Source organism: Nitrosovibrio sp. Nv4 (assembly GCF_900215485.1).
In the GTDB taxonomy this organism is placed as follows: Bacteria; Pseudomonadota; Gammaproteobacteria; order Burkholderiales; family Nitrosomonadaceae; genus Nitrosospira.
The window spans coordinates 1,210,539-1,325,881 of sequence record NZ_OCMZ01000001.1 but is presented as its reverse complement, the minus strand read 5'-3'; the positions used below and the strand labels follow the sequence as shown (position 1 = coordinate 1,325,881).

Genomic DNA, 115,343 nt, shown 5'->3' with positions numbered 1-115,343 from the left:
CGCTTGCATGGCAATCTCTACCACTTTTACCGCCTCGGCGGCATGGTCATCCTCGAAAAACGGGTGTACGCTGACCGCTGCGCCATCAAGCAAACTGTGCATTGCAATGGACGGTGTATAGCGCACCGCGCCAACCGAGATATTCTCCTGCTCTGGCATCACCTCCGTGAACGTGGCATTGACCCAATCCACAATGCCGCGCTGCGAGCGAAAATTGGTGGAAAGGGAAACCGGGTGCAGTACAACGTTGCCAATCCCGCCGGCGTGGGCGCGAAGGAATAACCCGACCTCGGCCTCGCGAAAACGATAAATGGATTGCATCGGGTCACCAACGGCCAGCATACTGCGACCATCCTCCGGTTCCCATCCTGCGATAAGTTTTGCAACCAGCTCATATTGGCTGATTGATGTATCCTGGAATTCATCTATCAATAAATGGCGAATACGATAGTCGAGCGCGAGGGCAAGATCGGTGGGCATCTCGGGTTCGCCGAGTGCTCGCAGCGCGCCTTGCGCAACCTCGGTAAAGTCAACCTTGTTGTGTGACTGAAACACAAGCTTGAGCTGTCCCACGGCGCGTGGCAGCAGTTGTGTGATTGAGCCGAGTACTTCCCATTGCTTTTCGGTATAAGCCGGCGGCGGCAGCAGCCGAACTTCGTGCAGCGCCTGGCGAAGTGCGCCGTCATCAGTGGCGGACAACAGCGAGACGAGCGCACACGCCCTGTCTTTCCATACCTTAGCAATGTCTTTACTGGCTTTGGCCTTGGCGCCGGGCGGAAATCCATCTCTTACGGTGTGCTGCTTGCGCCACGAGCCGTCTTTTGTGAGCAGTAGTTCGGCGATGGCATGCCAGCAGGCGGCGTCCTGCTCTCCGTCACCGGGCATTGTGCTGAGCCTGGTGAGTTGCTTGTATTCGACAATAGCCGAATCCCTGCCGTTATCTGCCAAATTATCAGAGGCATATCGCACGAGCTCAACCAGTTCGTCTCGCATCGAGGCGGACATCGAGGCGGAATATAGCGCACACAAGCGCTTGAGTGCGTCGCGTCGCGTGTTCTTCAACGCGGCTTCCAGCTCATCACGGTCTCTGCCATGAATATGGCGCAACCAGTGATCGCGCCGCGCCAGCATTTCAACGAGCAATGTTTCGACGCGGGCCACGTCGTTGTCGAGATGTTCCAGCAAGCGCTGCATATTCTGCGCCACGACGTCTCCCCCCTCGACCAGATCGATGGTTGCACGCGCCGCTTCGAGGTATAAATCGGATGCGTCCTCTACGGTTTCCGGCTGTGAGCCGAACGCCGATAGCATAGGCATCTGGCGCGTAAGCGAGGCGCATAACGAATCGAACGTTTGAATACGCAAACGTACCGGATTATCGAGAATATGCCAGCCAGCCTGACTGTCGCGCCGCAAGACCGCCTCAGCCAGCTCGCGAGTCAGTCTTCCGTGGCCGGTCTCCTGTCCTGCTTCGGGTCTTCCAAGCGAATGAGATTTTTGGTCGGCCTGCGCAAGCGCCGCCATCAGACGTTCCCGCATCTCCGCAGCGGCTTTGCGCGTGAATGTAATCGCAATAATCTCTTCCGGCTCATCGACAGTCGCGAGCAGCGTGAGATAGCGCTGAATCAGAAGCCCGGTTTTGCCCGATCCCGCTGGCGCCTGAACAATAAAAGAACGCGTGGGATCGAGCGCACGGCGACGCTCGCCGAAGTCCGGCACGGGGTCCAGCGAAAGATCAAGTGCGGGAACCAGCGTATTCAGCATAGGCGAAGCGTTGCTCACTCCTCGTCCCCCTGCTCTGTAAACTCGCCCCCTGCCCGTTCATGAATCCGGCAGAGAGATCGCACGTCACAGTTGCGGCAGGTATGTGGATATTTCTTGGGGTCCACTTTCGCATGACCCCGGATGAAATCGGCAGCGAGACGCTCAAGAGTTGCACCCCAGGCAGCGACCAGGTCCTCCCATGAGCCGTACGTACCGCCATGGCGCGATTCCGAAAACGCCTTCGCGCCAGGCAGCAGATCGCTATCACGTACAAGTGGGGTGAACCGCATCTCGCCCTTCTTGACCTGCGCAAATGCGACCGCCACGGCCTCCGGCTCGGCAGTTACAAGATACAGGGGCAATTGCGGTTCCTCCGGACGATCGCCAAGCATCGTGTTTACTAATGGCGCCCGTGTCTTGTAATCGATGACAAGGCGGCGCCCGTCGCCGAGTTCATCCACCCGATCGAGCCGGGTCGTCAATGCAAGCCCGCCTATGTCGATGTTGCGTTTGTCTTCGATGGCCACGACCGCGAAGTCGTCGCGCTTTTTGTCTTCGTTGAGCCATTCCCGCGCCAGGCGCATCAGGCGCCGTTGCTCAATCGCTGCTAAACGTCCCATAGCTGGACGATCGCGCTGAATGCGTGCGACTGCGGCTTCCGCGGCACGCATAAGTACCGCTTCAAGGTCTTCATCACTGATGGTATCGAGTGCACTTCTGGTCTTGAGTCCGTCCCATGCCTGGGCGAGTACATGATGCACCAATGTGCCGCGCTCCATTGCATCCAGTCCGGCGCGAGGCGCTCCGATACCTTCCGCACCCAATCGATGCACCGCCAATGCTCGAAATGGGCAGACTGCCTGATCTCTTATCACCGCCATGCCGCCCGCAACGCCTTTGGCACTGTCCATACGCATCGCTGGCGCTTCGTCATCTGTCAAGCGCTCAAGCCGGCGTGCATCATGGATCAGATCCCGGTGACTGGCATAATCAGGCAACACAAGCTCGCAAACAGCAATATCCGCTATCAGCGGGCTAGGCGAGAGTTCGCGCGTATCATGGTCGCCGCCGTGCCGCGGATGACTCAAGACAACTTCATTTGCCGCCGTCAGCCACGCATCGGTGAGCCGGCGCGCGAGCTCGAGAGATGAATCCGCCGAGCCTTGGGGTAGCCGCTCGGCTCGTTGTAGCTCGATTGGCAGAAACGGATTGGGTCGTGGCTGCGGCGGCCATGCTTCATCAGATAACCCCATGACCCAAAGGTGATCGAACGCCATGCCCGCTGCCTCGAAAACACCGAGTATCTGGATGGGAACATCCGGCGTCTCGGGTTGAAACAATGTATCGCCTGTCATATGGCGCAAGCGCGACAGCGCTTCGCCGTAGCCGGTGCGTGGCATGACGCTGTCAATGGCAGCGAAATCGGCAAGCACCTCCTGCCACTTTTTAACTGTCTGATATTCGGTTGAATCCAGGTCGCGCTCGCCGGGAAAACCGACGATCCGCAGGACCTCCAAAATCGCTCTGGCCAGCATTGAGGGCGCTTGTGAACCGAGCAGCTTTGCCTTGCGAAATTCGTCATAAGCAGACAAGCGGCTCACAAGAACCGGACAGTTTGTACTGCCCGGTTCACGCTCAATCAGGGCGAGCAGCCGCTCGAGCGTGATCGTGGGCTCCGCGCGTTTGCGCAGTTGGGCATCGAGCCGGGCACGATGGACCATCTCCGTCTCGCCACCGCAAATGAAAGGTGAGCGGAGCAGAATGCTTGCGCGTTCGAACTCGATTTCCCCCGCGCCGAGTTCGAGTATGAGGAACGCGGCGTTTACCAGAGGATACGAGATCAAAGCCAAACCCAGCGACATATTAAACGGTGGAATGCGCCTTGCCGCCCCTGGTAATGATCGCTGAACGTCCGGCTCCATCACAGAGCTGAATATCCGCATGATCGTACTTCGATGCTCTGAAAATCCTGGAACAACGACACCAATGCGAACCGGGCCATCGGCTTCGATTCGCTCTCGTGCCCATACTGCCGCATGGTAAATCTCCTCACGGCAGTCGTCATATGCCACACGCCGTACATTGGGATTTCCCGGCTCAGGTGGCGACGCCCGCCGAGGCGGCAAGGCCAGCATCACTTCACAACCAGACTCCTCGAGCTTGATCAGCAACCCTGCCAACTGGGGTGTGACAACATCAAAACCATAGCAAATCAGGCGCTTCGGTTTACTCACCTCCGGACACTGGCATAACCCCGATACCAGATCGTGAAGCCGCGCGCGGTCGATCTGGCGTCCGCGGGCAGTTATTTGCTCGTAATATTGCGACCAACCACGGAATGCTCTGCCATCTTCGTTCAGCGGAAAGTTCCTGAGTCGCGGAATGAGGTTCCATGCATGAGCGAGCTGCCACGCCTCCCGGGCAAGCCGTGCGGCTTCCGTAACAGAAAGCAGGACTGTGCCCGCTGCCGAATGGGCGACGGCCCGCTCCCACAAAACCTGCTCCTGAGCAGGTGTAAGCAGAATCGGTAAATGAGGCGCTCTGTCAGAGTAAAGTGCGTCGTCGTAGAGACGTTCGATGAATGCGGTGACCGGCAGAATATCAGCCGAATCCCAGACAGAGATTCCCCTGCCGGTCTGGATCCTGCCAAACTCGCGCTTCAGTTCTGTCGCGAGGCGCCGGTTGGGAGTAACAATCGTGACGGCGGCTTTTATACCGCCGTCATAGCCCGCAAGAATCTCGGTGAGAAGAACTTGTGGAAAATTCAGAATGGGGGACATGCGGCGAAAAGCGACCGCTGCCGGATCAGCGTTCGAGTTTGTCCAGTTTCTCTGTTATCTTTGCCCAGTCGTCCGCATCTGCCAACGCATCCTTTTTCTCAATGATCGGTTTCCAGGCTTTGGATAATTCGGCGTTCAGCGCAGTGAAATGCTGTTGATCCGTGGGCACATCGTCCTCGGAGAAAATTGCCTCCACCGGGCACTCAGCCACGCACAAAGTACAATCTATGCATTCGTCCGGATCAATCACTAGAAAATTGGGCCCTTCGCGAAAGCAATCCACCGGGCACACATCCACGCAATCTGTGTATTTGCATTTAATACAACTTTCAGTTACTACATAGGTCATGATGGATCCTTGCTGGGCTCTTTTGAGAATTCTCAATTTTACCAGAAATTTTACGAACGCCACTATAACTCTACAACCCAAACCAGGCTGCCAGTATGGGTTTGAGCCGAAAATCAGGTTTGAATAGAAGCAACCGGAACTCCGGCCATACAATGATGACGCAACGTATGGCCCTGATCCTGCTTACGGCATGGCGCGGCTCGTGTATGCAATTCTGCTTGGTTATCGCCGCGCTGTCGGCAATTATCCCGGTACGGCGTTTTGTTTTGGATTCACTGCCAAAGAAATAAACACTTCCCCAGCCGTCACCGGCCATTCCAGTATCAACGTCACTGCCTGCATAATTTTTTCGAAACCCTCTTCCGACTGAGATACTGAATAACAGGGCTGCGCGCTTAATCCCACCGGAGATGAAACTTTCAGCTCAATATTTCCCGCCAGCGCATCATCATCCAGCGTTATGCCGGTCATGGCAAATAATTCAAGTGGCTCGCCGAAACCACAAGGGATTTCATCCTGATAAATATAGCGTCCGCTCCAGCCGTCACAACTTGGCATGGCCAGATTGATCTCGGTACTGAACATGCCCTGGGCTTCGTCTGCGAAAAGATACGACACTTGCAGCCGGTTATCTGCAAGCCCGATGCTTTTTTTTACGTGAAGTGAAAATGCTTCCGCCTGGCAAAGCACGCCATCAGCGGCGAACGGTTCATGCTCGTAGCTTACAAATCCCCCATTCATGCGGTCTACGAACAACCCCCGCGCATGGTCATCAGCCACTAAATCCACTGCATCTACTTTGTGCTTGAAACTGACTCGCTCGTGCGCCGAAGCGATACCGGTGCCGCTGTGTCCATGTGAGCCGTACCCACTTTGATCAATTTTTTGATAATAATGTTCGGCCTGGCGCTGCAATGTATCGCCAAAATTATGCTTCAATACATACGAATCCAGTTCGCAAACACTGCTACCGCCGTCCAGCTTCAACACGGCCTGAATCACGCCGTTCTGTAAATACATTTCCTCCGTCCCGTCGAGATCGGTATCCTCCACGAATCGCGCCGGGCGGGGCTCACAGGCATCGAGCATCGCTTCCAGTTCCACAATTGCCCTGAATACCGCCCGTCGTAAATGGGGCAAATACAAGCCGCCGAACAAACCGTGCCAGTATGCATCATTGGCCTGGGACTCATAGAGTTTATCCCTCATGGCGTTGCTACATTGCGGTTGCGGCAGCGATGCGAACCGCGTGGAAAGGCCCAGCATGCGTTTGTGCATCCAGTTGGATTCAGGATAACGGGAAAAGAAATTTTTCCAGATTCCGCCGCGCAGAAACGCCTTATTGTGTTCATACCACCCGGACGCCTTTGCCTGCCGCACCAGGTTGGCATAAATATTGGCGGGCTGGGCAGGGAGAGTCCACTCGTTCATTTCAATATAGGAAGTGGTTGGCAGATACACTACACCGCGGGTTTTTCCTGCGGTATGGTAATCGCGGTAGTGCTGGGTGCGGATCATGGGCGAGGCCAGCACATTTTGAATAAAGCTCTCGAGCCAGCCTTTTCCATATACCCAATCGTAAGTCTCGGGCCAGATGCCGAATTTTTCGATGTCATCAAAATAGATCGCGGCATTGCCATGGCTGATTGTATTGTTCTGAGCGAGAGACTCGAGGTAAGCTACCGCTTCCTCAGCCGGAGAAAACGGCAATCGGTAACGCAACGCTTCGGAAATGGGAAACAAATCGAGTTTACGTCCGTCCTCCTCGGTAGTGAAATAGCCGTCCAGTTCCGCCAGAGTTTTGCCGGCACAGAGAAAATGGTAGTCGTCCACGATAACGTAGCGGATACCACAATCCGCTAACGCCGGAACAACCGTTGTTTCCCACACGCGTTCCGTCAGCCACGCACCTCGCGGTCGTTGCCCCAGTTTCCTCTCCAGCTTATCGGAAAATGTCCGTATCTGTCCGATGCGATCACGATTGGGAATTGCCGCCAATACCGGCTCCGTATCCCCGGCGCCGAATAGCTCGACCTGCCCGCGCGCCACCATTTCCCTCAGCAGTGTCATGTCTTCTGGATAGTGATCAATCAGATAGTCCAATAGCCAACCGGAAATATGCATTGCAAAACAGAATTCCGGATAGCGATAAAGCACATGCAGGAAGGGTTTGTAGCAGCGCAGGTGTGCATCGGCCAGAACCTCCGGAAAGTTACCGACCGGCTGGTGAGCGTGAACGCCAAAAAGCAGCGAAATGGGCCGGGACATCGAGTTATCCTCGAGAAAAGAACTTTAGCCACGAATTTGCGCGGATGCTAACCGACATAACGCCGGCGCCGATCAAGCGAACCGCATCATAACTATGTCCCCTCATCAGGAAACGGTCATTTCAGCGAGATAGATGTGACCGAAACCATTTTCGGCTTGCTTCAGCAATAAAAATATCAGTTGGAAAACAGTCAGTCTGAGCTGATGAGCATTATTTGGGATCCCGAATAAATCCCCTAAAACCCCTGTAGCGCTCATTTGCCCGCCGGGCGGCAGAATTGCGAATGTTCAGAGATTCCCTAAGAAGCGCGCCGCATTGCGCCACCCGACTCATGAGTGTCTCCACCCTGGCTGATAGGTTCGCGTACGGATTCGGGTACCGGCAATTTCAGCAGGCCATATAGATTAGCCAGGTTATCGCGGAACAGCTGATCGAAACTCGACACCACGTATGGCGGATTATAGTCGCCCAGCCACCAGAACCAGTCAGAACTCTCGCAGGAAGCCAGTTGCCGCTCGGCTTTGGCCTTTTCCTCATCGGTCAGACGGCCGCTTTGCATCACAAGATCATAACTGTGCTTGGCCGCACAGAGCAGATCCCAGGCGCAGTTTTTGTCCCGATCGCCTATCCAGGTGGAAAATGATCCGTACACCCAACTGCCCGCCGCCAGTACCGGCAAGGTGACAACGTCGGCTTGCTTTACGGTCGCGAGATAGTCCTGATAAGTGGTGACCCGGATCGAACCGTGGTTCTCGAGAATTTCATAAAGATCATTGAGAAAATAATATCCGTTGTAGGGATAATATTCCCAGGCATTTTCGCCATCGAGGATTACGCTTACCACCGGGTTCTCACCGGGCGCCGCATTACGGCCGATGTCCTCGAGAGAGTGCACCAAGTGCTCGGCGGCGTCGCGCCCAAACCACTTTGAGTATTCGAACCCGATCATGTCTGACAATTTCTCGTCGCGAAAGAAGCACGTGACACCGCCGGCCCTGCCCTCTACCCGATATGGCCGGTAAAGATAGCGCCCACGCTCAGGCAGGGGCTCGGGCGCATTCGACATTCGCAAACTATTGGCCAGCACACCTTCCCCGCTTGCGCTCCATTGACAGTCGTGGTCGGCCAGAATTTCCAGCAATGGTGCGGAGATTGCGCCTTCCGCGGGCCATATCCCGCGAGGGGCGATACCAAAGCGGCGCACATGACTTTTGATGGCCGAATCCAACTGACGCGCCACACGGCTTTTTCCCCCCGGATAAATGGTTTCCATTGGCAGATTCGAGCCAGGCACGCTATCACGCGCGGACGAAAAATCGATCAACAGCGGCGCGAGCGGATGGTAATGCGGTGTTGTGGAAAGTTCGATCTGACCCGACTCGGCCAGCTTGCGATAGCGGGGAATCAATCCCTGTATCAATTCCCCGATCACATCAAGCAACTGTTTCCGGTCCGCGTAGCTGAAACCCCTGCCTTGCGTCATCAGTCTCACCACGGCCTCGTTGTCTCTACGCACGCTCTCACCGGTCCATGCAAGATGGTACCAGACGAGCAGGTCCGCCAAATACTGGCCTGAAAGATAAGCCAGCTCGGCCTCGCCACGTTCCCGCAACGTCTCATGCATATCGTGCAAGCGTTTATACGCGGGATAGGGCTGCATCATGGTTACATGATTGCTGCGGAAGCAGCTGTCAAATGCTCGCAGACGATCTCTTGTGGAGACCTGCTCCAGGTCGGGCGTGGCCAGCAAACGCAAGAGGGGATCCCGCAGCTGCCCCACGGCGAACTGCGCCGCATAGTCCTCCAGCTGATCCAGTAACACCGGCACAAAATTAACCGCCGCCTTCATGGATGGATGTGCTTCCAGATGGGATACCATGTCGCTGTAATCCTTGATGGCGTGCAGATACACCCATGGCAGCATAAACTCGCCAGTTTCGTAATTCCGGTAATCCGGCTGGTGCATATGCCACAGCAAGATAAAATTTAATGGTTGCATTTCTATCTTAACCTGATGGAAAGGAACTCTGAAAGTTCCACGCGATCCGCGACGCTCTTCGTTTATACCCTCGCTATCTTGGCGCCCTCATTCCTTACCTGACATAATGTATTTTCTGTCCCAGCATTTCGGGAGTGATAAGAGTAATACCATTTTCAGTGACGTGAAACTGCTTGCGATCTTCTACCGGGTCAAATCCCACGGTCAGACCGGGGGGAATTAAACAATTCTTGTCCACCACTGCCCGCCTCAGTCGGACATGCCGTCCGATATCCACATTGGGCAGTATCACTGAGTCTTCAATACTGCTATAGCTGCGTACCTGCACATTTGAAAACAATAAAGAACGGCGCACCGTTGACCCACTGATGATGCAACCGCCGGAAACCATGGAGTCCAGCGCTTGACCCCGCCGGTCGTTGTCATCGAAAACAAACTTGGCGGGCGGCAGCTGTTCCTGATGAGTCCAGATCGGCCAGTCCTGATCATATAGGTTGAGATCAGGTGTGACGTGAGTAAGGTCAAGATTCGCCTCCCAATACGCATCAACCGTACCCACGTCCCGCCAGTATGGCACACCTGAGACCATGTTGACACAGCTGTCAAGAAATCGGTGAGCGAATACCCGGCGTCGAGGTACCAGATACGGAATCAAATCCTTCCCAAAATCATGGGATGAGCTGCTGTCATCATGGTCATGAATCAGCTGTTCGAACAGGAACGATGCATTGAATACATAGATACCCATGCTTGCAAGCGCGTACCCGGGCTTACCGGGTATGGAAGCAGCCGTGGCGGGCTTCTCGGCGAAGCTGGTGACACGCAGGTCCTCGTTCACGCTCATGATACCGAAAGCGTTCACCGTCTCCACGGGCACATCAACGCATGCGACAGTCATGTCAGCGGATTTCTCCACGTGATCGGCCAGCAGCTTGCTATAGTCCATTTTATAAACGTGGTCACCGCCCAGGACCAGCACGTACTCAGGATTATGAACGCGCAGTATGTCAATATTCTGATACACCGCATCGGCGGTTCCCTGGTACCAGGTTTCCTCGATTCGCTGCTGAGCAGGCAGCAATTCAACAAATTCATGGAATCGCCCATCCAGAAAACCCCAGCCGTGCTGGATATGGCTGATCAGGCTCTGCGACTTGTACTGAGTAGCAACACCAATACGGCGAATTCCGGAGTTAACGCAATTGGAAAGCGGAAAATCGATAATGCGGAATTTGCCGCCAAATGGCACCGCGGGCTTGGCGCGCCAATCCGTTAACTGCCGCAAGCGGCTGCCACGGCCGCCCGCCAGGATCATTGCTATCGAATTACGCGTAATCTGGCTGTGAAAACGCAGGTCAGCCTCTCCTTTCATTTGGGAAACCCCTGAATAAGTCTTGCGTGGAGCGCTATTTCCGCTATTCCATTTACCGCCGGGCGCCGAATCGGATGATTATAATGCGCACGGCGAAGATCGTAGCTTACTATTGTACGACAAGGGATGCCAGGGAGTACAAAGCAGTGAACGTGGATATTGCCGCAACCTGAAGAGACTTCCCGTTTCATCCCCGTATCCATGTCTAATGTTTTTTGCCGCCAGGTTTGATCAATTCACGATCCTGCCCTCCTTGGCCTTGTGCGAGCTATAATCGTCGCATGCATCCCGATCTGATAAAACAAGGCATGCCTGTCGAAGTCAACCCACTGCTGGAAGCGCTGCTGGCCGCGCGACTGCATGATCCTTTCAGTTACCTGGGTGCCCGCCTTGAGCATGATTATAGCTTGGTACGGGTATTCTATCCTTATGCCAGAAAGGTATGGATTGATATAGGAGGCAGTTTTGAGCCGATGACGCGGATACATCCCGTCGGGGTTTTCGAATGGCGTGGCGCCGCTTTACCGCCCCTCCCGTATCTATTGCGTGTCGAAGATGGTAACGCGGGGCCCGAGGGACTGATGTATGAAACTTATGACCCCTATGCTTTTCTGCCGCAAATCTCCGATTATGACCTGTATCTTTTTAACGAAGGCCGATTACGCCAAGCTTATCGTACGTTAGGCTCTCATGCGGTGGAAAGCCGCGGTATCGGCGGTGTACTTTTCTCTGTATGGGCTCCTAACGCCGAGCGCGTCAGCGTGGTGGGCAGCTTTAACCGATGGGACGGGCGGATGCATCCGATGGCGGTTCACGGTTTTAGCGGGGTGTGGGAATTATTCATACCCGGTATTCCGCCAAATTCACTCTACAAGTATGAAATACGCAACCGCGATAGTGGCGCGATCCTCCTCAAAACCGACCCCTACGCCACACATTACGAGCTAAGACCCAATAATGCCGCGCGTACGCCGGGCTTGGGCGAGACAACCTGGGACGACGGTGAGTGGATGGCAAGCCGGGGGATAAGGGATTGGCTACAGGCCCCACTGAATATTTATGAGATTCACGCCGGATCCTGGAAACGGCATCCTGACGGACGCTTCTACTCTTATCGCGAACTTGCCTGGCATCTGATTCCTTATGTACGGGAAATGGGTTATACCCATATCGAGTTGATGCCCGTTTCCGAGCACCCGCTTGATGAATCCTGGGGCTACCAGACCACCGGCTATTTTGCTCCCACCAGTCGCCATGGCTCCCCGGACGACTTGAAATTTTTCGTTGATGCCTGTCATCGGGAAGATATTGGCGTAATCCTCGACTGGGTACCCGCGCACTTTCCACAAGATATATTTGCCTTATCCCGATTTGACGGCAGCGCGCTATATGAACACGAAGACCCGCGCATGGGGCTGCATCAGGATTGGGGCACGCATATTTTCAATTTCGGGCGCAACGAGGTGAAATCGTTTCTGCTGTCGAGCGCTCATTTCTGGTTGTCCGAGTTTCACATCGATGGATTACGGGTGGATGCTGTTGCGTCCATGCTCTACCTGGACTATTCACGAAAGCAGGGTGATTGGTTGCCCAACAGATATGGCGGCAGGGAAAATCTGGAAGCTATCGATTTCCTGCGCGAACTGAATATCATGGTGCACGAGGAATTCCCCGGTGCGTTGACCCTGGCGGAAGAATCCACCTCATGGCCAGCCGTATCCCGTCCTGCCCATCTTGGCGGCCTGGGGTTCTCCATGAAATGGAATATGGGCTGGATGAACGACACGCTAACCTATATGAGGAACAATCCGGTTCATCGCCGTTTCCACCAGGACCAGCTTACTTTCGGCCAGTTGTATGCCTACACTGAAAATTTTGTGCTACCGTTTTCGCATGATGAGGTAGTGCATGGCAAGGGGTCGCTGCTGGGCAAAATGCCGGGGGATCCCTGGCAGCAATTTGCAAATGTGCGTCTATTGTTTACCTATCAAATGACTTATCCCGGTAAAAAGCTTAATTTCATGGGAAACGAATTCGCTCAGGGACGTGAATGGGACTCCGGGCGAGAACTGAACTGGGATCAGCTACAACACGAACAACACCGTGGCGTAAAGGTGGCCTTACGCGACCTTAATCATTTGTATAGCAGTATCCCCGCCTTGCACGAGCGCGATTTTTTACCTGAGGGTTTCGCGTGGATAGACTGCCACGACGCCGACAACTCCGTCATCAGCTATTTGCGCTATGCATGCGATGGCTCATTTGTAGTGGTGATACTCAATTTTACGCCTGTGCCTCGCGGGCGCTATCGTATTGGCGTTCCTGCCGGGAGCGCATATCACGAAATATTCAACAGCGATTCCTCGTATTATGGCGGCAGTAATCTGGGTAACATGGGCGTCATCGATACGACAGGCAAGCCATGGATGGGGAGACCGGATTCGATCGTTGTCAGCCTCCCGCCACTTGCAGGAATCATTCTTTCGCTCGGAATATCGAGTGGCACGGCAGTCTAGCGGATGAGATGGATGAGGTGTGCACTTGACCACAACGGGAACATGGTCGAAAGCAATTCCTGCGCTATGAAGTAGTGCTGGATGAAAACGTGAAATGTAAATGCATCCCAAGCGTTTCACGTTCTCGTTCAACCGCCAGACAGCAACAAAACCAATGTAGAAAATATAACCAGCGGATTATCCATGTCACGTGCTTCATCACATCACGGCCCACGCGTTCTGTTTGTCACGCCGGAAGTTTATCCCTTAAACAAAACCGGCGGCCTGGGTGATGTGAGCGCAGCGTTACCTGCAGCGTTGCGTGAATTGTCCGTAGATGCACGCATACTTATTCCGGGCTATCCGCAAGTACTGGCAGGACTCAAAAACAAACAAAAGATAGCCGAATTTGCCGCTCAACCTCCATTTCCGCCATCGACCCTGCTAGCTGCAAAGCTGGTGGCGGACACATCCACACGCGTTCCCATATTCGTCATTGACTGCCCCCCGCTATACCGGCGAGAAGGGGGTCCCTATGCGGATGCCGCCGGCCGCAACTGGCCGGACAATGCATTGCGTTTCGGTCTTCTCTCAAAAGTTGCCGCGACGCTGGCGAGCGATGCAACCCCGCTCGTCTGGCGCGCGCAAGTTGTTCACTGCAATGATTGGCAAAGTGCGCTGGCGCCCGCGTATCTGCATTTCCATAAAGGCGAAAAGGCAGCATCCCTGATGGCAATCCACAATCTCGCGTTTCAGGGAGTCTTTCCCCCTGAAACCGTAACTCAACTAGGTCTACCCTCCGAAAGTTTTCATATAAACGGTGTGGAATATTATGGAGGCATGTCGTTTTTAAAGGCCGGGCTCTATTATTCCCGCCACATCGCTACCGTGAGTCCCACTTACGCCAGAGAAATTCAGACGGCGCCGCTTGGTTTTGGCATGGAAGGCCTCCTCGCCGGGCGGCACAAGCATATCAGCGGTATTGTCAATGGCATTTCCGCGGAATGGAACCCGGGCACTGATCCTGATCTTGCAAAGAATTACACAGTTGCCAGCCTGGCGGCAAAAAGCGCCAATAAAACGGCGTTACAGCAGCGGCTAGGGCTGACTGTCGATCCGGATGTCCCGCTGTTTGGCTCCGTAAGCCGGTTTACTCACCAGAAAGGCTATGACCTGTTGCGGCAAGTCGCCGCTCAGTTAATTGAAATGCCGGCACAACTGGCGCTTTTGGGCAACGGTGAAGCCGTGCTGGAGCAGGAGTTGACCCGGCTGGCAAAAAATCACCCTGGGAAAATTACGGTACATATTGGATTTGACGAAAAACTTGCGCACTTGATAGAAGCGGGTGCGGACAGCTTTTTGATGCCCTCCCGCTTCGAGCCTTGCGGACTGAATCAGATGTATAGCCAGCGCTATGGAACGCCCCCGCTAGTTCATGCCACAGGTGGCTTGCTTGATACAGTTGTCGATTGCACAACGAAAACGTTGGCCGACGGAAGCGCCAGTGGATTTTTGTTCCACGATATGACGCCCGGCAGTTTTCTCAGTGCTATCCGGCGTGCCATTGCTGCCTATCATGATAAATCCATCTGGCCCCAATTAATGCGAAACGGCATGGGCAAGGATTTCAGCTGGCGCTCCAGCGCGGCCGCGTATCGGAAGGTCTACCTGTCGCTACTCTCCTGATAAGAAGTCTGAATAATCCATGAACGCATGCTCCCACCTGATAGAAGGCGGTGATATCTATAGCCAAATCATCATGCCCATTTCAAATGGATGCGTCAGCAGAGGCTGATAGGGATAAGCGCGAATGTAGTAGTCCAGCTTACCGCATAAATCTGGGGTAAGGTTCAATGCGAACAGATGCTCCCCCGATTCTTCCATGCCCGTAAACTCAAATCTGAAGTGTTTGTACTCGCATAAGGTACTCTTCTCGAGCTGACGACACACCAGCAGTTCCACTATCACATCCTCAGGCTGTAAACCGTTCAGTCGCATAGCGACATCGAAATGCAGCGCATCCCCAAAGTTGATACGTTTGCGCGGCGTATCCAAACGGCGAATTGCTACGCCTCCCCATGCCCTTCTCACAAAATCCTTCCAGGCAGCGATTTTTTTCGCGCCGCTGAAGTTGTCGTCGGAATAAAGTGCTCCCTGCCTGCTGGCCGGCACATAAAAATTCTTGGTGTACTCGGTCACCATGCGTGTGGCATTGTAACGCGGCAGTAGCGACATCATTGAGTTTTTGGCCATTTTCACCCATCCTGGCGAATAACCCAATTTATCGCGACTATAATAAAGTGGCACTACGTGGTCCTGCAGCGTTTCGTAAAAATCCTTACTCTCTTCCTTGTCGCGAAGCGACGGAGACATATTTTCCGGTCCCGGTTTGATAGCCCAGCCATTCTTGCCGTTATAGCCTTCTCCCCACCAGCCATCCAGTACGCTCAGGTTAAGCGTCCCGTTTATACCTGCTTTCATACCTGAGGTACCGCTTGCCTCCAGCGGATATATTGGACTGTTGAGCCATACGTCCACACCGGAAACCAATCGACGGGCGAGACGTAAATCGTAGTCTTCGACCAGCAGAAGCTGCCCTTCAAATTCCGGTAGACGAGCAATCTGGCTGACGCGCCGGATCAGATCCTGTCCCGGAACGTCGGCAGGATGTGCCTTGCCGGCGAAAATCAGCATTACGGGACGGTCGTGCTGAAGCAGGATTCTGCGCAACCAGTCGAGATCCTCAAATAGCAGCGTCGCACGCTTGTAGGTGACAAAACGACGGGCAAAACCGAGTGTCAGTATATTTGGATTGATGGGGTCGGCGAATCTGAGCAAGCGATCAAGATGCGCTTCAGAGCCATGATTCCGGGAATTCTGGGTGCCAAGACGAGCGCGTATGCCGTAAAACATCTGTGACTTCAGCGTTTGCCGCACACTCCAGAACAAGTGATCGGGTATCGCTTCAATGCGTGACCAGTACTTTTCATCGCATATATTGCTACGCCACTCGTGACCGAGATAGCGATCAAATAAATCAGTCCATTCCTGTGCCAGAAAAGTGGGTACATGCACACCGTTCGTGATGTAGGCGATCGGGTTTTCTTCCGGCTCGATCTGAGGCCATAAATCCTTACATATGCGTGCTGATACATCGCCGTGTATCTTACTCACCCCGTTATGAAAACGGGAACCGCGAATGGCAAGGCCCGTCATATTGAAATCGTGATTGCCCGGGACGCGCCCCCACTCCATGAACATTTCCCGGGTGATATTGAGTTCACGGTAAAAGCCCTCGAAATATGTTGACATCATATCATTGCTGAAATGATCGTGGCCCGCCGGTACCGCCGTGTGGGTAGTGAAAACGGTGCTCGCCGCCACTGCCTCCAGCGCGCTGGCTAAGTCCAGCCCCTGCTGTACCAGATCACGCATGCGTTCCAGCATCATGAATGCCGCATGGCCTTCGTTGATATGCCATATCGTCGGCTTGATTTCCATTTCGCGCAGCGCGCGGGCGCCGCCGATGCCGAGTATGATTTCCTGCTCAATCCGGTTTGCCCTGTCGCCGCCGTAGAGCTGATGGGTTATATCGCGGTCGTCTACGGAATTTTCCGGCAAGTCGGTATCGAGTAGATAAAGCGTGACATGACCTATTTTCGCCTGCCAAACCTTCACCACCACTTTGCGTTGCGGCAGCTCCACTTCGACTCGCACTTCCGCCCCGTTGGCACGTAGCACGGGCGCTACGGGCAGGTCTTCAAAATCCGAATCAGTATACGCAACCTGCTGATTACCATGGTTATCTATGGTCTGGAAGAAATATCCCTGTCGATAGAGCAAGCCCACCCCGACCATTGGCAAGCGCAAATCGCTTGCCGCCTTGCAATGGTCGCCCGCCAGAATGCCAAGACCGCCCGAATAGATTGGGAAGCTTTCGTGGAAACCGAACTCGAAACAGAAATACGCTACTTGATCGGCTGGATGCAAACCGCTGGTACTACCGTTCCGGATAGGTTCGGAATGGTAGGAATCGTAAGCCGACAAAATGCTGTTGTAATGAGCCAGGAAAACTTGGTCTTCCGCGGCTTTCAGCAATAGCGATTCGTCCACGCGCTTGAGAAATGCTTTCGGATTATGCTCTACTGCCCCCCAGAGGCGGGGATCGAGGCGAGAAAATAGCGAACGCGTAGAGCGATCCCAGCTGTACCAGAGGTTATTGGCCAGCTCCTCGAGGCGAGCCAGGCGGCCTGGAATCTTTGGGTTGACAGCGATCGTAAATACGGTGCCGGAGGACATACGCAATTTTTCCTTGATAGGGATGGAATGGTTACATCAAACCCGGGAGAGCATTTTCTTGTTTTGCCTTAATCCCGTTCTATGCTCGGATAAAATGCTCGCGATAGTATTTTATCTCAGCTATGGAATCATAAATATCCGCCAGCGCCTCATGCTTGCATTGCTTTGTGAGGCCTGCGCAAATTTCCGGCTTCCAGCGCTTCACCAATTCCTTCAAACTGCTTACATCCAGATTGCGATAATGGAAATACGCTTCCAGTTGCGGCATCCAGCGGACCAGAAAACGCCTATCCTGACAGATTGAATTGCCGCACATGGGAGAGATTCCAGCTGGGATATGCGCCTGCAGAAATGCGATCATGCGTGCCTCCACCTCCGCTTCATCCAGCCGTGACGACCTCACCTTATCCACCAGCCCGGATCTGGCATGGGTAGACTTGTTCCAGTTGTCCATCCCGTCCAGCACCGCTTCCGTCTGATATAAGACTAATACCGGCGCCTCCGCCAGGACATTTAATTGAGAATCGGTTACTACCAGTGCAACCTCCAGGATATGATCAGTCTCCGGGCTCAGCCCGCTCATCTCCATATCTATCCAGATGAGGTTATTGCTGTCTTGTGCCATAATTGAACCGCTTTCCTGAATTTCCAACATGTAATTGTGTCATATCACCTCTGACCCGTCATCTTTCGTCACTTCATCAGTCGCGGGACTACAGCGAGCCCTATCCACCATGCAAACTTTCACAGCCATCTTTCTCGCTGCTCTGATAACCACTGTTTTAACACGAACGTGGCTCGCAACCCGGCACATCAGGTACATTCTCGCCCATCGGGACCGGGTGCCCGAGAATTTTTCTTCTCAGATCAAGCTGGATGTACACCAGAAGGCGGCCGATTATACGTGTGCCAAGACTCGACTGGGATATGTCAGTCTATCGGTGGAAACCGCGCTTTTACTGATATTCACATTGGGCGGCGGATTGGATGCCCTCGCAGCCTTCTGGGCAGATTGGTTGAGCGATCCGCTGGTACACGGGATGACGCTCATCATCAGCGCTGCCCTGCTGATGAGCGTGGTGGAAATTCCTGTAAGCTATTATCGAACTTTTGTTATTGAACAGCAATTCGGTTTCAACAAGATGACGCCGCGCATGTATTTCCTCGATCTGGTCAAGCGTATTGCGCTGGGCGTGTTACTCGGCGTACCGCTGCTGTTCAGCATCTTGTGGCTGATGGAGAAAATGGGATCGTATTGGTGGTTTTATGCCTGGCTCGCATGGATGGGTTTCAATCTGGTGGTCCTCGCCATTTTCCCGACCTGGATCGCGCCGATTTTCAACAAGTTCACCCCACTTGAAGACGCAGCGCTCAAGGAGCGCATTGAACAACTGATGCGGAAATGCGGTTTCAAATCCAGCGGTCTTTTCGTAATGGACGGCTCTCGCCGCAGTAATCACGGCAATGCCTATTTTACCGGCTTCGGTAAAACAAAGCGGATCGTTTTTTTTGACACTTTGCTTTCTCGCCTGGATATACCCGAAATTGAAGCGGTATTAGCGCATGAATTAGGGCATTTCAAGCGACGTCACGTTATCAAACGTATCGCCTGGACTTTCGCCATGAGTCTGGTATTTTTATGGGCACTAGGCTATCTGATGCAGCAGCCCTGGTTTTATCAGGGGCTGGGTGTCTCCGTTTCGTCGGTACCCTCCACAGCGATGGCGCTGTTACTGTTTTTCCTCATTATGCCTACGTTTACCTTCCTGTTCCAGCCATTGGCGAGCCTGTATTCCCGCAAACATGAATTCGAGGCCGACAAATATGCGGCGGACAACGCCTCCGCACCCGATCTCATACACGCGCTGATAAAACTCTACAAGGATAACGCCTCAACGCTTACTCCCGATCCCCTGCACTCGGCGTTTTACGATTCTCATCCGCCTGCGGCGATGAGAATAGCGCGGCTGGAAAACCTGGCGCATAATTGACGTTTTTTGGAATGGTACCCCCGGATATTTCAACAGATCGGCCAGGAAATTGTCATAAGGAGCATGAATGAAGGCGTGGATACAAGGGCTGAGATCCGGTGCGTACCGCCAGGCTTTCGATAAAATCCTGATTAACCATTTACACTGACCAGCAGGAGTGCTAATGAACATCACCGCCAATGATCTTGCAACGAAACGGTGCAAGCCGTGCGAAGGCAATATGCCGCCACTTTCTCCCGCCGAAATAACGATGCTGATGCAGCAACTCGAAGGATGGGAGTTTTTCGAGAAGGTGATTCGAAAGGACTACAGTTTCAAAAATTACTATCAGACCATGGCTTTCGTCAATGCGATCGCATGGATCTCCCATCGGGAAGATCATCATCCGGACATTACAGTCGGCTACAATAAATGCAGCGTCGAATACACTACGCATGCCGTCAGCGGTTTATCCGAGAATGATTTTATTTGTGCCGCGAAAATAGACACTTTGTTCGAAATTTGAAACAAGCCTGCCGCTCCCCAACATCGCCGATTCGTGGAGAGATAGTCGCCGCATTCGGCAGGCATTTTCTCGTCAAAACCGCAACCGACATAGCTCTCGAATGTGTGTTGCGCGGAAAAAAAGGGGGGGCAGCATGTGGCGACCAGGTAGAGATTCACCTGACCAGCCCAAGGCAGGGGGTGATTGAAACCATCCTGCCGCGCAGCGCGCTACTGTATCGCAGCGACACCTCCCGGCAGAAGCTCATCGCTGCCAACGTTACCCAGATAATCATTGTGGTGGCTGCGGTACCTGCATTTAGCGAGGAATTGATAAACCGCTGCCTGGTTGCCGCCGAAAGTCAGCGTATCAAGACGCTGATTGTACTCAATAAAGCTGATCTGGCTGAGCCGACACGCGCTGCATTCGCAACACTTTCGCTCTACGAAAGGCTTGGCTATTCCCTGCTACAGCTCAGCGCGAAGACCAATGTTGAACCCCTTCTGCCCTATCTGCACAGCCATCTCAGCGTCTTAGTGGGTCAATCGGGTATGGGGAAGTCGACTATCATTAATGCGCTTATCCCTGCGGCTGAACGGGCCACCGCCGAAATTTCCGCAACGCTCGATACCGGACGCCACACTACAACCCACGCACGACTCTATCACCTCGACGAAACCAGCCGCATTATCGATTCGCCCGGCGTGCAGCAATTCGGCCTGCAACATATGAGTAGTGAGGAAGTCGCGTGGGCATTCGTGGAATTTCATCGCTACCTTGGCCAATGCAGATTCAACAATTGCCGCCATATCGGTGAACCCGGCTGCGCCTTGCTACAAGCGGTGCAGGAAGAAAAAATAGACGCGCGCCGCCTGGATTTCTACCGCAAGCTCATCATGTCGCTGACCCCTTCTGTGGGTGCAATTTCCAGCGTCGGCCAGAAAGTTCAGCACTAAAATCTTCGTACGGACTGCGTTCGAGTTCCGTTTGACATTGGACTGGAATGCAATTTCCAGCTGGCTTTACTCTGCCCCCGAGTAATCCATCAACACCGTGAAGGGTTAGCACGCTTATATCTTATTTGAAGCTGATCTGCTCATGCCACTGGGATGCTGAGATAGACATAAATGGCTCAGAATATCGCCTCCCCGGCGCGCGATCCAGATAAAAAACCAGGTTCCTCGTCCGCGGCCAGCAGACGGAGAACCTGGCTTCCGTTTCTTCAGCGCGATCCGCTCGGGTTAGCTGCCGCCAAGTGACTGCGTTGTTGTTTCGCCGATTTTCTGTTTTTTGACTTTCCTTCCAGCGAGTGGATGACTGGAGAAAGGTTCGAATCGCTCGAAACCTTTGACAGTTACTGCGCCACCGGTCTCGACATATTGCTCTTCGAAATGTTCAAGAAATTCCATGAAAGTATGATCGACCAATGTAGCCTGGCCAAAATCAAGAACTACTTCTTTGCCCGGCTTGAATCGGCTAAGCACCTTCTTGAAACCGATCAGATTCGAAAATATGGCCGCGTCCTGAACGTTCATGTAGTACTGCGTATCGGTTTCCTTCAACTGATAACGGGCCTTGAAAATGTTACCTAATGAAGCCCCGTTTACGATATGAAAGACAAACTTGACTGCGATACCCGCAGCAATGCCGACAAGCAGATCAGTGGCAACCGTTGTCCCAATGGTCACCAGGAAGATAGTCAGTTGCTCGCTGCCGATTTTGTAGGTCTTGAAAAACAAGCCAGGCGACGCAAGACGATATCCCACAAAGACCAGCATGGCCGCGAGGGCGGTGTTGGGAATCATCTCAATTACCGGAATCAGCAACAGCATCGAGATGAACAAGCAAAAGCCGTGAAAGAAATTGGCCCAGCGGGTACGGGCGCCGAAAGTAACGTTCGCAGAACTACGGGCAACCTCCGATATCATCGGGGATCCGCCAACGACGGCAGCAAGAGTATTACCCGCTCCGACGGCAATCAGGTCCTTGTTGAAGTTCGACTGACGTCTCCACGGGTCAAGGCCGTCGACAGCCTTTACGGTAAGGCAGGACTCAAGGCTCCCGACAAGAAGAAACATGATCACGTACTTCCAGAAGACGCCGGTTCCTATCATGGAGAAATCAGCGTTGTAGCCGATCTCGGACCAGAAATCACCGATTTGCACGAGGATATGGGCGGGCTGCGTCGTCTTGAAATCCAGAACCATCGCTGCGGGAATCGCGATCAGCAGCACGACCATGGGTGCCGGAATTTTTTTAACGATCGGATTTTTTATCAGCGGCATGCCAAATAAAACCAGCAGACTGAGAAGCCCGACTATTGCAACGGGCCCATTAGGATTCATGATTGACGCGGGGATCTGCGCATACAGCCTCACAGGGCCCATTCCCGCCAGTGTCGCCGGGTCTATTCCCAGCAGGATATGAACCTGTTTGGATATGATGATAAGTCCGATGGCAGCCAGCATTCCATGCACAGCGGATAATGGGAAGAAATCGCTCAGCGAACCAGCCTTCATGAAACCGATGACAACCTGAAGGGCACCCGCTACTACCATGACTCCCAGAGCCATTTTCCACCCCTCTGGTCCGCCGCCAACTTGGGCTACGCAGCCTGCTACGATCGTAATCAAACCGGCCGCCGGACCCTTGATAGTAAGCTGAGAACCGGCAAAAAACGTAACCACCAGGCCCCCGATCATCGCGGTAAGCACACCCATCGCCGGCGGAAAATCACCGGCTTTGGCGATACCGAGACTGAGCGGCAGCGCCAGCAGGAAAACAAAGAACCCGGCCATAAAATCGTACCGGAAGTTCTCTAACATACCGGGTAGGCCGTCTTTCGGAATTGTCAATTTAGCAGTAGAACTAGTCGTAGAACTCATCAGAGGTTGCTCCCATTCATTTGGATTTTAATGCCCCAATTAAAAACACGGGTTTTAATAATGTTTTGTACTTGCTTTTCATGTTTGATACGTTCCGCGCATTCCGCCGGACAGGATTTATCCCGAAGGGTTGAAATACGCCAAACCTGATGTTGTTAAGCTCCCAAAAATAAATGTCCCGGCAATGAACCGCCTCCGCAGTAGTGCGGCCGCCCATACAATCCCCATCGCTCGTTGGGCATATGTCAGGTTTTCTACGGTAGGATTCATATTTCTCTCCCCTGCATGGAGCCAAACATTAAAACAAACACTTCCGCCATTCGACCCTGCGATTCGCACGCCCCTCTTCCAATCGCACTGGCTATTTAAACTTGAGTGTCATGCTCGCTTGACACATCACTCGCTGCTACGCTGTACTGGGTGGAGCAGGAGTCAGGGAATCTGCCACAAAGATAACCAGCCTACCTGTTATATCCGGAACAGGATCCCCGTTCTCCTCCTTCATCAGCCGTGACCCACGCGAAATTTTCAGGGCCGCGTTCTCTGCGTGATCGACATAGATACGCGGCACCTCCGGGACTGCTGTACCTTAATCCGCTTGACTTAGCCATTGTCCACATCATGAATTTTTCAGCGGAACGGCATGATAAGTTTTGACGTGAGGCCCGAGGTAAATTCGGGAGTAGATTCTTACCAGCGAGAGCCCCACTATGATGAAGCTCAGAGCAAGAATGATCGCAAACACAATCTGATCTGTGTGAATATGAGTGAAAATCAAATCTATCCCCAGAAATGATGGGGTAATGGGGAAACCCATCAACCCTAAACACGCAAGCAGGAAAATGAAAGCCTGACCAGAGTATTCAAACACATGACCCTGACCCTGAGGGTCCTTCAGATCCACCCTCTGCTCGAGTGACTTCAGTTGTGCCAGACACGCGTATCCCACAAGGCCTGAAAGGAGGATGCCACTTATATAAATGACGATCTCCCGAGTCGTCACTTCGTCGTAAAACGAGATGGCGAGCGCGATCCAGAGATGATTCATGATGACGAAGTACCAGCTCAACTGGGGACTCATTCTTTCTGAGAAAGACTTCAGCACGACGATCAGTGCGATGAAGGCAAATAGTGTCGGCAGGAATTGCTGGACGCCGGCCGGTAGAGATTGCTCGTAGAACAGGCAGGCGAGGCCGGCGAGGAAAAATGCGGTAGCGATAACGAAACCGACAGTTCCGGATAGCACCAGGTTCAGCTTCCTGCCGATCCATTTCACAGGGTCCCAGAAGAAGAAATACATGAACGAATCGAGGTTGAACTCCTTCACGCTCAGCATATAGGCCGCGTACTCGATTTGCTTGGATGTGGAGTGCTTGTCGATGTATTCCCTTGGAACAAAGTTGTAGAACTGGTCGCGGAGCAGGAAGGTCACAGCCGATGGCGAAACCAGAAGCTGATACGTCCGCAAGAATGCATTTCCCGCCGAATGGAGCAAGGCAAGATCATAAAACCCTAACGCCACTTCCACGAAAATGATGCCGATCTGCGCTACCGAAGAGTAGGCAATCTGCGTCTTGATCGAGGACTGTACGCGTGAAATAAGGGTCGCGACTACGGCGGTGGTCACGCCAAGAAGAATCACAAGCGCTACCACAACAGGCTGATTCTCCCAGAATGGGAACGTTCTCAGGAGCAGAAAGACCCCTAAGTGAACCGAAAGCGAGCCATAGAAGATCGCACTTGATGGAGTTGGTCCTTCCATTGCCCTGGGCACCCAGGAAGAGAACGGGAGTTGACCCGATTTCACCGCGGCGGCCAGTAGAAGCATCAACCCGATCAGAATCCCCAGCGTCGAGTCGCTCTCTAGAGTCTGAGCAACCAGTTCCGGTTGCATCAGCTTCGAGAACGTGATGTTCTCATGCCATAGATGATGGCTCATCCAGATAACCAGGATCAGACCCATATCGGCGACGCGGAACACCGTGAATACCTTGAGCGCATTTTTTACCGGCAGGAAACGCTCCCTGTAGAACCCGATCAGGAGGAAGGACGTGATTCCCAGAATTTCCCAACCGATGAAGAGCGTCTCGAAATTACCGGAGAAAATAATGGTGTTGTAGCCGATGTAAAAGAACAGGATGGTGTTGAAAAACCGCTTATAGCCCCTTTCGCGATGAAGGTACCACCTGGAGTAGACGGTAACCAGAAAGCAGAGGAAGGAACCGACGAACAGGTAAACCGCGGTGATTTTATCGAAATAGAATGAAATGAAAAACTTGTAACTTTCCGTGTCATACAGGATGAGCTCAATTGTCTGGAACGTCGGGTGGCCGTCGATCAGCCAGAGGACCAGGAATACCCACGCCAAAACCATGTGCGAACCGACAGTGAAGTAGGCTATCCACGAAATGGCATCCTCATTCCTTTTCGGCATGAGCATGGTGAGCGCAAACCCGATCAACGGGATGAATATGAATAGCCCAAGCAGCGAGGTTAGCAGCGTCGTCATTTTTTTGCCTTCTCCTTCTTCTCGATAAAGTAGACAGGTAAATTCTCTTGAACCGCATCCAGGGTTTCGATCGATTCCGCTTTCTTAGCCCGTTCCATCAACGCGTTCAGATCCGATACGGTTTCCAGATCTTTCAACAGGGGCTTGTAAATCTTCGAGAAATCACCGTCCTTGTACAGCCAAAGCTCACCTGTGTCCGGATGCAGCGCCACGCAATGCACCCAGTTGTTCTCGTAAAAGGAATAATTCGCCGCAGCGGCCTTGAGTACCTTCAACGCGACTTCCGGGTAGTGCTCGATGATAACAAGGAGACGTACGGGATCGTGCACTTCGATCATCTGGCTGGGCAGGCCCGTCCTCAAATCGCCATCCGCGCCATTGGCTACACCGATCAGGCCCATCACATTGTGCGGCAGCTTGGTACCAGCGCCCATTTTGTGATTGTCGGTACGGGAGAAAAAGTATTCGAGGTCAATCCCACCCATAACCGGTGCAATCGGCCCCATGGATACTGCCAGAAACTTGCCGTCGGGATCGGTCCGGTAGTCATAGCTGCTCGTGGACGCCCGCCGGTCCAGGAAGAGGTTTTCCGAAATACTCCGCCTGCCGATAATGCTGACCGCGTTCGTCGCATGATTGAGCTCCGGCCGGGGTTCGAACAGGGATACCGCTCTCCTGCGGATTTCCTCATGAATCTCCTTCGGGCTCATTTTGGTATCGATGGACACCAGCCTTCTGGACCGCTCCTTCGCGTGGAGATCGAGCGCTTCGTCGATGACAAGCGAATTTCTCCTGTGTCTGGCGGCGTTTTCCTCGGAGAGAATATCTTCATCGAAGAAGGCGACTTCGTCACGCGTGGTGTCGTGCAGACCCGGGAGGAACTGGGTTTCGGGCGGGATAACGACGCCCCGCTCCTTGAGCGCTTCCCTTACCTTGGGATGGTTGGCCATGTAACAGAACGTCCTGGCATTCACCGATCCGGGCCGGCCACCGCATGCGCCACAGTCATAGGCGGTATAATGAGGGTTGTTTACACTGGATGCGCCGTGGCCAATCATGTAAACGATGGGAGCGAAGGTTTTATCTACCCCGTTTAACCCCGTACTGGTCAGGACACCCTGGACGCGCTGGACCATCTCATCGATGGTGTAGCCAATCTGCAATCCGTTTTCCTTGTCGTTCGGGTCCTTGTTTTCGATGGTGAGACTCGCGTTCCTGTCCACGTGTAGATAAGAGGAGGCCATGGCGGGCATCGCGCCCGGCTTGAATACATTCAAGGCCAGTCTCAGGGCCGACACAAACCCGATGGTTTGGGAGATAAACCAGCCCTGGAAAAGCGAATGCGTGAGCTTGGAAAAATGCACTTCCTTCTTCATTTTCTGCTTGCTACCGATTTCCTTGACGAGAAATTTGGGGAAGACCGGCGCGGGACAGCATTTCGTGTAGAACTTGCCGTTCTCGGGCTGATAATACAGCTCGACGTTAAAAAATCCGGCGGTGGTAAACGTTTCGCAATCCGGATCAACTTGTTCGAGGTACCGGCGGAACGATGTCAACCGGTCATCGATGCAGAAGAACGTCTGGAAACTCCTGTTTTCGATCTTTCTTTCCCAAGTCTTGTCCTGCAAAGCTATTCCAGCCAACACCTGGTCGTAGTACGTCCACTCAAAAGCATCGTGCCAAAGGGAAAGAACCGTATCGACCTCAGCCTCGGGTACATCGTCGAACAACGGTTGAGGCCGCTCTTCCAGAATGCGGGCAATAGGTTGCCAGCTTTCGCCAAAATAAGAGTCGAGCGCGTCGATCTCAAGCAAAAGCTCGAAGATAATCAGGTCGTGAACCGTGATATTCTTCGGGTTCAGGAGAGAGGCGGGCTGGGCCTCGACTGTAGACACCATGCCCGACCAGCCTGGGTGCGCAAACTGCTGGTCAAACAGATACTGCGTATAGAGGGTTTCATCTCCCACCAGGAGCTTGAGCAGATCCTCCATCTTGTGGTTTCCAGACACCAAAAGCTTTTTAGCTCTCTTCGTCTTGAAGAAGCTGGTAAAGCTCTTTTCCTCCATTTCCTTTATGGCGGCGAGAAAACCCTTGTGTCCGATTGGAAAGCCCCATATTGAGATCCCCTGATCCAGAAAGCTGCACAGGATTCTGAACAAAAGCGGGTGAACCATCAGGTCTAGATCAATAGGATAATGGCGCTTCCAGTTCGCCCTCAGTTTACCTATTCGGGGGGAAACGGAATCGTCATATTCCTTGTTAAAAACTTTATCCATCCACTTGTCAAGGTGCTCGGAACCTTTCCTTTCCGATATGACGCGCTCAAGAATATCCTTGCGGATGCGACCGGCTTCGTACAGGTCTCTGTATTCTCTGAGTTGAAGGGAGGGGAAATATCCGAATATTTTTTTTGCGCGCCGCGTGCCGTCGTAAAACTTGTCGTTCTGGAATGCGTGTAATGTATTATGATGAATAAAGTCTTTCAGCGGAGCCTGGCATGGCAAATAGTGCTGCAGGTCATGGATCGCTTCCGCTTCATTGAAAGAAGAAGTTGGAGCCTCTGCCTGGGTTTCGGCCAGTTCTACGTGAACCGCACTGATGTCCGCTCGCTTGTCTAGACTGGCCGGTGCGCTCACAGCGGCGGCGCCGGAGGCCACAAACTGTTTTGGAGAATCCATCACCAACCCGATCCTCTTTCCCTCTTTTTGCATATTTCCACCTTTATCTATCGCTGCTGGCATAATTTTGGCTCCTCTTCTTTGTGACGCCTTCTAGGCTATCTATCAATGGTTTCTCCCCTAAGAGGGGATCCAAGACCTTCGGGACATAGAACACATGTCCCATCACTCTGAACACCGACTCAAGCAGACTTCCAGTCACACCGACTTCCGTTCTACATTCTTCGCTTCCAGTTCCAATACGTCCCAAACAATTCGGTTACAGACTGCCTGAGTACATTGCCTAAGTGCAAGATGAGCTGTAATCTGATCATAACAAAAGCAATTCATTCGACGTAAAAGACAGAGGAATTTACTCAGGTATTAAAATTAGCATAGCTTATGTGAAGAATTCGTGAAGACGGTAATATTGCAATCTGGACACCTGAACAACCGCTCCCATAGGTGACTCGCCAAGGGACGGCAGGACTGGAGCAAGATGAGTTATTGACGCGTTTGCGGGATATAGACGGAAAACCGGCAGAGACAGCGCGCGGTTGCTGACGCGGAGGTGCTCCGTTCCGCGAAAGCCGCCCTCGCGCCTCTTGGCAAAAGTGGAGATTTATTCAGGGCTGCCGGGGAAATGCGGGGAAAAACGGGAATGATCAGGGAAAAACGATATGAAAAGTTGCACCGCAACCCGGCGTGCTTTCAACTTCGATGCGCCAGCCGTAGTGGTCGCAGATGCGCTTGACTATCGCAAGCCCTATCCCGAGACCCTCACCTTGAGTTGACCCACGGAAGAAGCGCTCGTAAAGAAGAGGCAGGTAGGTAGGCTCGATGCCAATGCCCGAATCCGAAATGGACAGGCGGTTACCGCTGAAATTCACCCGGATGAAGCCGCTGTTTGTATATTGCACGGCATTGCGAAGCAGATTCACTAGAGCAGTATGAAGCGCTTGCCGGTTCAGGGTGAGGACAGCTTTCGGCTCAACCGCAACCTCAAACGTCAGGTGCTTCCGGTAGATTTCACCGCATACGGGTTCTGCCGCGTCGTAAACACATTCTGCGAGCGCAACAGGCTCCATAATACCCAGAGCCTGTTCGCGAGCTAGAAATAGCAAGGCTTGCAATTGCTCGCCCATGCGAGTGGCCGCTGCCTCGATCATCCCAATGCGCGCGCGCGCTCTTTCAGAGATGTTTGCCTCTGTGACAAGTAATTCGCAACTCGTCAGAACGGTGGTAATGGGAGTACGCAACTCGTGGCTTATGTTGGCGGTAAACTCCTGCTCGCGTCGGAGCATGCGTGTGATGCGGTTCTGATAATCGTCGAGCGCACGGGCAAGCTGTGCCACTTCCTCATCCTGGCCTGGCTGGGTAAGGGTTGGTCCCTGCACGTCGCCGGGCGCGAGATGCCTTACCTGCTCCGCGAGGTCGGTGACTTGTTTGACGAGCACGCCTGCCAGCAGATACCCTACTACGAGCGCAACGCCTACTACCGATATGAGGGATAAAACGATGAGCAGCCTCAGCTCCCGCTGCCGCTGGTCGTGAAGCCCGACTTCATAGGCGACGAGAAACTTGACCCCATCGACATGATGTACCGCAACGCGAACCTCCTCAGGGCCGCGGAATACCTTGTGGCGCCTGTAATTGAGCCCCTGCAGGTAGGAAGGGAGCCGGGATTCTTCTGCGGGTTCATGGATAATGTACTTTTCGAGATTGGACCCCTCTTGAGGGACGAAATCGGTACTCTCGCGATAGCGCTGGAGCAGGTGGTCCATCTCGGTTTCAATGATCTGCTCAATGTGCGCTTCCTCGATATCGTCGGAAGCGATATAAAGGCTGACCCCCAGGGTGCCGACCACTACTATGCAGAATATTGCAAACGCCAGCGCAACGCGAAGGCGTAAACCACGCTTAAGTCCGGGCACGGGTGGCCAAGCGATAGCCGAGACCATGAACTGTTTCGATCGGATCATAGCCGCCAGCCCGGGTCAGCGCTCGCCGCAGTTCATGCATATGACTTCGCAAGGTATCGCTGGTTTCCTGCACATCTCCCCATACTTCCGTTTCAAGTTCCTTCCGGCTGAAGACCCGTCCGGGCTCACCCATCATTACTGCAAGCAGCCCAATGCACTTGGGTGGCAATTTGACACTGGCGCCAGCGAAGCGAATCGATAGTGTTTTTGGATCGAATGAAAGATCGTCGGTTTCCAGCGTGCGGCTGGTGACCTTGCCTTTTCTGCGTTTGTGCATGGCAACCAGACGTGCTTCAACCTCTTTCAGCGCAAATGGCTTGACCAGATAATCGTCAGCTCCGCAGTCAAAGCCTTTCAGCTTGTCCTCCAGCGTATCGCGCGCTGTCAGCATCAGCACTGGCGTATCAAGATTGGCTTCCTGGCGAAGCTTTCGGCACAGCGTAATGCCATCCGCACCAGGCAGCCCGATGTCAAGCAGAATGCCGTCGAATTTCTGAGTAACCGCAAGATGAAGACCGGTGATGCCGTCCGCCGCCGCGTCGACGCCGTGGCCCCGGGCTTCCAGAAAATCGTAAAGGTTACTGGCTATCGCCGGATCGTCTTCAATAATTAGTATATGCACGAGAAGATGCCCCACAAAAAGAATTTGCGCAAAACACTACGCGCACTGCGAAAAATCTATGATTGGAACAATTACCCATTCCTATACCAGCCTGGTTGCCCAACTCTTCTATCCGTCAATATCAGCCTGGTGGTATTTGCGACTGAGGGCATGGACCGCCTCCACGAGCGTCCGTGCATTCTCCGGCGGTGTAAACTGGGAAATGCCATGACCAAGATTGAAAACATGGCCGTTGCCTTTGCCGTAACCGGAAAGGATTTTCTCCACTTCGGCAACGATCACTCCGGACGTGGAAAACAATACCGCAGGGTCGAGATTTCCTTGCAGGGCGACCTTGTCACCGATGCGCTGACGCGCTCCGGCGATATCCACGGTCCAATCCAGGCCGACTGCGTCACAACCGCTGTTGGCGATACTTTCGAGCCATAGTCCCCCACCCTTTGTAAAGACAATGCTCGGAATGCGTTCAGCACCATGCTCACGCTTTAGTCCAGCCAGTATCTGGCTGATATAACGGAGGGAAAATTCCTGATAAGCGGCATGCGACAACGCTCCACCCCAGGTATCAAAAATCATCACCACCTGGGCGCCAGATTCTATTTGCGCGTTAAGATAGGCGGTTACCGCCTGGGCGTTGATATTGAGAATGTGATGCAGCAAATCCGGCCGCTGGTATAACATTGTCTTGATCTGACGGAAATCCGTGCCGCCGCAACCCTCCACCATATAGCATGCGAGCGTGAAGGGACTGCCCGAAAAACCGATCAGTGGAATCCGGTTATCCAGCGTCCTGCGGATTTGTGAAACCGCATCCATCACGTAACGTAAATGCACCGCCGGATCAGGCACCGTAAGCGCCCGAATTTCCCATTCCTCTCGCAGAGGCCGCTCGAATTTGGGACCTTCGCCGTCCGCGAAATAGAGTCCCAGCCCCATTGCATCAGGAATCGTCAGAATGTCCGAAAACAGTATCGCGGCGTCCAGCGGGAAGCGCGCAAGGGGCTGCATCGTAACCTCAGTGGCGAAATCGGGATTCTTGCACAACGCAAGAAAGCTGCCTGCGCGAGCGCGCGTCTGATTGTATTCCGGCAGGTAGCGCCCCGCCTGGCGCATCAGCCACACGGGCGTGTATTCGGTAGGTTGCCGCAGCAGAGCCCGCACCAGAGTATCGTTTTTTAATCTTGTCATTCGCTTCTATTTAACCCCGTGAATTCCGCAAAGGCCAGCGTATGGGCAACGGCCCGGCCTATTGCGTGTTTTGACTTTTCTGACACGTGTAAGGCGTTGTCAGACACGCCCCGAAACCGCCGAACTTCCAAATCGTCTGATTTTACCAGCGATTGGCCTTCGGGTACATGATCACGGCTGAAACCGGGACGATTGAGAATGTCATGCGTTTCATGTTTGTCGGATCCGTCCGGTATGGGGAAATTTCTGGCCAATTCTGGCTAAACGTCCTCGATGGGCAAGATTGTGAAGATCGCCTGGCTTATTCAGAACCTACCGCGAGTCACGTAATTGTGACAACAATGCGATCTGCTCAATTCTCTTCGATGGCAAACAGCCGACGGTATTCACGGATAGCATAGCGGTCTGTCATGCCCGCGATATAGTCGGCAATTGCCTGATGCTCATCCTGAAGATATTTCAACTGAAATACGGGAGGAAGCAACCGGATATCCGAGTTGAACGCATTGAAGAGCATTTCGAGAGTATGGCGCGCCTTCGCGCTCATGCGGGCCACCTTATAGTGCCGGTACAGATAGTCGCGCAGAAATTTTTTCAGTTCCTGCTGCTCCTGCCAGATTTCCTTGCTGAAACCGATCAGGGCCGGCGCCGACCGCACGTCGGACAAACTGTCCGGACGGACGTCTGCAATGTTCATTTCGCTCTGCCTGGTCAAATCCCCCACCAGGGTATTGATCATGCGCCGAACCGTTTCATGAACCAAACGCCGCCCCGAGATTTGGGGGTAATGCTTTTTAGCCATGGCCAAGTGCCGGGCAAATATTTCCACTTCTTCAAGTTGCGCCTGGGTAATGAGACCGGACCGCAGGCCGTCGTCCACATCGTGGTTGTTATACGCGATTTCATCGGCGAGATTAGCTAATTGTGCTTCGAGCGAAGGCCGTTGGTCCACAAGAAAACGTTCACCCACATCCCCGAGTTTGCGGGCATTTTTCTTTGCACAATGTTTGAGGATGCCTTCACGGGTTTCAAAGCACAGATTCAAGCCGTCAAATGCGCCGTAATGCTCTTCCAGCACATCCACTACTCGCAGAGACTGGAGATTGTGCTCGAAACCACCATGGTCTTTCATGCAATCGTTGAGCGCATCCTGTCCCGCATGACCGAACGGTGTATGGCCCAGGTCGTGCGCCAGAGCGATGGCTTCAACCAGGTCTTCGTTAAGATGCAGATTGCGCGCAACCGAGCGGCCGATTTGCGCCACTTCCAGGCTGTGCGTCAAGCGCGTGCGGAAAAGGTCTCCCTCGTGATTGACGAAAACCTGGGTCTTGTATTCAAGCCTCCGGAATGCGGTCGAATGGATGATGCGGTCTCGGTCGCGCTGAAATGGAGTACGCCCTGGAGACAATTCTTCGGCGATACGACGCCCGCGCGAGTTCGCCGGCGATACTGCGTAAGGCGCCAACTCATGCATCGGCAGTGCATTCCGAAAGCATGTTGCGTAGGACTTCAGTGGGCACATCGGAACGAACCACTGCTTCGCCAATACGCTTCAGTAAAACAAAACGCATCTTTCCCCCCTCAACTTTCTTGTCCAACCCCATCAGGTGCAAATATTTTTCCGGACCAAGATTGGGGGCAATCACGGGAAGACCGGCCCGGAGGTAAATTTTTCGGATTCGCTCAACATCAGCCTCTCCGATCATATGCAGGCGACGTGACAACTCAGCCGCCAGTATCGTGCCTGCCGCTACTGCCTCGCCGTGAAGCCACCTGCCGTAGCCCATCGCGTTCTCGATAGCGTGGCCGAATGTATGCCCAAGGTTCAGTAATGCGCGGACGCCGCTCTCATGCTCGTCAGCTTCCACAATTTCGGCTTTATGCAGGCAACTTCGGCGTACCGCCTCGATCGATATCTCCCTATCTCGTGCCAGAAGCTGAGATATATTCGATTCGAGCCACTCAAGAAAGGTGGAATCGCGGATCAGACCATACTTGATTATCTCGGCAATACCCGCACGCAGCTCTTTGTCCGGCAATGTGTCAAGTGTAGACGTATCTATGAGTACCGCTCGGGGCTGGTAAAAAGCGCCAATCATGTTTTTGCCAAGCGGGTGGTTGATACCTGTCTTGCCGCCGACCGAAGAGTCAACCTGCGCCAGAAGCGTGGTGGGAACCTGAATAAAGGGCACACCACGCAGATACGTGGCCGCGGCAAAGCCAGCCAGGTCGCCGACCACTCCGCCACCAAGCGCGATGACGAGCGTGCGGCGTTCACAGCGATGAGCGAGAAGTGCATCGAAAATCAGATTCAGTGTTTCCCAGTTCTTGTACTTTTCCCCATCGGGCAGGATGATTGGAACCGACGCCACCCCATGACTTTCCAGCATGCTGCGAAGGCTTTCGAGATACAACGGCGCCACCGTTGTGTTCGATACGATCGCAACTTGCTTCCTGGGCAAATGGCGCAGAATAAGATCTGGTTGATTCAAAATACCGTTCCCGATATATATCGGATAACTTCGCTCATCGGGCGTGGAGGTGAGATTGACCGTAATTGTTTGCATTTTATTATGGGTCCGGGAAAGCCCTGTCAGCCGTTTATCAGAATCTGACAGGCAAGAGCGGCCTAACCGCAGTCTGTGAAAAAAATGTAACTCGTAGTTTTCATCACCACGGTTTCACTACCACCAGTATCACCACCCCAATCAGAATCAGCACCGGAATCTCATTGAACCAGCGATAATAAACATGGCTGTGCCGGTTGCGATCGTGCTTGAAATCGGCGAGTAGCCTGCCGCAGTACAGGTGATATACGATCAGCATCACCACCAGTGCGAGCTTGGCATGGAGCCAACCGCCGGAAATACCATACCCCAGCCAGAGCCACAGGCCGAAGACGACAGTCAGCATGGCACTTGGCCCCATGATGCCATAATAGAGCTTGCGTTCCATCACCTTGAAACGCTCGATACCCGGCAAGTCCTCACTCGTGGCGTGATAGACAAAAAGACGCGGTAAATAAAACAGTCCGGCGAACCACGCCACCACGAAAATAATGTGCAGAGACTTGATCCAGAGCATTTATTTTTTCAATCCTGGGAATCTGTTAATTCATGAGGCGCTGGCGCGATGCCGCCGCCATGCAGCAATACCCATACTCGATGCACCCCATCAAATAAACATGGATATTTGATGGGTACTTAATTATCATCATCATACATTTACTTCTGGAGGCGAGATGAACGTTGATTATAAAGGATACAGCATTATTACTGCGTCAGAACTCGACGACAGCACCAATCTCTGGAACGGCCGTTACAGGATTCTTGATGATAACGGCATAGTTGTTTACGAAAGCTTCGTCGAACCTTTGCAAGATCAAAAAAAGGCGCATGAGGCTGCCAACGTGGAAGCCCGAGCATGGATTGATAGGCGATAATTGATGCGGGCAAGCCGGGTGCAAGAAGCTGAACTGCGGCCCTCGTCTCGACTCAACGGTTTGCAGACAAGATAATCAGCAGATTTGCCCCCCTGATGAGAAGGTTTCATCCACTTCACCGTTTTCGTTGCCCGCCATAGCTGGAAATTTCCGGCATCGCCTCACTGCCAGACTCAGCGCCAGATTTCAATATGGCGCAAGATATGAAGACTATGGCGCAGATATGAGACAAGAATTGGCTTTAAACGGCGACGACCTCAAGATCGGGTTCTATCGACCTCAACATATTCTGAATGCCCCTCAACGTACCCGAGATTGAGCTTGGGCAAGTGCCGCATGCGCCCTGGTAATGAACGCTAAGCCTGTTACCAGCAAGGCCGAGCACGTGGAGATCGCCACCGTCATTTTGGAGGTATGGCCGTACCTCCTCGTCGAGCAACGAGTTGATGATTTCGAGGCGCTGCTGGTCCTCGGGACTTAGACCCGCAATTTCAGCGGTTGCCGCAGCAACTGTGGCGGCTGTTTGCGTGTCAGCGGCCGGCGCGGCCCGGATCGGATCAGCCACTTCGCGCGCCAGGTCCTGCCAGTCGGCACCGCCGTCCTGGGTAACCGTTATCCAGCGGTCGACATAAAACACGTTTGTGACATGATCAATGTCGAACAGCGCTGCGGCAAGGGGATCGTCTTGCGCCTGCTCGGCATTGTCGTATGAGCGCGTCACCCCCCAGGTCAATGGTTCCTTCAGTATGAACTTCAATGCATTCCGATTCGGGGTACCCTCTATTTCAGCTATTTTTGGCATTTTCTGCTCCTCCAGAGATTCTTTAAGCATCGCCTATCGCGGCGTGCATCGGATCATCCTCGGCCTCGGTCGAGGTAGTGGTAACAGAATTGAGCGCCGCGTGCAGCGTATGCCAAGGCAGAATGGCGCACTTTACCCGCGTGGGCAGATCGCGTACTCCGGCGAATACCGTGAGCCGGCCCAAGTGGTGCTCAGCATCAAGATTGAGCGTGCCGGTCGCCATGTCACGAAATTCTTTGATCAACGTTTCCGCATCTTTCCGTGTTTTGCCTTTCACAACGGTCGTCATCATTGAGGCTGATGCCTTGCAGATCGCACAGGATTCACCCTGAAACGCAATGCTGTCAATGTGCTCTCCTTTGAGATTGAGTGCAATATCGAGGTGATCGCCGCAGAGCGGATTATGACCCACCGCATGATGACTTGCATGATCGAGCGTGCCGTAATTGCGGGGCTTCTTGTTGTGGTCGAGGATGACCTCTTGATAGAGTGATTTCGAGTTCATTAGGTGAAAAATTTTTGGACTGTGCGAATGCCCGCGATAAACGTATCAACCTCAGCCATTGTATTATAAAACGCAAACGAGGCACGGGTCGTCGCGGGTACCTTGAGGCGCAGCATCACCGGTTGCACGCAATGGTGACCGGTGCGAACGGCGACCCCTTCCTGATTCAGGAGCGTACCGATGTCGTGCGGATGCACACCTTTAACCTCGAAGGACACCACTGCTGTTTTCATTGCGGCAGTGCCGATAATGCGCACGCCGGGCATATGAGACATCTGTTCAGTCGCATAATGGAGCAACTCAAGCTCGTACGCGGCGATTGCGTCCATACCGATGGCGGATAGATAATCAACCGCGGCGCCGAGCCCGATCGCGGCGGAAATCGGCGGTGTACCTGCTTCGAATTTGTGCGGGATGGAATTGTAGGTGGTTTTTTCGAACGTCACCGACATGATCATATCTCCGCCGCCTTTGAACGGTTGCATGCGTTCAAGCAGCTCAGCCTTGCCGTAAAGGATGCCTATGCCTGTAGGGCCGCACATCTTGTGGCCCGAAAAAGCGTAGAAATCGCAGTCAAGATCCTGCACATCCACATGCATATGCGGCGCGGCCTGTGCACCATCGATCAGTACCGGCACCCCGCGGGCATGCGCAAAGGCGATCATTTGTTTTATTGGGTTAATCGTGCCGAGTGCATTCGATACGTGCAGCACACCAACGAATTTAGTGCGCTCATTGAAGAGTCTTTCGTATTCATCAATAAGAAGCTCACCGGCATCATTGATGGGCACGACTTTGATCTTGGCACCCTTCTCTTCCGCCAGCATCTGCCAGGGGACGATGTTTGAGTGATGCTCCAGTGTGGTCAGAATGATTTCATCGCCGGCCCCAATGAATTTGCGGCCATACCCATGCATCACCAGATTGATCGAATCCGTTGTGCCACTGGTGAAGATGACTTCCCTGTCTTCGCCCGCATTGATGAAACGCTGCAATTTGCGGCGCGAGTCCTCATATTCCGCAGTGGCCGTTTCAGATAAATAGTGCACACCGCGATTGATATTGGCATGCTGGCTCGTCTGGTAACGCACCAGGCGGTCGATCACCGGTTGCGGCATCTGGCTGGATGCCGCGTTGTCAAGATAGACCAGAGGCTTGTCCTCAACCTGGAGCTTGAGGATCGGAAATTCGGCGCGAATGGCTTCAACATCGAAGATCGAAGCAAATTGCGGTTTCAAAGTGGAATCTATGATCTTCATAGGTCAGCTTCTTTTGGTTTGTTCGAACACCGTCTGCTCAAGTCGCTGTTTGAGCGACGCAACAGGAATGCGATCGATAATTTCAGCACCAAACGCATAGGTCAGCAGATTGCGCGCGGCAAGCTCGGATAGCCCGCGGCTCTTGAGATAAAACAGTTCCTCAATATCGAGCTGGCCAACGGTTGCTCCGTGAGCACACTTGACGTCATCCGCAAAAATTTCGAGCTGCGGCTTGGTATCGACGCGCGCTTTCGCATTCAGCAGTAGATTGCGGCTCGACTGAGTGGAATCGGTGCGCTGCGCTCCCGGACGCACCATGATCTTGCCGTTAAACACAGCATGCGCTGCACCATCAACGATGCATTTGTGTAACTGACGGCTGATGCCATCGGGCTGCGCATGATCTATGCAGGTATGCGTGTCGGCAAGCTGGCGCCCGGAGATCAGTGCCAGCCCGTCAATAGCACATTCGGCGCCCTCGGCCGCAAGGCGTGCATTCAGGTCGTAGCGCGAAATCCGCGCGCCAAGCGCGACGCTGACTGATCGATAGCGGCTGGCGTGCGCCAGCGATACCGCACAGTGTCCAATATGAAATGCCTGGGTGCTGTCGCGCTGAATTCGGACGTGATTAACCTGAGCATTACCTTCAAGCACGAATTCGGTCACCGCATTGGTGACATAAGCTCCTTCTTGCAGTGTGACGTAATCCTCGACGATTGTCACCGCACTGCCGGATTCGGCAATCAGAAGACAACGCGGATGGCTTGCCACCTCCGGTTGCGTGGCGATGAATAACACATGCACGGGCGCATCGACCACAGCATTGCGCGGCACAATGACCAGTGCCCCATCATGCAGGAACGCCGTATTGAGCGCAGCGAACAGATTGTCCTGAAACCCGGCGTGGCGGCCGAGATGCGGCTCTATTACCGCTCCATGCGAAGATACCGCCGTCGACGACAGATCGGTGACCGTCAAGCCAAGGTCTCTGGCCTTGTTCGGTTGCGTGGAAAACTGCGGCATGTACGCGCCGTCGACAAACACGAGCCTGATTGCCGCTTCGTCCAGATAAAAACGCTCCACGTCGGGGGCTTGCAATGTCGAAACAGCGCGAGCGGGCTGAAACGAAAGCTTCGCAAGTGGCGAAATATCGGTAAAGCGCCAATCCTCGTCCCGTGTGGTCGGCAACTTGAGCATACCGGCACGATCAACCGCACTCGCCCGCAACTGATTAAACCATGCCAAAGGACTTGGCGGCAGTTGCGGCTGCCCCTGAAGAAGGCTTTCGAGATAGCTGTTGCTGGTAACCATGCTCATGTTCAGGCCTCGGCCGCAGCATGGTACTCGGCGCCGACCCAATCGTAGCCACGCGTTTCGAGATCGAGCGCGAGTTCCTTGCCGCCGGTCTTGATGATCCGGCCCGCCTGCATCACATGCACGAAGTCCGGCACGATATAATTAAGCATCCGCTGATAATGTGTCACCAATATGATTGCATTGTCCTTGGTCGCGAGCTTGTTTACACCATTTGTGACGATCCTGAGCGCATCGATATCAAGCCCGGAGTCGGTCTCGTCGAGAATAGCCAACCGGGGCTCAAGCAGTGCCATTTGCAATATCTCGTTCCGCTTCTTCTCGCCCCCGGAAAAACCTTCGTTGACGCCGCGGTCCAGAAAATCCGGATTCATGTCCAGCAGTTTCATTTTTTCACGCACGAAATCCTCAAACTCGAGGGGGTCAAGCTCATCCTTGCCATGTTGTGCCTGCACTGTGTTGTACGCGAGGCGCAGAAAATGACTATTCGAGACGCCGGGTATCTCGATAGGATACTGAAATGCAAGGAATAGGCCGGCGCGCGCGCGTTCTTCCGGTTCGAGATCAAACAGATTATTGCCTTCGAATGTTATTGAACCGCCGGTGACCTGATACGCATTGTGGCCGGCGAGCACCTTTGCGAGCGTGCTTTTGCCCGAACCGTTCGTTCCCATGATCGCGTGCACTTCACCGCTTCTCACTGTCAGGTCTATGCCCTTGAGTATCTCGATACCGTTAACGGTCGCCCGCAATCCGCGTATTTCAAGCAATGCTTTGCTGTCCTCATGAATCATCCGACACTCCCTTCAAGCTTGAACTCAAGCAGTTTGGTCGCCTCGACCGCGAACTCCATCGGCAATTGCTGAAATACATCCTTGCAGAACCCATTGATAATCATTGATACCGCTTCCTCGCTGCCGATGCCACGCTGGGCAAAATAGAACAATTGATCTTCACCGATCTTTGATGTGGACGCTTCGTGTTCGACTTTGGCCTGCTGGTTACGAACCTGTATGTAGGGAAAGGTGTGAGCGCCACATTTGTCGCCGATCAGCATCGAATCGCATTGCGAATAATTACGCGCGCCAGCAGCCGTAGGCGCAATCCTGACCAGTCCACGGTAGCTGTTATTGGAATGGCCGGCGGAGATACCTTTGCTGACGATGGTGCTGCGCGTATTTTTTCCAATGTGGATCATTTTGGTGCCGGTATCCGCCTGCTGGTAATGATTGGTGACGGCCACCGAATAGAATTCTCCCACCGAGTTTTCGCCTTGCAGGATACAGGAAGGATATTTCCAGGTAATTGCCGAACCGGTTTCGACCTGAGTCCATGAAATGCGCGAATTAACACCTTTGGCCAAACCGCGTTTGGTAACGAAATTGTAGATACCGCCCAGGCCATTCTCATCCCCCGCATACCAGTTCTGCACCGTCGAGTACTTGATGTCGGCATTGTCGAGCGCCACCAGTTCGACCACCGCGGCATGCAATTGGTTTGTATCGAATTTCGGCGCCGTGCAGCCTTCAAGATACGAGACCGATGACCCTTCCTCGCCGATGATCAGGGTGCGCTCGAACTGTCCCGATTCCTCTGTATTGATGCGGAAGTAAGTGGACAGGTCCATGGGGCATTTGACGCCTTTAGGAATAAAGCAGAATGTGCCGTCGGTAAAAACCGCCGAGTTGAGCGCAGCGTAGTAATTATCCCCCACAGGCACCACCGTGCCGAGGTACTGTTTCACGAGTTGCGGATGCATCTGAACAGCTTCGGAAATGGAGCAGAAAATAATACCAACCTCGGCAAGCTTCTGCTTGTAAGTAGTGGCCACCGACACACTGTCGAAAATCACGTCGACCGCGACGCCAGCCAATGCCGCCCGCTCATGCATCGGCACACCCAGTTTCTCGAAGGTGCGCAGCAACTCGGGATCGACCTCGTCCATGCTGTTCAACTTCTTCTTGGGCTTTGGCGCCGAGTAGTAGCTGATAGCCTGAAAATCGATCTTTGGATATTTAACGTTCGGCCATTTCGGCTCTTCCATCTTGAGCCATTGCTCATAGGCTTTGAGCCGAAAATCCAGCAACCACGCGGGTTCATTCTTTTTGGTGGAAATGAGCCGGATAATATCTTCGTTAAGCCCTTTTGGCGCAATATCCGACTCGATTTCGGTAACAAAACCGTGCTTATAAGGCTGATTGACCAGATTTTGTAATACTGCACTCATGAGATTGCTCCAATATCGTTTGTGTCGAAGATAAATCCGTGAACTTTGCTATTCCCGCTATTCCAGACACCACCCCTGTCTCTTCGTGTTGACCTTTGACAGCTAGACACTGGCGGGTTCTTTCAAGCTGAAGCTTTCACCGCAGCCGCATGTATTGTCGACGTTGGGATTCTCGAATTTGAATGACTCATTAAGTCCTTCTCTCACAAAATCAACACGCGAACCATCCAGAAACGGCAGATTACCGGCATCAACAACCACATTAGCATTATATGATTCAAATACTTGATCGCCTGCACGAACGTCGTCAGCATAGTCGAATGTATAGGCAAACCCGGAGCAGCCCACCTTCTTCACGCCGACGCGCAACGCCAATCCTTTGCCGCGCTTCGCAAGCTGCTTCCGGATTTGCTGTGCTGCGTTTTCGGTTAATGTTATTGCCATTACTATTCTCCAATTACCATTCGCGATTATGATGATCGAAATAGGCGTGGAGCGCTGATGCGATTGTCAAGCCGAAAATGCGGCACGTTCACGCTCGGGCACCGCCTTTTCGGGCATTACCTTTCGCATATCCAGCATTTGCACAACACCATTTTCCCTTGCCTTTTGTTCATCACTTCGTACTTTCTGTTCATCGACCAGTTGCTTCAGCGTCACCGCCCCAAGATGGTCGAAAATAAGATCATTGAGTTTTACCCACAAGTCATGAGTCATGCATTTCTTGTCATTGTGGCAATTTTCCTTTCCGTTACACTGGGTCGAGTCGATAGGCTCATCAACTGCAAGGATAATCTCGGCAATGGACACTCGTGCCATGTCTTTGGAAAGGCAATAGCCACCTCCTGGGCCTCGTATGCTGTCGACAAGCCCCCGTTGGCGCAACTTCGCAAACAATTGCTCAAGATAAGATAGCGAAATTTGCTGACGCTGGCTGATTTCCGCGAGCGTCACCGGACGAGTGCTATGCTGCATGGCAAGATCCAACAGCGCCGTTACCGCAAATCGTCCTTTCGTTGTTAGCCTCATGATAAACTCCTCTTAACTTTCGATTCAATGAAATAGAGATATTGATCATAAATTCGTTCAGCCAATACCATTCAGCCAATACCAATACATGACTGATTTAGTCAACTATAAGATACCTGATCGATTTAGTCAACTATAAAGAGAAAAACGATTCAGCGATGGGATGAGCTCTCCTTTCACCCTGCTCTGCAGGTATCGGTGCGCAATCGGGAGAATGTAGCCAAGGCGTCATTTATACGCCCAATTGGTGTTTAATGATGAGCTCGAGAAGGCAGGCAAGCCATAATTTGACGCCATTGGCCTGAAAACCGGAAAGAAGAAATGCGAAAACAATCAGACCCGGACTAACTGGAGAGTCGCTACGATCAATCGCGACGGCGGAGTTCCATATGGGCCTTGATCAATTCAATTGCCTGCCAGCGAAATTGATCGCCATGCATATCCTTCACCCACATATGCAGCAGGCCGATAAAGAATAGATGCGTATCCATGGCTAAGCGAACGGCATCGTGAGAAACATGAAGTTGCTCCTGCACTTTTGCGCGCTCGTAAACCAATCGCAGTTTTTCAGCGATGCCGGAACAATTACATAAAATTTGCTGCAAGACAGTAGCGAATTCGTCCACATATTCACACTTGATCATCATGATTTCATAAATCTGGCGCGTTTCGATGCTGTCAATCAACACCTGAATGGTGCCGCACAAAAAATTTTCTATACAAGTCAGTGGATCTTCTGAACCTTCAATCAGGAGGGTATCGTCCATGCGGTCAATCAGCGGCAGGAATACCTGCTCACGCATAGCCTGGAACAAATCGATTTTATTGTTGAAGTGCCAGTAAATCGCGCCGCGCGTGACCCCGGCCTGCGTTGCGATATGTTCCATCGTGCTACGGCTGACGCCACGCGTCAGAAATACCTGGCGCGCCGCTTCAATAAGGCGTTGCCGGGTTAACTCCGCGTTTTCCTTTGTTTTTCGAGCCATTGTCCGTGAAATATTACTTTTTCATTCACTATTTACATTGAGGAGGATCTTTGGTTTATAATTTACATACATACACGAATGTATGCAAGGATTTTCGTTTAGGTTATTTCGTTTTCCTTTCACGAGCATGGAGTTAGAGATGTCGGCTGCCAGCCATCATAAAAATAAGCTTGGCGATCTATTAGTGTTTTTTTGCTCGAAAACCACCCTGGTGCTGATTATAAGCGTTGCCGCCTCTCTCAGCGTGACTGCCTGCAGCAAAAATGATCGTGCTGCGGATCAACCTCCTGGAATGGCTCTTCCTGTCACCGTGATCGAAGTGCAGCCCACGAGCGTGCCGATCAGTGCCGAAGCGGTTGCGCAAACCGAAGGCGCAAAAGAAGTTGAAATACGCCCTCGCGTCGGCGGGATCCTGCTCAAGCGCCTGTATGAAGAGGGAGCGGCGATTAAAGCGGGCCAACCCATGTTCCTGATTGATCCCGTACCTTATCAGAATGCCCTCGCACAGGCAAAGGCGCAACTTGCTGAACAGAAAGCCCGCATCGTACAGACGGAGCGTGAAGAAAACCGGTTGCGCGATCTGCTCGAAACGCAGGCTATCAGCCAGCGTGAACACGACAATGCAGTGTCTGACAATGCCATTGCAAAAGCCTCTTTGCATGCCGCCGAAGTTCGCGTACGCGATGCAGAGCTTAATCTCTCCTATACCAGGGTGGCCGCGCCAGTGAACGGCATATCCGGCCGCTTCCGGTTCTCTGAAGGGGCACTGGTGGAGGCTCATAACAGCCTGCTGACGACGCTCGTCCAGCTATCGCCCATATGGGTGCGTTTCAGTCTTTCCGATAATGAACTGACGCAACTCGGCGGCCCCCTGACTGAACAAAAGGTGCAGCAGGTCACGTTGATCCTGCCTGATGGCACTGAGTACGAAAAGAAAGGGGAACTGAATTTTGCCGCCAGCCAGATCGATCCCTTGCTGGGCACGCAACAATTACGTGCTACCTTCGATAACAGTGACCAGCGTTTGCTGCCGGGGCAGTTTGTACGGGCACGTGTGATCACAGGTCAACGCGATGGCGTTTTCCTTGTGCCCCAGGTTGCAGTCCAGACGTCCGATCTGGGCAAGAGCGTCTATGTGATCAATGAAAAGAATGAAGCGACGATACGACCGGTTGTGGCCGGCCGCTGGATAGGCAAGGATTGGGTAATTCTTGAAGGGCTTAATGCCGGCGATAAGATCATTGTCGATAATCTCATAAAAGTTCGCCCCGGTGCACTTGTGGCACCCCATGCGCCGGCCGAAACGCCCGTGGCGTCACCTGCTCAGCCTAACCCCGACCAGCACACATAACCGGGAATCATCATGAGCAGATTCTTCATTACGCGGCCAATTTTTTCATCCGTAATATCCATTATTATTGTTCTGGCTGGGCTGGCCGCCGCCTTGCAACTGCCCATCGCACAGTATCCTCAGATTGCGCCCCCCACCGTTTTGATAACGGCAACCTTTCCCGGGGCGAGCGCGGAAACGCTGACTAAAACTGTTGCCGCCCCGATTGAAGAGCAGTTGAGCGGTGTTGATGATCTTTTGTATTTCAGTTCGAGCTCCGACTCGAGTGGCACGCTGACCATCACCGCCACCTTTGAAGTCGGTACGGATGTCGACCAGGCAACCTTCAACGTAAGCAACCGTGTAAATATTGCACTGCCGCGCTTGCCGGATGAAGTCAGGCGAACCGGCCTGAGAATAGAGAAGCGTTCCAACGACATCCTGCTGGTCTTCATGCTGATCTCCAAGGAGAAGGGAAAGTATGATCCCCTGTTCCTGAGCAATTACGCTACGCTTAACGTGCTGGATGAGCTGAAACGAACCAAAGGGGTAGGCGATGCGATAGTTTTTGGAGCGCAGGACTACTCGATGCGCATCTGGCTGCGTCCTGACCGGATGGCGCAATTAGGGGTAACCACTACAGATATCGCGGCTGCCATTCAGGCCCAGAACGCGCAATATGCAGCCGGCAAAATAGGCCAGGAACCGGTACCGGATGACCAGCAACTGGTTTATACCGTTAACGCCAAGGGGCGGTTGCTGGAACCTGAACAATTCGGCAATATCATTTTACGTGCCGATGGCCCGCGAGGCGTTCTTTATCTCAAGGATGTTGCCCGGATCGAGCTTGGCGCACTCAGCTACGATGTGCGTACCGCACTGAATGGCCAACCTGGCGCAGGTATCCCGATCTTCCTGCAGCCTGGCGCAAACGCACTTGATACGGCGGACGCGCTCATGGCCAAAATGGATGAATTGAAGCAGCGTTTCCCGGAAGGCATGGATTATGTCGTACCTTACGATACCAGCAAATTTGTTAAAGCCTCCATGTGGGAAGTGGTCAAAACACTCGGAGAGGCGATGATCCTCGTTGTGCTGGTCGTGTACCTTTTTCTGCAAAGCTGGCGCGCCACGCTGATTCCCATTATCGCGGTGCCCATCTCCCTGATCGGTACCTTTGCCGGATTGTGGATGTTCGGCTTCTCCATCAATACGCTCACGCTGTTCGCCATGGTGCTGTCAATCGGCATTGTGGTGGATGATGCCATTGTCGTGCTGGAAAACATCGAGCGTTTGATGGATGAGGAAAAACTGTCGCCAATGAAAGCTGCGATCCGATCGATGGAACAGGTTGCGCGCGCCGTCGTCGCTATTGTATTGGTACTATGCGCGGTGTTTGTGCCCGTGGCCTTCATGGGAGGAATCGCAGGCGAGCTCTATCGTCAGTTTGCGGTAACAGTAGCGGTCGCCGTCACGATCTCTGGCATTGTGGCGCTGACGTTGACACCAGCGCTATGCGCTATCCTGCTGAAACACACGCATGGCGAGTCCGCATTCTTCCGCGCATTCAACAGCGGGTTCAGGCGCCTGACCAATTTCTATATTTCAATGGTCGACGCCACCCTGCGCCACAAAATCATCGGTATCTTCGTATTCACAGGTATCATCGCCGTGGCAATCTATCTGATCAAGACTGTTCCAGACAGCTTTGTTCCGCCCGAGGATCAGGGGTATGTGGTTACTGCTACGATTCTGCCCGATGGCGCCACGCTGGCTCGAACAACTAAAACCACTGAAGCTGTACGAGCGGCCATCGCGGAAGATCCGGCGGTGGCCCATCAGTTCGTCGTTAATGGTTTTGACCTGATTGGAGGCGGCAACAAGACCAGTTCCGCCACGATGTTTGTTGCTTTCAAGGACTGGTCGGAACGCACCGCCACCGCGGAAGATATTGTCAACAAGTTAATGGGTATCGGCATGCAACAACCCGACGGCATAGCGATTGCATTCAATCCTCCAGCTATTCGTGGTCTCGGCACGGCGGGAGGCTTTGAAGTCTATGTACAAACCCGTGCCGGCGCAGGCCCCTTGCAATTATCGGGGGTAGTGAACAATTTTATTGATGCGCTCAATCAGGAACCGCGTCTTGCCGGCGTAAACACGTTCTTCCGCCCGACAGTGCCGCAATTTCTTATTGAAGTGGATGAGGCAAAAGCGATTTCGCAGGGAGTTCGGATTGCTGATATCTATGCGACCTTGCAAAGTACCATGGGATCCCTCTATATCAATGACTTTAACAAATCCGGCCGCACCTATCGCGTGCAGCTGCAAGCGGAACCGCAATATCGCATGCAACCGGAAGACCTCGGCAGAGTGTACGTGCGTTCACAATCCGACGCGATGGTGCCACTATCGGCACTCAGCAAGATCAGCAGTATTGTGGGGGCGGAACAATTGGAGCGCTACAATGGCCTTCTCTCTGCAAAAATTCTGGGAGGCGGTGCACCTGGCGTGAGTTCGGGGGACGCGATCAAGCTTGTAGAAGAGATTGCGGCAGAGAATTTACCTCCCGATTACCAGATTGCCTGGACTGGGCAGGCCTTTCAGGAAAAGAGCACTGGTTCCGCGGCCATTTTTGCGTTCAGCTTCGCCATCATTATGGTGTTTCTCATCCTGGCTGCACAATTTGAAACCTGGGCACTGCCACTGGCTGTCATCATGGCGGTACCCTTTGCACTGGTCGGCGCGCTACTTGCCATTTTAATACGTGGAATGCCCAACGATATTTATTTTCAGGTGGGCTTGATCACGCTGATAGGCCTGGCGGCCAAGAATGCGATTCTGATCGTGGAATTCGCCAGCCAGAAAATGAGGGAAGGGATGCCGGTCAGGCAAGCTGCAATCGAGGCAGCGCGCCTGCGTTTTCGTCCCATTGTCATGACATCGATGGCTTTCGTGCTGGGGATCGTGCCGCTCGTCATTGCGACCGGGGCGGGAGCAGCCGCACGGCAATCGATGGGTACCGGCGTTTTTGGCGGCATGCTGCTTGCCACTTTTGTCGCCACTATTTTCATTCCCCTGTTTTTTACCTGGCTTAGCCGCAAGCGCACAGATAAACCGTCCCAGAATATGCAAGAGGAAGCGACATGATGGCCTCGCCTTTATGGAAGAGAAATTGTAGCTCTTGGGTATCGGCTTTACTGCTTTTTTCGACCCTGTTGCTGGCGTCCTGCGCCATGGGACCCGATTATTCGCGGCCCCATATCGACACCTCCGATAGCTTCCGGATGGCGGAAACGGAAGGGCAGTCCATTGCCAATCTTCCATGGTGGGAGCTCCTGCATGACGACGAACTTCAGCGACTTATCCGGCAGGCTTTAGCGGAAAACAAGGATCTCAAGCAGGCTGTAGCGAGTGTCGAGGAGCTCCAGGCTCGCCTCGGCATAGCCGGTATGGACTTCTTTCCTAAACTGGACGCAAATATCAATGCGCCGGCATTCGGGACCATTGGCGGATTCCTTATCCGAGGATTTCCCACGCCTTACAGCTATTTTGGTCAGGGCACGCTGAATTGGGAACTGGATATCTGGGGCAGGATTCGCCGCTCCAATGAGGCCGCCCGTGCCGATCTGATGGCGCGTGAGGAGAATCGCCGGGCGATAGTGCTGACATTGGTGAGTTCGGTGGCACAGTCCTATTTCGATCTGCTGCAATTCGACATGCAACTGGATATTGCCCGGCATGCCCTTTCCTCTTGGGAGGAATCGGTCGCCATTGCACGGGCGCAACTGCGAGGCGGATTGATTTCCCGACTCGATCTGGATCAATTCGATGCGGAGCGTGCCAATGCGGCGACCAGGGTGGCGGAACTTGAACGGCAGATGGTGCAAAAGGAAAATGAGCTGAGCGTGCTGCTGGGGAAAAACCCGGTGCCGATCGTGCGAGGCCACTCATTGACGGAACAGCTGATGCCACCCGCAGTGCCGGCTGGTCTTCCTTCCGAGCTTTTGCAGCGTCGCCCCGATATTTTGCAGGCGGAACAAACGCTGGCGGCGGCAACCGCCAGAATCGGAATGGCGAAAGCGGCGCGTTTTCCCAGGCTCACCATCACGGGCTTTCTGGGGGTGGCGAGCCCCGCGCTGTCCAAGCTGCTGCTCTCTGGCAGTGAGTTTGGCGTCGGAGGACTCGGATTGGCGGGTCCGTTACTCAATGCGCAAAGCCTCGGGTTTGACCAGCGGGCGGCAGAAGCACAGGCAAGGCAGGTACTGGCACAGTACGAGCAAACTGTCCTGGTAGCCTTCAAAGAGGTTGAAGATGCGCTTGTAGCTGTCCGCACCGTCGATGAGCAACGCAAGGCCCAACAGGATCAGGTTGCGGCGCTACGCTCGGCTCTGCATGTGGCCGATCTTCGTTACAAGGGGGGCATTACCAGCTATGTGGATGTGCTCCTTGCCAAACGCACTCTGTTCGATGCCGAGTTTGCGCTTACGGCAACACGTCGCCTGCATCTCGTGTCCGTCGTGCAGCTCTATAAGGCTTTGGGCGGCGGGTGGTCGCCGGCATGATCGTTGCTGACATTCATCTGACTGTCTGAAAGCGGAATTTACGACGTACCCTGATTGCCCTATTCGCTAGCCGGATACTCCTTCCTTTTTACGGGATAGCCCAAGAGCCAAGCATATGAACCTGACCGCCCAATGGTTAATAACGTTAGCCATTCAAAATGGTACCGCCATTGCTCGCATGAGTGCCGGGCTATCCCTGATTCTGCTTGCTGGCTGTTCAGAGAAAGCACCTGCTCCTCCTCCACCTGTCCCTCAGGTGGAAGTCATTACCGTGACTGCTCAAACGGTCCCGGACGAACCGGAGTTTATCGGGCAGACGGAGGCCTTTCGCCCCGTGGAGATTCGCCCGCAGGTTACCGGAATTATTAAGGAAGTCTATTTTACGGAAGGCCGGAACGTCAAAAAAAACGACCGGTTGTACCTCATCGACCCTGTGCCATTCAAAGCCGTCTATCTCAGCGGTAAAGCGAGAGTGGCCCAGGCTCAGGCCCGGCTTGTCCAGGCAGAGCAGGAACTCGCTCGTGTGAAGCCACTTCTTGAGGAACAAGCTGTCAGTCAGAAAAACGTTGATGACGCCGTCGCTGAAATGCTGGGAGCCAAAGCCACGCTTGAAGCTGCCCAAAGCGAACTGATCAAGGCGAAATTTGACCTGGACAACACCCTGATCACCGCTCCAGTGAATGGCCGGATCGGTCGCAGCCATTTCTACGAGGGGCGCCTGGTCTCGGCCCAGACAACCCTTTTGACCACCATCGATCAACTGGATCCCATGTATGTAAACGTGAATGTTCCCGAAAGCTATCTCCTCCGGCGGCGCCGCGAACTCGCGGAGCATAGGGTCCAGAGGCCTGATATCTTTCAACTACATGGGGTGATGACCTTCTCGGATGGGACTGTATATCCAGAGGAAGGGATACTGGATTTTGCCGATGTTACCTTGCGGTCCGAGACGGGTATGTTACAGGCACGATTTACATTTCCCAATCCGGAAGGGGGCTTTTCTCCTGGGAAATCCTATTTTTATCCTGGACAATTCGTCAAGGTTCGTCTAAAGGGCTACATTCGGACTAGCGCTATCCTCATCCCTCAACGGGCCGTTCAACAGGGGCCCAAGGGATCATTTGTCTATGTGATCGACAAGGAGAGCAAAGCGGAGCTTCGTCCGATTCGGGCCAGCACATGGCATGAGAAGGAGTGGCTGATCGAAGATGGCCTTCATCCAGGAGAACGGGTAGTCGTGGAAGGCTTTCACCGAATTCAGCCAGGCGTTCAAGTGAATGCTATTCCATATCAGAATGGGGAGACTACTTCCCCGGATAGTCCTGCTGCGGAAAAAATCACGCAGAACGCGCCATGAATTCCCATTTTTTTATCGATCGCCCAATTTTCGCATCAGTCCTGTCGATCGTAATTGTGGTGGTCGGCCTGGTCTCTTTAAAGAACCTGCCGATTGCGCAATTTCCGCAAATCACGCCACCAATGGTGCAGATTGAAGCGGACTATCCCGGTGCCAGCGCAGAAGTTGTCGCGGAAGCCGTCGCACGTCCGATAGAGGTCCAGCTTCCCGGTATCGATAACCTTCTGTACTACGACTCCACGAGCACAAACGATGGGCACATGACGATGAGGCTCACGTTTGAAATCGGAACCGATGTGGATATCGCACAGGTCCAGGCACAGAACCGGCAACGTCTTGCCGAACCTCAATTGCCAGACGAAGTCGTTCGCCAGGGCATAACTGTAAAAAAAATGTCGCCGGATATGTTGGCGGTCATTGCGCTGAGCTCTACCGATCCCCGGCATGATACCGTTTTTCTCTCGAACTACGCTCTGCTTCGAATTCTTGATAGCGTCAAGCGTCTTCCTGGTGTTGGAGACGCCATCATCTTTGGCGCTCAGAACTACTCCATGCGGTTGATCCTCGATCCCGTCCGTATGGCACAACTCGACCTTACGCCGACCGAAATTGCGGCCGTGGTTCGCGAGCAGAACCGGGATTTTCCAGCCGGCAGGGTAGGCAGGGAACCCACGCCTCACGGTACAGAACTCACTATTCCGGTAATCACGCGCGGCCGAATGAGCGAGGTCCACGAATTTGAAGACATGATCGTTCGAGCTTATCCGGATGGGTCCATGGTGCGCATGCGGGATGTCGCGCGGGTGGAATTGGGCGCCCAGTCCTACGATCTTGAAGGACGATGGAACGGAAAGCCCAATACGTTTCTATTGACCTTCCTTTCGCCCGGAGCCAATGCGCTCGACACGGTCCAACGGGTCCGCCAGGAAATGGACAAGCTGGCCAAAAGTTTTCCAACCGGCGTTTCCTACGATATTCCCTACGACACCACCACTTTCATTGATGTCTCCATCAAGGAGGTCATAAAGACGCTTGTTGAAGCAACACTCCTGGTCATTCTGGTCGTCTTTGTTTTTCTGCAGAGTTGGCGCGCGACGCTTATTCCGGCAGTCGCCGTTCCCATCTCGCTCATTGGAACCCTTGCGGGTATGGAAGCGCTCGGTTTTTCCATTAATACGTTGACCTTGTTCGGTATGGTCCTGGCTATAGGCATCGTGGTGGATGATGCGATTGTTGTCGTAGAGAATGTTGAGCGGCACATGACCAAGGGAGGTCTTTCGCCGAAGGACGCGGCTAAAAGGGCCATGGATGAAGTGGCCGGGCCAGTGATAGCGATCGTCCTTGTGCTTGCTGCTGTGTTTGTGCCGGTCGCATTCCTAGGTGGAATCACCGGTGAGCTGTATAAACAATTTGCGATTACCATCGCCCTGTCTGTCGCCATTTCAGGGTTCGTGGCGCTCACCCTTAGCCCTGCTCTCTGCGCCCTGGTTCTCAAGCCAGGCCACGGCGAACCAAAAGGGTTCTGGAAAATGTTCAACCGGTCGTTTGACTGGATGCAGGCCCGTTATGCCGGAGCTGTCGGAACCATTCTGAAACGATCGGCGATTGCTCTGGTCATCTTCGGAATGCTGATATTCGTCATCCTTGGTCTATTCAAAATCATTCCGGGTAGTTTCCTTCCAGAAGAGGATCAGGGCTATTTTATTACCGTTGTCCAGCTGCCGGACGGCGCTTCCAAGGCAAGAACGATTGAGGTCCTGAGTAAAATAGAGGGTTATTTCCAATCAACTCCCGCAGTGCATTCGACTGATGCCCTGGCCGGGCAAAACTTTGTATTCGGGACCCGGGGAGCGAATCAAGCGACGATGTTCGTGCCGCTGCACCATTGGGACACACGCAAGGAGGCCGGCGAGCAGGTCTCTGGTCTTATTGCGGCCGCTTTTGAGGAATTCGCCAAAATTCCCGAGGCCTTGATCCTGGCTTTCAATGCCCCTTCCATCAGGGGTCTCGGCTCCACGGGTGGTTTTTCCCTTCAATTGCAGGACCCCAGCGGCGGTGATTTCGCCGAGTTCGCCGCCGCAGCTCAGGAATTCGTAGCCAAGGCTATGGAACACCCCGCGATCGCGGCTGCCGGTACCAATTTCCGTGTAAGTGCCCCCCGGCTATATGCGACGGTCGACCGCGAGCGCGCCAAAGCGCTGGGTGTGCCAATTTCTGAAGTCTTTGACACCATGCAGGCTTATTTCGGGAATCTGTATGTGAACGATTTTGTAAAATTCGGACGTATCTATCGCGTTCAAACAGAGGCCTTGCCGGAATACCGATCCAGCCCGAGCGATATCAGCAAGATATATGTGCGGGCTCGGAGCGGCACAGAACATACCATGATTCCATTGGATTCGGTCGTCACCACGGAATTTACCAGCGGACCCGACCCTGTCACGCATTTCAACGGATTCAATACCGCGCTCGTGCTGGGGGGCGCCGCGCCAGGATATAGCTCAGGACAAGCGCTTGAAGCGTTAGAGCAGATAGCCAATGAGGTCCTGACTCCTCGGGGTTATGAGATCGACTGGAGCGGAATATCGTTTCAGGAAAGCAAGGCTGGAGGCCAGTCCGTTCTAGTATTCGCCTTCGCCATACTCATGGTCTTTCTGGTGCTGGCCGCCCTTTACGAAAGCTGGTCCATTCCGTTCGCTGTCATTCTCGCGATACCCTTCGGGATTTTAGGCGCATTGCTGGCGATCTGGACGCGGGGGCTGAGCAATGATATCTACTTTCAAATCGGGCTGGTGACGCTGATCGGGCTGGCGGCCAAAAATGCGATCCTGATCGTCGAGTTTGCCAATCAACGATACGCTGCGGGTGAGTCGTTAACCGACGCTGCGCTCGAAGCGGCGCGTCTTCGATTCCGGCCCATCATCATGACCTCCATGGCCTTTATCCTCGGCGTATTTCCCCTTGTGGTGGCTTCCGGAGCGGGTGCGGCCAGCCGGAATTCCATCGGGACGGGCGTGTTTGGGGGAATGCTGGCCGCTACATTTCTAGCGATCTTTTTTGTACCGCTTTTTTTTGTTGTGATCGGAAAGATCGGAGGGCGGTTCAAAGAAAAAAAGGGTTCAGTGGCTGAGACCCGGCAGATTGCGGATAGCGAACCGCCCTCGACCCCAAAAGAATAATTGAAAACAGTATCCCAAATTACAGTTATTCCCAAGCCCTTCCTTCAATTGCTGGCTGAACCCCGGTTCGACCACCACAAGGCATCCGTGCCGGGATAGCTGCCCTTCAGCGCTAAAAGCCCGGGTGAGGAATAAATCTTCGAACGTATGATAAAGGCATTATGTGCTATGCGTTCGAAGAACATGGGGAAGGGAAAAACTGAAAAATTATACTTCTTCGATCTTTCGCTCCTTTATTCCTGGCATCAGTCCAGGAGCCTCTTTCAGCAAGAACTCTCTGAACGCCTGCGCCACGCTGGAAAGACGCTTGTTTTTCCGATGCACGATGTGCCAGTGGCGCATGATCGGAAAATCCTGCACATCCAGAATCTTGAGCCGCTTGGTTTCCAACTCCAGCTCAGCGGTGTGCAATGACATGATTCCGAGCCCCATTCCCGCCTGCACCGCTTGTTTGATGGCCTCATTGGTATCGGTTTCCATGCCCTTGTTAACGGAGATATGATGCGCGGAAAAAAAACGTTCCATTGCACTGCGAGTGCCGGAACCTGGTTCGCGTACCAGAAAGGTTTCCTGTTCCAGCCTTTTCACGGGAATCCGGCGAGCCGAGCACAATGGGTGATCTGGCGGAGCAATCACCACCAGCGGGTTTTCCATGAATGATTCAGTGGCGATATCCAGGCCATCCGGCGGCTGACCCATGATGGCGAGGTCGGTTACATTATCAGCCAGATGCTTAAGCACGGTTTCCCGGTTCGATACATTAAGGCTTACGGTAATTCCGCTATAGCGCTGGCAAAACTTGGCTAATAAATGTGGGGCAAAATAGTTGGCGGTACTGACCACCGAGATATTGAGTTTGCCCCGTTCCAGACCTTTCAACTCGTCAAGCGCCAGTTCCATATCTGCCAATTGCTGGGAGATCGCACGGCTGTAATGGTAAAGTTCATGTCCGGCATCGGTCAGATAGATTTTCTTGCCTATTTGTTCGAAGAGGGGCAAATCAATGTTATCTTCTAATTGCTTGATTTGCATCGACACCGCGGGCTGGGTCAGATAGAGTTCTTCAGCAGCGCGCGAGAAACTCAGGTTGCGGGCAACTGATTCGAAAACTTTTAGCTGTCTTAGGGTGACATGCAGCATGGCCATTCCTGCCCGAATTCGATTCCAAATCTCGATCTTGGGGTCATCTATAAGTAAAATACTATCATAACAATCAAAACACGTGACTGTTATTTATGGTAAGTCTCGCTACAATCCTTTCCGTAGTACCTTTATCTACCCCTATGAGGAGAACTGTCATGAGTCAAGAAATTAAAGGCAAGGAACGCTACAAATCCGGCGTAATTCCGTACAAGAAAATGGGCTACTGGGATTCTGATTATGTGCCCAAGGATACGGATGTCATCGCCTTGTTCCGCATCACACCCCAGCCAGGGGTAGATCATGAGGAGGCCGCGGCCGCTGTGGCAGGCGAATCTTCCACCGCAACCTGGACCGTGGTATGGACAGACCGGCTGACTGCCTGCGAACTTTATCGCGCCAAGGCCTATCGTTCTGAACTGGTGCCCAATACCGGGCCCGGCACCAAGACCGAAGCCCAGTATTTCGCTTACATCGCCTATGATCTTGATCTGTTCGAAGCGGGTTCCATTGCCAACCTGACCGCCTCAATCATTGGCAACGTATTCGGTTTCAAAGCCGTTAAAGCGTTGCGTCTGGAAGACATGCGCATCCCGGTAGCTTATCTGAAAACTTTCCAGGGCCCCGCAACCGGCGTCGTTGTGGAGCGCGAGCGCCTCGACAAATTCGGCAGACCGCTGCTGGGCGCGACGACGAAACCGAAACTGGGTCTCTCCGGCCGCAACTATGGCCGCGTGGTATATGAAGGACTCAAGGGTGGTCTCGACTTCATGAAGGACGACGAGAACATCAATTCACAACCCTTCATGCACTGGCGCGACCGGTTCCTGTACTGTATGGAGGCAGTTAACAAGGCTTCCGCCGCTACAGGCGAAGTCAAGGGTCACTATCTGAATGTAACCGCGGGCACCATGGAAGACATGTACGAGAGGGCGGAATTCGCCAAGTCGCTTGGCTCCGTCATCATCATGATTGACCTGGTGATTGGCTACACCGCAATTCAGTCGATGGCAAAATGGGCACGCAAGAACGACATGATTCTGCACTTGCACCGCGCTGGCAACTCGACCTACTCCCGTCAGAAAAACCATGGGATGAACTTCCGCGTGATCTGCAAATGGATGCGGATGGCGGGCGTGGATCACATTCACGCGGGCACGGTCGTAGGCAAACTGGAAGGCGATCCGCTCATGATCAAGGGCTTCTACGATACTCTGCGCGAACCGCGCACTCCGGTAAGTCTCGAAACCGGCCTGTTCTTCGATCAGGACTGGGCCTCGCTGAATAAGGTTATGCCGGTTGCTTCGGGCGGCATTCATGCCGGCCAGATGCACCAATTGCTGGATTATCTTGGCGAAGACGTGATATTGCAATTTGGCGGCGGCACCATCGGTCACCCGATGGGCATACAAGCCGGCGCGGTTGCCAATCGTGTCGCACTGGAAGCGATGGTACTGGCACGTAACGAAGGCCGCGACTACGTGAAGGAAGGCCCCCAGATTCTGGAGGACGCCGCCAAGTGGTGCACACCGCTCAAACAGGCGCTGGAAACATGGAAGGATATCACCTTCAATTACGAATCCACTGACACTGCCGATTTCGTGCCATCTACCACGGCCAGCGTCTAACACACACCAAGGAGAAAATAATTATGATGACCAATATAGGAAACCGCCTCACGCAGGGGCAGTTCTCTTTTCTGCCTCCGCTGACGGATAAGCAAATCTCGGCGCAAATCAAATATGCGTTGAAGAACGGCTGGGCGATAGGTATCGAATACACCGACGATCCGCATCCACGCAATACTTATTGGGAAATGTTCGGCAATCCGATGTTTGATCTAAAAGATCCTGCCGGCATCCTGGCGGAGATCAATGACTGCCGCAAAACGTACCCGAGCCATTATATCCGGGTAACCGCGTTTAACTCGACGCGGGGCGTGGAAAGTCCGACGATGTCGTATATCGTCAACCGTCCCAAGACAGAACCGGGCTTTGGCTTGATACGCCAGGAAGTGGAAGGCCGTAGCGTTCGCTACACCATTCATTCCTACGCGACCGACAAACCCGAAGCCGAAAGGTATTAATCGCCCTTCCCCGTCCCTTCCAGGGACGGGGAGCGATCCGGAGCGCAAGTGAACGGGTGATGAATGCCGCTTGCATCCACCTGTGCCCCGTCCTGAACTTGCGGACAATCCTCGTGTCCCGTTAAATCAAAATAAAGCTAATGCGCGTTTAATACTATGTGCTTAATTGTGTGGATCAAAACGTGAAAAAACATCCAAACGAACCCGTCCCATCCGATAACAGTTCCATTGATCTGGATGCGGAATTTCGCGCTTCCAACATCAAGGAAGTACTGGACAAGCTTGATCTTGAATTGATCGGCTTGAAACCTGTAAAAACCCGCATCCGCGAAACCGCAGCGCTCTTGCTGGTCGACCGCGTGCGCAAGAAACTGGATCTGACCGCCGGAGCGCCAAGCCTGCACATGAGTTTTACCGGCAACCCGGGCACCGGAAAGACCACAGTGGCGCTACGCATGTCCGAGATCCTGCACCGCCTGGGTTACGTGCGTGAAGGACATCTTGTTTCCGTTACGCGCGACGATCTGGTGGGTCAATATATCGGCCATACTGCACCAAAGACCAAGGAGGTGCTGAAGAAAGCGATGGGGGGGGTGCTTTTCATTGATGAAGCCTATTACCTCTACAAGCCCGAGAACGAGCGCGATTATGGCGCGGAATCGATAGAAATCTTGTTGCAGACAATGGAAAACAATCGGGAAGATCTGGTTGTAATTCTTGCAGGCTACAAAGACCGTATGGAAAAGTTCTTCCGCAGTAATCCTGGCATGCGTTCGCGTATCGCCCATCACATCGACTTTCCCGACTACAGTGCCGATGAATTGGTTGCCATCGCCAAACTCATGCTGGCTGCTCAGAATTACCGCTTCAGTCCCGAGGGTGAAAAGGCTTTTGGCGAATATGTCCGGCTAAGAATGAAAATGGAACATTTCGCCAATGCCCGGTCGGTCCGCAATGCCCTTGATCGGGCGCGGTTGCGGCAGGCCAATCGGTTGTTCGAGGGAGCAAAAAAGAACCTCTCGCGGACCGACCTGATGACTATTGAAGCCGAAGACATCCGTGCGAGCCGCGTATTCAAGGAGGGTGCGGTCGATCTGGATGGCGACGAAGGCGCGAATAATGTATCAGCAGGCGGCTGATCGTGCAATTACTCAAAACCTCAGTTCATAAGAGCATCCAAATATCCCTTCCTGACTCATCTGAACAATCCGGCCCCGGTTTTTTTTGTTAACCCGGATTGTTGTGAGGTTTTCGTCTGATGGGCGCCCGGAATCGGGCGCCCATTTTTATTGCAGACGAGTGGCTTGTCGGTAGTTAACTGCCTGCAAAGCGCGGTTAAAACGGTCGCACGTTATACTGCTTTCAATACCATGTATATTGATTGGAAATTAATTGATGCGCCCCACCCGCCTGGAAAAACCGTCGACCAACCGCAATGACTGGCGAACCATTCGTTCCCTGCTGCCCTATCTGTGGGAATTCAAAGGCAGGGTAGTACTGGCACTTGCACTGCTGGTGATGGCCAAGCTTGCGAACGTCACCGTACCACTCATTCTGAAAGAGATTATCGATGCGCTTGACCGTCCGCGCGCGATGATGGTCCTGCCGGTTCTGCTGCTTGCCGGATATGGCATACTGCGCTTATGCAGCACGCTGTTCGGCGAGTTGCGCGACGCCGTGTTTGCCAAAGTAACGCAACGCGCAATCCGACGAGTCGCCATTAAAGTGTTTGGCCACTTGCACGCGTTATCGCTGCGCTTCCACCTGCAGCGCCAGACTGGCGGTGTATCTCGCGACATAGAGCGCGGGACGCGCGGCATTTCCTTTCTCCTTAATTTCATGCTGTTCAATATCCTGCCGACTTTGCTGGAAATCGGCCTGGTAGCCGTTATTCTGATTTCCCGCTACGACATCTGGTTCTCAGTGATCATATTTGTCACGCTGGCAGCGTATATTGCGCTCACGCTGATCGTTACGGAGTGGCGCATGATTTTCCGCCGAACCATGAACGACATGGACTCAAAAGCCAATACCCAGGCTATTGATAGCTTGCTGAACTATGAGACGGTCAAGTATTTCGGCAATGAGTCATGGGAAGCGCGGCGCTACGATGAGCATATGCAAAAATGGGAAATCGCTGCCGTGCGCAACCAGACATCGCTCGCCGCACTTAACTCCGGGCAGAGCGCCATTATCGCGATAGGTGTAACGTTACTGCTGTGGCTGGCGGCTGACGGTGTGATCAAAGGCACGATGTCCCTTGGCGACCTGGTGCTGGTCAATACTTTCATGCTGCAACTTTATATGCCCTTGCATTTTCTTGGGTTCGTCTATCGCGAGATCAAGCATTCGCTGGCTGACATGGAAAAAATGTTCAATTTACTGGCGGAACATGAGGAGATAAGAGATAAACCAGGCGCTATTGATCTCATTCCGGGCAATGCGGCGGTTCGCTTCGAGAAAGTGAATTTTAGCTACGAGCCTAACCGCCAGATTCTGTTTGATGTAAGATTTGATATCCCGCCGGGTGGCAATATCGCTGTGGTCGGACATAGCGGGTCCGGCAAATCAACATTGGCGCGCCTGTTGTTTCGCTTCTATGATATCAACAGTGGTTGTATTCTGATAAATGGCCAGGATATCAGAGACGTGACGCAGAAGAGCCTGCGCGCAGCTATCGGTATCGTTCCTCAGGACTCAGTCCTGTTTAACGACAGCATTTATTACAATATTGCCTACGGACGTCCTGACGCAACTCGCGAGGAGGTAATCGAAGCCGCAAGGTCCGCTCACATTCACGGTTTTATCGTCAGTCTGCCAGATGAGTATGACACTCCCGTGGGAGAACGCGGGTTGAAGCTTTCCGGGGGAGAAAAACAACGTGTTGCTATCGCTCGCGCCATCCTGAAAAATCCCAAAATCCTTATCTTTGACGAGGCTACCTCAGCACTGGACTCCGAGTCGGAAAAAGCCATTCAAACCGAGCTCAAGCGTGTCGCCGCGAATCGCACGACCCTGACCATTGCCCACCGCCTGTCCACTATTGTCGATGCCGACGAGATTCTGGTTATGGACAAAGGCCGCATTATCGAACGAGGCGCCCACCGGGAACTCCTTGCGGCGAAAGGAGCCTACACTTATATGTGGAAGCTACAACAGCAGGAAGAGCAAACCCGGCTGCAACTATTGGACAACAGCGGGTATAACCTGGAGGCTGCAGCAACGAAAGACTAGGGAGAATATGAAATCAGGTTGACAGGTTTGTTTTTTGTGCTGGATAGCAAGATCTCAATACGGGATAAATCAAGTGTTGCTCCGTTCGCAAAAATGATTCTGGGCATTGTGCGAAAAATATGCGTGGCTTTATCGAGACTTAATCAAGTCGCCGTAATATAATTTATCTCTTTTTGCTTCAGGTATCTAACGTGCTAGCTGCTTCTTTTTCCGTTTTTCCTCAATACCTGCTGCCTAAACAGGCTATGACGGTATTTGCGGGACAGGTTGCCAATGCCGAGGCAGGCCGGATCACGACCTTTATCATTAGGCGGTTCGTGGCGCATTACGGCGTGAATATGGATGAGGCCGTGAATCCTGATATTCGGAGTTACCGGACTTTTAATGATTTTTTTACCCGCCCGCTGCTTTTGGACAAGCGCCCTATCGCTCAGGCAGATTATATTTCTCCTGCAGATGGAACGATAAGCCAATTAGGTGTCATTTCAGGCGATCAAATTTTTCAGGCTAAAGGGCATAATTACTCCGCTGTTGCGCTGGTAGGAGGCGACATCAAACTGGCTGAAAAATTCCAGGGTGGCAGTTTTGCGACAGTGTATTTGAGCCCTAAAGACTACCATCGCGTTCATATGCCATGTGATGGACGCCTCACCCGCATGATTCATGTTCCGGGCGCATTGTTCTCCGTTAATCCACGAACTGTCCGCGGCGTTCCCGCCCTTTTTGCTCGAAATGAACGCGTGATTTGTGTATTTGAATCGGAAATTGGTCCGTTTGTATTGGCACTGGTCGGCGCCACGATCGTGGGCAGCGTATCCACGGTATGGCATGGGGTGGTTAATCCTCGGGATTCCGGGGATGCTCGCAAGGTCCGCGAGTGGCGATACGATTCACAAGATATTGTGTTCAGAAAAGGCGATGAAATGGGACGATTTCAACTAGGCTCAACGGTGGTAGCGTTATTTCCCAGAAACAGTCTAGTGTTCAACCCGCTTTGGGCGCCCAATCGAAATGTTCGCTTCGGCGAGATGATGGCCATGAAAGCGGACGATCATAATAATTAGAAGGCCATATCTACTTTCAGTAAGTAGATCAGCTTACGCCGTGCAATTGTATTGAATCTCTGAATAAACCAGCAGATCCGAGGTAATTCGCAGCCTGTTCTGTCAAGGTTGTGGATTGTGAAATGTTTTGTCATTCCGGCTGGACGCTTATCGAATGTAGCTCTTCGCCTCGCGTCATTCTTCTTGCCACGTCATCTCACTCATCCCCGAGTCACCCGGTCTCCCCGGATCGCTGTAGCTTGTTGCAAATTCAAATACCTACTGAGCATTTCATCAGGCCAAGGCGCTCTTCAATCTAACCGGACGCGTATCGGCCGTATTTTCCGTGAACTCCAACGGACAAGAAGTCTCGTCGGCAAGCTGTCGTCCCACTCGCAATAATATCTCCCGAAATTCCTTGCCTACCTCGGCATGCTGCAGCCCGTACGCTACCGTTGCCTCCAGAAACCCCACCTTGCTGCCGCAATCATAATGTTTGCCTTCGTAATGGAAGGCCATCACGGGCTCCAGTTTGAGAAGACGGGATATCGCGTCTGTCAGCTGAATTTCTCCTCCTGTTCCCGGATCCAGGTTCGCGATGCATTCAAAAATGCCGGGTGACAGAATATAGCGTCCTATGATAGCCATGGTGGAAGGTGCTGCTTCGGGAGAAGGCTTTTCGACCAGGCTGCGAATTTTCATGGTGCGACTCCCGGTATCCCCACCGACAGCATCCACAATCCCATAACGGCGCGTGTCCTCGCGGGACACTTGCCTGACAGCCACCAGACTGCTAGGTGTTTGCTCGTATTGAGAAATCATCTGCGCCAGCACGGAAGGCTGACCGTCAATCAGATCATCCGGGAGCAGTACGGCGAAAGGTTCATTACCAATCAGGTGCCGTGCACAATATATAGCATGCCCCAAGCCCTTGGGCTCTTCCTGGCGGACAAAGCTGAAATGGATGCCGCCTGGTGTCAGTTGTCGCAACATTTTCAATGAAGCGTGCTTTCCTTGCGATGCAAGCTCATTTTCCAGTTCCACCGCTCGATGAAGATGGTCCTCAATAGCTCGTTTGCTGCGATGCGTTATAAAAATGATCTCTTCAATACCTGCGGCGGCTGCTTCATCGACGGCATACTGAATCAGGGGCTTGTCTACAATGGGGAGCATTTCCTTGGCGACCGCCTTGGTCGCAGGCAGGAAACGAGTACCCAGGCCGGCGACGGGAAACACTGCTTTACGTACCGCTCGTGAGGATTTGCGAATTGAGGATGCTCCGCTGAGCGGCAGCACTTCTTTTCGGTTTACAGTTGCAGATGTGGCGGAAATACTCATGACTGCTCTCCCTGATTATTTCGTTTTACATTGATAATTGGTGCCACGCCATAAAAACTCTACGGATGGCCCACTCGAATAAGTTTTTCTCAACGTACATGACCCCATTCTTTTCTCCCTATCGAATTGCGGAACATTAACTATAGCTGTCGCATATACGCTACGAGATCGGACTTCTCACCGTCCGTCAGCTTGAGCTGCAGTACCAGATTGAAAAATTCGACAGTATCCTCAAGTGTCAGCAAACGGCCGTCGTGCAGATAAGGAGGGCTGTCTTTAATGCCACGCAGCGTGAACGTCTTCATTGGCCCGTCCCCTGGCTCGTTAACGAAACGCTCGAGTTTCAGGTCATGCATTTGGTGGTCAAGGAACGCGGGTGGCTGATGACAACTAGCGCACTGCCCTTTCCCGAAAAACAACTTCTCCCCTCGGAGTTCGCTCGCTGTCGCTTTAGAGGTATCAAGCCTTCCCACCATATTCAGCTTAGGTGCCGGTGGAAAGTCCAGCATGTTCTGGAACTGCGCCATGTGGCTCACGTGAATTCGATCAAGAACCGGGAATCCCTTTTTCATGGCATGGATCGGGTCGCCATTGAAATAAGCCGTGCGAAACTCAAATTCAGTAAAATCCTCTACTGAGCGCAGGCTGCGCTTCGACCCGTGGATCTGCTGGTTGAACATTCCACGAAGGCTGGTAGTATCGAGGCGTAACCGTCTTTCCTCTGGCCTGATATCCGGGTTCAGGTGAAACTGCCCTGTAGTGTGCCCATTCACATGACAATCAAAGCAGGTAACGCCCAGGCTGGGCTGCGTGCTTTTTCGGTCGTCGGTCGGATTAAACTCTTCCTGTGGCAAGGGAGTAAGTAGTATCTGAAGGCCGTTAAGCTGTACTGGTGTCAGAATGTCTTTGAACAGGCGATAAAAGTTATTGATCGATACTACTTCTCCCCGAGAAACATCCCCCAGTTCAGGCCGGTTCTGAAGGAAAATCGCGGGCGGAAATTCCGGTAGAAACGCTTCGGGTAAATCAAACTCGACATCAAACCGCTCCAATCGGGGAAACATTTTGGTTTGAAGCTGAGGAAAGACTTGACCGCCCGTAGACTGTTTCGGGTGTGGCAGCGAAGGGTATGGAAACATGTTTTTGCTGCGTAATTCTGACGGGGACATATCGGCTAATTTTTGCCAGCTTATTCCCGACGCCAGACGAGCGGTAGGCCCAACCGCCAATGGCTTGCCGCGTGACATTTTTGCTTCCCGATCAAGCCGGGGGGTTAAATCGTAGCGCCGCAGCAGCAACTCGTGCTGTGTCTTCATGACCTGGGGGCGGTCCGCCACGTCCGCTTTCATGGTCTCTTCGAAAGTTTGCATCGGCTTCTTGGCATTCAGCGGGTCACGGTAAAAATCAAACCCCAGTACTTTTCCGTCGTCGGGCTGATTTTCAAAAGCAGGGGAAGAAGGCATTGCGTTCGGGGCGGCAAAAACGCTGGATCGGTCGTGCTCGGTTTTTTTCTGTTCGGGCCGTGTAATTTCGGTTTGGCGGACGGTTTGAGCATTTGTGACAGCATCACGCGATTGCCCGGTGGCCGGATGCTTGCTCCTTTCGCTTTCGCTTTGGCCGCTTTGGCCAATCGCACTGTTCATTCCCATGCTTAAGCTGATGCATCCCAAACCCAGTATCAGGAAATTCACTTTTTTCATGATAGATCTCCATTTTTAAGCGCGAACAGGTCGGAATTCTTATGCTCGCTTTTTTTCAGATCGCCCACTGATTCAGCTAATCCCTTTCAGCTCATATTGGTTCCGCTTATTTATGCTGTTGGCCGAGCAACACCAGTTTTCCATGGAACGTAAACCGGGTCTGTTCGAAAGCGCACACTGGGAACGGATATTCCTCTGAATATCCGTTTTCGAATAACGACCGAGTTCTGCGCATTTTGAAGACTCCTCCCAATGCCCCAAAGCCATGTTCGGGAAACACGTCTGCTTATCTTTACCTGCTTGATTGAAAAAATCTCTTGAATTGTTTTGTGGGAGACTCGCTGGAACCAGCAGCCACTGAACAATAAACATCCAGCAGGCGCTCGTATTCCTTTTTTACTACCGCGTAGTTCTCGCCTGCGCTCGCTTCCAGTTGTTGACGATCCACAACTGCGAGGTGCCCTCGTCTGCAACGAATCGCTCCAGTCGTTTGAAGCTTCTGCGCAGCCACTGTTACGCTTTCCCGGCGCACCCCCAGCATTATTCCCACCTGCTCATGTGTTATGTGAAGTTCATTGCCTGGCAGACGATCCAGGCTCATCAGCAGGAGATAACTCAGCTGCTGGTCTACCGTATGATATCGATTGGAAACGGCTATCTGCTCCGTCTGGATCATCAGCGCGTGGGCAAAGCGCAAAAGAAGATGCTGTAACTCCCCACCCAGCTCAAATTCTCTTTTTAGCAGATCCGCTTTAATGCGAAAGGCATTACCCGAGCTCTGCACCACCATGCGTGCAAGACTGTTCTCAGCGCCAAAAAGAGCGGAAATGCCAGCTATACCCTCGTTGCCTATGATTCCAGTCTGCGTGCACGCGCCGCTTGCCGTCTCGTACAATCGGGCGACAATTGAGGTCGTTGGAAAATACAGATGCCTGATGGGCAGGTCCGGCTCGTAAATCACGTGACCCGCCGGCATAGGCACAAATTCAAGAAGGGGCAACAAGCGTGTATAGCTCGCAAGGGGCAGTGCTGCAAGTATTCTGTTCAGCTTTGCGCTGTGGGGTGGGGACATGGCGGTCTCAATATCGAGTTTGCATTAAAAAAGATGTGCTCATACATCGATGTCTATATGTCGCCTCGCGCGATATATCGATGTTCTCGGGCTCATATTTTCCCGGCCATCATTCCTGCTATTGAAAACCCAAGTTAAACGATTCTAGTCACTGAGGTCGCGCCGTTCTGTTCGGCGGCACACATAGGATGAATACAGCCCTGCAGCCGAGTTAATAAAAAAATCTGATTCTGGATAGGTGAGGACAGCGAAAGCCGTCAATGGCGATTGGAGTTGAAAGCTGGGCAAACAACCCGGCTGCCTGGATGACTTACGGGAAACGCTGGGAAACGTGTAGCAGAACTATTGCGCTGACAGGAATGAGAGTATCAGAGGGGCATGGGGTTGCTGTCGTTGAGCGCCGTCCAGCCGCGCACGATGCGATAAATTACCCATACACCTGCGCCTACCGCGAGGATATATGCAAATATGATACCAATGACGGTCGCGAAGAGCATTGCTGCAATGACCAGCCAAAACAACGTGTACCAGAATGTGCGTATTTGCCAGCCAAAATGGGAATCGAGATAAGTTCCGCGCACATCACCGCGTTTAACGTAATTAAGGATTACAGCGATGATTGAAGGCCAGCCGGTGAGAAATGTGGTAATGATAAGCGCCGGCCCCAGCATCCCCATCAGGACGCTGAAACCATGCAATAAATAGATGACATGCGTGAGGCGAACGAGACCGGCGGAAGGAACGATGGACACAACTCGTGAGTCGGGTTCGTTCATATTTATACTCTTCAATCTTTGGCGGCCATCGCCGTGAGGATTTCAGTTTTATACCGGATGGAATAATGGGACTGGTTATGGCCCATCCGGGCCCCACCGTTCGTTTTGCACCTACTGACCAGGTGCTTCATCCTCCGCCGGATCATCATAAACCGCTGGCGGAGGATTGCCGTCATAGATCAAATGTTTGCGCTGCTGCAAATAAGCGTCGCGCACGAAAAGGTATGGCTCCAGCGCGGCTTCATCGCGGATGCGCATGGGACCGGACAGCCTGGCCCGTTTGTCTACGACACCAAGAATGGAAAGAGGTACCGTAACAGGGGCGCCAATCGCATAAATACCGACATAAAAGAGAACATTGGTGAACACGGTGACGGGAATGCCAGGCACGTCCCGATTGCTGCTGGGCCCAAGCAAAGGAACAAATACATAGGTGTTTGCGTCGACGCCCCACACCCCCAGTGTTTGTCCAAAATCTTCGTCGTGTTGCGCCAAACCCATGGGTGAGGCCATATCGAAAAGACCAACGCCGCCAATGGTCGAATTGACAACGAAGCGCAGGGTGTCCTGGAATCCCTGGCGCACTTTGCCCTGCAGGAAGTCATTCAGGATTACGTTCGGGTACTGAAGATTGTCATAAAAGTGTCCGATGGAGCGCTGCATGCGGTCTGGTACATAGTCCATGTACCACTCGGCAACCGGCTCCACGATTTTCCGATCGACTACATCGGTGAACGTGTAGAACTTGCGATTAATATTCTCATAGGGGTCAATTGGATCCGTTGGATCCGTTGAATCTGTGCTCTGCTCATGCGGGCGCGTAGTAGCGCAACCGGAAAGCAACACTACGCATATTAATAACAGGACGGCCGTTGGATTGTTTTGTCTCACGATTGAATAATAGGTAAAAATGGCATAATGGATTTACTTGAGCTTCAGAATCAGCAACGCGTCGATTCTCAGGTAAGAAGTATAAACATAATTGCCAAGATAACGGATAAGATTCTTCCGCGCCAACAGTATTTCCTGATTTGATGCTTGAGTAGAGGAGCGAAGCGCAGCGCAACCTATCTAGAGAAATGATGGGCTATTTTTTACTCCAGCACGCCCGAAACCCGCGAAAGTTGCGGTATCAGTAACCTCCGGGGATATCAGTCACGTGGATTTATATTGCAGAGAGCAGCGGAATGACGTAACGCGCCGGTAGTGCTCGAGCATCAAACCCATCAGGGTACTCTTATATAAAAGCGCTCTAATTCTCAAATCGCGACCATGCTCATTCGTTTCAATTCCTGTGCCACACTGCCCAGGGCCTCGAGAAAATTCTCCACCTGAGCCGGTGAATTATCGATACCCAGGCTTACTCGCACTGCACAGCGCGTCAATGTCGGGTCTATTCCCATCGCTTCCAGGACGTGGCTTCGGCCGGGCTCCACACTGGAGCAGGCGGCGCCGCTTGCTACTGCGAAGCCTGCTTTATCGAGACGAACCACCAGCGTATCGCCTTCGATGCCCGGCAATGCGAAATAACAGGTGTTGGGCAAACGCGGTGCCTCCAGTCCAAAAATTACTGCTCCCATCCCGATCAAACCCTGCTCCAGTCGTGAACGCATCGCCAAAATTCGGGTAGTCCTTTCTGCCATCCGTGCTTTGGCTAATCCGCAAGCTACGCCCAGTCCCACCAGGGCGGGGACATTTTCGGTGCCCGACCGCAATCCGCTCTCATGCCCTCCGCCATAGATAAGGGGTTTGAGCAATAGCCGCTTATCTATGATCAGCGCCGCCGCCCCCTTGGGTCCGTAGATCTTGTGACCGGATAACGTCATGGCATGTACGTTGAGAGAGGCAAAATCCACCGGAATTTTACCAAAGGCCTGCACCGCGTCGGTGTGCACCCACGCCCCGTGTGTCCGGGCTTTCCGGGCGATCGCCGGCACATCCTGAATGACGCCCGTTTCGTTATTTGCCAGCATTACTGATACCAGGCCGCACGACTGTTCCACCAATGCATCATCAAGATCGGCCAGGTCTACCTGACCAAGGTTATCTACCGCCACCCGGCGCAGCTTCCAGCTGCCATGCAAATTACGCGCCAATTCCTGAGCGGGTCGCATTACGCAGGGATGCTCAATCGAGCTCACGACAATTTGCGCCGGCTTCAGATAACCTGCCGCACCCTGGATGAACAGATTGTTGGCTTCTGATCCGCCACTGGTAAAAACCACCTGTGCCGGCTGCACCCCGACCGATTCCGCTACCTGTTCGCGTGCCTGGTTCACTGCACGGCGGGCTGCCATTCCGCGAGCATGACGGCTGGAGGCATTGCCATACTCTTTCTGAAAATACGGCAACATCGCATCAAGCACGGCATCGTCAACCGCGGTAGTGGCGTTATGATCAAAATAAGCGTAAGTCACTTTTTCCTCCGGTCTCGCGCCATTTTATATTCAGGGGCACGGTTGGATGGTAATTCATTAAGCCGTTGCCATCGGTCAGCGCTTAAGTCACATAAAATGTTTCCCGCGGTTGCTTGCATGCTCTCATATCCTGCAATATGGCAATATCCTTCACCTTGGGGTTTGACACCAATTGCTCCAGTGTAACCAGCGCCAGATAATCCCGTATCCTGGCATTAAGGTTGGCCCATAAGTTGTGGGTCATGCAGCGCTGGTCATTGTAGCAATTCTCCTTGCCTCCGCATTGTGTTGCATCAATCGGCTCATCCACCGCAAGGATAATGTCAACCACCGACACTTCGCTCATCGGTTTTGTCAAACGATAGCCGCCACCCGGACCGCGAACGCTGCCGACCAATTTATTGCGCCGCAGCTTTCCGAACAGTTGTTCCAGATAAGACAGGGAAATTTTCTGCCGTTCGCTGATGCCTGCCAACGTAACCGGTCCCTGCGCACTATGCAATGCAAGATCAATCATCGCGGTTACCGCAAAACGACCCTTTGTCGTTAATCGCATTTTTCACTCCCGATAGAATTCATACTTGATTAACATCTGCCGAATATCGGGCTAATACCCGACAACGCTGGTCAAGTATAAGAAATCCCTTCAACTTTGGTCAACTATTTTGTTGAGGTAAAATGAATCGAAGTGGCCGAACTTGACCATCGTCAACTTTTCCGGGCTTTATTCGGATTCGGACGCGGCCGAGTCGGTCGAAGAAATGACCTGGACCGGATGAGCCGAGCCCATCCGTTTTTCACAGGCACCCAGAATCCCGCGCAATATACTGACTTCCTCCTTTTCCAGCCGCGCACGGGCAAACAATCGCCGAATCCTCTGCATTAGCCGTTTCGGCTCCTGAGGATTCAGGAAGCCGCTACTGACCGCTACCCGTTCCAGGTGATGGCAGAGTAATTCAATTTCATCGAAGCCGGCTGCCCCGCCAGTCACGCCAGCCATTCCTGTGCGTGATGAAAATGCTTCCATTTTCCCCGTTTCCGGCATCGCCATGCGCAATTCATAGGCCATCAACTGCACTGCGCTGGCAAGATTGAGAGAGGAATATTCCGGATTCGCTGGAATATGCACAACAATTTGGCACTTGCTCACTTCCAGGGTGGTGAGACCGGACATTTCCGTGCCAAAAACCAGCGCTACCGGATCCTGGCGCGCCTGCTCGAGCAATTCCATTGCACCCCGGCGGGCATCGAAAACTTCATGCGAAAGATCTCGCGGGCGCGCGGTAACCGCCGCCGCCAGAACCGTGCCGCTTAAAGCGTCATCCAGGTCTGCACAGACCCGGGTTTTGTTCAGAATGTCCCACGCGCCGGCAGCGCGTCTCTCGGCTTCCTTGTCGGGAAAGAACTTGGGATTTACCAGGTAGAGCGACGCCAGCCCCATGGTTTTCATTGCGCGTGCCGCAGCGCCAATATTGCCGGGATGGGTGGTATGACTTAACACCACGCGGACATTATCAAGCGGATAGGGAGGATTCATATTAAAATTCGCAGTCCGTTCACTTCTGAAGCCAAACTATGCATCCCATGCTCACCATTGCGGTCAAAGCCGCGCGCCGCGCCGGCGGTATTATCAACCGTGCTGCACAGAATCTTGATTTGCTGCACGTCTCGCGTAAAGCGCACAGTGATTTTGTCAGTGAAGTGGATGGGGCAGCGGAAGAGGCTATCATCGAGACGCTGCTGGATGCTTATCCTAACCATTCCATTCTAGCAGAAGAAAGCGGCGCTCAAGGCGATCCAGACAAGTCGGAATACCAATGGATTATCGATCCGCTCGACGGCACGACCAATTTTCTCCATGGCTTCCCGCATTACTCGGTATCCATCGGGCTGATGCATAAAAACGTTCTATCACAGGCGGTTGTATACAATCCCTCTGCCAACGAGTTATTCACAGCCAGCCGTGGTCGAGGTGCTTACATGAATGATCATCGTCTGCGCGTAAGCAAGCGCACCCAGCTCGCCGATTGCCTGATCGGAACGGGCTTTCCGTTTCGGGAATTTACCCATGCCGAAGCCTATCTCGCCATGTTCAAAGACATCATGCCTCGAACTGCCGGCATCCGCCGCCCCGGCTCTGCTGCACTGGACCTGGCCTATGTAGCGGCTGGACGCTACGACGGCTTCTGGGAGTTTGGACTGTCACCCTGGGATATGGCGGCCGGGTGCCTGCTCATTACAGAAGCGGGTGGACTGGTGGGCGATATGGAAGGCAACGCTACCTACCTTCAGAGCGGCAATGTACTTGCCGGCAACCCAAAAATCTTCGGTCAACTGCTACAGGTGATTGCGCCGCATCTGACGCAGGAATTAAAGTCGGGTTAATACATAGATAATGAACCGGCCTGCGACACCGTTGTAATAACGAAATGGAGCCGCCCGATTTTGTTCGTTTCGGTCGTGCAATCTGCTGTGACCTGGTGCAAGCAAGTCGGCGTGAATGGTGGCTGGCAGATGGTCTTGGCGGATATGCCGGCGGTACGATTGCCCAATGTCTGACACGCCGTTACCATGGTCTCCTGATTGCTCCCGCAAATCCTCCGCTGGGGCGTTTTCTGGTCTTCGTCAAGGCCGATGCAACGCTGCATGACAATGAGCGCAACTGGCCACTATTTACCAATTGCTGGGGCAGTGGCGCGGTCGAACCACAGGGACTCGTGCACATCGAATCGTTCCGACTGGACGGCAGCATACCGGTCTGGCGGTTTGCCATCGGTGATCTGATTCTGGAACAATGCATCTGGATGGAACGGGAGCAGCATACAACCTGTATCGCCTGGCGCCTGGCCAATGCCGTGGAACGCCCCGTGCATCTCGGCATCGATCTGCTCGTGAACAGCCGCAATCATCACGCCGATACCCGTCCATACGGGTTCAATTCCATAATCGAGGGCAATGTTAACCGCATCAGCATCGGGCGCGCGGGCGGACCGACACTTCATTTTCATACCGATGATGGCCAGCTCTTCGCCAGACATCAGTGGATTGAGGACTTTGACCTGCCGCGGGAGCGCGAGCGTGGACTTCCGGATCGCGACTCGCACTTTTGCGCCGCGCATATGCGCTTGCCATTGCGGACCGAATGGAGCGGTCTCGTAGCTACGATGTCGACTACACCGGAGGCGCCTGCGACTGACTCACCGCTACGTTGCGGTGAAATGCTGAATCGCCGACGCGCCCATGACGCCGCGCGGCTGACGGCGGCCGTGACGTTGACACCTGAACTGCATGATGCACCATGCTGGGTCCGCCAACTGGTGATAGCCGCAGACAGCTTTCCGATAGTGCAGCCAGTTTCGGCAAAGGAAACTAAGAAGGAACTGAACGAAAAAGAACAGGATCGGCAAGGACGATTCGGGCAGCGAAAGGAATCGGTTATCGCCGGCTACCCCTGGTTTGGCGATTGGACGCGCGATACAATGATTGCGTTGCCGGGGCTGATGCTGACTACCGGGCGTTATGCTTCCGCTCGCAATATCCTCACTACCTTGGCCGGTTTTGTCGATCGCGGCATGGTGCCAAACATGTTCCCGGATGATGGCGGCCAGCCGCAATACAATACTGTGGATGGCGCCTTATGGTACTTTGAGGCGTGGCGCGCCTATATCGCGGTCAGCAATGACGTAGCTGCACTGAGAGAAATTTATCCATTGCTCCAGGAAATGGTGAGTTGGCATCTGCGCGGCACCCGTCATCGTATCGGCGTCGATGCCAGTGATGGTCTGCTGAGCGCCGGTGACTCCGGTATACAGCTGACCTGGATGGATGCCAAGTTGGGCGACTGGGTGGTAACGCCCCGCCATGGAAAACCGGTGGAGGTCAATGCGTTATGGTTCAATGCGCTCATGTGCATGGCAGAATTCAGTCGTTTGCTGAAAAAAGACGCTGAAATATTTGAAACGCTCGCCAAACAGGCTAAAGTGGGATTTTCCCGTTTCCTGAAACCGGCAGGAGGACTTTACGACGTGCTGGATGGACCCGAGGGCAATGACGATAGCATACGTCCGAATCAAATTCTCGCGGTAACGCTGCACTATTCACCCCTCACACCCCAGGCGCAGGCAAAGGTAGTGGCCGAGACAGGCCGGCATCTGTTCACTTCTTATGGGTTACGCTCGTTGGCGCCGGAACATCCCGGCTACCGGGGCCGCTATGAAGGCGGTGTATGGGAGCGCGATTCCGCGTATCATCAGGGACCCGTATGGAGCTGGCTGTTGCCCCATTTTGCAATGGCCGAGTATCGCGTCACAGGCGATGCCGAGCTGGCACAATCCCGCCTTGCCCCTATCCATGATCACCTGCTCGATGCGGGGCTGGGCACAATATCAGAAATTTTCGACGGCGAACCCCCTCATTCGCCTCGCGGCGCGCCGTCGCAGGCATGGAGCGTTGCCTGCATACTGGCAGCCTGGGTCACACTGGAGCGCGCCCGACCAAGCGCGAGAGAAGGCATGGCAAAAAAAGAGGAGTCACGTCAATGACCGTCCGAGCTGACGCCGAACGGCAGCGACTGGAAAACCAGCGGCAAGGCAGAGAAGACTGGCGCCTGTGGGGGCCCTATTTGTCCGAGCGTGCCTGGGGCACTGTTCGGGAGGACTACAGCCCGGACGGCAACGCCTGGGAACACTTTGGCCACGATCAGTCCCATTCCCGTGCCTATCGCTGGAATGAGGACGGCCTGGGCGGTATCTCGGACAACGCGCAACGGCTCTGTTTCGGGCTGGCGCTGTGGAACGGCAAGGACCCCATCCTAAAAGAGCGTGCGTTTGGCCTCACCGGTAACCAGGGCAATCGTGGCGAAGATGTGAAAGAATGCTATTTCTATCTTGACGCCACCCCTTCGCATGCGTGGCTACATTACCTTTATAAATATCCTCAATCCGCATTTCCTTATACGCGACTGGTAGAAGAAAACGCGCGCCGTTCTCGCCAGGACCCGCCGTTTGGCCTGATAGATAGCGGCGCTTTCGCCAACGGACACTACTGGGATGTGGAGGTTCTTTATGCCAAGGCGTCGCCCGAGGAATTGCATATCCGCATCCTCGCCAGCAACCGGAGCCGCGACGAGGCTACATTGTGGCTACTGCCACAGCTCTGGTTTCGCAATACATGGTCGTGGTCTGGGGAAAATACCAAAAAGCCGTGCCTTTATCACATACCCTCGACCAACGGTGCCGCCTGGGCGGTTGCGGCCGAGCACCCGACCCTGGGAACCTATCATCTCTATGGGCAGCAGCAGGCGGATCTCCTCTATACCGAAAATGAGAGCAACGGTTCGCGGTTGTGGGGCATACCCAACAGCAAGCCTTATGTGAAAGATGCGTTTCATCGCTACCTCGTTGATGGAGAACTTGGGGCGGTAAGCCCGAGGCAGCAGGGAACCAAATTCGGCGCCGCTCACAAACTCACGATTGGGCCGGGACAAACCGGTGCAATCGATCTGGTATTGTCTGACACGCCCCGGTCCCGGCCATTCAGCTGTCAGGATCAGATTCTTGTCCAACGCCGTGCGGAAGCCGATGCTTTTTTCGAGGCGTTGCGGCCGGAGGTTACCGTCCAGGATCACCGTATCCTGAGGCAGGCATTGGCGGGCATGATATGGAATAAACAGTTCTTTCATTATGATGTGTCCCACTGGTTGAAAGGCGATGGGGCGACGCCGCCCCAGTCGAGGCAGCAGGGCCGCAACCACAATTGGCGTCATTTCAAGGCAAGCCAGGTGATCTCGGTGCCTGATGCCTGGGAATTTCCCTGGTTTGCCGCCTGGGACCTGGCTTTCCATTGCGCGGCAATTGCGCTCGTTGACGTCGATTTCGCCAAGGAACAAATCGAGCTGCTGCTAAACGAAAAATATCTACACCCCAACGGTCAGATACCTGCGTATGAGTGGGCATTCAATGACGTAAATCCACCGGTGCAGGCTATGGGCGCTCTCAAGGTGTTTCGCGCGGAGCGCGTGCAACGCGGCAAAGGCGATATCGCTTTTCTGAAACGCGTGCTGCACAAGCTTTTGTTGAATCACACCTGGTGGATTAATCTGCATGATGCCGATGGCATGAATGTTTTCGAAGGCGGCTTTCTCGGGCTGGACAATATCTCTGTATATGATCGCTCCCGGCCGCTGCCTCCGGGTTATTCGCTGAAGCAGGCTGATGCTACCGGATGGATGGCGATGTTTTCCCTGGAACTTACGGTGATGGCCCTGGAAATCGCTGTTGAAGACCCCGCTTATGAAAGCATTGCTATCCAGTGCTATAGCCAGTTCCTCGCGATTGGCAACGCGATTGCCGGTCACGCCGGTGCGTGCGTGCCGCTTTGGGACAACGTGGATGGCTTTTTCAAGGATCTCATGGTCAATCCGGACGGCAGCGTAAATCGTATTGATGTCTTTTCCTGGGTTGGCATCATTCCGCTGTTTGCGTGCGAGGTAGTGGACGCAAGATTGCTCGCAAACCGCACACGTTTCAAGGCACTACTCTGGGAACATAAAGGTGGCATGTTCGATGGAAGCGCCATATGCGCCTGCCCGGTAGATACCAACGAGCGCGGCGAGCATTTGTTGTCGTTGGTAACCGCCTCCATGCTCGTGAAAATGCTGCCGCGTATTTTCAACGAAGAAGAATTCTTTTCGCCATACGGCGTGCGCAGCGTCTCCAAGCGCCATGCTACGGAGCGAAGTGTGGAACATATCCCTGGCATGGGCAATGCCGTCATCCGTTACGTGCCGGGAGAATCCGACACGGGACTGTTCGGCGGCAATTCAAACTGGCGCGGACCGGTATGGATGCCAACCAACTACTTGCTGATTCAGGCTATTGAAAAAATGCATCGCTACCTGGGCGATGCGTTTACTTTTCCGGCGCCCTGCCTGAACGGCTACGAGATTAATCTCAAATATGCCGCCAACATGCTGGCCGAGCGGCTTGCAGATATTTTCCGCCGTGACGAATCCGACCTGGTCCCGGCATTTCCTATAGACAGTCCGCACCAGAATGATCCGTACTGGCGCGACCTGCTGCTTTTTCATGAATATTTTCACGGCGAAACGGGTCAGGGCCTGGGCGCCTCCCATCAAACCGGCTGGACCGGGCTGGTGGCAAACCTGGTTATACGACGGTATCAAGCTGATATTCCCGAGTTCTGGAGACAGCAGACGAATATTAAGCCATCGAATTCGTAGCGCTTCAGCTATAGCCCGCTCCACCGTTACATGCCCGCAACAGCACTGATAACAACTGAAAACATGACGGAACTTCGCCGATACCGGGAGGGATCTGACGGGCGAACAAATCGAGCGGGGTGCAGAAATCAGGATTGTCGATGTATCCATAGCCGAGCTGATCGAAAGAGTCCGGGAACTCCGCATCAACTACTTCCATGCCGACGGCCATTAGTGCTACGCAGCATATGTAGATACCCATGGTAAAAATAGAGCGCTGAAAAATCCAATTTAAAATGCATAAACAAGACATCGTTGCGCACACCCCCATGATGCAGCAATATCTCCGCATCAAGGCGCAGCATCCCGATATGTTGATGTTCTACCGAATGGGGGATTTCTATGAACTGTTCTTTGACGACGCTGAAAAAGCGGCAAAACTACTCGATATTACCCTGACCCGGCGCGGCACGTCGGCGGGGGAACCGATCAAGATGGCGGGTGTGCCTTATCATTCGGCCGAACAGTATCTGGCAAAACTTGTCAGGCTCGGTGAATCGGTGGCGATCTGCGAACAGACCGGCGATCCCGCGACCGCAAAAGGCCCCGTAGAGCGCCAGGTCATGCGTATTGTCACACCAGGGACGCTGACCGATGCAGCGCTACTGGAAGAAAAACGTGAAAGTATTTTGCTTGCCTTGTTCGTGCATGAATCTACGCTGGGCTTGGCGTGGCTCAATCTTGCCGCAGGGCAATTCAGCGTGATGGAGACCTCACTCGCTAATCTGGGAACCGAGCTCGAACGTCTGAAACCCGCGGAAATTCTTTTGCCGGATTCATCGGATACACCTGCCCCACTCAAAGTTGTCAGCGAATCCAAAAAAATATCGCTCAAGCATCTGCCCTTGTGGCAGTTCGATGCCGAAGCCGCTGTCTGCAATCTCTCGCGGCAATTTGGAACTCATGATCTTTCCGGTTTCGGCTGCGACGGTCTGCATCCATCGCTAGGAGCGGCAAGTGCGCTGCTGGATTACGCCCGCCTCACGCAAGGCACGGGTATCGCTCACATCAAGGCGCTGCGGGTGGAGCGAGAAGGCAGCTATCTGCGAATGGATGCCGCTACACGCCGCAACCTGGAAATTTCTGAGACCATATTGGGTGATGCATCGCCGACGCTACTATCCCTGCTCGATACTTGCTCAACCAACATGGGCAGCAGGTTGCTGCGACAATGGCTGCATCATCCGTTGCGTAATCGTGCACTGGTTCAGGATCGGCTTGATCGCGTGTCTTTCCTTATCGGAGAAGCCGGATCAGGACCATACCTTTCGGTGCGCGAGTGCCTCAAGCGTGTGGCCGACATCGAGCGCATTACCGCTCGTATCGCGCTGAAATCGGCACGTCCACGGGATTTATCCGGATTGCGCGACAGCCTGAAACGGTTGCCCCAGGCTATTACCGCCATCACTGCCATTAGTACCGCTATGGCACCGGAGAGGCTCTCAAGCGTGTCTATTACCGCGCTGGCGCAATCGATGGCACCTGATGCCGGTCTTGTCACGCTTCTGGAGAATTCGCTGCGAGAAGAGCCGGAGGTTGTGCTGCGGACGGGATGTGTAATCGCCGATGGCTATGACAGCGAACTGGATGAACTGCGCGCGATACAGAACAATTGTGGCGAGTTTCTGCTGCAACTGGAAACAAGGGAAAAAGTCCGCACTGGCATTGCGAACCTCAAAGTGGAATATAACCGGTTGCACGGCTTTTATATTGAAGTGACACATGCCCATAGCGAGAAGATCCCCGATGATTATCGGAGAAGGCAGACGCTGAAGAATGCCGAACGCTATATCACGCCGGAGCTCAAGGCTTTCGAGGAGAAGGCGCTCTCCGCCCAGGACCGCGCGCTGGATCGGGAGAAGTTTTTATATAGCCATCTGCTGGACTTGCTTTCGCAGCATATAGGTCATTTACAACAGGTTGCACAGAGTGTCGCCGAACTGGATGTGTTAGCGGCTTTCGCCGAACGCGCGCTCGCACTCGATTACACCTTACCGGTCTTTACCGATGAGGCCTTTGTCGACATTGAGGCGGGCCGCCATCCGGTTGTGGAAAAACAGGTGGAGAACTTCATCGCGAATGATGTGCGGCTCGGCGCGTGGGGTAATGTCAGGCGACAGATGCTTGTCATTACCGGCCCCAATATGGGTGGGAAATCCACTTATATGCGGCAAATCGCGCTAATTGCGTTGCTCGCCCATTGCGGCAGTTTCGTTCCCGCAAATAGTGCGCGTTTTGGGCCGCTCGATCAGATTTTTACCCGTATTGGCGCATCCGACGATCTCGCCGGAGGACGCTCGACTTTCATGATGGAAATGACCGAGGCTGCCAATATCCTGCACAATGCCACATCACAAAGCCTGGTATTAATGGATGAAGTGGGACGAGGCACCTCCACGTTTGACGGATTGGCACTTGCCTTCGCCATTACCCGGTATCTGTTGGAGAAGAATCGCAGCTATACGTTATTCGCGACTCATTATTTCGAGTTGACAAGACTTGCGGAGGAATTCGCACAGGTGGCGAATGTGCACCTGCGGGCCGTGGAACACAAACATCATATTGTATTCCTGCACGCCGTCAATGAAGGGCCTGCAAGTCAAAGCTATGGTCTTCAGGTCGCGGCGCTTGCGGGTGTCCCGGAGCCCGTCATCAGAACCGCAAAAAAATATCTCGTGAAACTCGAACAGGAAACGGTAAAAACGCAACCGCAACGGGATCTGTTTTCGGACAAGCTTCCTACCGCCGAGAAATCCGCCGAAGAACATCCTGTCCTCGCGTTGCTGCGTACAATCTCGCCGGATGAATTAAGCCCCAGGCAAGCACTGGAAAAACTGTACGCTCTGAAAAATGCGACGGAGAAAGAATAGTCCGGGGAGGCGAGTCTACTCATTCACCCCTGGTTGGGCGCAAATCCGATTCGTGGGGTAATTTATCTACACGTTTACTTAGGCTTCAATCAATGTTCATGCCCATGAGCTCCATGGACATGGCCGTGAGACAACTCTTCTGCTGTGGCCGGACGCACCTCGGTAACCGTGCAATCGAAACGCAAAGTCACCCCAGCCAATGGATGGTTTCCATCCACTACCACCTTATCTTCGGCAATATCGGTCACGGTATAGATCAGGGCATCATCGGAACCCTCTTCGCCCCCTTCAAACTGCATCCCGACCGTCACATCATCGGGAAAAAGCGCGCGCGGCTCTACCCGCACCAATTGACTATCGTATTCGCCAAAGGTATTTTCCGGCTCCATCAAAACCGTGCAACTATAGCCTACCTCCTGGCGATGCAATTGTTCTTCCACCATGGGAAAGATTCCATCGTAACCACCATGCAGGTAACTGACCGGCGTGTCGGGTTTTTCCATCACCTGACCGGTCAAATCTGACAGTTCATAGTTGAGTGTTACCACTGTATCTTTTTCAATTCGCATATTATTCAGACTGTAAGTAAAATTGACGCAGTTTAAAGTAGAGTAGCAGGAAATCTCGCGCGATCCTCGGAATAACCCGCAACCCGATAGCCCACCGCCGATCTGCTGTAAATCCGGTTAACGGAGAGCATCCATTATTGCATTAGTAATGATGCAATGGAATAAAGTTCCTCCTCCCGCAACCTTCGTCCATTCGGTCGACTTGACGGGTTGGCCTTATGCAGCGGTTCCATCAATTTTACAACCTGCTATCAATTCTCTGACTGGCCCAAAACTGCGCCGGTGCACCACAGAGACCCCATGAATCCGTAGCGCCGCGATGTGTTGCTCGGTAGAATAGCCTTTATGCTGGTCGAAGCCATAATTCGGAAAGCGCCGGTGCAACGCCACCATCGTCGCGTCACGCGCCGTCTTCGCGAGGATGGAAGCAGCGGAGATTTCCGGGATCAGACTATCGCCCCTGATGATGGTGGTCACGGGGCAATTCAGGCGAGGACCATGAATTCCGTCCACCAACACTCTCCCGGGGATGAATGACAGACTTTTTACCGCACGCTTCATTGCAAGCAAACTCGCCTGCAGAATATTCAGACGGTCGATTTCCTTGACCGATGCCGAACCAATAGCCCAGGCTATGGAATGTGCTTTAATGGCAAGAGTCAGGCTGTCGCGTTTTTCTTCGCTTAGCGTTTTCGAATCTGCGAGACCCTCGATTCGATATTCCGGGTTGAGCACTACACAGGCTGCGAACACCGGACCCGCCAGTGGGCCTCTGCCAGATTCGTCCACGCCGCAAACCCAACTGAATTCATTCGCCGACACTTCTCGCCGCTCCACTTTTCAACTCCGGTAGAGAAATATTCCGTGAGACTATTCTTTACGCCGCATTGTGCACATCAACTCGGCCTCGGTGACAACACGGCCGTCCACCTCTGCCTGGGCGGAATATTTCCAGATCCCGATTCGCTCGCGCAGGATCGTTGCCTTGAGTATCAGTTGATCACCCGGTAGCACCGGCTTCTTGAAGCGGGCGCGATCTATACCGACGAAATAGTAAACTGAATTCTCATCGGTTTCGAGATTCGCGGTCCTGAGCGTCAGAAGAGCAGCCGCTTGTGCCAGCGCTTCGATAATCAGAACGCCCGGCATAACGGGATGATGAGGGAAATGACCGGAAAAGAAGGGTTCATTGATCGTCACGTTCTTGAGTGCGGAGATGGTCTTGCCTGGCTCACAGCTTAGAACCCGATCAACCAGTAAAAAAGGGTAGCGATGAGGGAGGTATTTTAATACTTCATTAATATCCATTGCGCGATCTTTCCCGAGTTCTTGATAACGATGACATAGATGGGGTTTGCCGTCTTATATTACTGGTTGGCGACTGCCTGGCTGCTGCTACTTGTCAGCCAGCGCCTTGATTACCTTTTCGGTGATGTCGATGCGGGGACTGCGGAAAACGAGATCGCGCAAAGGCAAGATCAGGTCGTACTTCTCCGTCTCCGCGATTACCTGAATAGCTTTACTGGCAGTCAGCTGAAGCGTGGCGACTTCGTCGTTCTGGCGCAGACTCAGGTCTTCGCGCATCTGCCGTTGAGCGCGCTGATACTCGCGGTTGAGGGAGGCAAGGTCGCGCTCCTTGTTGCGCCGATCCGCTTCCTGCATGGTCTTCCCCTCTTTTTCCAGAAGATCCTGAAGCTCCTTCGCCTGCAAGGCCATCCTCTTGATTTCCTGATCGCGCGGCAAGAATTCTTTTTCTATTTTTTTCAGGGCTCTTACCGCGGGCGCCGATTCAGCCAGAATTCTCTCGGTGTCGACAACGCCGATTTTTATATCATCCGCAAGCGCGGATCCCCAGCCGGATGCGAGGATTACGTAGACTGCCGTAACGATTCGCCATAGCACCTTGTGTTTCAATTCTATCTCCGGATTGTTTATTTAACTTAGAACTGCTGCCCAAATTGAAACTGAAATCGCTGTATATTATCACCAGGCTGGCTATTTATAGGCTGTGCGACACTGACTTTCAGGGGGCCCATGGGTGAAATCCACATAACGGCGATACCTGCGGAGTAACGCAAACCTTCCTGTTCGGGTCTTGCGCCGTCAGGACCATAAACGGTGCCGGCATCCATAAATGTACTCAGGCGTACTGTTCGGTCGGTCCTCATACCGGGCATTGGAAACAGAATCTCCACATTTCCCACTACACGTGTATTGCCGCCCAGGGCTCTGTTGTTTGCGTCGCGAGGACCTAACGAGCTGACACGATAGCCGCGGACCGTGGTATTGCCGCCAGCAAAAAAATTCTTGAAGAAGGGGAGATCCTTTCCGGAATAACCGTCGCCGTATCCCACGTCCCCGTGCAACAGCAGTGTAAAAATGTCAGTGACCGGATAATACCATTTGAGGTCATAATCCACTTTGTAGTAAGTAAGATCGCCGCCTGGCAGGCCAATCTCGGCAAATACGCGCTGCGTGGTACCTGAGGTCGTCCATATTGCACTATCGCGTCCATCCCGCCGCCAGCTGACAGTTGCCGGAATGTTGATAGTGCTCTCACCGAATTTTTCCACAAAATCGATATTACGCTGCGGACTGTTGGGTCCCAGCTCGATTTTCGTATTTTCCGCCCCCAGACCAAGCAGGATACTGTCATTTTCGTTGAGCGGAATGCCCATGCGTATACCAGCGCCTGTGGTATCGGTATTGAAGTTCATTACTGACAATAGCCTGCTTGTATTGAGAACACGCTTGTAAATATCGAACCCGGCGGTGATACCGTCCTTGGTGAAATAAGGATCGGTATAAGACAATGAATAGGTCTTGTTGACCCGCCCGGTGTTGATCATGAGATTGACCAGTTTGCCGGTACCGAATATGTTGTCCTGCGCAACGGAACCGCTCAGTATCAACCCTTCCATATTGGAATAACCCGCTCCGAACATCACCGCGCCGGTGGGCTTTTCCTTGACCTCGACATTCATGTCAACCTGATCGGTGGTACCCGGAACCGCAGGCGTTTCAACATTGACAGCATTAAAATAATTCAATCTGTCCACCCTTGTCTTCGAGCGGTTGATTTTGCTGGTTGAATACCAGCCTCCTTCGAATTGCCGCAATTCCCTGCGGATCACTTCATCCCGGGTGCGGCTATTGCCCGTTATGTTGATACGCCTTACGTAAACTCGGCGTCCCGGGTCTATAAAAAAGGTAAACGATACCTGTTGTTTCTCCTTGTCCAACTGGGGAGAGGCATTGACGTTGGCAAACGCATAGCCATCATCACCCAGCCGGTCGGAAATCAGCTTGACAGACTCAGTGAGCCGCTCACGGGAAAATACGTCGCCGGATGCAAGCTTTATGAGTTGGCGTAATTCATCTTCCGGCACCAGCAGTTCGCCGGCAAGTTTTATCTCGGAAACCTTGTATTGCGGGCCCTCGGTGATATTTATCGTGATATAAATATCCTGCATGTCCGGGGTAATGGATACCTGAGTGGATTCAATACTGAATTCAAGATAGCCGCGATTAAGATAGTACGATCGCAGCGACTCTAGATCGCCGGAAAGCTTCTGCTTCGAATACTGATCCTCCTTGGTGAACCAGGTAAGCAGGCCGGGCGTCCTCAGTACGAATGCGCTCAGCAGGTCCTTTTCCTTGAAAGCCTTGTTTCCGACGACGTTGATCTTGCGAATCTTGGCGGTCTTGCCTTCATCCACGTTAAAATTGATTCCCACGCGATTACGATCCAGCGGGGTCGTAGTGGTGGTAATCTTTACCCCGTATTTACCACGGCTGATATACTGCTGCTTCAGTTCCTGTTCGGCTTTTTCCAGAGTTGAGCGATCGAAGATTCGCGATTCCGCCAACCCCGCCTGTTTCAGACCTTCTTTCAGTTTGTCCTTCTCGAATTCCTTGGCACCAATAATGCTGATCTGTGCAATAGCGGGACGCTCTTCCACCACTACAACGAGAACGCCGCCCTCGGACTCCAGCCGTACATCCTTGAAAAAACCAGTGGCATAGAGCACTTTGATAGCAGCCGCAGCCTTTTCATCATCGAGCGTGTCACCCACCTTTACGGGCAAATAACTGAATACCGTCCCCGCCTCTGTTCGTTGTATGCCTTCCACCCGTATGTCCTTGACCACGAACGGCTCGCGCGCCCACGAAACCGAAGCGCATAAGGCAGAAACAAGCGCGACGAGATAGCGGACTTTCATACTTTAACTGGGGATGAGCCGGCTGATATCGTTGTATATGGCAAAGGCCATCAGGGCAAATAACAGCATCATACCGATCTGCTGGCCAATTTCGATTGCTTTGGCTGAAAGTGGACGGCCCTTGACGATTTCGATCACATAATACATTAAATGCCCCCCATCCAGTACAGGGATAGGTAACAGGTTCAGCACGCCCAGACTAATACTGATGAGCGCAAGAAAGGCAAGGTAAGCTGAAAGGCCCATTTGGGCCGACTTACCTGCGTAGTCGGCAATTGTAATAGGTCCGCTTACATTCTTCCACGACACTTCTCCCACCACCATTTTCCATAGCATTTTTAATGTAAATACCGATGTTTCCCAGGTTTTGTTTATTGCCCTGACCACGGCTGTGCCGGGAGGATAGCTGACTTCAATCAGAAGTTTTTCCAGTTCATCATGATCGATTTGGGGCGCAATTCCGATTTTGCCGACTTTTTTTCCGCTCTCGGTGACAGTATCGGGAATAATTTCTATTTCGATAGTCTTTTCATAACGGCGGATTTCCAGTATTAGTGGCATTCCCGGACTGTTCCGTATCTTTTCGACCAAGTCTTCCCAAAGTGCAATTTCGCTCCCGTTGACTGCCAGAATCTCGTCACCCGGCAGCAAACCCGCGCGCCTCCCCGAGCTGTCGGGCGTTACGTGCGAAATGATGGGTTTCACGGCTGGCTGGTAAGTGCTCAGGCCGATCTTCTTCAGGAACTCCGCATCCAGGTCATCCGCCTGAATACCGCTTAAATCCAATTTCCGCAATGCCAGCCGCCCGTGTGCGTCAGCAGTTTCTACCGCTACGGAGGATGATCTTTCCATTGCCTGCGACAACAGCAACCATCGGGCATCCTGCCAGGTAGCGACTGTCTCGGTGCCAATTTTTGTAATGGTATCGCCCGGCTTGAATCCCGCGAATGCCGCTGGCGTTGCAGAAGTCACCGGACCCAGAATCGGCTTCATTGCGCTGACGCCCAGCATGAACAGCAACCAGTAAAGCACTATTGCCAGCAAAAAATTAGCAATCGGTCCTGCCGCGACAATGGCGAACCGGCGTCCAACAGGCTTGCGGTTGAATGATTGCGTCAACTCCTCGGGCGCAACGCTACCCTCACGTTCATCGAGCATCTTGACATAGCCGCCGAGGGGAAAAGCAGCAATGACCCATTCGGTCTGGTCTTTTCCCCAGCGCTTCCGCAGCAAAGGTTGGCCGAAGCCGATAGAAAAGCGCAGCACTTTAACCCCACACCAGCGAGCCACCAGGAAATGGCCGAATTCATGAAATACGATCAGCAACCCCAGGGCGACGACGAAAGCAAGGATGGTGGAAAAAAATGTCATGCCAATACGGGTCCACGGCAAGCGGCATACAAGAGGGGTACGTAAAGCGAAAGAGTGTCAAATGGAGGGGATTCGAACATCTGAAAGAGGTGATTTGCTATCTTCCGCGAAACGGAATGGAAGCCGGAAGATCCGGAAAAAATGATCAGATAAGCGGCGGAAATGGTTATAAAAAACCTACGCCTACGCGTATGTGATGAAGCGGCTTCCCATCTGCGAGAAATGCCGCACAGGCGTTGCTGCCTCACCTTTCGCACCTGTTGCCATTATCGATGTTGTGTCGGAAGGGAAACATGGCGCAGTTGCGTGCTGTCCCGGCGCCGGAGTGACACATCGGGATAGAAACTCCAGTTATGAGTTTTTTAACTCTGCGTTCGGCCCGATGTTCTGCTCGCCGAGCGCAGCGGAAACGATTCGCCTGAACCAACGGGCAATCCGCGCTTGTCTCGCCGCTTCCCGAGGCCAATAATTGCAACCCCTTACGCTAGACACTACGCCAGGCACGTCAGCCACTCATGGGCAGCTTCACGCGCCAGACTGTCTGCCGCCAGCACATCATTAAGTGTGGCGATATCCTTGCGACCTACTGCCTGCATGACTTCTTCGATCATGGCCGGGATCGCGGTAAATGGCATTTGGCACTTGAGAAAAGAATCTACCGCTACCTCGTTCGCCGCATTGAGTATCGCCGGTGCGCTGCCGCCGGTGGCCAATGCTTGATATGCAAGCCTCAAACAAGGAAAACGTTTAAAATCGGGCGCCTCGAAATCCAGCCGTGCTACTTTGAACATGTCCAGAGGCGTTACACCGGTTTCGATCCGCTCAGGAAAACCCAGGGCATGGGCGATCGGCGTACGCATGTCGGGATTACCCAGTTGTGCCAATACGGAGCCATCCACATATTCGACCATCGAATGAATTATACTTTGCGGATGAATCACCACCTGTATCTGTTCGGGTGCAGCTTCAAACAGCCAGTGTGCTTCAATCACTTCCAGGCCCTTGTTCATCATGGTAGCGGAGTCGACTGAAATCTTCTGTCCCATTACCCAGTTGGGATGAGCGCAAGCCTGCCCCGGCGTTACGTGCTCCAGGGAGCTCAACGGTAATTGGCGGAATGGTCCGCCTGATGCGGTCAGCAAAATCCGGCGTACCCCTACCGCGCCCAGATCACCCTTGAAATGCTGCGGTAGTGACTGGAAGATAGCATTATGTTCGCTGTCGATCGGTAGCAGAGTAGCGCCGTTTTCCTTGACCACATCCATGAAGATACGGCCAGCCATGACCATAGTCTCCTTGTTTGCCAGCAGCACCTGCTTGCCTGCGCGGGCAGCGGCAAACGTGGGACGTATACCTGCAGCGCCCACAATCGCCGCCATTACCGTATCAACGTCTGCAAGCGATGCGACTTTCTCCAGAGATTCGACGCCTGACAGCACCTCGGTGGCGAGTCCCGCCGAACGGACTTCTGCCTCCAGCCATTCAGCACTGGCTTCGTCCAGTAATACTGCATAACGCGGCTGGAAACGGCGGCATTGTTCCAAAATTTTCTTGGCGCTCTTGTCCGCCGTAAGTGCAACGACACGAAACCGGTCAGGATGACGTGCAACCACATCCAGCGTGTTTACGCCGATACTCCCGGTAGAGCCAAGAATGGTAAGATGACGAACAGCTATCATAATTCGGTCTGTAACAGTAGAAGTGATAAGACGGCGATGGGCAGGGCGGAAGTCAGCGCATCAATTCTGTCAAGTATACCACCGTGGCCGGGCAAAATATTTCCACTATCCTTGACTCCGGCATGCCTTTTCATCAGAGACTCAAACAAATCCCCGGCAATTCCCATGATGGCAAGCAGAAGTAGCAGCGGTATCAGTAACCTGATGCGTGCTTCGTCTCCAGCGCCATAATTCCATATCAACGCGTAAATAAAAACTGCCGCCAGTGCTCCAGCCACGCCTTCCCAGGTTTTTCCCGGGCTGATACCCGGCGCGAGCTTGTGTTTTCCCCATTTACGGCCTGTGAAGTACGCCGCGGTATCGGATATCCAGATTGTGGACATGAACCCCAGCAGGATGAACGGATCGATGGCTCGCAATTGGTACAGGGCAAAACATGTTGGCAATAGCAGCACCCATCCCGTCAACGCCAGTGCGACCGGATTTCTGATAGGCGTTTTTGACTTCAGGAAAAATGGAACACCCAGCGTCCAGAATGCGAACGATGCAGCGTAAAACCCGAGAAATGCGGTAGTATGGGGATTGGCGAGGACTACGTCGCTTAACAAGAACAGCAGTTCTCCAACCAGTATTATCGTGAATAAAAGATAGGTTATGGAACTGGTCAGAGAAAACTTCGCCAGCCTGCTCCATTCCCATGTGCCTGTCGCTGTCAAGGCAAGCAGTAACACCATCCAGAAAATGGCTGACAGGTAAAACAATGCCGCCAAAAACACGCATAGCATGATGACGGCTGTGAAAATCCGGGCCCTGAGCATGACTGGTAAGGTAAGAAAGAAACGGCGCAGATTGGAAAGGTGTAGAGATTACGCCGTTTTTTTGACGGCAACCTCTCTCCCTCCATGAGCGGATGACCTTGTTTGAAGCTGCTCGCTGGTGCGTCCAAACCGGCGCTCGCGTTGCTGATAGGACAGAATGGCAAGATCCAGCGCACGAGCATCAAAATCCGGCCACAGCGTATCGGTAAAATACAGTTCAGTGTAAGCCAATTGCCATAACAGAAAATTGCTGATGCGTTTTTCGCCGCCGGTACGGATAAACAGATCCGGTTCCGGAGCGTAATTCAAGGCGAAATGCTGCACCAGGTCCTTTTCGTCAAAACGGGCTGCCAGTTGTGGCTGTTGCTCCAGCATTTTGTGCACAGCCTGCATGATATCCCAGCGCCCCCCATAATTAGCTGCGATGGTAAGCGTGAAACGCGTATTCGCCGCTGTAAGCGCCTCGCCATTACGAACAAACTCGACTATTTTTGGATCGAACTTCGACAGGTCCCCAATTACTTTGAAGCAAATACCGTTCTCATGAAGTTTGGTAACCTCCTGCTCCAGCACATTTATGAAAAGCTGCATCAGGAACGCGACCTCGTCCGTGGGGCGGCGCCAATTCTCGCTGCTGAAGGCGAATAAGGTGAGGTATTCGACACCGCGCTCAATGCAGGCCTTGATCGCGGTGCGTACCGTTTCCACTCCGCGTTTATGCCCAGCCATCCGCGGCATGAAGCGGTTCTTTGCCCATCGGCCATTGCCATCCATGATGATGGCGATATGTCGCGGAATCATGCCGGTTTCAGGTATTTCCCGGGTTGAACTGGGGGTAACGAGCATGGAAACGATTGGGTTAAGGAGCTTTCAAACAAAAAAATCGGTTATTCGTGAGATACGCTAGCGGTTCGCGGACCCTACCTGCTGCAGCATGCCATTACTATTCGCCGTGCGTTCACCCCCTCAGATTGCCATCAACTCGGCTTCTTTAATCTGCAGGAGTTTATCTATTTCTGCGATGTAGCGATCAGTAAGCTTCTGGATCTCATCCTGTCCGCGGCGTTCCTCATCCTCGGCGATCTTTTTTTCCTTGAGTAAATCCTTCAGATGGGTATTTGCATCACGGCGAATATTTCGCATCGCGACCCGCGCGTTTTCGCCCTCGTGCTTCACAACCTTGGTAAGATCACGACGGCGTTCCTCGGTGAGCGGCGGCATGGGTACTCGAATCAACTCGCCTACCGTGACGGGATTCAATCCCAGATCGGAGTTGCGGATGGCTTTTTCGACCGCACTCAGCATCTTCTTTTCCCACGGCGCCACGGTAATAGTACGCGCATCCGCCAGGTTGACGTTGGCAACCTGATTAATGAGCGTGGGTGCGCCATAATAGTCGACGGTAATGTGATCCAGCAAACCGGTGTGAGCCCGGCCGGTCCGTATTTTGCCCAGGTCCAGTTTCAGTGCTTCAAGGCTTTTCTGCATTTTTTCTTCAGCGGATTTTTTTATGTCGGCGATCATGATGTTGTCAATTTACAGAGAACGAAACAAACGCACTGCCCCATTAAGACCTGAAACGTCGGATACCGGCGGTTCAATTATAGTGATTCAATAATTTCAAATTTCCATAGTTACAAACTTACAAACTTACAAACTTACAAACTTACAAACTTACAAACACGGACGATTCAAATTTGCACCAGTGTACCTTCGTCCTCACCCATCACCACCCGTTTCAACGCGCCAGCCTTGAAGATACTGAACACATTGAGCACCAGTTTCTGGTCGCGGCATAGCGTCAGGGCGGTAGCGTCCATCACCTTGAGGTTCTGGGCAATGGCCGCGTCAAAAGACAACTCATGGTAGCGTATGGCGTCCGGATTTGTCTTGGGGTCGGCGTTATATACTCCATCCACCTTGGTGGCCTTCAGCACAATGTCTACGTTCATTTCTCTGCCACGTAATGCCGCAGCTGTATCGGTCGTAAAAAAAGGATTACCGGTGCCAGCGGCAAAAATTACCACCTTGCCTTCTTCCAGGTAGCGTATCGCTTTTCCACGAATATAGGGTTCCACAACTTGATCAATACGCAGCGCCGATTGGACGCGGCTTATCAACCCGTCACGGCGCATGGCGTCCTGCAGCGCCAGGGCATTCATGACAGTAGCGAGCATGCCCATATAATCCCCGGTAGCACGATCCATCCCGTCTTCAGCGGATGTCATGCCGCGGAAAATGTTGCCGCCGCCAATTACCACTGCTACCTGAACCCCTAACCGGTGCACGTCGGCGATCTCGGCGACAATACGCTCAATCACGACACGATTGATGCCATAGCTGTCATCACCCATGAGGGCCTCGCCGGAGAGCTTCAGCAGAATACGCTTATAGGCAGCGATAGTCATGAGATAATTCTAATTTGGCTGTGACGTTTTTTCTTCTTTCGCCTGGTTCACTTGAGCCATCACTTCGGCAGCAAAATCCCCGGTTTTCTTTTCGATGCCCTCTCCAACAACGAACAAGGTAAAGCCGTTAACTTTTGCTGACTTTGCCGCAAGTAGTTTTTCCACAGTCAGATCCGGATTCTTGACGAATGGTTGACCAAGAAGCGTCACTTCGGCGAGGTATTTGGCGACACGCCCATCGACCATTCTTGCAACGATATCGGCAGGTTTGCCGCTTTCCGCTGCCTGGGCCGTATATATCTGCCGTTCGCGCGCCAGCAGCTCGGGCGATACCTGTTCGCTTGAAACGCAAATCGGTTTGCTGGCCGCAATATGCATGGCCAGATCCTTGCCAAGCACCTCGTCGCCACCCGTGTAGTCGATCATTACACCAATTTTTGCACCGTGCAGGTACGAAACAAGACGACCCTGCGTCATGTGACGCGCAAAACGGCGCACACTGATATTTTCACCCAGTCTCATTACCAGCGCTTTTCGGCACTCATCTACGCTTTCACCGCCCGGCAACGGGACGCTCGACAACGCTTCGATATCCGCCACATTTTGTGTCGCCAATAGTTGTGCGAGATCACGGCTGAATTTGATAAAATCTTCGTTCCTGGCAACGAAATCGGTTTCGCAGTTGATTTCCACCAGCGCGCCACTCTTTGCGTCGGGCGCAATGTACGCTGCAACCATCCCTTCCGATGCTACACGCCCTGCGGCCTTGCTTGCCTTGGCGCCACTCTTGATACGCAGCAGATCCTCCGCTGCTTTGATGTCCCCGCTGGTTTCGGTCAACGCTTTCTTGCATTCCATCATGCCCAGACCGGTCATGTCACGCAATTCCTTCACCATTTGCGCGGTGATATCCGCCATATTCACTCCAGAAATATTTTGTTAAAAAAGCCGCGCACTCATCTCACATACCCGATGCAGTCGGCATCGGGTATGGTTCTCGCAATCTTGCTGACCTACTCCGCGGCTACTGTCTCGTCCATCTCCGCAAATTCGTTTTTGACGATTTCCTGAACGGCCTGATTACGCCCTTCCAGTATCGCATCGGCTACACCGCGGGCGTATAGACGTATCGCCTGACTGGAATCGTCATTTCCGGGAATGACGTAGTCCAGCCCTTCAGGGCTGTGATTGGTATCCACCACACCGACTATGGAAATACCGAGTTTCCTGGCTTCGGTGATTGCACCCTTCTGATAACCCACATCAATCACGAACATGGCATCGGGAAGGCCCTTCATATCCTTGATGCCACCCAGGCTTCGATTAAGTTTTTCCAGTTCCCGCTGGATGTCCAGCGCTTCTTTCTTGGAAAGCTTGTCGAGCGTTCCGTCCTCCACCATCGCTTCCATATCATGGAGGCGTTTGACGGACAGCTTAATCGTCTTGAAGTTGGTAAGCATTCCACCAAGCCAGCGCTGGTCGACGAAGGGAGCCCCGCAGCGGAGCGCCTCCTCGCGCACGATATCACGCGCCTGGCGCTTGGTTCCAACGAATAAAATATTACCTTTGTTGGCAGACAACTGGCGCACATATTTCATCGCCTCCTGGTACATTGCCAACGTTTTTTCGAGATTGATGATGTGTATCTTATTGCGATGGCCAAAAATATACGGCGCCATCTTGGGATTCCAGAAACGGGTCTGATGCCCGAAATGGACACCCGCCTCAAGCATTTGCCGCATGGTTACTGACATGAATTTCTCCTTTAAGGGTTGAGCCTCTACCCGCCATAGTCGCTCTTATAAAGATAAAATTGCAGAGCACCCTTTTGAAACAGGCGGATGTGCGAATTTAAGCCCGCTGATGCGACTAACCAAAATCTATGTAAATGAGGTTAGTCGAAAAAACCGGCTTAGCGCTGGATTATATCATTTTTGCCGCGCCTCGCTCAATTGAAGCTGCGGAATACCGGACCCGCCTCCCGCGCATCAGCTGGGCGGGGGGCACAAACAGTACAAGTCCAGCAATCAATATTAATGCCGCGCGATGGGGATAGGTATGATAAAGACTGTCAATAATGATGAATGGATTATGTGTGTCAACGTACATACCGGGACCAATCATTATAAGATAATACTTATAAAGGGGCTCGAATACCGAGTACAACGTATTTTTCCAACGAATAAATAAAGGAGCCAATATGGAACAGGATACTTCCACCAATAAAATCGACGACACGAAGGCTGCGGCAGAAAACATGGTCAATCGGACGGGTGAGGCAGCTCAGCGGGTTGGGAATGAGGCAAAATCGGCAGGGGAACGAGTGGGCGCCGTTGCGAGCGAAGAACTTTCCAATCTGAGAGCAGATCTGGACGAATTGATTTCACGCATCCCCAGTTTATCGGATATCGACCTGGAGGAGGCCAAGGAAAAATTGATGACCAAGATCGCCTCCACCAGGGAAGCCGCCCAAGGCCTGGCCCATGATGCGCGTGAGCAGTTCGACTATGGTGTTGAGTGTTCCAAGGAATGCATAAAAGAACATCCACTTCAATCGGTCGGTTACGCGGCCGCAGTTGGATTTATAGTCGGCTTGTTGCTGACCCGCCGTTAATCCGTTTGGGCCGCAGTACAAGTCGAGATAAATCGCCATGTTTGAAACCATCAGAAAAGCCAGACAACTCGGAGCAATTGCTTTGGAACGTGTCGGCGAATACCTGGAGCTGTTGAAAATATCAGTAGAGATTCAGGGGCGAAATCTGAAAAGACAGATAGTCAGCTATATCGTGATCACGCTCTTTGCGGCGTTGGGCCTGATCTTCCTGGGACTGGCTATCATCATTACCTGCTGGGATACTCCTTATCGCGTGATTTCCGCGTGGGGTGTGGCTGGCTTTTATGCCCTGGCAACCTTTTGGGCATATCTGGCAGCGCCAAGCCGAGCAGACTCCGCTTCAGCTTTCGATACCGTGCGTGAGGAATTGCAGCAGGATATAAAGCTAATGAAGGACGTAGTATGAGCATTCCTCTGGAAGATGAAAGAAAAGCGCTATTGGAGCGGATGAGGGAAAGCCGCAGGCACTATCGATCCATGTTCATCCCTGCGGATGAACATGATGAGCCCGCGGATATTCATGCATTCCCACGCAGCCGTACCTTCAAATTTATAACACGCCATCCTTACTACACATCGCTGGGCTTGCTGGCCGCGTTGTCAATGGCGCCGCGTGGCCCACTGAACAAAGCGGTGAAAGGGGGCATAGCTCTCACGGCGGGAGTACTGGCAAGCAGCGCGAGAACATTAATGATGCATCAGGTTCTGCCCTCGATGGTGCGTTCGTTGCGGTCGCGTAACCGTCGTCCGTAATGCCGGTAGTCGGTAATACTAGCAATGGCGACAATGTTCAACTGAATGAATATGACCAGATAGCGTCGAAGTATCTCGCACTGCATTTTTTCAAGGAGGGGCTATCATGGGTAAATATTTTATTGCCTGGCTTCTGGGTGTGCCCGCATTTGTTTTAATAATTATTTATTTCCTGATGAATTGATTGACCGGGATCTGCGTTCTTGCGCAAGCAACGCCTGTTTGCGCGTAAAGCAGCGGTATATCGCAAAGGAGGTACTGTGAGGTATTTCTCGACGTTGCGACGCGTGAAGATACAATGGCTGATAATCTCGATTCTGGGCATCTCAGGGCTGGCTCATGGGGAAACGGCTCATGGGGAAACAGCAGCCGAGCAAAAAAACGATGCGGGGGTGCCTGAACGAGTAGCGCCTCCCTGGGAATTGTATGACGCCGACGAAGACGGTTATATCTCGCCGGAAGAAGCTGCGGCCCAGGGAATGCCTGCGCAGACTTATAAAGGCCTGGACATTGATCGGGATGGCAGGCTAAACCAGGACGAGTTTTCAAAAGCGCCTCCCATCAGGGTGGATTAAATTACTGCCGGCTACAGCTTGCTTGAGTGTATACGGTGGGTTTATTCACATCCTCGACCTTGACGTGCATGCCCCGCAATTGGTTACATGAAGTCGATTTCATACTTCACGATCAACCAAGCGCCATTATAAAAACGGCGTTGGAATCCGGGCTGAGAAAACCTGAACATTTTTGTATTTACGCCGGTTGTGGCATTTCAGCTACAATTCGCGGATGAATGCAACAAATGCAATAGTGCTGGTGGATAACGTCGCAAACGAAACCGAAGTAGATGAGGTCGTCCCCGAAGGCGAGACGCCGGGGAACATTTTCCTGGTTGGAATGATGGGCGCGGGAAAAACGACCATCGGCAGACTTCTGGCCAGTTTCCTGAAAAAGACATTTTATGATTCGGATCGCGAAATTCAAAAGCGAACCGGAGTCAGCATACCTGTTATTTTTGAAATTGAAGGGGAAGCTGGTTTTCGCAAGCGCGAGGCGGAAATGTTATCGGAACTTGTGAAAATGGGGAACATCGTTCTTGCCACCGGAGGCGGAGCAGTGCTGCGAGCAGAGAACCGTGAGACGCTGCGACGCAGGGGCACTGTGATTTATTTGAGAGCGACGATTGATGATTTGTGGCGTCGGACGCGGCAGGACAAGAATCGTCCGCTGCTCCAGACTTCCGATCCCCGTGCGCGACTGGCCGAACTTTATGCGCAACGCGACCCGCTTTATCGTGAGACAGCGCATATCGTCGTTGAGAGCGGAAAACGAAGTGCACGCCACCTCGCACAATTGCTGGCACAACAACTGGCCTGCTCCGGATTGAGAATGGATGAGGTGTGACCCAAAGCGTTCGCACGAGGGGCCCCGCGGAGCGGGGATCGGGCAGCGACGGGTCACGGCGACCGCAGGGCGCCTAAGCTACGAGGTCGCACCTTCCTTCGGAGCGCACTGCTCAGCCCATCGCAGCTAACCCAAAGCGTTCGCACGAGGGGCCCCGCGAAGCAGGGATCGGGCAGCGACGGGTCACGGCGCCCACGGGGCGCCTAAGCTATGGGATGACACCTTCCTTCGGAGGGCAGGCGCCCTGCATCTCGCTACAGGATTGCACCTTCTGGAAGAGTTCCCACTTGCCAATTTGCCGCCTTCAAAGTTGAAACAATAATGCAGTCCCAACTTACTCTGCCATAGGTGCATGATCCGGAAACAACACGTCGGTAAAGCCAAATGTACGAAAATCGGTGATACGCATGGGATAGAGAATGCCTTGTAAATGATCGCATTCGTGCTGCACAACGCGTGCGTGGAATCCGTCGACACTTCTATCTATGGATCTGCCATACTGATCCAAACCCTGGTAGCGCACCTTCGCAAAACGTGGAACCACCCCGCGCATGCCCGGAACACTCAGGCAGCCTTCCCAGTCCTGTTCCATATTTTTTGTGAGAGGTGTCAATACCGGATTCACCAGAACCGTGTAAGGCACATCTTCCGCATCGGGATAGCGCGGATTGCGCTTCACCCCAAAAATTACGACCTGGAGGCCCACCCCAATCTGGGGCGCGGCCAGACCCGCGCCATCCAGAGCCTCCATGGTTTCATGCATATCGCAGATCAGAGTCTCAAGCTCGGGGGTGCCGAATTTCTCCACCTTCCGCGCTACTTCGAGCAATCGCGGATCACCCATCTTTAAAACAGATTTAATCGACATCGAATTCCACCACGCGTTCGAGAATGTTTCTAACGCCGACCATTGCTTTTTCCAGGACGGCATGAGCATCTTCCAGACTGATGGCATGCGCGCTCGTTTCACGGCCTGCGGCATAATTTGCCACTACGGCAACGGTCGCATAACAGAGGCCCAGCTCTTTAGCCAGTGCCGCTTCCGGCATACCGGTCATGCCCACCAGATCGACCCCGTCCCGCTCCATTCGGGTAACTTCAGCGGCAGTTTCCAGACGCGGCCCCTGCGTCGCACCATAGACACCACCATCGATTACCCGTTCATTCGCACGCTCCGCCGCCTCCAGCAGACGTGTACGCGTCAACTGGCAATAGGGTTCGGTAAAATCAATATGAGTAACCGGTCTGTCTATGACATCATAATACGTGCTCTTGCGGCCATGGGTATAGTCGATAATCTGGTCAGGAATTGCAACCGTGCCAGGCGTCAAGTCTGCGCGAATTCCGCCTACCGAAGTAACTGATATCACCCGGGACAACTTTAATGAGTGCAATGCCCACAAATTGGCGCGGTAATTTACTTCATGCGGCGGAATGGTATGACCATAGCCATGGCGGGCCAGGAACACAACCTTGTTGTCATTGATTTCGCCGAAAGTCAGCGGACCCGACGGCTCGCCATAGGGAGTTGTCATGATCTTGCGGTGCGATATTTCAAGACAGGCAAGTTGGGTCATACCGGTGCCGCCAATGATTGCAAGCATGTCTTTCAGAAATCGAACAAGAAATTAAAAAATACCGGGGCCGGGCCGCTTCTGGAAAATCGAAAGTTTCGCGGGTACCCGGTCACATGCTCTGCGCTTTCCGCATCCCTGCAACAGCTTTACCCCGATGCTTATTGGACTTTATTTTGGTGTTTCCGTTTACTCTTTCAAGGCATAAATGGCCGGCAAATTTCGCCATACGCCGTGTATATCCATGCCGAAGCCAAACACATAGCGATTCGGCAACACGATACCCACAAAGTCGGCGCTGATCGGCTTGGATCTTGCGATATCCTTGTCGGCAAAAACGGCACTATAGAACGCTGTTGCGCCCTGGTCCATGACCCGTTCGCGGATCGCCGCAAGCGTGATTCCTTCGTCAAGGATATCGTCCAGCACCAGCACCACCCTGTTCTGCACGTTTTCACGAGGCGACACTTTCCAATTGATCTTACCACCGCTGGTCTTATTATCGTAGCGGCTGACGTGGAGATAATCAAAATTGAGCGGAAATTCCAGCAGCGGGAGCAGTTGGCCGGTAAATACCACCGCACCGCCCATTATGCTGAGCACCAACGGGTATCGATGTGATAGCGCCTTTGTAATATCGGCGGCCATGCGTTTGACAGTCCGGGATACCTCGTCAGCAGAAAATATCTGCTCTGCCGTATCGAAAATTTTCTTCGCTTCTTCGGAAGAATGCATCAGTATCGGGATTGGTATCGACTAAGCGTTCAATAAAACAGGTCAAGCGGAAGGAGTACGATAGCCTTTAGCGTTCAGATAGTTGGCAAACTCCTCGCCAACCTCCGGGTGTTCAAGCGCCAGCGCGATAGTAGCCTTGAGGTAACCTATCTTGCTTCCACAATCGTAACGGGTACCGGAAAACTCATACGCCAAGGCCCGCTCTTCCAGCAACAGTGAAGCTATGCCGTCAGTAAGCTGGATTTCTCCCCCCGCGCCTGCCTTGACCTTTTCCAGATGTTCAAAAATTTTGGGAGTCAGGATATAGCGACCAACCACGCCTAACGTAGAGGGCGCATTCTCCGGTTCAGGTTTTTCTACAATACCGGTAATGGGATGCAGGCCGCTCATTCCCGGTCCGCATTTTACGATTCCATAATTTACCGTATCTCTCGGCTCGACATTTTGTACGGCTAAAATCGAACAGCCGTTTTGTTCATATACCCGGCACAACTGTCCCATAATCGGCTCGTCCCCAGCCAGCAAGTCGTCTGCCAGCAGCACCGCAAACGGCTCATTGCCAACGGCGGGACGCGCACACAATATTGCATGACCCAAGCCCAGCGCTTCTGACTGGCGGATATAGATGCAAGAGATGTTTTTCGGCAGAATGCTTCGCAGCATTTCCAGCGTCTCGCTTTTGCCGCGGGCTTCCAGCTCTGCTTCAATTTCATAGGCTTTATCGAAATGGTCTTCAATGGCGCGCTTGTGACGGCCGGTTATGAAAATCATCTCCGTTATACCCGCCGCAATGGCCTCTTCGACGGCATACTGGATCAATGGCTTGTCTACAACAGGCATCATTTCCTTGGGACTCGCCTTGGTAGCAGGCAGAAAACGGGTGCCCATACCCGCCACGGGAAAAACTGCTTTGGTTATTTTTGGCATAAAATGAACTTGTTTAAGGATCAGGATTTTTCAGAAATCAAGTCAGGCGCTGAATCTTGCAACAATTGTAACAGCCCTTCCTCGTCGAGGATGCGTATCCCCAATTCAACCGCCCTGTCATATTTACTGCCCGGGTCCGAACCAGTCACGACATAGTCCGTTTTTTTCGAGACGCTTCCCGTTACTTTCCCCCCCAGCGCTTCAATTCTCTCCTTGGCGTCCTCGCGCGACAAATACGGCAAGGTTCCCGTCAACACAAAAATCCTGCCAGCAACTTTGCCAGCTCCTGCCGGAAAGCCGGAACCTGCCTTTGCCTGCGTTCCCGCATCTTCTTTCCATTGTATTCCGCCTGCCCGCAATTGCTCGATAACTTCGAGATTGTGTCCTTCGGCAAAAAAATCGCGGATACTCTCGGCCACAACAGGTCCTATGTCCGGCACTTGCCGCAGGCTTTCCATATCCGCATCCATCAACCGGTCGAGGCTGCCAAAATATCGGGCCAACTCCCTGGCCGTGGTCTCGCCCACATTGCGAATACCCAGCGAATAAATAAAGCGGGCCAATGTAGTATGTTTGCTTTTTTCAATGGCAGCAATGATATTGCCTGCGGATTTTTCCGCCATGCGCTCCAGATGGGCAAGCGCGGCTATGCCGAGTTTATAGAGATCCGCAGGTGTTCTGATAATGGCACTGTCCACCAGTTGATCCACCAGCCTGTCTCCAAGTCCGTTGATATCCATGGCGCGGCGTGATGCAAAATGCAAAATTGCCTGTTTTCGCTGCGCTGGACAGAACAGTCCGCCGGTGCAGCGTGTCAGCGCCTCGCCAGGCAGGCGCACTGCTTTGGACCCACACACGGGGCAGTGATCCGGCATAACGAACGGTATTACCTGCGGGCTACGGTTCTCTTTCTGGACCGCTACCACTTCGGGAATCACATCGCCCGCCCGCCGCACCGTTACCCAATCGCCGATCATGACATCCTTGCGCCGGATTTCATCCTCATTGTGCAGCGTAGCATTGGTAACGGTGGCGCCGCCCACGAATACAGGCTTCAGCCGGGCAACTGGCGTCATGGCGCCGGTTCTACCTACCTGTATATCGATCCCCACCAATTCAGTTATCGCTTCCTGCGCTGGGAATTTATGCGCGAGCGCGAATCGGGGGGCACGTGAAACAAACCCGAGCTTTTGCTGCTGCGCCAGATTATTGACTTTATACACCGTGCCATCAATGTCATAGGGCAGACTCCCGCGCATCGCCCGTACTTCGCGGTGATACTCCAGCAACTCTGTCGCGCCGATCACCGTATTGCGTTCGCGCGCGACCGGAAAACGCAACGACTCAAGATAGTCAAGTACGCGATTATGCTTATCACGGGGCACATCTCCCCCTTCACAAGCCCCTATGCCATAGGCGAAGAACTTGAGCCTGCGCCTGGCAGTGATACCGGGATCGAGCTGGCGCAATGAACCCGCTGCGGCATTGCGAGGGTTTATGAACTCTCTTTCTTTTTTTTCGCGCTGCTGCCGGTTAAGTTTCTCGAAGTCCGCCTTCAACATCAGCACTTCACCTCGTACCTCAAGAAACGAGGGACCTTGTGCGGCATGAGAATCGGGTTTCAGTTGTAGCGGAATAGACTGGACTGTGCGCAGATTCAGAGTGACGTCCTCCCCAACATAGCCATCGCCACGGGTAGCGCCGGTCCTGAACATACCATTCTCATAACAGAGGCTGACGGCGAGCCCATCGAATTTGGGCTCCACCGCATATTCCACGCTGTCTGTTCCAAGGACCTGACGCACTCGCCGATCGAATGCATTTACCTCTTCGGCTTCAAATGCATTGCCGAGGGAGAGCATGGGTGTCCGGTGAACAATGTGGGCAAATTCCTTGATGGGGGCAGCGCCGATGCGCTGGGTAGGGGAATCAGCTGTGACGAGATGGGGATGGCGCTGTTCAAGTTCCTGCAGTTCCCGGAACAGCTTATCGTACTCAGCGTCCGGAATAGTCGGGGTATCTCGTGCGTAATAGTGGTAATTATGCATTTCTATCGTATCGCGCAGTTCCTGTATGCGGCGCGATACGTGTTCCGGGTGCTCACTCACGCAAAGAGCCTCAACGCGGTTTCGCCACCAGGGGAAATATTGTGCGCCAGCATCAGGGACTGAATCGCACCCAGTTGCTGCCTGATTTTCCGGATACCGCTATCGCTCAAGGGCAGACGATTATCATCCACCATTATGCCGTCGAGTTCGTCCGTAAAAACCTCGGCGAGGTGCACCATCTGCCCGAAAACGATTTCGCCATTTACCACTCTGGGCACGTCAAGGAGAAAGGTAATGCCATGAGTAATAAGCATTCGCATGCTGTTGGGAAGAAAAGGAGAAGGCTCATAATTGCCGAGGGAAAACAGGATAGCGTTGTTTTCGTCGCGGTAATGAAAAACGCCCTCTGCTCCCAGTTTGAAACCTGATGCTTCTGCGAGGACACGGATTTTGGCGCCGGTGAACGCACTGGTATCCTTGCTTATAATGTTAATACCTACCATCACATCTACTCGTGTGCAGAATTCGTCGAGTAACAAAGCTCGCTCATATGCTTTTTGTATATCAGGACAATTTGCGGTTGCTTTCACACGCGCGGAAAAGTTTTCCGTCATATCGCGAAACTCCGACAAGCTGACTTCGCTTACCGGACCGGCGCGGTCCGCGAGTTGCAGGCGGCCACGCAAATTGCGATAGCCGCTCTTATTGTTGGTCTCTATCGTGATTTCTTCCCAGAATGCTTCCGGGCTTCTCCGCCCCATCCATCGCACTGGTTTGCCGAAATCAAACTTCCGCTGTAGTAACGCCGCCAGATTCGAATCCGCGATCAGCGTTCCACTTTCGATGCCAACCGTATAATCCACCGCCTCGGCCATGCTATCGCCGCTGGTACTGCTGCGATTGACGGGAGGTGGTGGCGCCTGTTCAACCGGCGTAATCGGGGTGTCCGAAATAGCCGGGCTGGCAGCGGGTTCCTCCTTTGGCTCGGCAAGTTCTTGCACGCGCGGCGGTTCTGCATCCGGCTCCATCAGGCTCTCGTGCAATAGCTCGCTGCCGAGTTGAGGTTCGATCCGTCCATTTTCTTCTACCGACACGGCGGTTCTCAACAATACATCTTCATGCTCCCGGCCAAATGCTTCTTCCGCTCCCCGCCGGTAGCGGCGCTGCTGCATCCAGTTAAAAAAAACAACTCCCATAACCACCACCATGCCAATGGCGATCAGGCTGATCTGCAATTCACTTAAATTTCCCATACTCAAGTCACCATGGCGGCATCACTCAATCCGACAGCCTCTTCGATTTCTACCGCAACCACTCGAGAAACGCCCTTTTCCTGCATGGTGACGCCTATCAACTGCTGCGCCATCTCCATGGTGATTTTATTGTGGCTGATAAACACAAACTGTGTCTGGCGCGACATTTTCCGCACCAGGTTGCAGAAGCGTTCGGTATTGGTGTCGTCCAGGGGAGCATCCACCTCATCCAACAGGCAAAAAGGCGCCGGATTGAGCTGAAATAGCGAAAAAACCAGCGCCAATGCAGTTAGCGCTTTTTCACCACCGGACAGCAAATGGATGGAACTATTTTTCTTGCCCGGCGGCTGCGCGAAAATCTGTATGCCTGCGTCCAGTATCTCCTCTCCCCTCAATATCAGCTTGGCTTGTCCACCGGCGAACATCGTGGGAAATATTTCATCCAGATGGCTGTTGACCTTATCGACCGTCTCCAGCAGGCGTTCACGGGTTTCCCGGTCTATCCGGCGAATCGCATTTTTAAGCGTCTCGGAGGCTTCTTCCAGGTCCTGGGATTGTGAGTCCAGATAGGTCTTCCGCCCCTGGCAGGATTGCAATTCGTCGAGCGCCGCAGGGTTGACCACTCCCAAGGCGGCTATTTCCGCATTCAGACGATTGATCTCGGTCTGCAAAGCCGAAGTCCGCGTTTTCCCAAGAGACTGTATCAACTCCTCCTCGCAGCCCCCTGATTCCCGTAATTGCTCGCCAAACCGGTCCTCGGTAATGCGCGCCTCTTGTTCCTTGAGTCGCCCCTGGCTGATAGCTTCGCGCAACGGTGGCAATTTTTGTTCGGAATTCATGCGCGCCTGCTCTATCTCGCGCAATTCCCGCGTCACATCTTCCAGAGCATTGCGCACCGCCGCCAATTCCTGCTCGCGTTGTTCCCGCAGCGTCAAGCGCTCCTGAAGCAGACTATTCAGTTGCGTTTCATCAAATCCGCCTTGCTCAGCTTGTAGTTTTTCCAGATGCGCTTTGAGCTCAAAGATACTCTCGTCGATGATACGGATGGAATTCTCCGTCTCAGCGATTTTATCCTGGCAGTTTTTTTCATGAAATGCTGCTTCCTGCATTTCCCTTGCGGCTTTCTGCGCCAGTTGACGCTGGGCGTTGAGGAACTGTTCTGCTGCCTGCCGCGCCAGTTTTTGTTTTTGCAACTGGTCCTGCAGAATCCCGATCTGAACCTGATATTCACTGAGCTTTGTTTCAGCATCCTGCTTTCGGGAACGTTCCGCCGCTCCCTGCTGCTCGATTTCCGCCAGTTCGCAATCAATCTGCTTGCCGCGCTGCCCAGTGCGCTCAGCCAACTGAGTAAGTTTGAGCGTCTGCATTTGCGCGTCGTGATGCTGTTGCTGGAGTTGGGCGCTGTCGTAACGCAAGCCGGATACAGACGATTCAAGCTCGAGACATGCTTCTTCCGCCGTTTCCAGTGCGGATCTCTCGACCAGGAGATTTCCCCTCAGCGCATCCGCTTCAACTTTAATCTGGGCAATCTCGCGTTGCCGCCCAAGTACTCCATGCAACTGGGAATCGGGAGCATAATAAGTAAGGCTGTGACACGTAATAATATGTCCTTCCCGAGTCACCAGCATTTCACTGGACGAAAGTTCTGTTCGCTGCGAAAGACCGGCGGGTAAGCTCTCTGCCACAAAAATACCGCTCAACCATTCATTCAGCACAGATTTTGTTCCTGGATTATCACAAGCCAGATACGATTGCAGCGCTTTCCGGCTTTCCCTGACCCGCGGCCTGTCTCCAGCCGGTTTGCCTTCCACTCCTTCTATCTCCTGGAAGGCTTGCATCGCTTGGGTTCTCGGCCTGGCTGACTCGAACAGAGCGCATTTTCCGGGAGGCGGATCATCAGCCCACTCGTGGGCTACCTCCAATTGCTCAAGCTGCGCGCTATTCAGACGCTCGCGCAGAACTGCTTCAAGCGCATTTTCCCATCCCTTCTCAATCTGAATGTTTTGCCACAAACGCGGTGAAACATCCAGTTGACGCTTGACCAGCCACGCATTCAATCCTTTGCTGTCTTCAAGCCGATTCTGCAAGCGCTGCAGCGCGTTGAGTCGCGCTTCCGCCTGAATAACCTGCTGCTCCAGCATTCGTACTTTACGCCCGAATTCTCCCTTCACTTCTTCAGCGTCCAGCAACAGGTCTTCGGTTTGCGAGAGCATTTCCTTTTTATGTTTCAGGTCGGCCGCTGTAATTTCCGTCTGCCGGTTTAACCGCGACAACTCTTCTATTTCTGGCTGCGGTAACGCATCGCGCTCAGTCAGTAACCGTACGCGGCGGGCTTCCAGCTGCTGCAGGTTTTTTTTCGCATGGGCGCGATGGCTTTCTTCCAGTTGTCCGGCCTGCTCAACCAGCAGAAGGCTGCGCTGTGTTTCGTTCAATTTTTCCTGACACGAGCGAAAAGCGGAGTCGGCCAAGGGCAGCTTTTCATTCTCTGCAGCAGCCTTTTCTTTGCCGGCTTCCAGAGCCAGGCATGCCTGTTCAAGCTCACCCTGCCAGCCGCTCAAGCTGTCCGCCGCATCCTCCGCTTGTTTCTTCTTCTGCTCAAGCTGATTCCTGGCGGTCATGATCTGCTGCGCGATACGCTGACGGTTCTCGCGCATATGCCGGATTTGCTGTTCGGTTTGAGCCACCTCTGCATTGACCGCATAAAGTTCGCCCTGCGCCTGATGCAATCGATCGCTCGTGGCATAATGCTGGGCGCGCTTTTCTTCAAGGTATTTTTCGGCGCGCCGCAGACTCGTGGTTTCTGCTTCCAGGGCGGTTTGCAGCAATTGAAGCTCTTTCTCCGCAAGCGCTCGCTGCAGGGCGGCTTCCTGCTTGCGGGCACACCATAATAAATTTTGCGCCCCGTGCAGCTGGCCTTCCATATCCTTGAACCGGGAGGCAACCGTGGCCTGTTGTTCCAGCCGTATCAACTGCTTTTCCAGTTCCCGGCAGATATCGTTCACCCGCAACAAATTTTCGCGGGTATCGGCCAGACGCGATTCGGTTTCGCGGCGGCGCTCGCGGTATCTGGAAATGCCGGCAGCCTCCTCCAGAAATACGCGTAGCTCTTCCGGTTTTGCTTCAATAATACGTGAGATCATCCCCTGCTCGATTATGGCGTAGCCACGTCCGCCTATGCCCGTACCAAGAAATATATCCGCAATATCCCGGCGTCGCACATGAATATTATTGATGTGGTAGGTTGACTCGCCATCCCGGCGCAACACCCGCTTGATGCAAATCTCCGCATAGCTCGACCATTGACCTGCCGCCCTGCCGAGACTGTTGTCAAACATCAACTCCACGCTTGCCCGGCCGATGGGTTTACGATTCGCCGAGCCGTTAAAAATCACGTCCTGCATGGACTCGCCTCGTAATGCAGATGCCCGCGATTCGCCCAGAACCCAGCGTACCGCGTCAATCACATTGGATTTACCGCAGCCATTGGGACCCACAACCCCGATCAAGTCTCCCGGAAGGGGGATTTCGGTGGGATCAACAAAGGATTTGAAACCGGCGAGTTTGATATGAGAGAGACGCAATTTACGGTTCGCAACCAGTTATAATTGTACAGCTTGAAGAGACGGGGGCCGAAGAGAGGTCTCCAAGTCTTCCGAAAGGTATTCTGCATCATTCGGAAAACGGACGTATCGGACGTATCCGCAGACCATTCTAACCGATTTGACCGAGATAAGAGAAATGCCCAGCAGCCCCACAAAAGACCTGGAAATTTTCGCCAATCCGGCGCCAGCGCGGGATTACCATATTCATATGGAAATTCCGGAGTTTACCTGCCTATGCCCGAAAACCGGGCAACCTGATTTCGCTACCCTGATTCTGGATTACATTCCGGACAGGAAATGCGTCGAGCTTAAAAGCCTCAAGCTCTACATCTGGTCTTACCGGAACGAGGAAACATTTCATGAAGCCGTAACCAACCGCATTGTCGATGATCTTGTTGCTGTCTTGAAGCCTAGATACCTTCGTCTCACCGCCAAATTTTACGTACGCGGCGGCATTTTCACCAATGTAGTTGTTGAACATCGGAAACCGGGTTGGAACCCGCCTCCGGCAGTGGATCTAGTCAGATTCGAGAGCCAGTCCGCGACGCGCGGATAAATTATGTTTGAGTGGGCCCATGCATGATGCAGGGCCCAGCCGTAAGCTCCGTAAGCGGTTGGCTGGTTTTTCAATTTAATCTGATTACATAATACATAAGGAAAAATGAAACGTCAGCGCGCTTTTTGCTGCTACTCATGGGGAGATACGAGTATTGATTTTTGTTTTCCGATCCTGACCTTTTCCAGGTCCGGCCTCAACGGACACTGTTACCTATTGATATTTTAAATGAATCACAAGGATGAAAAAAAAAGATTCACGGTAATCCTGATTATCAGCCTGATGCTGATGAATGCAAATTTCGTAGCACAAGCGGCCGAACCTGCAGGATCCGTTCATCAAGCGGTTATTAAGCTTGTACCTGAAGAGATGCACAACGCTGCCGATACGCCTTCCATTACGGAAAGCAACGCAGTAATTCGCACTGAAAGCGAAGCTGTAACTCCCACCGCCGAAATCCGTGCTGTAATTCCCGCGGCCGAAAGCGATGCCGCCGGTGACCACATGACCCCTGCTGACACAAGCAATGCCGCCAGCAACCTGTCTGTTGCTCCCATCGATCTGTGGGAACGCATACGCAAGGGCTTTACCATGGCTGAACTGGACAGCGAGGAGGTGCGCCATAGTGAGGATTTTTACGCCAGTCATCCGGAATACATAAAGCGCGTTGTAGAACGCGGCAAGCGATACCTCTTTCATATCGTTGAAGAGGTGGAGCGCCGCGGCATGCCTGCCGAAATTGCCCTGCTACCCATTATTGAAAGCGCTTTCAACCCTAAAGCCTCCTCCAGTCGCCACGCCGCGGGGATCTGGCAATTTAGTCCCTCTACCGGCAAGAATTATGGCTTGAAGCAGAATTGGTGGTACGACGGCCGGAGGGACATAATCGCCGGCACCAACGCTGCACTGGATTATCTGGAAAATCTCCATCGCATGTTCGGCGACTGGGAATTGGTATTGGCATCGTATAACTGGGGTGAAGGGGCCGTGGGGCGCTCGCTCATGAAGAACCGTAGCAATGGATTGCCGGCGGATTTCCGCAATATCAGTTTGCCGCCCGAAACCCAGAGCTATGTTCCGAGGCTGATCGCGATAAGGAACATCATATCGAATCCCGCGGCATTCGGCGTTGAACTCGAGTCCGTGCCGAACGAGCCTTATTTCGAGAAAGTCGCGGCGACTCGCCACATCGATATAAAACTGGCGGCGAAACTCGCGGGGATCTCCGTCGACGAATTTAAAGCGCTCAATCCCGCGCATAATCGGCCGGTCATCAACACCGACGGCTCGCGCACCCTCCTGTTTCCCGCAGATAAAGTAGAGATTTTTTCGGCGAATCTGAAAAATCACGACAAGCCTCTAGTGTCATGGCAAGCCTATCGGGCAAAAAAAGGAGAGACCGTCGAAAAAATTTCAGCACGTTACGGAATCAGCGTGCGCCGACTGCAGGAAGTGAACGACATCGACAGGAACAACATGATAACGCCAGGGCAGACTTTACTGGTTCCGCATAACGGAAGTGCCGGGGGTGAGGATATCTCTGTTATGAGCAATAAACCCGCGACGCTGAAATTGCCGGAACACAGCTTCGTCTATGCGGTTCAAAAAGGCGATTCGCTGTTCGGGATCGCCAAACGCCACGGGGTTACCGCAGCGCAAATAAAATCATGGAATGGCAGTACGAACCGGCTACTCATCGGCCAGAAACTCATACTCAAGCATAAACCTGCAGGCAAAACAACCGCACCTTCCCCAGAGCTTCCAGAGGTACGGACTGCCATGCCGGAAAAGAAGCGTATGTAATACTGCTCCCTCATAAATGACGGGACGCATCCATGTTGTATATGGCTTAATGACAGCCGAGGCTACGATGGCTATGGTAGGTTCAAGGAGTCATGACAGCATAGTTAGTTTGCGTGAACCGCTTCCGGTTATGACAAACGGCCCATCCTGCCACCCTGGTAATCCGAAATCGCCTGCCTGATTTCATCCGCGTTATTCATCACGAACGGACCGCTGCCGACGATCGGCTCATCGATCGGCTCACCGCTAAGCAGCAATGCAGTGGCGTCTTGCGCACTGTCGATACAAATCCGGTCACCTGCCCTCTCAAACAGGCCGACCTCCGCCGTACCAATTACCTCAGAACCATTCAGATGAACCGAACCTTTGAGCACCGCCAGCATGGTGTTGTAACCCTCGGGGATGGGGAGGCAGAACGGCTGCTCGCCCGTCAGATGAAGATCCCATACGTTGATTGGTGTAAACGTTCGTGCCGGTCCGTTGACGCCGTCATACTCACCCGCAATGATGCGGACGCTCCCATTATCTCCGGGAAGGCTTAGCGCGGGAATCTGGTTATTCAAAATGCCTTGATAGCGGGGAGGCGACATCTTTTCCTTCGCGGGCAGATTGACCCATAGCTGCACCATTTCAAGAACGCCGCCATGCTGCGCAAAATCACGCCCGTGAAATTCTTCATGAACCAGACCGGACGCTGCGGTCATCCATTGGACATCGCCGGGACCGATACTGCCGCCGCTACCCGAACTGTCACGATGCTCCACCTCCCCGCTATAGACAATGGTTACGGTCTCAAACCCGCGGTGCGGATGCTCGCCGACACCGAGCCGCTTCCTGGTAGGCGGAAATTCCATGGGGCCCGCATAATCGAGAAGCAAAAAAGGACTGATCATCGGGCCCAGGTTCGAATAAGCGAAGAGTGACCGCACGGGAAAGCCGTCGCCAACCCAATGGGAGCCCTCACTGCGTTGCGTGCGCAGCAGTTTTTTGGTTGATTTACCAGCTGTCATATTCGGTTGCGCCATAATTTTCTCCACTATATTCTCAAGCTCGACGGATTATTAAGCGTTAGTGAGCGGCAGACCTGGAAAAGACGTTCAGGACAACCACTCCGGCAATGATAAGCGCCAGACCGACGATAGCGGGACCATCGAGCGCTTGCCCGAAAACGAGCCAGGCAATAAGCGTAACAAGTACGATACCAACACCAGACCAGATAGCGTACGCGATTCCCACCGGGATCGTGCGCAAGGTAAGAGACAGGAAAAAGAAGGCAGCCGCATAACCCGCTACCACTACAATTGATGGCCATAGCTGCGTGAAACCGTTGCTCGACTTCAATACGGAAGTCGCCACGACCTCACTGACAATTGCGAAAGAAAGGAAAAGCCATTGGTTCATTGCCGGGTTCCTGGCTGAATTGTCACTTAGGAAGCTGACGTTCAAGGAAGCTGACGCTCATTCATCAAAGCGAATAATACTTGAAGTACTTACGATAGCAACCACCAATAGCTGAACGTTCCCGTGCTGCACGAATCCGCCGCCGTACGTGCGCCACCGTACCGACATATTTCATTTTATAATGAAAACTCTGGGATCCAGCAACTACAACTCACGTTGCCTACGTTTCCTATGGTTTCGCCAGCGTGGATCACTTGAGACCAAAATTAAAAGGCACTCTTGCTTCCTCAAGGCATTTAGCAGAGATGGTTTTCATGCTCATACCCTCGAACTAATGCGGGACGGATGACGCAAGACCGAAGGAAATTCAGAAAAATCAATAAAGGCATCCATGGCAAAAAACACCAAAAACAGGATTACTTCTCATAGCAACGCTCATTCAAGCATTAGCGAAAAAATGAGAATTGCTTGGCGATTTTTTTCAATCACTGCAGCCGTCTTATTTTATATACCCACTGTTAATGCCACGGTACCGGATGATTCTTACATTGCCGGTTATGCCGCGGGTGTTCTCAAAGGCTTAAAGATCGAGATTCCGTCATTGGTCGTGCGAAATGGCATTATTACCGTTCCCTCAAAGAAATTACCGGAGGAAGACCGCGCCAGGGTTGTACAGATATTGTCAGAGATTCCCGGCGTTACCGCGGTAAACCTAGCAGACAACACTGTTCAGCCATCTGCAACCCCTCCCTCAGCGCCGGATGTCACTGCTGCAGCGCCAGATGTCACTGCTACAGCCCCGGATGAAGCAATCACCAAGGAAGGCGTGCCGGCAGACGACTCGACAGTGCTTGCGACTGGGATGCTGCCCGAGGGTCATCTATTCAAACCTTTGCTGGCCGATCCGCGGTGGGCTCATTTCTCGGCGGCTTATCGCAACTATATAGGGAACAATGTTGATGGAAATAACAATGGCTCCGTCAGCTTCGGCGAAACCATACCGTTCTATCGCGGCAATTTCGGGCAATCCACGGTGCAATGGGAAGCAGGCCTTCAGGCTGCAGTCTTCAGCGACTTCAATCTCGACGCGCCCTCCTCCGATCTGATCAATTCGGATTTTATAGCCTCGGCTTACGGGAGTGTGCGGGCAGGTCAATTATCTGCTTTTGGTCGTATCTTCCATCAGAGCTCGCATCTTGGCGATGAGTTTTTGCTGCGGAGCATAACCAGCCTGGAGCGTATAAATCTCAGCTACGAGGGCGCCGATCTCAGGCTTTCTTATGAACTTCCATATGGCATACGCGTTTATGGCGGCGGAGGGGGTCTCTTTCACAAGCGTCCCTCGGAAATCAAACCCTGGTTAGTGCAATATGGTCTCGAATTCCGAAGCCCGTGGCGGATCGAGGTTGTATCAATGCGGCCTATTCTCGCGGTTGATTTCAAAAATCATGAACAAAACAACTGGAACACTGACGTGTCTGCGAGGGCGGGGTTTCAGCTAGACCGTCTTCAAGCATTCGGGCGCAAACTTCAGTTCCTGGTCGAATATTTTAACGGAAATTCTCCAACCGGCCAGTTCTATAGAGAAAAGGTCGAATATCTCGGCATCGGGGCGCACTATCATTTTTAATCCTTTCAGCGATTGGTTAAATTGGATTTTATGCTCTTTCAAGCACATCGCTCCCGGCTCTAAGCAGAACTTGAGCATCGCTTGACGCGTTATACTAGGAAACCATTCAGTTTTCGCGTCTAGCGCATGCTCAACACCACTACTCGCGTCTACTCGCCTCATGTTGCCGACAGGTTGATTCGCCACGGCTTGCATCCCGTGCTGGCTCGGGTCTATGCGGCGCGCGGTATCGAAGATCCGGATCAACTCGAAGTGGATTGGTCGCGACTGATCCCGTTCGAGCGTCTGAAGAATGTTTCCCTGATGGCACGGTTTCTCGCCGACGCAATTTTGGCGCGGAAACGTCTGCTGATCGTAGCGGATTATGACTCGGATGGGGCCACCGCTTGTGCAGTTGGCATGCGCGCACTGACAAAATTCGGCGCAATAGTAGATTATCTTGTCCCGAATCGCTTCGAATACGGTTATGGCCTCACGCCGGAGATCGTGCGACTCGCCGCCGCTGCCGCAGCCCGGCCGGAAATACTGATCACGGTAGATAATGGCATAGCCAGCGTGGAAGGCGTGGCTGAAGCCAATCGTCTCGGCATGCAAGTGCTTGTTACCGACCATCACCTGCCTGCGGACGATTTGCCGGACGCCGCCTTGATTGTGAATCCCAACCAGCCTGGCTGCGATTTTCCCAGCAAGCATCTCGCCGGGGTGGGCGTAATGTTTTATCTGATGCTGGCGCTACGGGTCGAATTACGTGCCAAAGGCATCTTTGATTTTCCCCAGAAAGAACCCAATCTTGCCAGTTTGCTTGACCTGGTGGCACTAGGTACTGTGGCCGATGTAGTGAAGCTCGATGACAACAATCGGCTATTAGTACACCAGGGGTTGCAGCGTATCCGCAAGGGGCGCGCCTGCGCGGGCATTAACGCGCTACTGCAATTTGCGAAACGGGACTTTCGGCGAGTATCCGCCTATGAACTGGGTTTCATGCTGGGACCAAGATTGAATGCAGCCGGACGGCTCGACGATATGGCGCTGGGCATCGAGTGCCTCATTACGGATGACGAGTCCCGAGCGTCACAAATCGCGCTGCGGCTCGATTCGCTTAACCGAAAGCGCCAGGAAATCGAAGCAGACATGCAGGACAGCGCGAAGATTATGCTGGAGCGTATCTTTTCATCGCCCTCCATACCCTGTATAACCCATACCCAATATCCCATCGCCAAAGAACCGGATAATCATAGCCTGAGTCTGTTCGACGCGACTTGGCACCAGGGCGTGATAGGCATACTCGCTTCGCGCGTAAAGGACAAATTCCACCGGCCCGTAATTGCATTTGCGCCTGGTGGCAATGGAGAATTGAAGGGGTCGGGCAGGTCGATTCCAGGATTCCACCTGCGCGATTCGCTCGATATCATTTCAAAACGGTATCCCGGCCTTTTGCTCAAATTCGGCGGACATGCGGCCGCGGCAGGATTGACTATACGTGATTGCGATTTTGAAAAATTTCGCGATGCTTTCGAGCAAACCGCACAGGCGTTGCTCGGGCCCGCTGATCTGAAGCGCATCATCGAAACAGACGGCGATCTGGATGAATCCGAAATGAATCTTGAGCTGGGGCGGCACCTCGCGGAACAGGTATGGGGACAGGGTTTTTCGCAGCCTACCTTCAGTACCCGCTTTCGTGTGGAAGATCAGCGTGTAGTGGGACAAAAACATCTGAAATTAAAGCTGAGGAAGCAGGAATCCAGAATTGAAGATTACGGTCGACCAAAACCGCAACCCGTGTATGACGCCATGCTGTTCTCCCACACAGTTCCTCTTCCAGGAGTGATAGACGCTATTTATCGATTGCAGGTAAACGAGTTCAACGGCAACTCCACCTTGCAATTCATCCTGGAGCATTGGTTGCAGCCTGATATCTGATGTCCCCCGCCATGCGTACATAATCCATCGCGGTGAATGTAGGCCTCTCTATTATTGCGATGTACCAAATACTGCTGCTAGTCGCCGAACTTGTCTTCCTGCCCTTTGTATATCTGCCTCGACACACTTCTACCTATATTGGTAAAGCCGGACTTATTCAGAGATTCGCGGGAGACTGACATATAATGTCCCTCTTTTTACGTGGAGCGGGACGGTTATTGTTCGCTGGTTCCATTGGATTTTCATTGCATTGAAAAATAGTATCCAGATGCCATTCAAGCTGACCATTCCATCACCCGGCTCAACAATCCGCTATGGCCGTTTCGACGGCTCCGGCGATGCGCTTGCTCTGGCACAACTGGCACAAGAAACAAGACCTGTCACGATCGTGACGGCAAGCGCGCTTTCCGCGCAAAGACTCCTGGAGGAAATTCCTTTTTTTGCGCCCGGATTGAAAACCCGTCTGCTACCGGATTGGGAGACACTGCCCTACGATACCTTTTCACCCCATCAGGATCTGGTCTCTGAACGGCTTGCCACGCTGTATCAACTCATGAGCGGCGACTGCGATGTACTGATCGCACCTGTCACCACCGCCTTATACCGCATGCCCCCGCGGGAATATCTCGCCGCGCACACTTTTTTTCTAAAACGGGGAGAAACGCTTGATCTGAACGCGCTACGGAGCCAAATGACTTTAGCGGGTTACAGCCATGTAACTCAGGTGCTCTCGCCGGGAGAATACAGTGTGCGTGGAGGACTGGTCGATCTGTTCCCGATGGGCAGTCCACTGCCCTATCGCATCGATTTAATGGATAACGAAATCGAGACGATTCGGACTTTTGATGTGGATACACAGAGAAGCGTCTATCCTGTCGCCGAGATACGGTTGTTACCCGCACGTGAATTTCCGCTCGACGAGGAAGGCCGCACTCGTTTTCGAGGGGGTTTTCGCGAGAAGTTCGAAGGTGACCCGTCAAAAAGCCGTATCTATAAAGATATAAGCAAAGGCGCGGCCCCTGCCGGCATTGAATACTACCTGCCGCTTTTTTTTGAGCAGACCGCGACGCTCTTCGACTACTTGCCACAGACAACGCTGCTATGCCTTCACCATGAAATTTATCCGGCAGTAGAAAACTTCTGGCGAGACACGCAATCACGCTATCAGTTGCTACGCGGCGACAATGACCGTCCATTGCTGCCGCCGGGAGAATTATTTGTCACGACAGAGGCTTTCTTCGGCGCACTGAAACCCTACCCGCGCATCGAGATCCAAAATGACGCTCAGAGCTCGAAGGCCGAGGCTCAAAATTTGACCCGCTCACTGCCACCCCTTCAGATTGACAGGCGCGCTGACAATCCGGCAGAGAAGCTTAATGCGTTTATCGCAAAATTTACCTCTGAATATGGGCCCTCTGGCGGGCGAACATTGCTTCTGGCAGAGAGCCTCGGCAGGCGAGAACTGATTGCTGAACATCTGAAGCAGTACGGACTATACCCGGACATTTGCGATGATTACGCGCAATTCCGGGCAAGCGCCAAACCTTTCATGCTCGGCGTAGCCCCGCTGCACAATGGTTTTATATCCGCAGGTGAGGGAACGGCGTTCATTACGGAGACCGAGCTATATGCCCGGCACCTGCATGGCCGCCGTGAACGTGATTCGCGAAAAGCTACCGTAGTGGTGGATGCGATGCTGCGGGATTTATCCGAAATCAAACCGGGAGACCCGGTGGTGCATGAGCAACACGGTATCGGCCGTTACCTCGGGCTGGTAAGCATGGACCTTGGCGAAGGCGCGACGGAATTTTTGTCGCTTGAGTACGCTGGCGGAGATAAATTATATGTGCCGGTCTCCCAACTTCACCTTATCGGGCGATACAGTGGAGCGTCGCCGGAAGCCGCGCCACTGCATAAACTGGGCAGCGGCCAATGGGATAAAGCCAAGCGCAAAGCAATGCAGCAGGTACGCGATACCGCGGCGGAACTGCTGAATCTTTATGCTCAGCGTACCGCCCGTGCAGGCCATGCATTCAGCCTCCGACAACATGACTACGAGGCCTTTGTCGAAGGATTCGGCTTCGAGGAAACACCCGATCAGGCAGCGGCCATTGATGCGGTAATCGAGGATCTGGGTTCTGCCAAGCCTATGGATCGTCTGATCTGCGGTGACGTAGGTTTCGGCAAGACCGAGGTTGCGTTGAGAGCGGCCTTTGTTGCCGTCGCCGATGGCCGACAGGTAGCGGTACTGGTACCCACCACGCTGCTGGCTGAACAACATTTTCAGAACTTTTCCGATCGCTTTAGTCTGGTCGCGGACGAATGGCCGATAAAAATTGCGGAGCTGTCGCGTTTCCGTTCAGCCAGGGAACAAACCCAGGCCTTGGCAGGGCTGGCCGATGGGCAGATAGACATCGTCATTGGCACGCATAAACTGATCCAGAAAGGCGTCAAATTCAAAAACCTGGGATTGGTCATTATTGATGAGGAGCACCGCTTTGGCGTGCGCCATAAGGAACAACTGAAAAGCCTGCGTTCCGAGGTGGATGTATTGACCCTTACCGCTACACCTATTCCCCGCACCCTCGCCATGTCGCTGGAAGGGCTGCGCGATTTTTCCGTGATCGCTACTGCCCCGCAGCGGCGGCTCGCCATTAAAACCTTTGTCACCCGTTTTTCCGAGGGCATTATTCGCGAGGCATGTTTGCGCGAATTGAAACGCGGCGGGCAAATATATTTTCTGCACAACGAGGTGGGAACAATTCAGCCGATGCATGACAAGCTCGCGCGGCTGTTGCCGGAGGCGCGCATAAACATTGCCCATGGGCAAATGCGTGAACGTGAGTTGGAGCATGTGATGAAGGATTTTTATCAGCAGCGTTTTAATCTGCTGCTATGCACAACCATTATCGAGACCGGCATTGACGTTCCCACTGCCAATACCATTATCATCAATCGGGCGGATAAATTCGGTCTGGCTCAATTGCACCAGTTGCGTGGACGGGTAGGCCGTTCTCACCATCAAGCGTACGCATATTTGCTGGTACCGGAAGAAGAGGCGCTGGGTACACAGGCGAGAAAGCGTCTGGACGCTATTCAAACAATGGAAGAACTGGGAGCCGGCTTTTACCTGGCCATGCACGATCTGGAAATCCGCGGGGCGGGCGAGGTGTTGGGCGAGTCGCAAAGCGGGGAGATGCAGGAAATCGGCTTCAATCTCTACTCCACCATGCTTGATGCCGCGGTTCGGTCATTGAAGGAGGGTAAGGAACCCGATATCGAACATCCGCTGGGGGTCGCTACCGAAATCAACCTGCATGTTCCCGCCTTGTTACCGCATGACTATTGCAGCGACGTACATGAGCGCCTGGTACTGTACAAGCGCATGGCTAATTGCACCAGCGATGAACAGCTGGACGATATTCAGATTGAATTGACAGATCGATTCGGGCTCTTGCCG

General features: G+C 53.1%; 89 protein-coding genes (2 of these 89 cut by a window edge). 30 read left to right on the top strand and 59 right to left on the bottom strand.

The window, feature by feature from the left end:
* The 7 genes from CRO05_RS05880 to glgC all read right to left on the bottom strand — a co-directional run.
* Window positions 1–1,782, bottom strand: the beginning of a protein-coding gene (locus CRO05_RS05880) for an exodeoxyribonuclease V subunit beta (RefSeq protein ID WP_235001309.1). 1,863 nt of this gene lie to the left of the window's left edge; 1,782 of the gene's 3,645 nt are visible here — the first part of the coding sequence; its start codon is at window positions 1,780–1,782; the stop codon falls past the left edge of the window.
* Complete coding sequence (locus CRO05_RS05875; RefSeq protein WP_097066211.1) at window positions 1,779–4,544, bottom strand: PD-(D/E)XK nuclease family protein; 2,766 nt, start codon at window positions 4,542–4,544, stop codon at window positions 1,779–1,781. Before CRO05_RS05875 ends, CRO05_RS05880 begins: the two co-directional genes overlap by 4 nt.
* Window positions 4,545–4,569: 25 nt before the next feature.
* Window positions 4,570–4,893: a ferredoxin FdxA gene (gene fdxA, locus CRO05_RS05870; protein ID WP_097066706.1), complete on the bottom strand. Its 324-nt coding sequence runs from the start codon at window positions 4,891–4,893 to the stop codon at window positions 4,570–4,572.
* A gap of 243 nt (window positions 4,894–5,136) precedes the next feature.
* Window positions 5,137–7,161 carry an alpha-amylase/4-alpha-glucanotransferase domain-containing protein gene (locus tag CRO05_RS05865; protein ID WP_097066210.1) on the bottom strand — a complete coding sequence of 675 codons (2,025 nt, stop codon included), beginning with the start codon at window positions 7,159–7,161 and terminating at the stop codon, window positions 5,137–5,139.
* Window positions 7,162–7,266: 105 nt separating this feature from the next.
* Window positions 7,267–7,419 (bottom strand): hypothetical protein, encoded by a 153-nt coding sequence (locus tag CRO05_RS15470; RefSeq protein WP_159462700.1) that lies wholly within the window; start codon window positions 7,417–7,419, stop codon window positions 7,267–7,269.
* A gap of 41 nt (window positions 7,420–7,460) precedes the next feature.
* On the bottom strand, window positions 7,461–9,161 hold the full coding sequence (locus CRO05_RS05860; protein WP_097066209.1) for a glycoside hydrolase family 57 protein: 1,701 nt from the start codon (window positions 9,159–9,161) through the stop codon (window positions 7,461–7,463).
* 94 nt (window positions 9,162–9,255) lie between these two features.
* Window positions 9,256–10,533: a glucose-1-phosphate adenylyltransferase gene (gene glgC, locus CRO05_RS05855; RefSeq protein WP_097066208.1), complete on the bottom strand. Its 1,278-nt coding sequence runs from the start codon at window positions 10,531–10,533 to the stop codon at window positions 9,256–9,258.
* 281 nt (window positions 10,534–10,814) lie between these two features.
* Here glgC and glgB point away from each other — a divergent pair, with 281 nt between their 5' ends.
* Window positions 10,815–13,049 carry a 1,4-alpha-glucan branching protein GlgB gene (gene glgB, locus CRO05_RS05850; protein WP_235001308.1) on the top strand — a complete coding sequence of 745 codons (2,235 nt, stop codon included), beginning with the start codon at window positions 10,815–10,817 and terminating at the stop codon, window positions 13,047–13,049.
* Window positions 13,050–13,232: 183 nt separating this feature from the next.
* A complete protein-coding gene (gene glgA / locus CRO05_RS05845) occupies window positions 13,233–14,714 on the top strand; it encodes a glycogen synthase GlgA (protein ID WP_097066207.1) in 1,482 nt (493 codons plus the stop codon).
* Window positions 14,715–14,771: 57 nt separating this feature from the next.
* Here glgA and glgP read toward each other — a convergent pair whose 3' ends face one another.
* Together glgP and orn are read right to left on the bottom strand one after the other, a co-directional pair.
* Window positions 14,772–17,327 (bottom strand): alpha-glucan family phosphorylase, encoded by a 2,556-nt coding sequence (gene glgP / locus CRO05_RS05840; RefSeq protein WP_097066206.1) that lies wholly within the window; start codon window positions 17,325–17,327, stop codon window positions 14,772–14,774.
* A gap of 79 nt (window positions 17,328–17,406) precedes the next feature.
* Window positions 17,407–17,952 carry an oligoribonuclease gene (orn, locus tag CRO05_RS05835; RefSeq protein ID WP_097066704.1) on the bottom strand — a complete coding sequence of 182 codons (546 nt, stop codon included), beginning with the start codon at window positions 17,950–17,952 and terminating at the stop codon, window positions 17,407–17,409.
* Window positions 17,953–18,061: 109 nt separating this feature from the next.
* On the opposite strand from orn, the gene CRO05_RS05830 reads away from it, so the two are divergent.
* The 3 genes from CRO05_RS05830 to rsgA all read left to right on the top strand — a co-directional run bounded on the left by CRO05_RS05830 (window position 18,062) and on the right by rsgA (window position 20,758).
* Window positions 18,062–19,318, top strand: a complete 1,257-nt coding sequence (locus CRO05_RS05830) for a M48 family metallopeptidase (RefSeq protein WP_097066205.1) — start codon at window positions 18,062–18,064, stop codon at window positions 19,316–19,318.
* Window positions 19,319–19,481: 163 nt separating this feature from the next.
* A complete protein-coding gene (locus CRO05_RS05825) occupies window positions 19,482–19,823 on the top strand; it encodes a 4a-hydroxytetrahydrobiopterin dehydratase (RefSeq protein WP_097066204.1) in 342 nt (113 codons plus the stop codon).
* Window positions 19,820–20,758, top strand: coding sequence for a ribosome small subunit-dependent GTPase A (gene rsgA / locus CRO05_RS05820; RefSeq protein ID WP_235001307.1), 939 nt, complete (start codon window positions 19,820–19,822; stop codon window positions 20,756–20,758). The genes CRO05_RS05825 and rsgA overlap by 4 nt, the downstream gene beginning before the upstream one ends.
* A 285-nt stretch (window positions 20,759–21,043) precedes the next feature.
* Here rsgA and CRO05_RS05815 read toward each other — a convergent pair whose 3' ends face one another.
* The 9 genes from CRO05_RS05815 to hemJ form a co-directional block, all read right to left on the bottom strand.
* The gene (locus tag CRO05_RS05815; RefSeq protein WP_097066203.1) at window positions 21,044–22,687 is read right to left on the bottom strand and encodes a SulP family inorganic anion transporter; all 1,644 of its coding nucleotides are present in this window, start codon (window positions 22,685–22,687) and stop codon (window positions 21,044–21,046) included.
* 619 nt (window positions 22,688–23,306) lie between these two features.
* Complete coding sequence (locus CRO05_RS05805; protein WP_097066201.1) at window positions 23,307–25,196, bottom strand: proton-conducting transporter membrane subunit; 1,890 nt, start codon at window positions 25,194–25,196, stop codon at window positions 23,307–23,309.
* Window positions 25,193–27,937, bottom strand: a complete 2,745-nt coding sequence (locus tag CRO05_RS05800) for a YbcC family protein (protein ID WP_097066200.1) — start codon at window positions 27,935–27,937, stop codon at window positions 25,193–25,195. Before CRO05_RS05800 ends, CRO05_RS05805 begins: the two co-directional genes overlap by 4 nt.
* A gap of 581 nt (window positions 27,938–28,518) precedes the next feature.
* Window positions 28,519–29,835, bottom strand: a complete 1,317-nt coding sequence (locus tag CRO05_RS05795) for a HAMP domain-containing sensor histidine kinase (protein ID WP_235001306.1) — start codon at window positions 29,833–29,835, stop codon at window positions 28,519–28,521.
* Entirely contained in the window at window positions 29,774–30,457 is a 684-nt protein-coding gene (locus tag CRO05_RS05790; protein WP_090882440.1) for a response regulator transcription factor, read from the bottom strand. Before CRO05_RS05790 ends, CRO05_RS05795 begins: the two co-directional genes overlap by 62 nt.
* Before the next feature lie 108 nt (window positions 30,458–30,565).
* Window positions 30,566–31,645 (bottom strand): uroporphyrinogen decarboxylase, encoded by a 1,080-nt coding sequence (gene hemE, locus CRO05_RS05785; protein ID WP_097066198.1) that lies wholly within the window; start codon window positions 31,643–31,645, stop codon window positions 30,566–30,568.
* Between the two features lie 352 nt (window positions 31,646–31,997).
* Window positions 31,998–33,119, bottom strand: a complete 1,122-nt coding sequence (locus CRO05_RS05775) for a deoxyguanosinetriphosphate triphosphohydrolase (RefSeq protein WP_097066196.1) — start codon at window positions 33,117–33,119, stop codon at window positions 31,998–32,000.
* On the bottom strand, window positions 33,112–34,212 hold the full coding sequence (gene aroB, locus CRO05_RS05770; protein ID WP_097066195.1) for a 3-dehydroquinate synthase: 1,101 nt from the start codon (window positions 34,210–34,212) through the stop codon (window positions 33,112–33,114). The genes CRO05_RS05775 and aroB overlap by 8 nt, the downstream gene beginning before the upstream one ends.
* 103 nt (window positions 34,213–34,315) lie before the next feature.
* Entirely contained in the window at window positions 34,316–34,729 is a 414-nt protein-coding gene (gene hemJ, locus CRO05_RS05765) for a protoporphyrinogen oxidase HemJ (protein ID WP_097066194.1), read from the bottom strand.
* Between the two features lie 157 nt (window positions 34,730–34,886).
* On the opposite strand from hemJ, the gene CRO05_RS05760 reads away from it, so the two are divergent.
* Window positions 34,887–35,087, top strand: a complete 201-nt coding sequence (locus tag CRO05_RS05760) for a hypothetical protein (RefSeq protein WP_097066193.1) — start codon at window positions 34,887–34,889, stop codon at window positions 35,085–35,087.
* Window positions 35,088–35,328: 241 nt separating this feature from the next.
* On the opposite strand, the gene CRO05_RS05755 is transcribed toward CRO05_RS05760, so the two are convergent.
* The 9 genes from CRO05_RS05755 to CRO05_RS05715 all read right to left on the bottom strand — a co-directional run bounded on the left by CRO05_RS05755 (window position 35,329) and on the right by CRO05_RS05715 (window position 43,209).
* Entirely contained in the window at window positions 35,329–35,889 is a 561-nt protein-coding gene (locus tag CRO05_RS05755; RefSeq protein ID WP_097066702.1) for a NifU family protein, read from the bottom strand.
* A 22-nt stretch (window positions 35,890–35,911) separates the two neighbouring features.
* The gene (sufU, locus tag CRO05_RS05750) at window positions 35,912–36,394 is read right to left on the bottom strand and encodes a Fe-S cluster assembly sulfur transfer protein SufU (RefSeq protein ID WP_097066192.1); all 483 of its coding nucleotides are present in this window, start codon (window positions 36,392–36,394) and stop codon (window positions 35,912–35,914) included.
* Complete coding sequence (locus CRO05_RS05745) at window positions 36,394–37,653, bottom strand: cysteine desulfurase (protein ID WP_097066191.1); 1,260 nt, start codon at window positions 37,651–37,653, stop codon at window positions 36,394–36,396. Before CRO05_RS05745 ends, sufU begins: the two co-directional genes overlap by 1 nt.
* Before the next feature lie 3 nt (window positions 37,654–37,656).
* Window positions 37,657–38,970, bottom strand: coding sequence for a Fe-S cluster assembly protein SufD (sufD, locus tag CRO05_RS05740; RefSeq protein ID WP_181319742.1), 1,314 nt, complete (start codon window positions 38,968–38,970; stop codon window positions 37,657–37,659).
* Window positions 38,971–38,972: 2 nt separating this feature from the next.
* Complete coding sequence (gene sufC, locus CRO05_RS05735) at window positions 38,973–39,761, bottom strand: Fe-S cluster assembly ATPase SufC (protein WP_097066190.1); 789 nt, start codon at window positions 39,759–39,761, stop codon at window positions 38,973–38,975.
* Window positions 39,758–41,194 carry a Fe-S cluster assembly protein SufB gene (sufB, locus tag CRO05_RS05730; RefSeq protein WP_097066189.1) on the bottom strand — a complete coding sequence of 479 codons (1,437 nt, stop codon included), beginning with the start codon at window positions 41,192–41,194 and terminating at the stop codon, window positions 39,758–39,760. Before sufB ends, sufC begins: the two co-directional genes overlap by 4 nt.
* Window positions 41,195–41,296: 102 nt before the next feature.
* Entirely contained in the window at window positions 41,297–41,638 is a 342-nt protein-coding gene (locus CRO05_RS05725) for an iron-sulfur cluster assembly accessory protein (protein WP_097066188.1), read from the bottom strand.
* Window positions 41,639–41,704: 66 nt separating this feature from the next.
* Entirely contained in the window at window positions 41,705–42,223 is a 519-nt protein-coding gene (locus CRO05_RS05720) for an Rrf2 family transcriptional regulator (RefSeq protein ID WP_097066187.1), read from the bottom strand.
* A gap of 365 nt (window positions 42,224–42,588) precedes the next feature.
* Complete coding sequence (locus tag CRO05_RS05715) at window positions 42,589–43,209, bottom strand: TetR family transcriptional regulator (RefSeq protein WP_097066186.1); 621 nt, start codon at window positions 43,207–43,209, stop codon at window positions 42,589–42,591.
* 139 nt (window positions 43,210–43,348) lie between these two features.
* Between CRO05_RS05715 and CRO05_RS05710 the strand changes: the two genes are divergently transcribed.
* From CRO05_RS05710 to CRO05_RS05690, 5 genes are all read left to right on the top strand, one after another.
* Window positions 43,349–44,560 carry an efflux RND transporter periplasmic adaptor subunit gene (locus tag CRO05_RS05710; protein WP_097066185.1) on the top strand — a complete coding sequence of 404 codons (1,212 nt, stop codon included), beginning with the start codon at window positions 43,349–43,351 and terminating at the stop codon, window positions 44,558–44,560.
* 12 nt (window positions 44,561–44,572) lie between these two features.
* Window positions 44,573–47,689 carry an efflux RND transporter permease subunit gene (locus CRO05_RS05705; protein WP_097066184.1) on the top strand — a complete coding sequence of 1,039 codons (3,117 nt, stop codon included), beginning with the start codon at window positions 44,573–44,575 and terminating at the stop codon, window positions 47,687–47,689.
* Window positions 47,686–49,104: an efflux transporter outer membrane subunit gene (locus CRO05_RS05700; RefSeq protein ID WP_339390004.1), complete on the top strand. Its 1,419-nt coding sequence runs from the start codon at window positions 47,686–47,688 to the stop codon at window positions 49,102–49,104. Before CRO05_RS05705 ends, CRO05_RS05700 begins: the two co-directional genes overlap by 4 nt.
* A gap of 115 nt (window positions 49,105–49,219) precedes the next feature.
* On the top strand, window positions 49,220–50,461 hold the full coding sequence (locus tag CRO05_RS05695; protein ID WP_097066183.1) for an efflux RND transporter periplasmic adaptor subunit: 1,242 nt from the start codon (window positions 49,220–49,222) through the stop codon (window positions 50,459–50,461).
* Window positions 50,458–53,640, top strand: coding sequence for a multidrug efflux RND transporter permease subunit (locus CRO05_RS05690; RefSeq protein ID WP_097066182.1), 3,183 nt, complete (start codon window positions 50,458–50,460; stop codon window positions 53,638–53,640). Before CRO05_RS05695 ends, CRO05_RS05690 begins: the two co-directional genes overlap by 4 nt.
* A gap of 207 nt (window positions 53,641–53,847) precedes the next feature.
* Here CRO05_RS05690 and CRO05_RS05685 read toward each other — a convergent pair whose 3' ends face one another.
* The gene (locus CRO05_RS05685; protein WP_097066181.1) at window positions 53,848–54,780 is read right to left on the bottom strand and encodes a LysR family transcriptional regulator; all 933 of its coding nucleotides are present in this window, start codon (window positions 54,778–54,780) and stop codon (window positions 53,848–53,850) included.
* Between the two features lie 158 nt (window positions 54,781–54,938).
* Between CRO05_RS05685 and CRO05_RS05680 the strand changes: the two genes are divergently transcribed.
* The 5 genes from CRO05_RS05680 (at window position 54,939) to asd (ending at window position 61,164) form a co-directional block, all read left to right on the top strand.
* Window positions 54,939–56,408, top strand: a complete 1,470-nt coding sequence (locus tag CRO05_RS05680; RefSeq protein WP_181319740.1) for a ribulose-bisphosphate carboxylase large subunit — start codon at window positions 54,939–54,941, stop codon at window positions 56,406–56,408.
* A gap of 23 nt (window positions 56,409–56,431) precedes the next feature.
* A complete protein-coding gene (locus CRO05_RS05675; protein ID WP_097066179.1) occupies window positions 56,432–56,866 on the top strand; it encodes a ribulose bisphosphate carboxylase small subunit in 435 nt (144 codons plus the stop codon).
* A gap of 182 nt (window positions 56,867–57,048) precedes the next feature.
* On the top strand, window positions 57,049–58,005 hold the full coding sequence (gene cbbX, locus CRO05_RS05670; RefSeq protein WP_097066178.1) for a CbbX protein: 957 nt from the start codon (window positions 57,049–57,051) through the stop codon (window positions 58,003–58,005).
* Between the two features lie 256 nt (window positions 58,006–58,261).
* Window positions 58,262–60,100: an ABC transporter ATP-binding protein/permease gene (locus CRO05_RS05665; protein WP_097066177.1), complete on the top strand. Its 1,839-nt coding sequence runs from the start codon at window positions 58,262–58,264 to the stop codon at window positions 60,098–60,100.
* 245 nt (window positions 60,101–60,345) lie between these two features.
* Complete coding sequence (gene asd / locus CRO05_RS05660; protein ID WP_097066176.1) at window positions 60,346–61,164, top strand: archaetidylserine decarboxylase; 819 nt, start codon at window positions 60,346–60,348, stop codon at window positions 61,162–61,164.
* A gap of 273 nt (window positions 61,165–61,437) precedes the next feature.
* On the opposite strand, the gene galU (CRO05_RS05655) is transcribed toward asd, so the two are convergent.
* The 8 genes from galU (CRO05_RS05655) to CRO05_RS05620 all read right to left on the bottom strand — a co-directional run bounded on the left by galU (CRO05_RS05655) (window position 61,438) and on the right by CRO05_RS05620 (window position 69,983).
* Window positions 61,438–62,481: a UTP--glucose-1-phosphate uridylyltransferase GalU gene (gene galU, locus CRO05_RS05655; RefSeq protein WP_097066175.1), complete on the bottom strand. Its 1,044-nt coding sequence runs from the start codon at window positions 62,479–62,481 to the stop codon at window positions 61,438–61,440.
* A gap of 140 nt (window positions 62,482–62,621) precedes the next feature.
* Window positions 62,622–64,181, bottom strand: coding sequence for a cytochrome B6 (locus tag CRO05_RS05650; protein WP_097066174.1), 1,560 nt, complete (start codon window positions 64,179–64,181; stop codon window positions 62,622–62,624).
* Window positions 64,182–64,473: 292 nt separating this feature from the next.
* Complete coding sequence (locus tag CRO05_RS05645) at window positions 64,474–65,253, bottom strand: Crp/Fnr family transcriptional regulator (RefSeq protein ID WP_097066173.1); 780 nt, start codon at window positions 65,251–65,253, stop codon at window positions 64,474–64,476.
* Window positions 65,254–65,621: 368 nt separating this feature from the next.
* Entirely contained in the window at window positions 65,622–66,029 is a 408-nt protein-coding gene (locus CRO05_RS05640; protein WP_097066172.1) for a hypothetical protein, read from the bottom strand.
* 111 nt (window positions 66,030–66,140) lie between these two features.
* Window positions 66,141–66,920 (bottom strand): VacJ family lipoprotein, encoded by a 780-nt coding sequence (locus CRO05_RS05635; RefSeq protein WP_235001303.1) that lies wholly within the window; start codon window positions 66,918–66,920, stop codon window positions 66,141–66,143.
* A 368-nt stretch (window positions 66,921–67,288) separates the two neighbouring features.
* The gene (locus tag CRO05_RS05630; protein ID WP_097066170.1) at window positions 67,289–68,446 is read right to left on the bottom strand and encodes a cysteine desulfurase family protein; all 1,158 of its coding nucleotides are present in this window, start codon (window positions 68,444–68,446) and stop codon (window positions 67,289–67,291) included.
* Between the two features lie 82 nt (window positions 68,447–68,528).
* Window positions 68,529–69,002, bottom strand: a complete 474-nt coding sequence (iscR, locus tag CRO05_RS05625; RefSeq protein ID WP_097066169.1) for a Fe-S cluster assembly transcriptional regulator IscR — start codon at window positions 69,000–69,002, stop codon at window positions 68,529–68,531.
* A 168-nt stretch (window positions 69,003–69,170) separates the two neighbouring features.
* Entirely contained in the window at window positions 69,171–69,983 is an 813-nt protein-coding gene (locus tag CRO05_RS05620) for an RNA methyltransferase (RefSeq protein ID WP_097066168.1), read from the bottom strand.
* A 38-nt stretch (window positions 69,984–70,021) separates the two neighbouring features.
* Here CRO05_RS05620 and CRO05_RS05615 point away from each other — a divergent pair, with 38 nt between their 5' ends.
* The 3 genes from CRO05_RS05615 to CRO05_RS05605 all read left to right on the top strand — a co-directional run bounded on the left by CRO05_RS05615 (window position 70,022) and on the right by CRO05_RS05605 (window position 75,686).
* Window positions 70,022–70,831: an inositol monophosphatase family protein gene (locus tag CRO05_RS05615; RefSeq protein ID WP_097066167.1), complete on the top strand. Its 810-nt coding sequence runs from the start codon at window positions 70,022–70,024 to the stop codon at window positions 70,829–70,831.
* A 95-nt stretch (window positions 70,832–70,926) separates the two neighbouring features.
* The gene (locus CRO05_RS05610; RefSeq protein ID WP_235001302.1) at window positions 70,927–72,987 is read left to right on the top strand and encodes an amylo-alpha-1,6-glucosidase; all 2,061 of its coding nucleotides are present in this window, start codon (window positions 70,927–70,929) and stop codon (window positions 72,985–72,987) included.
* Window positions 72,984–75,686 carry a glucosidase gene (locus tag CRO05_RS05605; RefSeq protein ID WP_097066165.1) on the top strand — a complete coding sequence of 901 codons (2,703 nt, stop codon included), beginning with the start codon at window positions 72,984–72,986 and terminating at the stop codon, window positions 75,684–75,686. Before CRO05_RS05610 ends, CRO05_RS05605 begins: the two co-directional genes overlap by 4 nt.
* A 4-nt stretch (window positions 75,687–75,690) precedes the next feature.
* On the opposite strand, the gene CRO05_RS05600 is transcribed toward CRO05_RS05605, so the two are convergent.
* A complete protein-coding gene (locus tag CRO05_RS05600) occupies window positions 75,691–75,927 on the bottom strand; it encodes a hypothetical protein (protein ID WP_235001301.1) in 237 nt (78 codons plus the stop codon).
* A gap of 34 nt (window positions 75,928–75,961) precedes the next feature.
* Here CRO05_RS05600 and mutS point away from each other — a divergent pair, with 34 nt between their 5' ends.
* Window positions 75,962–78,595, top strand: coding sequence for a DNA mismatch repair protein MutS (mutS, locus tag CRO05_RS05595; protein ID WP_181319738.1), 2,634 nt, complete (start codon window positions 75,962–75,964; stop codon window positions 78,593–78,595).
* Between the two features lie 89 nt (window positions 78,596–78,684).
* On the opposite strand, the gene CRO05_RS05590 is transcribed toward mutS, so the two are convergent.
* The 13 genes from CRO05_RS05590 to rpsB all read right to left on the bottom strand — a co-directional run bounded on the left by CRO05_RS05590 (window position 78,685) and on the right by rpsB (window position 91,417).
* Window positions 78,685–79,164: a peptidylprolyl isomerase gene (locus CRO05_RS05590; protein ID WP_097066163.1), complete on the bottom strand. Its 480-nt coding sequence runs from the start codon at window positions 79,162–79,164 to the stop codon at window positions 78,685–78,687.
* Window positions 79,165–79,380: 216 nt separating this feature from the next.
* Window positions 79,381–80,001, bottom strand: coding sequence for a ribonuclease HII (gene rnhB / locus CRO05_RS05585; protein ID WP_235001300.1), 621 nt, complete (start codon window positions 79,999–80,001; stop codon window positions 79,381–79,383).
* Window positions 80,002–80,034: 33 nt separating this feature from the next.
* Window positions 80,035–80,472, bottom strand: a complete 438-nt coding sequence (gene fabZ / locus CRO05_RS05580; protein ID WP_097066162.1) for a 3-hydroxyacyl-ACP dehydratase FabZ — start codon at window positions 80,470–80,472, stop codon at window positions 80,035–80,037.
* Between the two features lie 87 nt (window positions 80,473–80,559).
* Window positions 80,560–81,078 carry an OmpH family outer membrane protein gene (locus CRO05_RS05575; protein WP_097066161.1) on the bottom strand — a complete coding sequence of 173 codons (519 nt, stop codon included), beginning with the start codon at window positions 81,076–81,078 and terminating at the stop codon, window positions 80,560–80,562.
* Window positions 81,079–81,104: 26 nt separating this feature from the next.
* Window positions 81,105–83,387, bottom strand: a complete 2,283-nt coding sequence (gene bamA / locus CRO05_RS05570) for an outer membrane protein assembly factor BamA (RefSeq protein WP_097066160.1) — start codon at window positions 83,385–83,387, stop codon at window positions 81,105–81,107.
* 3 nt (window positions 83,388–83,390) lie between these two features.
* Window positions 83,391–84,758, bottom strand: a complete 1,368-nt coding sequence (gene rseP / locus CRO05_RS05565) for an RIP metalloprotease RseP (RefSeq protein WP_097066159.1) — start codon at window positions 84,756–84,758, stop codon at window positions 83,391–83,393.
* A 491-nt stretch (window positions 84,759–85,249) separates the two neighbouring features.
* A complete protein-coding gene (gene ispC / locus CRO05_RS05560) occupies window positions 85,250–86,437 on the bottom strand; it encodes a 1-deoxy-D-xylulose-5-phosphate reductoisomerase (protein WP_097066158.1) in 1,188 nt (395 codons plus the stop codon).
* The gene (locus CRO05_RS05555; protein WP_097066157.1) at window positions 86,434–87,255 is read right to left on the bottom strand and encodes a phosphatidate cytidylyltransferase; all 822 of its coding nucleotides are present in this window, start codon (window positions 87,253–87,255) and stop codon (window positions 86,434–86,436) included. Before CRO05_RS05555 ends, ispC begins: the two co-directional genes overlap by 4 nt.
* Before the next feature lie 48 nt (window positions 87,256–87,303).
* Window positions 87,304–88,101 carry a polyprenyl diphosphate synthase gene (uppS, locus tag CRO05_RS05550; protein ID WP_097066156.1) on the bottom strand — a complete coding sequence of 266 codons (798 nt, stop codon included), beginning with the start codon at window positions 88,099–88,101 and terminating at the stop codon, window positions 87,304–87,306.
* Between the two features lie 120 nt (window positions 88,102–88,221).
* On the bottom strand, window positions 88,222–88,779 hold the full coding sequence (gene frr / locus CRO05_RS05545; RefSeq protein WP_097066155.1) for a ribosome recycling factor: 558 nt from the start codon (window positions 88,777–88,779) through the stop codon (window positions 88,222–88,224).
* A gap of 167 nt (window positions 88,780–88,946) precedes the next feature.
* Window positions 88,947–89,663 carry a UMP kinase gene (gene pyrH, locus CRO05_RS05540; RefSeq protein WP_097066154.1) on the bottom strand — a complete coding sequence of 239 codons (717 nt, stop codon included), beginning with the start codon at window positions 89,661–89,663 and terminating at the stop codon, window positions 88,947–88,949.
* 9 nt (window positions 89,664–89,672) lie between these two features.
* On the bottom strand, window positions 89,673–90,581 hold the full coding sequence (gene tsf, locus CRO05_RS05535) for a translation elongation factor Ts (protein WP_097066153.1): 909 nt from the start codon (window positions 90,579–90,581) through the stop codon (window positions 89,673–89,675).
* A gap of 95 nt (window positions 90,582–90,676) precedes the next feature.
* The gene (rpsB, locus tag CRO05_RS05530) at window positions 90,677–91,417 is read right to left on the bottom strand and encodes a 30S ribosomal protein S2 (RefSeq protein ID WP_097066152.1); all 741 of its coding nucleotides are present in this window, start codon (window positions 91,415–91,417) and stop codon (window positions 90,677–90,679) included.
* A 446-nt stretch (window positions 91,418–91,863) separates the two neighbouring features.
* Between rpsB and CRO05_RS05520 the strand changes: the two genes are divergently transcribed.
* The 5 genes from CRO05_RS05520 to CRO05_RS05500 all read left to right on the top strand — a co-directional run bounded on the left by CRO05_RS05520 (window position 91,864) and on the right by CRO05_RS05500 (window position 94,434).
* Window positions 91,864–92,277 (top strand): YqjD family protein, encoded by a 414-nt coding sequence (locus CRO05_RS05520; protein WP_097066150.1) that lies wholly within the window; start codon window positions 91,864–91,866, stop codon window positions 92,275–92,277.
* A gap of 37 nt (window positions 92,278–92,314) precedes the next feature.
* Complete coding sequence (locus tag CRO05_RS05515; protein WP_097066149.1) at window positions 92,315–92,683, top strand: phage holin family protein; 369 nt, start codon at window positions 92,315–92,317, stop codon at window positions 92,681–92,683.
* The gene (locus CRO05_RS05510; protein ID WP_097066148.1) at window positions 92,680–93,030 is read left to right on the top strand and encodes a hypothetical protein; all 351 of its coding nucleotides are present in this window, start codon (window positions 92,680–92,682) and stop codon (window positions 93,028–93,030) included. The genes CRO05_RS05515 and CRO05_RS05510 overlap by 4 nt, the downstream gene beginning before the upstream one ends.
* Before the next feature lie 203 nt (window positions 93,031–93,233).
* A complete protein-coding gene (locus tag CRO05_RS05505; RefSeq protein WP_097066147.1) occupies window positions 93,234–93,605 on the top strand; it encodes a hypothetical protein in 372 nt (123 codons plus the stop codon).
* Between the two features lie 322 nt (window positions 93,606–93,927).
* On the top strand, window positions 93,928–94,434 hold the full coding sequence (locus tag CRO05_RS05500) for a shikimate kinase (RefSeq protein WP_235001344.1): 507 nt from the start codon (window positions 93,928–93,930) through the stop codon (window positions 94,432–94,434).
* 334 nt (window positions 94,435–94,768) lie between these two features.
* Here the strand turns inward: CRO05_RS05500 and def are convergent, their stop codons facing one another.
* From def to smc, 7 genes are all read right to left on the bottom strand, one after another.
* Window positions 94,769–95,302, bottom strand: coding sequence for a peptide deformylase (def, locus tag CRO05_RS05495; protein ID WP_097066146.1), 534 nt, complete (start codon window positions 95,300–95,302; stop codon window positions 94,769–94,771).
* Window positions 95,292–96,038: an S-methyl-5'-thioinosine phosphorylase gene (locus tag CRO05_RS05490; RefSeq protein WP_097066145.1), complete on the bottom strand. Its 747-nt coding sequence runs from the start codon at window positions 96,036–96,038 to the stop codon at window positions 95,292–95,294. The genes def and CRO05_RS05490 overlap by 11 nt, the downstream gene beginning before the upstream one ends.
* Window positions 96,039–96,197: 159 nt before the next feature.
* Complete coding sequence (locus CRO05_RS05485; RefSeq protein WP_097066144.1) at window positions 96,198–96,743, bottom strand: hypoxanthine-guanine phosphoribosyltransferase; 546 nt, start codon at window positions 96,741–96,743, stop codon at window positions 96,198–96,200.
* A 42-nt stretch (window positions 96,744–96,785) separates the two neighbouring features.
* Complete coding sequence (gene galU, locus CRO05_RS05480; protein ID WP_097066143.1) at window positions 96,786–97,670, bottom strand: UTP--glucose-1-phosphate uridylyltransferase GalU; 885 nt, start codon at window positions 97,668–97,670, stop codon at window positions 96,786–96,788.
* Window positions 97,671–97,690: 20 nt separating this feature from the next.
* On the bottom strand, window positions 97,691–99,778 hold the full coding sequence (gene ligA / locus CRO05_RS05475; protein ID WP_097066142.1) for an NAD-dependent DNA ligase LigA: 2,088 nt from the start codon (window positions 99,776–99,778) through the stop codon (window positions 97,691–97,693).
* Window positions 99,775–100,971, bottom strand: coding sequence for a cell division protein ZipA C-terminal FtsZ-binding domain-containing protein (locus tag CRO05_RS05470; protein ID WP_097066141.1), 1,197 nt, complete (start codon window positions 100,969–100,971; stop codon window positions 99,775–99,777). The genes ligA and CRO05_RS05470 overlap by 4 nt, the downstream gene beginning before the upstream one ends.
* A 2-nt stretch (window positions 100,972–100,973) precedes the next feature.
* Window positions 100,974–104,552: a chromosome segregation protein SMC gene (gene smc / locus CRO05_RS05465; protein WP_097066140.1), complete on the bottom strand. Its 3,579-nt coding sequence runs from the start codon at window positions 104,550–104,552 to the stop codon at window positions 100,974–100,976.
* 157 nt (window positions 104,553–104,709) lie between these two features.
* Between smc and queF the strand changes: the two genes are divergently transcribed.
* Window positions 104,710–105,129: a preQ(1) synthase gene (gene queF / locus CRO05_RS05460; RefSeq protein ID WP_097066139.1), complete on the top strand. Its 420-nt coding sequence runs from the start codon at window positions 104,710–104,712 to the stop codon at window positions 105,127–105,129.
* Between the two features lie 228 nt (window positions 105,130–105,357).
* Complete coding sequence (locus tag CRO05_RS05455; protein ID WP_097066138.1) at window positions 105,358–106,932, top strand: LysM peptidoglycan-binding domain-containing protein; 1,575 nt, start codon at window positions 105,358–105,360, stop codon at window positions 106,930–106,932.
* A 128-nt stretch (window positions 106,933–107,060) separates the two neighbouring features.
* Here the strand turns inward: CRO05_RS05455 and CRO05_RS05450 are convergent, their stop codons facing one another.
* Both CRO05_RS05450 and CRO05_RS05445 read right to left on the bottom strand, forming a co-directional pair.
* Window positions 107,061–107,957, bottom strand: coding sequence for a pirin family protein (locus CRO05_RS05450; RefSeq protein ID WP_369831597.1), 897 nt, complete (start codon window positions 107,955–107,957; stop codon window positions 107,061–107,063).
* Between the two features lie 43 nt (window positions 107,958–108,000).
* On the bottom strand, window positions 108,001–108,333 hold the full coding sequence (locus tag CRO05_RS05445; RefSeq protein WP_097066137.1) for an SMR family transporter: 333 nt from the start codon (window positions 108,331–108,333) through the stop codon (window positions 108,001–108,003).
* A gap of 457 nt (window positions 108,334–108,790) precedes the next feature.
* Between CRO05_RS05445 and CRO05_RS05440 the strand changes: the two genes are divergently transcribed.
* The 3 genes from CRO05_RS05440 to mfd form a co-directional block, all read left to right on the top strand.
* Complete coding sequence (locus CRO05_RS05440; RefSeq protein ID WP_097066695.1) at window positions 108,791–109,963, top strand: DUF1207 domain-containing protein; 1,173 nt, start codon at window positions 108,791–108,793, stop codon at window positions 109,961–109,963.
* Between the two features lie 126 nt (window positions 109,964–110,089).
* The gene (gene recJ, locus CRO05_RS05435; RefSeq protein ID WP_097066136.1) at window positions 110,090–111,883 is read left to right on the top strand and encodes a single-stranded-DNA-specific exonuclease RecJ; all 1,794 of its coding nucleotides are present in this window, start codon (window positions 110,090–110,092) and stop codon (window positions 111,881–111,883) included.
* A 268-nt stretch (window positions 111,884–112,151) separates the two neighbouring features.
* On the top strand, window positions 112,152–115,343 hold the 5' portion of the coding sequence (gene mfd / locus CRO05_RS05430) for a transcription-repair coupling factor (RefSeq protein WP_097066135.1). The gene runs 270 nt beyond the window's last position; only the first 3,192 of its 3,462 coding nucleotides appear in the window; it begins with the start codon at window positions 112,152–112,154; its stop codon lies beyond the right edge, outside the window.

Bases quoted from the DNA above. Each gene is read 5' to 3' on its own strand.
- bamA (WP_097066160.1), bottom strand. From the start codon at position 83,387: ATGAAAGTCCGCTATCTCGTCGCGCTTGTTTCTGCCTTATGCGCTTCG.
- CRO05_RS05805 (WP_097066201.1), bottom strand. From the start codon at position 25,196: ATGACGACGCTGCTAACCTCGCTGCTTGGGCTATTCATATTCATCCCG.
- CRO05_RS15470 (WP_159462700.1), bottom strand. From the start codon at position 7,419: ATGAGCGCTACAGGGGTTTTAGGGGATTTATTCGGGATCCCAAATAAT.
- frr (WP_097066155.1), bottom strand. From the start codon at position 88,779: ATGATCGCCGACATAAAAAAATCCGCTGAAGAAAAAATGCAGAAAAGC.
- asd (WP_097066176.1), top strand. From the start codon at position 60,346: ATGACGGTATTTGCGGGACAGGTTGCCAATGCCGAGGCAGGCCGGATC.
- CRO05_RS05555 (WP_097066157.1), bottom strand. From the start codon at position 87,255: ATGCTCAGGGCCCGGATTTTCACAGCCGTCATCATGCTATGCGTGTTT.
- rseP (WP_097066159.1), bottom strand. From the start codon at position 84,758: ATGACATTTTTTTCCACCATCCTTGCTTTCGTCGTCGCCCTGGGGTTG.
- rpsB (WP_097066152.1), bottom strand. From the start codon at position 91,417: ATGTCAGTAACCATGCGGCAAATGCTTGAGGCGGGTGTCCATTTCGGG.
- CRO05_RS05725 (WP_097066188.1), bottom strand. From the start codon at position 41,638: ATGGCAATAACATTAACCGAAAACGCAGCACAGCAAATCCGGAAGCAG.
- CRO05_RS05825 (WP_097066204.1), top strand. From the start codon at position 19,482: ATGAACATCACCGCCAATGATCTTGCAACGAAACGGTGCAAGCCGTGC.
- glgC (WP_097066208.1), bottom strand. From the start codon at position 10,533: ATGAAAGGAGAGGCTGACCTGCGTTTTCACAGCCAGATTACGCGTAAT.
- galU (WP_097066143.1), bottom strand. From the start codon at position 97,670: ATGCCAAAAATAACCAAAGCAGTTTTTCCCGTGGCGGGTATGGGCACC.
- CRO05_RS05760 (WP_097066193.1), top strand. From the start codon at position 34,887: ATGAACGTTGATTATAAAGGATACAGCATTATTACTGCGTCAGAACTC.
- CRO05_RS05485 (WP_097066144.1), bottom strand. From the start codon at position 96,743: ATGCATTCTTCCGAAGAAGCGAAGAAAATTTTCGATACGGCAGAGCAG.
- CRO05_RS05500 (WP_235001344.1), top strand. From the start codon at position 93,928: ATGATGGGCGCGGGAAAAACGACCATCGGCAGACTTCTGGCCAGTTTC.
- sufC (WP_097066190.1), bottom strand. From the start codon at position 39,761: ATGATTCATGAGGACAGCAAAGCATTGCTTGAAATACGCGGATTGCGG.
- recJ (WP_097066136.1), top strand. From the start codon at position 110,090: ATGCTCAACACCACTACTCGCGTCTACTCGCCTCATGTTGCCGACAGG.
- queF (WP_097066139.1), top strand. From the start codon at position 104,710: ATGCCCAGCAGCCCCACAAAAGACCTGGAAATTTTCGCCAATCCGGCG.
- iscR (WP_097066169.1), bottom strand. From the start codon at position 69,002: ATGCGATTAACGACAAAGGGTCGTTTTGCGGTAACCGCGATGATTGAT.
- tsf (WP_097066153.1), bottom strand. From the start codon at position 90,581: ATGGCGGATATCACCGCGCAAATGGTGAAGGAATTGCGTGACATGACC.
- CRO05_RS05615 (WP_097066167.1), top strand. From the start codon at position 70,022: ATGCATCCCATGCTCACCATTGCGGTCAAAGCCGCGCGCCGCGCCGGC.
- CRO05_RS05690 (WP_097066182.1), top strand. From the start codon at position 50,458: ATGAATTCCCATTTTTTTATCGATCGCCCAATTTTCGCATCAGTCCTG.
- CRO05_RS05800 (WP_097066200.1), bottom strand. From the start codon at position 27,937: ATGCCAGCAGCGATAGATAAAGGTGGAAATATGCAAAAAGAGGGAAAG.
- CRO05_RS05700 (WP_339390004.1), top strand. From the start codon at position 47,686: ATGATGGCCTCGCCTTTATGGAAGAGAAATTGTAGCTCTTGGGTATCG.
- CRO05_RS05860 (WP_097066209.1), bottom strand. From the start codon at position 9,161: ATGCAACCATTAAATTTTATCTTGCTGTGGCATATGCACCAGCCGGAT.
- orn (WP_097066704.1), bottom strand. From the start codon at position 17,952: ATGGCACAAGACAGCAATAACCTCATCTGGATAGATATGGAGATGAGC.
- pyrH (WP_097066154.1), bottom strand. From the start codon at position 89,663: ATGACTATCGCTGCCTATAAGCGTATTCTGCTGAAGCTCTCCGGCGAG.
- CRO05_RS05705 (WP_097066184.1), top strand. From the start codon at position 44,573: ATGAGCAGATTCTTCATTACGCGGCCAATTTTTTCATCCGTAATATCC.
- CRO05_RS05490 (WP_097066145.1), bottom strand. From the start codon at position 96,038: ATGCTTGCAATCATTGGCGGCACCGGTATGACCCAACTTGCCTGTCTT.
- sufB (WP_097066189.1), bottom strand. From the start codon at position 41,194: ATGAGTGCAGTATTACAAAATCTGGTCAATCAGCCTTATAAGCACGGT.
- CRO05_RS05680 (WP_181319740.1), top strand. From the start codon at position 54,939: ATGAGTCAAGAAATTAAAGGCAAGGAACGCTACAAATCCGGCGTAATT.
- hemE (WP_097066198.1), bottom strand. From the start codon at position 31,645: ATGACAAGATTAAAAAACGATACTCTGGTGCGGGCTCTGCTGCGGCAA.
- CRO05_RS05795 (WP_235001306.1), bottom strand. From the start codon at position 29,835: ATGATCCGATCGAAACAGTTCATGGTCTCGGCTATCGCTTGGCCACCC.
- fabZ (WP_097066162.1), bottom strand. From the start codon at position 80,472: ATGGATATTAATGAAGTATTAAAATACCTCCCTCATCGCTACCCTTTT.
- CRO05_RS05650 (WP_097066174.1), bottom strand. From the start codon at position 64,181: ATGAAAAAAGTGAATTTCCTGATACTGGGTTTGGGATGCATCAGCTTA.
- CRO05_RS05720 (WP_097066187.1), bottom strand. From the start codon at position 42,223: ATGAGGCTAACAACGAAAGGACGATTTGCGGTAACGGCGCTGTTGGAT.
- CRO05_RS05665 (WP_097066177.1), top strand. From the start codon at position 58,262: ATGCGCCCCACCCGCCTGGAAAAACCGTCGACCAACCGCAATGACTGG.
- CRO05_RS05470 (WP_097066141.1), bottom strand. From the start codon at position 100,971: ATGGGAAATTTAAGTGAATTGCAGATCAGCCTGATCGCCATTGGCATG.
- fdxA (WP_097066706.1), bottom strand. From the start codon at position 4,893: ATGACCTATGTAGTAACTGAAAGTTGTATTAAATGCAAATACACAGAT.
- CRO05_RS05605 (WP_097066165.1), top strand. From the start codon at position 72,984: ATGACCGTCCGAGCTGACGCCGAACGGCAGCGACTGGAAAACCAGCGG.
- sufU (WP_097066192.1), bottom strand. From the start codon at position 36,394: ATGAACTCGAAATCACTCTATCAAGAGGTCATCCTCGACCACAACAAG.
- CRO05_RS05685 (WP_097066181.1), bottom strand. From the start codon at position 54,780: ATGCTGCATGTCACCCTAAGACAGCTAAAAGTTTTCGAATCAGTTGCC.
- glgA (WP_097066207.1), top strand. From the start codon at position 13,233: ATGTCACGTGCTTCATCACATCACGGCCCACGCGTTCTGTTTGTCACG.
- CRO05_RS05510 (WP_097066148.1), top strand. From the start codon at position 92,680: ATGAGCATTCCTCTGGAAGATGAAAGAAAAGCGCTATTGGAGCGGATG.
- CRO05_RS05715 (WP_097066186.1), bottom strand. From the start codon at position 43,209: ATGGCTCGAAAAACAAAGGAAAACGCGGAGTTAACCCGGCAACGCCTT.
- CRO05_RS05815 (WP_097066203.1), bottom strand. From the start codon at position 22,687: ATGAGTTCTACGACTAGTTCTACTGCTAAATTGACAATTCCGAAAGAC.
- CRO05_RS05695 (WP_097066183.1), top strand. From the start codon at position 49,220: ATGAACCTGACCGCCCAATGGTTAATAACGTTAGCCATTCAAAATGGT.
- ispC (WP_097066158.1), bottom strand. From the start codon at position 86,437: ATGATAGCTGTTCGTCATCTTACCATTCTTGGCTCTACCGGGAGTATC.
- mutS (WP_181319738.1), top strand. From the start codon at position 75,962: ATGCATAAACAAGACATCGTTGCGCACACCCCCATGATGCAGCAATAT.
- CRO05_RS05445 (WP_097066137.1), bottom strand. From the start codon at position 108,333: ATGAACCAATGGCTTTTCCTTTCTTTCGCAATTGTCAGTGAGGTCGTG.
- CRO05_RS05450 (WP_369831597.1), bottom strand. From the start codon at position 107,957: ATGGCGCAACCGAATATGACAGCTGGTAAATCAACCAAAAAACTGCTG.
- CRO05_RS05755 (WP_097066702.1), bottom strand. From the start codon at position 35,889: ATGCCAAAAATAGCTGAAATAGAGGGTACCCCGAATCGGAATGCATTG.
- CRO05_RS05600 (WP_235001301.1), bottom strand. From the start codon at position 75,927: ATGGGTATCTACATATGCTGCGTAGCACTAATGGCCGTCGGCATGGAA.
- CRO05_RS05675 (WP_097066179.1), top strand. From the start codon at position 56,432: ATGATGACCAATATAGGAAACCGCCTCACGCAGGGGCAGTTCTCTTTT.
- CRO05_RS05875 (WP_097066211.1), bottom strand. From the start codon at position 4,544: ATGTCCCCCATTCTGAATTTTCCACAAGTTCTTCTCACCGAGATTCTT.
- CRO05_RS05620 (WP_097066168.1), bottom strand. From the start codon at position 69,983: ATGAATCCTCCCTATCCGCTTGATAATGTCCGCGTGGTGTTAAGTCAT.
- CRO05_RS05710 (WP_097066185.1), top strand. From the start codon at position 43,349: ATGTCGGCTGCCAGCCATCATAAAAATAAGCTTGGCGATCTATTAGTG.
- galU (WP_097066175.1), bottom strand. From the start codon at position 62,481: ATGAGTATTTCCGCCACATCTGCAACTGTAAACCGAAAAGAAGTGCTG.
- CRO05_RS05590 (WP_097066163.1), bottom strand. From the start codon at position 79,164: ATGCGAATTGAAAAAGATACAGTGGTAACACTCAACTATGAACTGTCA.
- aroB (WP_097066195.1), bottom strand. From the start codon at position 34,212: ATGCAAACAATTACGGTCAATCTCACCTCCACGCCCGATGAGCGAAGT.
- CRO05_RS05645 (WP_097066173.1), bottom strand. From the start codon at position 65,253: ATGTCCCCACCCCACAGCGCAAAGCTGAACAGAATACTTGCAGCACTG.
- CRO05_RS05830 (WP_097066205.1), top strand. From the start codon at position 18,062: ATGCAAACTTTCACAGCCATCTTTCTCGCTGCTCTGATAACCACTGTT.
- CRO05_RS05520 (WP_097066150.1), top strand. From the start codon at position 91,864: ATGGAACAGGATACTTCCACCAATAAAATCGACGACACGAAGGCTGCG.
- hemJ (WP_097066194.1), bottom strand. From the start codon at position 34,729: ATGCTCTGGATCAAGTCTCTGCACATTATTTTCGTGGTGGCGTGGTTC.
- CRO05_RS05745 (WP_097066191.1), bottom strand. From the start codon at position 37,653: ATGAAGATCATAGATTCCACTTTGAAACCGCAATTTGCTTCGATCTTC.
- glgB (WP_235001308.1), top strand. From the start codon at position 10,815: ATGCATCCCGATCTGATAAAACAAGGCATGCCTGTCGAAGTCAACCCA.
- uppS (WP_097066156.1), bottom strand. From the start codon at position 88,101: ATGCTCGTTACCCCCAGTTCAACCCGGGAAATACCTGAAACCGGCATG.
- CRO05_RS05640 (WP_097066172.1), bottom strand. From the start codon at position 66,029: ATGAACGAACCCGACTCACGAGTTGTGTCCATCGTTCCTTCCGCCGGT.
- CRO05_RS05515 (WP_097066149.1), top strand. From the start codon at position 92,315: ATGTTTGAAACCATCAGAAAAGCCAGACAACTCGGAGCAATTGCTTTG.
- CRO05_RS05455 (WP_097066138.1), top strand. From the start codon at position 105,358: ATGAATCACAAGGATGAAAAAAAAAGATTCACGGTAATCCTGATTATC.
- CRO05_RS05775 (WP_097066196.1), bottom strand. From the start codon at position 33,119: ATGCATGAGTTGGCGCCTTACGCAGTATCGCCGGCGAACTCGCGCGGG.
- CRO05_RS05865 (WP_097066210.1), bottom strand. From the start codon at position 7,161: ATGTCCCGGCCCATTTCGCTGCTTTTTGGCGTTCACGCTCACCAGCCG.
- def (WP_097066146.1), bottom strand. From the start codon at position 95,302: ATGTCGATTAAATCTGTTTTAAAGATGGGTGATCCGCGATTGCTCGAA.
- glgP (WP_097066206.1), bottom strand. From the start codon at position 17,327: ATGTCCTCCGGCACCGTATTTACGATCGCTGTCAACCCAAAGATTCCA.
- sufD (WP_181319742.1), bottom strand. From the start codon at position 38,970: ATGAGCATGGTTACCAGCAACAGCTATCTCGAAAGCCTTCTTCAGGGG.
- CRO05_RS05440 (WP_097066695.1), top strand. From the start codon at position 108,791: ATGAGAATTGCTTGGCGATTTTTTTCAATCACTGCAGCCGTCTTATTT.